This window comes from Rhizobium oryzicola (assembly GCF_030504645.1).
GTDB classification, from domain to species: domain Bacteria; phylum Pseudomonadota; class Alphaproteobacteria; order Rhizobiales; family Rhizobiaceae; genus Neorhizobium; species Neorhizobium oryzicola.
This window is the reverse complement of record NZ_JAUKWQ010000005.1, coordinates 284,854-379,734: the sequence shown is the minus strand read 5'-3', so window position 1 is coordinate 379,734 and position 94,881 is coordinate 284,854. Positions and strand designations below refer to the sequence as shown.

Annotated in this window: 92 protein-coding genes and 3 tRNA genes (1 of these 95 only partly in view); 64 read left to right on the top strand and 31 right to left on the bottom strand. The window is 59.3% G+C overall.

Annotated elements, in window-relative coordinates; genetic code table 11:
- Nucleotides 1-417: 417 nt before the first annotated feature.
- Entirely contained in the window at nucleotides 418-1,272 is an 855-nt protein-coding gene (locus tag Q2T52_RS17805) for a LysR substrate-binding domain-containing protein (protein ID WP_302078151.1), read from the bottom strand.
- Between the two features lie 152 nt (nucleotides 1,273-1,424).
- Here Q2T52_RS17805 and Q2T52_RS17800 point away from each other — a divergent pair, with 152 nt between their 5' ends.
- A complete protein-coding gene (locus Q2T52_RS17800; protein ID WP_302078150.1) occupies nucleotides 1,425-2,270 on the top strand; it encodes an urea carboxylase-associated family protein in 846 nt (281 codons plus the stop codon).
- A gap of 31 nt (nucleotides 2,271-2,301) precedes the next feature.
- On the opposite strand, the gene Q2T52_RS17795 is transcribed toward Q2T52_RS17800, so the two are convergent.
- Genes Q2T52_RS17795 through Q2T52_RS17780 form a run of 4 tightly spaced genes read right to left on the bottom strand, consistent with a single transcriptional unit; the run spans nucleotide 2,302 to nucleotide 5,133 of the window.
- The gene (locus Q2T52_RS17795) at nucleotides 2,302-2,727 is read right to left on the bottom strand and encodes an HIT family protein (protein WP_302078149.1); all 426 of its coding nucleotides are present in this window, start codon (nucleotides 2,725-2,727) and stop codon (nucleotides 2,302-2,304) included.
- Nucleotides 2,728-2,750: 23 nt separating this feature from the next.
- Nucleotides 2,751-3,941: a GNAT family N-acetyltransferase gene (locus Q2T52_RS17790; RefSeq protein ID WP_302078148.1), complete on the bottom strand. Its 1,191-nt coding sequence runs from the start codon at nucleotides 3,939-3,941 to the stop codon at nucleotides 2,751-2,753.
- A complete protein-coding gene (locus tag Q2T52_RS17785) occupies nucleotides 3,938-4,666 on the bottom strand; it encodes a glycerophosphodiester phosphodiesterase (protein WP_302078147.1) in 729 nt (242 codons plus the stop codon). The genes Q2T52_RS17790 and Q2T52_RS17785 overlap by 4 nt, the downstream gene beginning before the upstream one ends.
- Nucleotides 4,663-5,133 carry a RidA family protein gene (locus Q2T52_RS17780; protein WP_302078146.1) on the bottom strand — a complete coding sequence of 157 codons (471 nt, stop codon included), beginning with the start codon at nucleotides 5,131-5,133 and terminating at the stop codon, nucleotides 4,663-4,665. Before Q2T52_RS17780 ends, Q2T52_RS17785 begins: the two co-directional genes overlap by 4 nt.
- A 154-nt stretch (nucleotides 5,134-5,287) precedes the next feature.
- Between Q2T52_RS17780 and Q2T52_RS17775 the strand changes: the two genes are divergently transcribed.
- Nucleotides 5,288-6,121, top strand: a complete 834-nt coding sequence (locus Q2T52_RS17775; protein ID WP_302078145.1) for a cell envelope integrity EipB family protein — start codon at nucleotides 5,288-5,290, stop codon at nucleotides 6,119-6,121.
- 18 nt (nucleotides 6,122-6,139) lie between these two features.
- On the opposite strand, the gene Q2T52_RS17770 is transcribed toward Q2T52_RS17775, so the two are convergent.
- Nucleotides 6,140-6,472: an STY0301 family protein gene (locus Q2T52_RS17770; RefSeq protein ID WP_302078144.1), complete on the bottom strand. Its 333-nt coding sequence runs from the start codon at nucleotides 6,470-6,472 to the stop codon at nucleotides 6,140-6,142.
- A gap of 269 nt (nucleotides 6,473-6,741) precedes the next feature.
- Between Q2T52_RS17770 and rpsB the strand changes: the two genes are divergently transcribed.
- The 13 genes from rpsB to lpxB all read left to right on the top strand — a co-directional run bounded on the left by rpsB (nucleotide 6,742) and on the right by lpxB (nucleotide 19,898).
- Nucleotides 6,742-7,509, top strand: coding sequence for a 30S ribosomal protein S2 (gene rpsB / locus Q2T52_RS17765; protein ID WP_302078143.1), 768 nt, complete (start codon nucleotides 6,742-6,744; stop codon nucleotides 7,507-7,509).
- Between the two features lie 230 nt (nucleotides 7,510-7,739).
- The gene (tsf, locus tag Q2T52_RS17760) at nucleotides 7,740-8,666 is read left to right on the top strand and encodes a translation elongation factor Ts (RefSeq protein ID WP_302078141.1); all 927 of its coding nucleotides are present in this window, start codon (nucleotides 7,740-7,742) and stop codon (nucleotides 8,664-8,666) included.
- A 100-nt stretch (nucleotides 8,667-8,766) separates the two neighbouring features.
- Nucleotides 8,767-9,489 carry a UMP kinase gene (pyrH, locus tag Q2T52_RS17755; RefSeq protein ID WP_302078140.1) on the top strand — a complete coding sequence of 241 codons (723 nt, stop codon included), beginning with the start codon at nucleotides 8,767-8,769 and terminating at the stop codon, nucleotides 9,487-9,489.
- Nucleotides 9,490-9,544: 55 nt separating this feature from the next.
- On the top strand, nucleotides 9,545-10,105 hold the full coding sequence (gene frr, locus Q2T52_RS17750) for a ribosome recycling factor (RefSeq protein ID WP_302078138.1): 561 nt from the start codon (nucleotides 9,545-9,547) through the stop codon (nucleotides 10,103-10,105).
- Between the two features lie 44 nt (nucleotides 10,106-10,149).
- Nucleotides 10,150-10,893: an isoprenyl transferase gene (locus tag Q2T52_RS17745; protein WP_302078137.1), complete on the top strand. Its 744-nt coding sequence runs from the start codon at nucleotides 10,150-10,152 to the stop codon at nucleotides 10,891-10,893.
- Nucleotides 10,893-11,726: a phosphatidate cytidylyltransferase gene (locus Q2T52_RS17740; protein ID WP_302078136.1), complete on the top strand. Its 834-nt coding sequence runs from the start codon at nucleotides 10,893-10,895 to the stop codon at nucleotides 11,724-11,726. The genes Q2T52_RS17745 and Q2T52_RS17740 overlap by 1 nt, the downstream gene beginning before the upstream one ends.
- Before the next feature lie 67 nt (nucleotides 11,727-11,793).
- Nucleotides 11,794-12,915 carry an RIP metalloprotease RseP gene (gene rseP, locus Q2T52_RS17735; RefSeq protein WP_302078135.1) on the top strand — a complete coding sequence of 374 codons (1,122 nt, stop codon included), beginning with the start codon at nucleotides 11,794-11,796 and terminating at the stop codon, nucleotides 12,913-12,915.
- A gap of 196 nt (nucleotides 12,916-13,111) precedes the next feature.
- Complete coding sequence (gene bamA, locus Q2T52_RS17730; RefSeq protein WP_302078134.1) at nucleotides 13,112-15,439, top strand: outer membrane protein assembly factor BamA; 2,328 nt, start codon at nucleotides 13,112-13,114, stop codon at nucleotides 15,437-15,439.
- Between the two features lie 40 nt (nucleotides 15,440-15,479).
- On the top strand, nucleotides 15,480-16,541 hold the full coding sequence (gene lpxD, locus Q2T52_RS17725) for a UDP-3-O-(3-hydroxymyristoyl)glucosamine N-acyltransferase (RefSeq protein WP_302078133.1): 1,062 nt from the start codon (nucleotides 15,480-15,482) through the stop codon (nucleotides 16,539-16,541).
- Nucleotides 16,534-17,001 (top strand): 3-hydroxyacyl-ACP dehydratase FabZ, encoded by a 468-nt coding sequence (fabZ, locus tag Q2T52_RS17720; RefSeq protein ID WP_302078132.1) that lies wholly within the window; start codon nucleotides 16,534-16,536, stop codon nucleotides 16,999-17,001. Before lpxD ends, fabZ begins: the two co-directional genes overlap by 8 nt.
- Complete coding sequence (gene lpxA, locus Q2T52_RS17715; protein ID WP_302078131.1) at nucleotides 16,998-17,813, top strand: acyl-ACP--UDP-N-acetylglucosamine O-acyltransferase; 816 nt, start codon at nucleotides 16,998-17,000, stop codon at nucleotides 17,811-17,813. Before fabZ ends, lpxA begins: the two co-directional genes overlap by 4 nt.
- Nucleotides 17,814-17,817: 4 nt before the next feature.
- Nucleotides 17,818-18,699 (top strand): LpxI family protein, encoded by an 882-nt coding sequence (locus Q2T52_RS17710; RefSeq protein WP_302078130.1) that lies wholly within the window; start codon nucleotides 17,818-17,820, stop codon nucleotides 18,697-18,699.
- A gap of 2 nt (nucleotides 18,700-18,701) precedes the next feature.
- On the top strand, nucleotides 18,702-19,898 hold the full coding sequence (gene lpxB / locus Q2T52_RS17705) for a lipid-A-disaccharide synthase (RefSeq protein WP_302078168.1): 1,197 nt from the start codon (nucleotides 18,702-18,704) through the stop codon (nucleotides 19,896-19,898).
- A gap of 78 nt (nucleotides 19,899-19,976) precedes the next feature.
- Here the strand turns inward: lpxB and gltA are convergent, their stop codons facing one another.
- Nucleotides 19,977-21,266 (bottom strand): citrate synthase, encoded by a 1,290-nt coding sequence (gltA, locus tag Q2T52_RS17700; protein WP_302078129.1) that lies wholly within the window; start codon nucleotides 21,264-21,266, stop codon nucleotides 19,977-19,979.
- Between the two features lie 309 nt (nucleotides 21,267-21,575).
- Between gltA and Q2T52_RS17695 the strand changes: the two genes are divergently transcribed.
- A complete protein-coding gene (locus Q2T52_RS17695; protein ID WP_302078128.1) occupies nucleotides 21,576-24,080 on the top strand; it encodes a ComEC/Rec2 family competence protein in 2,505 nt (834 codons plus the stop codon).
- On the opposite strand, the gene lexA is transcribed toward Q2T52_RS17695, so the two are convergent.
- Entirely contained in the window at nucleotides 24,061-24,774 is a 714-nt protein-coding gene (gene lexA / locus Q2T52_RS17690; RefSeq protein WP_302078127.1) for a transcriptional repressor LexA, read from the bottom strand. The two genes, Q2T52_RS17695 and lexA, sit on opposite strands and share 20 nt — an antisense overlap.
- A gap of 209 nt (nucleotides 24,775-24,983) precedes the next feature.
- On the opposite strand from lexA, the gene Q2T52_RS17685 reads away from it, so the two are divergent.
- The 14 genes from Q2T52_RS17685 to Q2T52_RS17620 all read left to right on the top strand — a co-directional run bounded on the left by Q2T52_RS17685 (nucleotide 24,984) and on the right by Q2T52_RS17620 (nucleotide 37,688).
- Nucleotides 24,984-25,640, top strand: a complete 657-nt coding sequence (locus tag Q2T52_RS17685; RefSeq protein ID WP_302078126.1) for a hypothetical protein — start codon at nucleotides 24,984-24,986, stop codon at nucleotides 25,638-25,640.
- Between the two features lie 106 nt (nucleotides 25,641-25,746).
- Complete coding sequence (kdsA, locus tag Q2T52_RS17680) at nucleotides 25,747-26,595, top strand: 3-deoxy-8-phosphooctulonate synthase (RefSeq protein ID WP_302078125.1); 849 nt, start codon at nucleotides 25,747-25,749, stop codon at nucleotides 26,593-26,595.
- Nucleotides 26,596-26,778: 183 nt separating this feature from the next.
- A complete protein-coding gene (gene eno, locus Q2T52_RS17675; protein ID WP_302078124.1) occupies nucleotides 26,779-28,053 on the top strand; it encodes a phosphopyruvate hydratase in 1,275 nt (424 codons plus the stop codon).
- A 147-nt stretch (nucleotides 28,054-28,200) separates the two neighbouring features.
- A complete protein-coding gene (locus Q2T52_RS17670; protein ID WP_302078123.1) occupies nucleotides 28,201-28,518 on the top strand; it encodes an FtsB family cell division protein in 318 nt (105 codons plus the stop codon).
- 146 nt (nucleotides 28,519-28,664) lie between these two features.
- The gene (gene pdhA / locus Q2T52_RS17665; RefSeq protein ID WP_302078121.1) at nucleotides 28,665-29,705 is read left to right on the top strand and encodes a pyruvate dehydrogenase (acetyl-transferring) E1 component subunit alpha; all 1,041 of its coding nucleotides are present in this window, start codon (nucleotides 28,665-28,667) and stop codon (nucleotides 29,703-29,705) included.
- A 16-nt stretch (nucleotides 29,706-29,721) separates the two neighbouring features.
- A complete protein-coding gene (locus Q2T52_RS17660; RefSeq protein ID WP_302078119.1) occupies nucleotides 29,722-31,131 on the top strand; it encodes a pyruvate dehydrogenase complex E1 component subunit beta in 1,410 nt (469 codons plus the stop codon).
- A gap of 15 nt (nucleotides 31,132-31,146) precedes the next feature.
- Nucleotides 31,147-32,484 carry a pyruvate dehydrogenase complex dihydrolipoamide acetyltransferase gene (locus tag Q2T52_RS17655; protein WP_302078118.1) on the top strand — a complete coding sequence of 446 codons (1,338 nt, stop codon included), beginning with the start codon at nucleotides 31,147-31,149 and terminating at the stop codon, nucleotides 32,482-32,484.
- 112 nt (nucleotides 32,485-32,596) lie between these two features.
- Nucleotides 32,597-32,956: a hypothetical protein gene (locus Q2T52_RS17650; protein ID WP_302078117.1), complete on the top strand. Its 360-nt coding sequence runs from the start codon at nucleotides 32,597-32,599 to the stop codon at nucleotides 32,954-32,956.
- The gene (locus Q2T52_RS17645; protein ID WP_302078116.1) at nucleotides 32,953-33,591 is read left to right on the top strand and encodes an SGNH/GDSL hydrolase family protein; all 639 of its coding nucleotides are present in this window, start codon (nucleotides 32,953-32,955) and stop codon (nucleotides 33,589-33,591) included. Before Q2T52_RS17650 ends, Q2T52_RS17645 begins: the two co-directional genes overlap by 4 nt.
- An 86-nt stretch (nucleotides 33,592-33,677) precedes the next feature.
- On the top strand, nucleotides 33,678-33,941 hold the full coding sequence (locus Q2T52_RS17640; RefSeq protein WP_302078115.1) for an HP1242/YdcH family protein: 264 nt from the start codon (nucleotides 33,678-33,680) through the stop codon (nucleotides 33,939-33,941).
- A gap of 81 nt (nucleotides 33,942-34,022) precedes the next feature.
- Nucleotides 34,023-35,468, top strand: coding sequence for a dihydrolipoyl dehydrogenase (gene lpdA, locus Q2T52_RS17635; RefSeq protein WP_302078114.1), 1,446 nt, complete (start codon nucleotides 34,023-34,025; stop codon nucleotides 35,466-35,468).
- 84 nt (nucleotides 35,469-35,552) lie between these two features.
- On the top strand, nucleotides 35,553-35,801 hold the full coding sequence (locus Q2T52_RS17630) for a GlsB/YeaQ/YmgE family stress response membrane protein (protein ID WP_302078113.1): 249 nt from the start codon (nucleotides 35,553-35,555) through the stop codon (nucleotides 35,799-35,801).
- A gap of 30 nt (nucleotides 35,802-35,831) precedes the next feature.
- Nucleotides 35,832-36,809, top strand: coding sequence for a lipoyl synthase (gene lipA / locus Q2T52_RS17625; RefSeq protein WP_302078112.1), 978 nt, complete (start codon nucleotides 35,832-35,834; stop codon nucleotides 36,807-36,809).
- A gap of 429 nt (nucleotides 36,810-37,238) precedes the next feature.
- Nucleotides 37,239-37,688: a type II toxin-antitoxin system RatA family toxin gene (locus Q2T52_RS17620; RefSeq protein ID WP_302078111.1), complete on the top strand. Its 450-nt coding sequence runs from the start codon at nucleotides 37,239-37,241 to the stop codon at nucleotides 37,686-37,688.
- A gap of 9 nt (nucleotides 37,689-37,697) precedes the next feature.
- Here the strand turns inward: Q2T52_RS17620 and Q2T52_RS17615 are convergent, their stop codons facing one another.
- The 3 genes from Q2T52_RS17615 to Q2T52_RS17605 are packed head-to-tail and all read right to left on the bottom strand — an operon-like array spanning nucleotide 37,698 to nucleotide 40,239.
- A complete protein-coding gene (locus tag Q2T52_RS17615) occupies nucleotides 37,698-38,537 on the bottom strand; it encodes a hypothetical protein (protein WP_302078109.1) in 840 nt (279 codons plus the stop codon).
- A 17-nt stretch (nucleotides 38,538-38,554) separates the two neighbouring features.
- The gene (locus tag Q2T52_RS17610; protein ID WP_302078167.1) at nucleotides 38,555-39,046 is read right to left on the bottom strand and encodes a CinA family protein; all 492 of its coding nucleotides are present in this window, start codon (nucleotides 39,044-39,046) and stop codon (nucleotides 38,555-38,557) included.
- Nucleotides 39,046-40,239, bottom strand: a complete 1,194-nt coding sequence (locus Q2T52_RS17605; RefSeq protein ID WP_302078107.1) for a bifunctional 2-C-methyl-D-erythritol 4-phosphate cytidylyltransferase/2-C-methyl-D-erythritol 2,4-cyclodiphosphate synthase — start codon at nucleotides 40,237-40,239, stop codon at nucleotides 39,046-39,048. Before Q2T52_RS17605 ends, Q2T52_RS17610 begins: the two co-directional genes overlap by 1 nt.
- Nucleotides 40,240-40,429: 190 nt before the next feature.
- On the opposite strand from Q2T52_RS17605, the gene dusB reads away from it, so the two are divergent.
- The 7 genes from dusB (at nucleotide 40,430) to hflX (ending at nucleotide 50,029) form a co-directional block, all read left to right on the top strand.
- Nucleotides 40,430-41,428 (top strand): tRNA dihydrouridine synthase DusB, encoded by a 999-nt coding sequence (gene dusB, locus Q2T52_RS17600; RefSeq protein WP_302078106.1) that lies wholly within the window; start codon nucleotides 40,430-40,432, stop codon nucleotides 41,426-41,428.
- The gene (locus tag Q2T52_RS17595; protein ID WP_302078105.1) at nucleotides 41,425-42,582 is read left to right on the top strand and encodes a two-component system sensor histidine kinase NtrB; all 1,158 of its coding nucleotides are present in this window, start codon (nucleotides 41,425-41,427) and stop codon (nucleotides 42,580-42,582) included. Before dusB ends, Q2T52_RS17595 begins: the two co-directional genes overlap by 4 nt.
- On the top strand, nucleotides 42,579-44,030 hold the full coding sequence (gene ntrC / locus Q2T52_RS17590; protein ID WP_302078104.1) for a nitrogen regulation protein NR(I): 1,452 nt from the start codon (nucleotides 42,579-42,581) through the stop codon (nucleotides 44,028-44,030). Before Q2T52_RS17595 ends, ntrC begins: the two co-directional genes overlap by 4 nt.
- 194 nt (nucleotides 44,031-44,224) lie before the next feature.
- On the top strand, nucleotides 44,225-46,495 hold the full coding sequence (locus Q2T52_RS17585) for a sensor histidine kinase NtrY-like (protein WP_302078103.1): 2,271 nt from the start codon (nucleotides 44,225-44,227) through the stop codon (nucleotides 46,493-46,495).
- Nucleotides 46,485-47,849: a nitrogen assimilation response regulator NtrX gene (gene ntrX / locus Q2T52_RS17580; RefSeq protein ID WP_302078102.1), complete on the top strand. Its 1,365-nt coding sequence runs from the start codon at nucleotides 46,485-46,487 to the stop codon at nucleotides 47,847-47,849. The genes Q2T52_RS17585 and ntrX overlap by 11 nt, the downstream gene beginning before the upstream one ends.
- A 341-nt stretch (nucleotides 47,850-48,190) precedes the next feature.
- On the top strand, nucleotides 48,191-48,433 hold the full coding sequence (gene hfq, locus Q2T52_RS17575; protein WP_302078101.1) for an RNA chaperone Hfq: 243 nt from the start codon (nucleotides 48,191-48,193) through the stop codon (nucleotides 48,431-48,433).
- Between the two features lie 234 nt (nucleotides 48,434-48,667).
- Nucleotides 48,668-50,029 carry a GTPase HflX gene (hflX, locus tag Q2T52_RS17570; RefSeq protein WP_302078100.1) on the top strand — a complete coding sequence of 454 codons (1,362 nt, stop codon included), beginning with the start codon at nucleotides 48,668-48,670 and terminating at the stop codon, nucleotides 50,027-50,029.
- Between the two features lie 5 nt (nucleotides 50,030-50,034).
- Here the strand turns inward: hflX and Q2T52_RS17565 are convergent, their stop codons facing one another.
- The 3 genes from Q2T52_RS17565 to Q2T52_RS17555 are packed head-to-tail and all read right to left on the bottom strand — an operon-like array spanning nucleotide 50,035 to nucleotide 52,105.
- Nucleotides 50,035-50,625 (bottom strand): hypothetical protein, encoded by a 591-nt coding sequence (locus tag Q2T52_RS17565; protein ID WP_302078099.1) that lies wholly within the window; start codon nucleotides 50,623-50,625, stop codon nucleotides 50,035-50,037.
- A gap of 35 nt (nucleotides 50,626-50,660) precedes the next feature.
- Nucleotides 50,661-51,491, bottom strand: coding sequence for a nucleoside triphosphate pyrophosphohydrolase (gene mazG / locus Q2T52_RS17560; RefSeq protein ID WP_302078098.1), 831 nt, complete (start codon nucleotides 51,489-51,491; stop codon nucleotides 50,661-50,663).
- A gap of 26 nt (nucleotides 51,492-51,517) precedes the next feature.
- Nucleotides 51,518-52,105 (bottom strand): nucleoside deaminase, encoded by a 588-nt coding sequence (locus Q2T52_RS17555; protein WP_302078097.1) that lies wholly within the window; start codon nucleotides 52,103-52,105, stop codon nucleotides 51,518-51,520.
- Nucleotides 52,106-52,412: 307 nt separating this feature from the next.
- Here Q2T52_RS17555 and Q2T52_RS17550 point away from each other — a divergent pair, with 307 nt between their 5' ends.
- The 4 genes from Q2T52_RS17550 to Q2T52_RS17535 all read left to right on the top strand — a co-directional run bounded on the left by Q2T52_RS17550 (nucleotide 52,413) and on the right by Q2T52_RS17535 (nucleotide 55,873).
- Nucleotides 52,413-52,727 carry a DUF2849 domain-containing protein gene (locus Q2T52_RS17550; RefSeq protein ID WP_302078096.1) on the top strand — a complete coding sequence of 105 codons (315 nt, stop codon included), beginning with the start codon at nucleotides 52,413-52,415 and terminating at the stop codon, nucleotides 52,725-52,727.
- 7 nt (nucleotides 52,728-52,734) lie between these two features.
- The gene (locus Q2T52_RS17545; RefSeq protein WP_302078095.1) at nucleotides 52,735-54,405 is read left to right on the top strand and encodes a nitrite/sulfite reductase; all 1,671 of its coding nucleotides are present in this window, start codon (nucleotides 52,735-52,737) and stop codon (nucleotides 54,403-54,405) included.
- 14 nt (nucleotides 54,406-54,419) lie between these two features.
- The gene (locus Q2T52_RS17540; RefSeq protein ID WP_302078094.1) at nucleotides 54,420-54,926 is read left to right on the top strand and encodes a DUF934 domain-containing protein; all 507 of its coding nucleotides are present in this window, start codon (nucleotides 54,420-54,422) and stop codon (nucleotides 54,924-54,926) included.
- 122 nt (nucleotides 54,927-55,048) lie between these two features.
- Nucleotides 55,049-55,873: a ferredoxin--NADP reductase gene (locus tag Q2T52_RS17535; RefSeq protein ID WP_302078093.1), complete on the top strand. Its 825-nt coding sequence runs from the start codon at nucleotides 55,049-55,051 to the stop codon at nucleotides 55,871-55,873.
- Nucleotides 55,874-55,925: 52 nt separating this feature from the next.
- On the opposite strand, the gene Q2T52_RS17530 is transcribed toward Q2T52_RS17535, so the two are convergent.
- Nucleotides 55,926-57,191, bottom strand: a complete 1,266-nt coding sequence (locus Q2T52_RS17530) for an MFS transporter (RefSeq protein WP_302078092.1) — start codon at nucleotides 57,189-57,191, stop codon at nucleotides 55,926-55,928.
- 156 nt (nucleotides 57,192-57,347) lie between these two features.
- Nucleotides 57,348-58,562 (bottom strand): NADP-dependent isocitrate dehydrogenase, encoded by a 1,215-nt coding sequence (locus Q2T52_RS17525; RefSeq protein ID WP_302078091.1) that lies wholly within the window; start codon nucleotides 58,560-58,562, stop codon nucleotides 57,348-57,350.
- Nucleotides 58,563-58,732: 170 nt separating this feature from the next.
- Between Q2T52_RS17525 and Q2T52_RS17520 the strand changes: the two genes are divergently transcribed.
- The 9 genes from Q2T52_RS17520 (at nucleotide 58,733) to Q2T52_RS17480 (ending at nucleotide 67,387) form a co-directional block, all read left to right on the top strand.
- Entirely contained in the window at nucleotides 58,733-59,263 is a 531-nt protein-coding gene (locus Q2T52_RS17520) for a hypothetical protein (protein WP_302078090.1), read from the top strand.
- A 63-nt stretch (nucleotides 59,264-59,326) separates the two neighbouring features.
- Nucleotides 59,327-61,312, top strand: coding sequence for an FUSC family protein (locus tag Q2T52_RS17515; RefSeq protein ID WP_302078089.1), 1,986 nt, complete (start codon nucleotides 59,327-59,329; stop codon nucleotides 61,310-61,312).
- 66 nt (nucleotides 61,313-61,378) lie between these two features.
- Nucleotides 61,379-62,209 carry an RNA methyltransferase gene (locus Q2T52_RS17510; RefSeq protein WP_302078088.1) on the top strand — a complete coding sequence of 277 codons (831 nt, stop codon included), beginning with the start codon at nucleotides 61,379-61,381 and terminating at the stop codon, nucleotides 62,207-62,209.
- Nucleotides 62,190-62,996 carry a glutamate racemase gene (gene murI / locus Q2T52_RS17505; protein ID WP_302078087.1) on the top strand — a complete coding sequence of 269 codons (807 nt, stop codon included), beginning with the start codon at nucleotides 62,190-62,192 and terminating at the stop codon, nucleotides 62,994-62,996. The genes Q2T52_RS17510 and murI overlap by 20 nt, the downstream gene beginning before the upstream one ends.
- 377 nt (nucleotides 62,997-63,373) lie before the next feature.
- Entirely contained in the window at nucleotides 63,374-63,634 is a 261-nt protein-coding gene (locus tag Q2T52_RS17500) for a hypothetical protein (RefSeq protein WP_302078086.1), read from the top strand.
- On the top strand, nucleotides 63,631-63,801 hold the full coding sequence (locus Q2T52_RS17495) for a hypothetical protein (protein ID WP_302078085.1): 171 nt from the start codon (nucleotides 63,631-63,633) through the stop codon (nucleotides 63,799-63,801). The genes Q2T52_RS17500 and Q2T52_RS17495 overlap by 4 nt, the downstream gene beginning before the upstream one ends.
- Nucleotides 63,802-63,866: 65 nt before the next feature.
- On the top strand, nucleotides 63,867-64,499 hold the full coding sequence (locus Q2T52_RS17490) for a LysE family translocator (protein ID WP_302078084.1): 633 nt from the start codon (nucleotides 63,867-63,869) through the stop codon (nucleotides 64,497-64,499).
- Nucleotides 64,500-64,885: 386 nt separating this feature from the next.
- On the top strand, nucleotides 64,886-66,406 hold the full coding sequence (locus tag Q2T52_RS17485; protein ID WP_302078083.1) for a helicase HerA domain-containing protein: 1,521 nt from the start codon (nucleotides 64,886-64,888) through the stop codon (nucleotides 66,404-66,406).
- A 45-nt stretch (nucleotides 66,407-66,451) separates the two neighbouring features.
- On the top strand, nucleotides 66,452-67,387 hold the full coding sequence (locus Q2T52_RS17480; protein ID WP_302078082.1) for an alpha/beta hydrolase: 936 nt from the start codon (nucleotides 66,452-66,454) through the stop codon (nucleotides 67,385-67,387).
- 13 nt (nucleotides 67,388-67,400) lie between these two features.
- Here Q2T52_RS17480 and Q2T52_RS17475 read toward each other — a convergent pair.
- The 3 genes from Q2T52_RS17475 to Q2T52_RS17465 form a co-directional block, all read right to left on the bottom strand.
- Nucleotides 67,401-68,158 (bottom strand): IS5 family transposase gene (locus Q2T52_RS17475; protein WP_302078081.1). Its coding sequence is split into 2 segments (ribosomal slippage): nucleotides 67,401-67,828 and nucleotides 67,828-68,158, totalling 759 coding nucleotides; the frame shifts between segments, so codons are not numbered across the junction.
- An 83-nt stretch (nucleotides 68,159-68,241) separates the two neighbouring features.
- Nucleotides 68,242-69,483 (bottom strand): peptidase T, encoded by a 1,242-nt coding sequence (gene pepT, locus Q2T52_RS17470; RefSeq protein WP_302078080.1) that lies wholly within the window; start codon nucleotides 69,481-69,483, stop codon nucleotides 68,242-68,244.
- A gap of 131 nt (nucleotides 69,484-69,614) precedes the next feature.
- A complete protein-coding gene (locus Q2T52_RS17465; RefSeq protein WP_302078079.1) occupies nucleotides 69,615-70,604 on the bottom strand; it encodes a TerC family protein in 990 nt (329 codons plus the stop codon).
- Nucleotides 70,605-71,001: 397 nt separating this feature from the next.
- On the opposite strand from Q2T52_RS17465, the gene rpsD reads away from it, so the two are divergent.
- Nucleotides 71,002-71,619, top strand: coding sequence for a 30S ribosomal protein S4 (gene rpsD, locus Q2T52_RS17460; RefSeq protein ID WP_302078078.1), 618 nt, complete (start codon nucleotides 71,002-71,004; stop codon nucleotides 71,617-71,619).
- A gap of 251 nt (nucleotides 71,620-71,870) precedes the next feature.
- On the opposite strand, the gene Q2T52_RS17455 is transcribed toward rpsD, so the two are convergent.
- The 3 genes from Q2T52_RS17455 to sthA all read right to left on the bottom strand — a co-directional run bounded on the left by Q2T52_RS17455 (nucleotide 71,871) and on the right by sthA (nucleotide 73,881).
- On the bottom strand, nucleotides 71,871-72,140 hold the full coding sequence (locus tag Q2T52_RS17455) for a hypothetical protein (RefSeq protein ID WP_302078077.1): 270 nt from the start codon (nucleotides 72,138-72,140) through the stop codon (nucleotides 71,871-71,873).
- 110 nt (nucleotides 72,141-72,250) lie between these two features.
- Nucleotides 72,251-72,385, bottom strand: coding sequence for a hypothetical protein (locus Q2T52_RS17450; protein WP_302078076.1), 135 nt, complete (start codon nucleotides 72,383-72,385; stop codon nucleotides 72,251-72,253).
- Nucleotides 72,385-73,881, bottom strand: coding sequence for a Si-specific NAD(P)(+) transhydrogenase (gene sthA / locus Q2T52_RS17445; protein ID WP_302078075.1), 1,497 nt, complete (start codon nucleotides 73,879-73,881; stop codon nucleotides 72,385-72,387). The genes Q2T52_RS17450 and sthA overlap by 1 nt, the downstream gene beginning before the upstream one ends.
- A 229-nt stretch (nucleotides 73,882-74,110) precedes the next feature.
- On the opposite strand from sthA, the gene Q2T52_RS17440 reads away from it, so the two are divergent.
- The 7 genes from Q2T52_RS17440 (at nucleotide 74,111) to Q2T52_RS17410 (ending at nucleotide 82,709) form a co-directional block, all read left to right on the top strand.
- Nucleotides 74,111-74,848 (top strand): FadR/GntR family transcriptional regulator, encoded by a 738-nt coding sequence (locus Q2T52_RS17440; protein ID WP_302078074.1) that lies wholly within the window; start codon nucleotides 74,111-74,113, stop codon nucleotides 74,846-74,848.
- Nucleotides 74,849-74,947: 99 nt separating this feature from the next.
- Nucleotides 74,948-76,459: an ABC transporter substrate-binding protein gene (locus Q2T52_RS17435; RefSeq protein WP_302078073.1), complete on the top strand. Its 1,512-nt coding sequence runs from the start codon at nucleotides 74,948-74,950 to the stop codon at nucleotides 76,457-76,459.
- A gap of 63 nt (nucleotides 76,460-76,522) precedes the next feature.
- Entirely contained in the window at nucleotides 76,523-77,470 is a 948-nt protein-coding gene (locus Q2T52_RS17430; protein WP_302078072.1) for an ABC transporter permease, read from the top strand.
- Nucleotides 77,467-78,342, top strand: coding sequence for an ABC transporter permease (locus tag Q2T52_RS17425; RefSeq protein ID WP_302078071.1), 876 nt, complete (start codon nucleotides 77,467-77,469; stop codon nucleotides 78,340-78,342). The genes Q2T52_RS17430 and Q2T52_RS17425 overlap by 4 nt, the downstream gene beginning before the upstream one ends.
- 18 nt (nucleotides 78,343-78,360) lie before the next feature.
- Nucleotides 78,361-80,145 carry a gamma-glutamyltransferase family protein gene (locus Q2T52_RS17420; protein ID WP_302078070.1) on the top strand — a complete coding sequence of 595 codons (1,785 nt, stop codon included), beginning with the start codon at nucleotides 78,361-78,363 and terminating at the stop codon, nucleotides 80,143-80,145.
- Between the two features lie 3 nt (nucleotides 80,146-80,148).
- Complete coding sequence (locus tag Q2T52_RS17415; protein ID WP_302078069.1) at nucleotides 80,149-80,907, top strand: DUF1028 domain-containing protein; 759 nt, start codon at nucleotides 80,149-80,151, stop codon at nucleotides 80,905-80,907.
- On the top strand, nucleotides 80,904-82,709 hold the full coding sequence (locus Q2T52_RS17410; protein WP_302078068.1) for an ABC transporter ATP-binding protein: 1,806 nt from the start codon (nucleotides 80,904-80,906) through the stop codon (nucleotides 82,707-82,709). Before Q2T52_RS17415 ends, Q2T52_RS17410 begins: the two co-directional genes overlap by 4 nt.
- An 18-nt stretch (nucleotides 82,710-82,727) precedes the next feature.
- On the opposite strand, the gene radC is transcribed toward Q2T52_RS17410, so the two are convergent.
- Genes radC through Q2T52_RS17390 form a run of 4 tightly spaced genes read right to left on the bottom strand, consistent with a single transcriptional unit; the run spans nucleotide 82,728 to nucleotide 86,992 of the window.
- A complete protein-coding gene (gene radC, locus Q2T52_RS17405) occupies nucleotides 82,728-83,561 on the bottom strand; it encodes a RadC family protein (protein ID WP_302078067.1) in 834 nt (277 codons plus the stop codon).
- Nucleotides 83,562-83,564: 3 nt separating this feature from the next.
- Nucleotides 83,565-84,401, bottom strand: a complete 837-nt coding sequence (gene map / locus Q2T52_RS17400; RefSeq protein ID WP_302078066.1) for a type I methionyl aminopeptidase — start codon at nucleotides 84,399-84,401, stop codon at nucleotides 83,565-83,567.
- Nucleotides 84,402-84,430: 29 nt separating this feature from the next.
- Nucleotides 84,431-85,147, bottom strand: coding sequence for a DNA/RNA nuclease SfsA (gene sfsA, locus Q2T52_RS17395; RefSeq protein WP_302078065.1), 717 nt, complete (start codon nucleotides 85,145-85,147; stop codon nucleotides 84,431-84,433).
- 3 nt (nucleotides 85,148-85,150) lie between these two features.
- Nucleotides 85,151-86,992 (bottom strand): PHA/PHB synthase family protein, encoded by a 1,842-nt coding sequence (locus Q2T52_RS17390; RefSeq protein WP_302078064.1) that lies wholly within the window; start codon nucleotides 86,990-86,992, stop codon nucleotides 85,151-85,153.
- A 133-nt stretch (nucleotides 86,993-87,125) separates the two neighbouring features.
- Between Q2T52_RS17390 and Q2T52_RS17385 the strand changes: the two genes are divergently transcribed.
- The 5 genes from Q2T52_RS17385 to recJ all read left to right on the top strand — a co-directional run bounded on the left by Q2T52_RS17385 (nucleotide 87,126) and on the right by recJ (nucleotide 92,753).
- Complete coding sequence (locus Q2T52_RS17385; protein ID WP_302078062.1) at nucleotides 87,126-87,515, top strand: SHOCT domain-containing protein; 390 nt, start codon at nucleotides 87,126-87,128, stop codon at nucleotides 87,513-87,515.
- A gap of 103 nt (nucleotides 87,516-87,618) precedes the next feature.
- Nucleotides 87,619-88,842 carry an LL-diaminopimelate aminotransferase gene (locus tag Q2T52_RS17380; RefSeq protein ID WP_302078061.1) on the top strand — a complete coding sequence of 408 codons (1,224 nt, stop codon included), beginning with the start codon at nucleotides 87,619-87,621 and terminating at the stop codon, nucleotides 88,840-88,842.
- A gap of 61 nt (nucleotides 88,843-88,903) precedes the next feature.
- On the top strand, nucleotides 88,904-90,223 hold the full coding sequence (locus Q2T52_RS17375; protein ID WP_302078060.1) for a homoserine dehydrogenase: 1,320 nt from the start codon (nucleotides 88,904-88,906) through the stop codon (nucleotides 90,221-90,223).
- Between the two features lie 152 nt (nucleotides 90,224-90,375).
- Complete coding sequence (locus tag Q2T52_RS17370) at nucleotides 90,376-90,588, top strand: hypothetical protein (RefSeq protein WP_302078059.1); 213 nt, start codon at nucleotides 90,376-90,378, stop codon at nucleotides 90,586-90,588.
- 362 nt (nucleotides 90,589-90,950) lie between these two features.
- Nucleotides 90,951-92,753: a single-stranded-DNA-specific exonuclease RecJ gene (gene recJ, locus Q2T52_RS17365; RefSeq protein ID WP_302078058.1), complete on the top strand. Its 1,803-nt coding sequence runs from the start codon at nucleotides 90,951-90,953 to the stop codon at nucleotides 92,751-92,753.
- Nucleotides 92,754-92,808: 55 nt separating this feature from the next.
- On the opposite strand, the gene Q2T52_RS17360 is transcribed toward recJ, so the two are convergent.
- The 5 genes from Q2T52_RS17360 to gloA form a co-directional block, all read right to left on the bottom strand.
- Nucleotides 92,809-92,883, bottom strand: a tRNA-Glu gene (locus tag Q2T52_RS17360).
- 170 nt (nucleotides 92,884-93,053) lie between these two features.
- Nucleotides 93,054-93,128: transfer RNA gene (locus Q2T52_RS17355), tRNA-Glu, on the bottom strand.
- A gap of 156 nt (nucleotides 93,129-93,284) precedes the next feature.
- Nucleotides 93,285-93,359 (bottom strand) — tRNA-Glu (locus Q2T52_RS17350).
- A 153-nt stretch (nucleotides 93,360-93,512) separates the two neighbouring features.
- Nucleotides 93,513-94,088 (bottom strand): hypothetical protein, encoded by a 576-nt coding sequence (locus Q2T52_RS17345; protein ID WP_302078057.1) that lies wholly within the window; start codon nucleotides 94,086-94,088, stop codon nucleotides 93,513-93,515.
- Nucleotides 94,089-94,168: 80 nt separating this feature from the next.
- The gene (gene gloA / locus Q2T52_RS17340) at nucleotides 94,169-94,609 is read right to left on the bottom strand and encodes a lactoylglutathione lyase (RefSeq protein WP_302078056.1); all 441 of its coding nucleotides are present in this window, start codon (nucleotides 94,607-94,609) and stop codon (nucleotides 94,169-94,171) included.
- 195 nt (nucleotides 94,610-94,804) lie between these two features.
- On the opposite strand from gloA, the gene Q2T52_RS17335 reads away from it, so the two are divergent.
- Nucleotides 94,805-94,881, top strand: the 5' portion of a protein-coding gene (locus Q2T52_RS17335; RefSeq protein ID WP_302078055.1) for a cold-shock protein. It continues 502 nt past the right edge of the window; 77 of the gene's 579 nt are visible here — the first part of the coding sequence; it begins with the start codon at nucleotides 94,805-94,807; its stop codon lies off the right edge, out of view.

The window sequence follows — 94,881 nt, the reverse complement described above, 5'->3', positions numbered from 1 at the left end:
GCAAGAATGGCGGCCTCGCGTTTCACGATCCGTTCCCCACCGCCGGAAGAGGATGGCCGTCCTCTCCGGCGCTTCTTATCTCACCAAGAAGCATGGAAATCATAAGACAAGCATTTCCGGCAAACTCCGGGTCAGTTCTGTTTCACGATTGGCGCGTACGATCCGGTGGTGAAACGGATGAAGTTCGATGCTCATGCATCGGGCGAGACCGGTTCGCCATCGGGCGTCCGCCAATCGGAAACCCCGCCGCGCCGTTTGCCTTTGGCAAACGCGCAAACGGATATATCTGCCGATCGCCTTGCCGCCTCGCAAAAGCGAGGCGGGCGATCGGTGGGACGGGCGCTTTTGCACCGATATCTGCGCCGAGCCACTCGACCGTATCAGGGGATATGCCCTTCGTGTCTCGGCTTGATCTCGTCACAAAATCGCTCCGTCAGAATGATCCCGAGTTTGCCGGAAATGCTCTAGGGCTTGCTCCAGCAGCCAATCTCTCATGAGGCCAGCTTCTGGGCTCGGTTGTTTCCGTTGGAGCAGCCAATAGCCCTGCGCCTGATCGCTGGCCTGTTCGAACAGCAGTATCAGCCTACCCTCTTCGACATCTTTGGAAATCAATGCGATGGGGCAAAGGCCGATTCCCAGTCCAGCCAGCAGCGAGCTGCGAAGCAGATTGAAATCCGCGAAGATCGGACCCTTCTGGGGTGCCGCTTCAACGCCTGCCGCGCGGAACCAGCGTATCCAGCTTTGCTGCGACTGGTCATGCAAAAGCTGCGCGGAAAGCAGATCACGTGGCTCTGCGAATGGGCCATGCTCGCTGATGTAAGCGGGCGAGGCCGCGGGGCGTGTTGCGCCGCTGAGCATCAGCCGAGCCGAAAGCGACGGCTGAGGACCGTGGCAAAGCAAAAGGTCGGTGCCAGCCTCTTCCGCGGTCGTAGCGCCTGCGGAGTAGGTGATCGAGACCTGAATATCAGGATGGCGTCTTTGGAAATCCGGAAGACGTTCTCCCAGCCAGTGGTTCACCACGGACGGAAGCGAGGAAATGGAGACCTGTTTGTCCGGCGCTCTTTTCCGGATGCTCTCTGCGGCGATCGCGATCTTTTCGAGCGCAGACGATACTTCCGCGCCAAAGGTCTTGCCTGTTGCCGTAAGTATCACACCGCGTGGCTTGCGCTCAAAGAGTCGCTGACCAAGCCATTCTTCCAACGTCCGGATTTGCTGGCTGACGGCAGCGGCAGTGGTTCCGAGCTCATTGGCTGCACGGGCAAAACTTTCCAAACGGGCTGCGGATTCAAACGCACAGAGGCAAGGGGCGGGAGCTTCATCACGCTATGGCTAAGCCCAGCTTAGCCATAGTGCAAGAAATTCCATTCTTGTTCGCAGCCGAAAATTGCTCAGACTATGGTCCCGAATGATCGCCGGAGCATGAGATGAAAGCACTTCCGAACCCTCCAGCCGATGCCGAAAACCGGCGCGCCGTGAAGCCTGTTCTGGTTTACCCGAACGGCACCTTGCCCACACCCGACCTTTCCGTCTTGGCCAAGGCGAAAGAGGGCATGCAAAAGGTGGACGAAATTATTGTCCCACCTCGGGATGGCCGCTGCTTCTCCGTTCCCAAGGGGCATTTCTTTCGTATCGTCAGCATTGAGGGGCCGCAGGTCGGCGACCTCAATCTCTGGAACGCGCACGACCTCACCGAACGCTTCTTCAGCGGCAAGACGCGCGCTCTGCATGCGACGCATGTCTCGGTTGGCCATCGCCTGTGGAGCAATCTCCCATCGCTGCGGCCCATGGCGACCATTACGGAAGACACGCTTGCCTGGTATGGCTTTGATGCGGATGGCGGCGGAGTTCACGATGTGATCGGCACGCGATGCGATCCCTACACCAACAAGCTCTTGAGCGGGGGGGATTATCACCACTGCTGCCATTCCAATCTCTGCAATGCGCTGACGAAAGAGCGAGGCCTGAGTTTTCGCGATGCGGAGCCGCATGTGCATGACGTGCTGAACGTCTTCATGTGTACCGGCTTCACACGCGACACGCATCAGTATTTCATGAAGGCGAGCCCCGTCCGGCCCGGGGACTATCTGGAAATGTTCGCGGAGATCGATCTTCTCGGAGGCCTGTCCGCATGCCCCGGGGGTGATTGCAGTGCATCCCATTCCAGCGATGTTGCGGTCTGCCATGCCCTCAAGGTCGAAATTTTCCGACCGGATCTGGAGGTCTTGAGGGATTGGCCATTCCCGGAGCGGAATGCCTATCTCCCGGCCTAAAGAGGAATGGGGGGCGAAAGCCCCCAAGCCATCACAGATAGGACTTTATCTTCTCGGCATGCGCGGCCAGCACTGCATGATCAGCCATCTGGCCTGAATGCGGCTTGAGTGGTTCACCCTCACGGCGCGGCACGATGTGGAAGTGCAGGTGAAAGACGGTCTGGCCAGCGGCTGGTTCGTTGAACTGCGCGATGTATATTCCGTCGGCTTCGAAGGCTTCCTTTGCTGCGACCGCCAGCTTCTGCACGACCGGTAGCAGCTTCGCCAGCACTGCGGGATCGGCATCGAGCAGGTTGCGCGAACCCTGTTTGGGGATAACCAGCAGATGGCCGGGAGCCTGCGGCATCACATCCATGAAGGCCAGCGTGTCTTCATCCTCGTAGACCTTGTGGGAAGGGATCTCTCCCCGCAGGATTTTCGCGAAGATGTTGTTGTCGTCATAGGTCTGGTTGGTCATGGCGCTCCTCGACTAAAAAGCCCTCAATCATGGTCCTGTTGCCGCTCTCCCTTACGGAAGGGGCTGTGCTCGGACAAGTATTCCCCCATATGCTCAACCTCACGCCGCTCGCGGGCGACATAATCGGCAACAGCGCGTCTCAGGCCGGGATGGGGGATGTAATGCGCGGAATGGGTGGTGACGGGCATATAGCCGCGTGCCAGCTTGTGTTCTCCCTGCGCGCCGGCCTCAACCCGCTTCAGCCTGTGGGCAAGCGCGAAATCGATCGCCTGGTGGTAGCAGACCTCGAAATGAAGGAAGGGATGATCCTCGATGCACCCCCAATGGCGACCGAAGAGCACGTCTGAACCGATGAAATTGATGGCGCCCGCGACATAACGCCCGTTCCGCTTGGCCATGACCAGCAGGATATCGTCCGCCATTCGCTCGCCGATCAGCGAATAGAATGAGCGGGTGAGGTAAGGGCGGCCCCATTTGCGGCTGCCGGTATCCATGTAGAAGGTGAAGAACTGGTCCCAGATATCTTCAGTCAAATCCTTGCCGGTCAGCCAGTCGATGCTGATGTCATTCTCTACCGCAGCGCGACGCTCCTTGCGCAGGTTCTTGCGCTTGGAGGAGGAGAGCTGCGCCAGGAATTCCTCGTGGTTCGCATAGCCCTCATTGATGAAATGGAACTGCTGGTCGGTACGATGCAGGAAACCGGCTTCCTCGAAGGCAGGCAGTTCTTCCTCGGGCAGGAAGGTCACGTGCGCGGAAGATATACCCAGCTGCTCGGTGACCTGAGCTAACCCCTCGGCGAGCGCAAGCCGGGTTCCGTCCATATCGAAATCCGCGTTCGCAAGAAGGCGGGGGCCGGTCGCCGGCGTGAATGGAACAGAGCACTGGAGCTTTGGATAATAGCGTCCACCCGCCCGCTCCAGCGCATCCGCCCAGCCATGGTCGAACACATATTCGCCCTGGCTATGGCTTTTCAGATAGGCTGGAATGGCGCCCAGCAATTGACCCTTTTCGTCTTCCAGCAGCAGGTGATGGCCATGCCATCCGGTCTTTGCCGTGGCGGAACCCGAATCCTCCAGTGCCGACAGGAAGGCATGGGACAGGAAGGGATTGTAGGCTGTCGCACCATCGCGCGCCGCACCCGTCAATTTCGCCCATTGAGCCGGATCAATGGAAGAGAAGGACTTTTCGGCGCGGATGGTAAGACTGTCTGTCATGCGGCACTTTCGCGAGGATCGAAGCCTTCGAAGGTCATCTGGTCTGCATGAGTATAGGTATGTGCGCGCGCCTTTTCATCCCTCACCGTCCAGGTAATGACAGGAATCCCACGGCTCTTCTGCGCCTCGATGAAGCTGTTCGGCAGATGCGCCCAATGGTAGGAAATGAAGTTGAGACCAAGCTGCATGGCCTCATCATGCTTGAAGAATTCTTCCGGCGTGTCACCCATGGCCGTCAGGCCGACCGGGTAGGGCGATCCCGCCCGCTTCAGATCCTTCAACAGGTGGTGATCGAAGCTCATCAGCGCGACTTTACCGGTATAGCCTTCCAGGATCTCGAGAACGGTTTCGGCAAAGCCGTCGTCTTCCTCTGCGCTCTGGCCCTTGAGTTCGATGACCAGCGGCACCTTACCCTTGACGAGATCCAGCAACTGCTTGAAGCGCGGAATGCGGTCAGCCGTGCCGCCGATCGTGAGCAGGCCGAGTTCACCGGCGGTACGCTCGCGGACATTGCCGGGGATATTGCAAAGGCGATCCAGCGTGTCGTCATGGAAGACCATGGGCACGCTGTCGGAGGAAAGCTGCAAGTCGCATTCGATGGCGAAGCCTGCTTCGACCGCGCGGGAAAAGGCACTCAGCGTGTTTTCCCAAACCTTCTGGTTCAGGTCGTGATAGCCCCGATGCGCGACGGGAATGTCTTTGATCCAGGATGCGTCGACGGTCATGCTTCGATTTCCATGATGGCGTCGACCTCGACGGCTGCGTTGAAAGGCAGGGCGGCCATGCCGACGGCGGCGCGCGCATGCTTTCCAGCCTCGCCAAGGACATTGGCGACGAGGTTCGAGGCGCCGTTCATCACGACATGCTGTTCGACAAAGCCGGGCGCGGAGGCGATAAAGCCGTTCAGCTTGAGCACGCGTCGGATCTTGCCGAGATCTCCGCCAAGGGCAGCCTTGGCTTGCGCCAGAATATTGATCGCGCAGAGTTCAGCCGCACGCTGTGCGGAAGCAACATCCACATCCTTGCCGACGAGGCCGGTGACGGCCACCTTTCCGGCTTCCATCGGCAGCTGACCGGAGATGTAGAGCGTGTTGCCGCTGATCGTGTAGGGCACATAATTGGCGGCCGGGGCCGCAGCCACCGGTAGCTCAATCCCCAGCTCATTCAGCCGTGCGTCGATCGATTGTGACATTTCGTTCTCCGGTTTGATTGTCAATTGGTCTAAATTCCGTCATTCATGACGCTAGGGTGATCATGCCTGCAATGGCATGATTGGATCATCACTCTAAGCATCGCTCGATGGCGTTCTTACAACAATGCCGGTTGAGTCCCATAGGAGATTGTGGATGTTGCGACCCCTGCTCGGAGCCGCCCTTATTGCCGGTTCCGTCGTGAGCCCCGCCTGGAGCTCAAGCCCGGCGATTGAAGCCGCCAAGGTGTTGATTCCACATCGGGCCGTCTACGAACTGAAGCTGAAGAATGCTTCCGATCGCGCCGGTATCGAAGGCATGACCGGCCGTATGGTCTATGAGTTTTCCGGCTCGGCCTGCGCCGGCTTCACGACAAATTTCCGCTTTGTGACGCGCGTCGATATGGGTGAGCAGATGCGGCTCACCGACCAGCAGACGACAACTTTCGAAAATGCCAATGCGGGTGAATTCCGTTTCGAGACGAAGTCGTTTACCGACGAACAATTGGACAAGCAGGTGGCGGGTTCTGCCAAGGAGGATGCCAATGCCCTGAAGGTGGCGCTGGCAAAGCCTGACACGCGTGAAGTGCAACTGACGCCCTCCAAGTTCCCGACGCAACATATGCTTGAGGTCATCGACAATGCGAGGAAGGGCAACCGCTTTTTCGAGCAGCGCATTTTCGACGGGTCGGAAGACGGCGATCAGAGCCTTCTGACAAGCACCATCATTGGCGCGCAGCAGCAGCCGAAGCCTGACGATGCCGATGCGGGGCAGGCGGGCGAGTTTGCCAAGAAGCCCTATTGGCCGGTGACGATGGCCTACTACAACGATGACGGAAAGACCGACGAACTGCCGGTCTACCGCATGTCGTTCAAGCTTTACGACAATGGCATTACCCGCGATCTCACCATGGACTATGGCGATTTCGTGCTGTCGGGTACGCTGACCAAGCTGGAGCTTCTCGACAAGGGGCAGGAGACCTGCCGCTAAGTGCTAGGCGGCAGCGCTTCACGTGCAGGTGAAGCGCGCGCCGTCCTTGTTGCCGCTCACGAACTCGCAGGTCTTGACGCGATTCGGCAGCGACAGCTTTTCGACCTTGCCGTTCTTATATTGGCATTCAACGTTGACGATCCGTTTTTCGTCATAAATGCCGGACACATACCAGATAGCGCTGTTCTTCTTGTTGCTGTCAGGGACAAGCACCACATTGTCCTCGAAAGGTCCGTCATAGACGCTGACCTGCGTGAGTGGATTACCTGGCTGGGGAGGACAGCCCGAGGGTGCGGCGACAGCTGCATTCGTTGCCGCAAGAAGAATGGTAATTATGATTGCTAAGCGCATCTCATTCTCCCTGTTAAAGTCCATGCAAACTTTGCCCGACAAAGGCCAAAAGTAAACTCAGGGCTCGGAAAGGGATAGAAAGCTCGGATTTATGACAGCATGCCCTGCCGCGGGGGTTGCTTTTCTTGGACGATGCGGTTATGCGCAGCCCATTCCACACGCGAAGCTTGGGATTGACCGGGAGAAATCCGGCCCGTTCCGCCGGTGGTTGCCTGATCAGGTAACTGTTCGCTTCGCGGGGGTTAAACCGGAAACAAGGAGAAAAAGGCATGGCATTGCCTGATTTCAGCATGCGTCAGCTTCTGGAAGCTGGCGTTCACTTCGGTCACCAGACGCACCGCTGGAACCCGAAGATGAAGCCGTACATCTTCGGCGATCGTAACAACATCCACATCATCGACCTGGCTCAGACCGTTCCGATGCTGTCGCGCGCCCTGCAGGTCGTGTCCGACACGGTTGCTCGTGGCGGCCGCGTTCTGTTCGTTGGCACCAAGCGTCAGGCTTCCGAGCTGATCGCTGACTCCGCCAAGCGTTCGGCCCAGTACTACGTCAACTCCCGCTGGCTTGGCGGTATGATGACGAACTGGAAGACCATTTCGAACTCGATCCAGCGTCTGCGCAAGCTCGATGAAATCCTGGCTTCCGAGGCCCAGGGCTTCACCAAGAAGGAGCGTCTGAACCTGGAGCGTGAGCGCGAGAAGCTTGACAAGGCTCTCGGCGGTATCCGCGACATGGGCGGCACCCCTGACCTGATGTTCATCATCGACACCAACAAGGAAAAGATCGCGATCGACGAAGCCAAGCGCCTGGGTATCCCGGTCGTTGCCATCATCGACTCGAACTGCGATCCGGACCTGATCGACTTCCCGATCCCCGGCAACGACGACGCTTCGCGCGCCATCGCTCTGTACTGCGACCTGATCGCGCGCGCTGCCATCGACGGCATTGCTCGCCAGCAGGGCGCTTCCGGTCGTGACCTCGGCGCTTCCGCTGAAGGCCCGATCGAGCCGGCTCTTGAAGAAGAAGCTGGCGCCTGATTGGTGACTGAGGTGGAATCGGCCACCTAGACTGATCTTTGTGAGGCCGCCTCGGGCGGCCTCCATATTAAAGGCGTCCGGCGCCGGTGGAATTTGTCTTCCGCCACAGTCGCGTGAAGTTTCCCCGACGCCTGTTCATCACGCTGTCATACTTCCGGGTACATTCGTGCCCCAAACGGTCGCAAGCCTTGCGAATCTTGGCAGGCGCATCCCATCGAATAGAGGCAAACATGAGCGAAATCACTGCAGCACTGGTTAAGGAACTGCGCGAAAAGTCTGGCGCAGGCATGATGGATTGCAAGAAGGCTCTCACCGAGACCAATGGTGACATCGAAGCAGCCATCGACTGGCTGCGCGCAAAGGGTATCGCCAAGGCTGACAAGAAGTCTGGCCGTACCGCCGCTGAAGGTCTGATCGGTATCGCCGGCGCCGGCCACAAGGCTGTCGTGATCGAGTTGAACTCCGAGACCGACTTCGTTGCCCGTAACGATGCGTTCCAGGATCTCGTTCGCGGCATTGCGAATGTTGCTCTCGGCACCGACGGCACTGTCGATGCGATTGCTGCCGCCAACTACCCGGCAACCGGCAAGTCCGTTGCCGATTCCGTCAAGGATGCGATCGCAACGATCGGCGAAAACATGACGCTGCGTCGCGCCGCTCTGCTGGAAGTCCCACACGGTGTTGTTGCGACCTACATCCACAACGCTGCCGGCGACGGCATTGGTAAGCTCGGCGTTCTGGTTGCCCTGAAGTCGGAAGGCGACAAGGCTGTTCTGACTTCGATCGGTCGTCAGGTTGCCATGCACATTGCTGCGACCAATCCGCTCGCCATTCGCGCTGAAGAAGTTGACGCTGCTGTTGCAGAACGCGAGCGCAACGTATTCATCGAGCAGTCCCGCGCTTCCGGCAAGCCGGATGCCATCATCGAAAAGATGGTTGATGGCCGTATGCGCAAGTTCTTCGAAGAAGTTGCCCTTCTTTCGCAGGCTTTCGTCATCAACCCTGACCAGACGGTTGGTGAAGCTGTGAAGGCTGCCGAGAAGGAAGCCGGCGCTTCGATCGAAGTGGTTGGCATGGCTCGCCTGCTGCTCGGCGAAGGCGTTGAAAAGGAAGAAACCGATTTCGCGGCTGAAGTTGCCGCTGCTGTAAAGCACTAATCGGTCATCCCCGTAAAACTTTTGAATTTGAAGGGCATCGCGTGACAATGCGGTGCCCTTCGTGTATCGGGCACACGGTGCGATCCTCGAAGGAGTTTCCATGTCTTCCCAGCCCATTTACAAACGCGTGCTTCTCAAGGTCTCCGGTGAGGCCCTGATGGGGAGCCAAGGCTTCGGCATTGATGTGGCCGTAGCAGACCGCATAGCGGATGATATAGCGCAAGCCGTCCGCATGGGGGTGGAAGTTGGCCTCGTCGTTGGCGGCGGCAACATTTTCCGCGGCGTGGCCGTGGCCTCCAAGGGTGGCGACCGGGTGACCGGCGACCACATGGGCATGCTGGCAACCGTCATCAACGCGCTTGCGCTCGCGACCTCGCTGCGCAAGCTCGATATCGAGGTTGTTGTTCTTTCGGCCATCGCCATGCCGGAAATCTGCGAAAGCTTCTCCCAGCGGCGCACTCTGCATCACATGGCTCAGGGCCGCGTGGTGATCTTTGCAGGCGGTACCGGCAATCCGTTCTTCACGACCGACTCAGCGGGCGCACTGCGTGCCGCCGAAATCGGCGCTGAAGCCATCTTCAAGGGAACCCAGGTCGACGGCATCTATTCCGCCGATCCCAAGAAGGACCCGAATGCGACCAGGTTCGAGACGCTGACGCATAGCGAGGTGCTTGAAAAGGGTTTGGCCGTGATGGACGTTGCAGCGGTCGCTCTCGCCCGCGAAAATGCCATCCCGATCATCGTTTTCTCCATCCACGAAAAGGGTGGTTTCGGCGCAATCTTGACTGGCGGTGGCCGCAAGACCATCGTGACCGACAACTGACGCGACGAGGGCCGTCGGCGGCCCAATCAAGCGCGGAGATATAGGGAGTATATTCATGAGTGGACCCGTCGATCTCAACGACATCAAGCGCCGTATGGATGGCGCCATCACGGCTTTCAAAAGCGACATCGCGTCGCTGCGCACCGGCCGGGCTTCTGCCAACATTCTCGATCCTATCACGGTCGAAGCTTATGGTTCGCGCGTGCCGCTGAACCAGGTTGCCAACATCTCTGTGCCGGAGCCGCGCATGCTGTCGGTCTCTGTCTGGGACAAGCAGATGGTTGGAGCAGTGGACCGCGGTATTCGCGAATCGAATCTTGGTCTTAACCCGATCATGGACGGTCAGAACCTGCGTATACCGCTGCCGGAACTGAACGAGGAGCGCCGCAAGTCGCTGGTGAAGGTCGCACATGACTATGCCGAAAAGGCCAAGGTTGCGGCCCGTCACGTTCGCCGTGATGGCATGGATGCCCTGAAAAAGGCGGAAAAGGACGGAACACTCGGTCAGGACGACAGCCGGGCTCAGTCGGAAAAAGTTCAAAAGATGACTGATGATACGATTTCCGAAGTCGATCGCTTGCTTGCCGAGAAGGAAAAGGAAATCATGCAGGTCTAAGGGAAGGCTTGCCACCCTTTTCTGGATCAGCGATCGGATCGTCCATGGTAGCCGAAGAACTCCCTGTCATCCCGCAGCATGTTGCCATCATCATGGATGGCAATGGGCGTTGGGCGAATGAACGTGGTCTGCCGCGCACCATGGGCCATACCAAGGGCGTTGAAGCGGTGCGCCACACTGTGCGCGCCGCCGGTGATCTCGGCATTCGCTACCTAACTCTGTTCGCATTTTCATCGGAGAACTGGACGCGTCCTGAGGCGGAAGTGTCCGATCTGATGGGCTTGTTGCGGCGTTTCATCCGCCGCGACCTTGCGGAACTTCACCGCGAAAACGTGCGCATTCGCGTCATTGGTGACCGCGAACATCTGCGCGGCGACATCCTGCCGCTGCTTTTGGAGGCGGAGGAGACGACGCGCAACAATACTGCGCTGACACTCGTCATCGCCTTCAATTATGGATCGCGGGACGAAATCACACGGGCGATGGCAAGCCTCGCACGCAAGGTTCAGGCAGGTCTTCTGGGACCAGACGAGATCACCATGGATCTCATATCCGCCCATCTGGATACGGCGGATATCCCGGACCCTGATCTGATCATCCGCACCAGCGGCGAAGAGCGTCTCTCGAATTTCCTTTTGTGGCAGGCGGCTTATGCCGAGTTCGTTTTCATTCCGGATTATTGGCCCGACTTCGATCGGCAGATGCTGGTCTCAGCCTTGAAAACCTATGCTGCACGTGACCGCCGTTTCGGCGGCCTGTCCAGCCCGCCCGCCGCGGTGGCCGGCTGATGTCGACGGAACTTCGACTTCGCATCATTTCTGGAATCATCCTTGCCATTGTCACCCTTGGGGCAACCTGGTTAGGGGGCATCGCCTTCCGTGCGCTGGCTGGTTTGATCTGCGTGCTGATATACTACGAGTGGTCGAATATGACCCGGCTCGCGGAGAAGGATTATCGCGGCTTTGCGTTTGGGTGGCTCGCTTCAGCAGCGGTCGCCCTCAATCTCGTCGCGGGCGATCAGGGTCTGGGTGTGCCTCTGGTGGGCGGCTTCACGCTCACGGCGCTGCTCATCACCTGGGTTCGAAAAGGCACGGGCTGGCTACCTTCCGGTATCCTCTATTCCGGCTTGAGCGGCATCTCCCTTGCAGCCATCCGCGATGGTGATCAACCCGGCTTGGTGGCCATGCTCTATGTCTTCGCGATCGTCTGGGCCACCGACATCCTCGCCTATTTCGTCGGGCGCCGGATTGGCGGACCGAAGCTTGCACCACGCATCTCTCCCGGCAAGACCTGGTCTGGCGCGATCGGTGGTACGATGTCCGGTGTGATCGCCGGCTGTGCTGTATCGCTGGCCCATTTTCCCGGACTGTCGATCAGAACGGTGGTGTTGGCTTTTGTCTTGTCGGTTGCAAGTCAGGCGGGTGATCTTTTTGAATCTTTCATCAAGCGACGCTTCGGGGTCAAAGATTCCAGCCATCTGATTCCTGGCCATGGCGGCGTGATGGACAGAGTCGATGGCCTCGTTTTTGCCTGCTTTGCCGCTTTTCTTCTGGCAATTCTTCATGCAGCATGGTCAACAGGTGGCGGTACATCAGTCGCTGCCTATGTATTTGGGCTGTAACGGGAGCCTTGACTGCGTCCGGGTCGTGGGCGGGAATAGGCTGTAGAGCAGCGGAACGGAAGCATTGATGGCGATCTTGGGTGTAATCACAGGTTATCTCATTCCCTTTATTCTCGTGCTGTCACTGCTCGTTTTCGTGCATGAGATGGGGCACTATCTTGTCGGGCGCTGGAGTGGCATCCGTGTTACGGCCTTCTCCATCGGCTTTGGCCCGGAGATCGCCGGTTTTACTGATGGACATGGCACGCGCTGGAAATTGTCGCTGATTCCGCTTGGTGGCTATGTGCGTTTCTTCGGAGATGAGGATGCTTCGAGCCGCCCCGATGCCGCCGGCCTCAAATTTCTGACGCCGGAGGAGAGGGCCCAGACTCTGGCTGGTGCCAAGCTGTGGAAGCGGGCCGCAACCGTCGCTGCCGGGCCTATCGCAAACTTCCTTCTGGCGATCGTCATCTTTGCGGTTCTCTTCTCAGTCTACGGCCGTGTGGTTGCTGATCCCGTGGTCGCAGAAGTACGTCCCGAGAGTGCGGCGGCTGCAGCCGGTGTCCAGCCAGGCGACCGGCTCATTGCGCTGGATGGCTCTACCATTCGCACCTTCGATGATGTGCGACGCTATGTAAGCATTCGTCCGGAAACGCCGATTGTGGTGACCATCGAGCGTGAAGGTCACAAGCTCGACCTTTCGATGGTGCCGAAGCGCACTGAAATCACCGACCAGTTCGGCAACAAGGTCGAAATGGGCTTGATTGGCATCGTGACCAACGAGGAAAAGGGCAAGTTCCGCGTTGAGAAATTTTCGCCTGTACAGGCTGTTGCCGAGGGCGTGACCGAGACCGGCCATATTGTCAGCGGTACGTTCCGCTACATCGGCAACCTGGTCACGGGCCGCATGAAGGCTGATCAATTGGGCGGCCCGGTACGCGTCGCCCAGGCATCCGGCCAGATGGCAACCCTTGGCATTGCCGCTGTTATTCAGCTCGCGGCGGTGCTGTCCGTCTCGATCGGTCTGTTGAACCTGATGCCGGTACCCGTGCTCGACGGTGGGCATCTTGTTTTCTATGCAATCGAAGCCATTCGTGGAAAACCATTGGGTGCCGGTGCGCAAGATGTTGCATTCCGCATCGGATTGGCCATGGTGCTCAGCCTGATGGTCTTCGCCACATGGAACGACATTACCAACCTCATTGGTTAATGTACTGAATTGGTACGTAAACCAACTGTTTACCCTGTTGAGAGATCGCCGTGGCGATTGGGTCACGCCTCATAAGGAAGTAAATAGAAATTAACGGGATGCCTTGCTTGTAGGGCAAAAGCAGGTAAAACGACACACGTGGCCGGAGTCGGGTTCCGCCCCGCCGAGGGACAACGGGAAAAGGTAAGAATTGAAAATGAAAGCTGGTTCAAAGTTTTTGAACGCAGTGTCGGCGTTCGCGCTGTCTGCTGGTGTGGTTGCTTCGGGTGCAAGCGTCGTTGTTCTTGCCTCCCCAATGGCCGCACAGGCCGCTGTCATCCAGCGCGTTGAAGTGCGTGGCGCACAGCGTGCCGGCCAGGAAGCGGTTCGCTCAAATCTCACAATCCGTCCCGGTGTCGCATTCTCGAATTCGGACATCGATGACTCGGTCAAGAAGCTTTATGGCACCGGGTACTTCTCCGATGTGAAGATCAACGTCTCCGGCAGCACCCTGGTCGTGACGGTCAGTGAGGCGATGCTGGTCAATCAGGTCGTCTTCAATGGCAACCGGAAGATCAAGGACGACAAGCTACAGACTGTTGTTCAGACGCAGCCACTTGGTCCCTACAGCGAAGCGATCGTCAAGGCTGACATCGAACGCCTGAAAGAGGCCTACAAGGCGATCGGTCGCAGCGATGTGCAGATCACGACGCAGACTGCATCTGTCGGTCAGGGTCGCATCAATCTGGCCTTCGTTATCAACGAAGGTGACCGCACCAAGATTGCCGATATCAATTTTGTGGGCAATCAGGCTTACAGCGCGAGCCGACTTCATGATGTTCTCATCACGAAGGAATCGGGCCCGCTGTCCTTCCTGACCCGCAAGGATGTTTACAGCGAAGACAAGCTGCGCGCCGATGAGGATGCGCTGCGCCAGTTCTACTACAGCCATGGCTATCCGGACTTCCGCGTGGTCTCGTCCAATGCTGTTCTGAACGAAAGCAAGAACGAGTACACGCTGACCTTTACGGTTGAGGAAGGTCCTCGCTACCGCTTCGGCGACGTCAATGTCGAATCGACTGTGCAGGGCATCAGCGCGGATGATCTGAAGGGTCTGGTTCAGACCCGCTCGGGCGACACCTACAATTCGAAGCAGATTCAGAAGTCGATCGAGGCTATCTCGAAGAAGGTGGCCGAGGCTGGTTATCCCTTCGCACGCGTAACGCCGCGTGGCGATCGTAACTTCCAGACCAGTACGGTCGGTGTGACCTATCTCGTCGATCAGGGCGAGCGCGCTTACGTTGAACGTATCGAAATTCGTGGCAACACCCGTACGCGTGACTACGTCATTCGTCGCGAGTTTGATCTGAGCGAAGGCGATGCCTTCAATCAGCAGATGATCACGCGTGCCAAGCGTCGTCTTGAAGCGCTCGGCTATTTCTCGAAGGTCAACATCAGCACGCAGCAGGGCTCTTCGCCTGACCGCGTTGTGATTGTGGTCGATGTCGAGGATCAGTCGACCGGTTCGTTCGGTATCGGTGTCGGCTATGCAGCGGACAACGGCGTCGTGCTCGAAGCTTCGGTTGAAGAAAAGAACTTCCTCGGTCGCGGTCAGTATATCCGCGTGGCGGCCGGTGGTGGTCTCGATAACGCACGTACCTACTCCTTGAACTTCACGGAGCCCTACTTCCTCGGCTATCGCCTTGCGGCTGGCTTCGACGTGTTCAAGAGCCAGACTGCATCGCACGACTACTACAAGTACACGGAACAGGGCTTCACGCTGCGCGTAACCGCTCCGATCACGGAAGATCTGGCGACGACGTTCCGGTATAACTACAAGGAATTCAACTACAGCGGTCGCGACAGCTGGCAGGGCAATCTGTCTCAGCCTTATCTCGACCTCATCAACGGCGGCACCTATGTTCAGTCGTCGATCTCGCAGACTCTGACCTACAACACGCTGGATAGCAGCACGCTGCCGCGTGAGGGTATCTATGCAAGCTTGACGCACGAATTCGCGGGTCTCGGCGGCGACTCCGAATTCTACAAGATCTACGGTCGTGCGCGTTACTTCCACCTTCTGTCGGATGAGATGGATCTGGTTGGCTCGATCGCGGTCAGCGCCGGTCACGTAGTTGCAACGGGTGACCACCTGAATGTCTTCGACCAGTTCACGCTGGGTGGCCGTCAGATCCGCGGTTTTGAGAGCGATGGTATCGGTCCGCGTATGCCGAATGGCGATACGCTGGGTGGTACGACCTATTTCACGGCGTCTGCTGAAGTGAACTTCCCGATGCCGGGCCTGCCGGAAGACGCCGGCCTGCGCGGTGCGGTGTTCGCCGACGCTGGTTCGCTCTATGGCAACGACGTTCCGAACAGCGCTGGTGCACTTGGCACGGACAGCTCGTTGCGTGCATCCGTTGGTGCTGGCATCACTTGGGCGTCGCCATTCGGTGCTTTGCGCTTCGACTACGCCGTGCCGGTTGCGAAGGAAAGCTACGACAGGGAACAGCGGTTCCGCTTCAGCATGGCGAACCAGTTCTAACGTCTGAACCGACCCTTACACCTTTCTCGAGCCAGTGCTTATGGATGTGATCAACTTCTTCCCCCCGCATCAGGGGGTAAGTCTCCGTGACCTGGCCCACGAGATCGGTGCGACTTTGGAGGATGACGCGAACGGTGATCGCGTCATCCATTCTATATCGCCCGTTGCGCGCGCGGGCGAAGGTCAGATTTGTTATCTGCTGTCGCGCAAGCACAAGGCTGACCTCGAGCACTGCGCTGCGTCTGCGCTGATCTGTGAGCCATCGGTTCGCTCGGTCGTTCCCGACCATATCCCTGTTCTTATCGCGAAGTCTCCCGCGGGAGCGTTTGCGCGTGCGGGCGCCTTGCTGCATCCAAAAGCGATGCGGCCGCTACAGGTCACGGCAACGTCGGGTATTTCGTCTGCCGCCTATGTCGATCCTTCTGCAAAGCTGGAAGCGGATGTGACGGTCGAGCCAATGGCCGTTATTGGCGCTGGTGCGGAAATCGGTTCTGGTAGCTATATCGGTCCCGGGGCCATCATCGGTGCAGATGTACGGATCGGGCGAAACTGCTCAATTGCCGGCGGTGCGTCGGTCTTGGCGGCTTTGATTGGCAACAGCGTGATCATCCATAACGGTGCACGCATCGGCCAGGATGGTTTCGGCTATGCGCCCGGTCCGGCCGGAATGCTGAAGCTGGTGCAGGTTGGGCGTGTGATTCTCCAGGATCACGTTGAAATTGGTGCAAACACCACGATCGACCGTGGTGCCATGGATGATACCGTGGTGGGCGAAGGCTCCAAAATTGATAATCAGGTCCAGATTGCCCACAACGTGCGTATCGGTCGCCATTGCGCTATTGCCAGCGGAGTTGGTATAGCCGGGTCCACCAAGATTGGTGACGGTGTCCAGATCGGTGGTGCAACCGGGATCAATGGTCATATCGTCATTGGTGATGGTGTGACGATTGCGGGCATGAGCGGCGTTGTGAGTTCGATCCCGCCCGGTTCTCGTGTGGGGGGTATTCCCGCAAGGCCACTGCCGGCACTGCTACGCGATTTCGCTGATATCATGGCGAGAGCGGACGAAAGGCGTAAGAAAAAGGGTGATGGAAATGAGTGAGCCGGAAAAGACTGTCCTGGATGCCGTCGATATCCAGCAGATCCTGAAACTCTTGCCGCACCGCTACCCATTTCTGCTCGTTGATCGCATCATCGAGATCAATGGTGACGAAAGCGCCATCGGCATCAAGAACGTGACCGTGAACGAGCCGCATTTCACCGGTCATTTTCCGGAAAGCCCGATCATGCCGGGCGTGCTGATTATTGAAGCCATGGCGCAAACCGCGGGCGCTATCTGTGCGCGCAAGCAGGGTGAAAGCGGCAATCTCGTCTACTTCATGACGATCGACAATGCGCGCTTCCGCCGCCCGGTGGTGCCTGGTGATCGTCTTGAACTGCATGTGGTCAAGCAGAAACAGCGCGGCAACATCTGGAAGTTTCATTGCGAAGGCAAGGTCGATGGCGTGTTGGTTGCCGAGGCTGATGTTGGCGCCATGATCCGTGCGAAGGATCAGGCATGAGTTCGATTGCCGCCAGCGCGCGCATCCACCCGCTAGCCTTTGTTGAAGATGGCGCGGTCATTGGGGAAAACACTGTTGTCGGTCCGTTTTGCCGGATTGGGCCGCGTGTTGTACTGGGCAGTGATGTCGAGGTGGTTTCGAACGCCGTCATCACGGGTTTGACGGAAGTCGGCAACGGTTGCAAGATTCACCCCATGGCGGTGATCGGTGGTGTTTCCCAGAGCCTTCATGAGGCTGGCGAAGATTCGAAACTCGTGATCGGTGAAAATTGCGTCATTCGCGAAGGCGTGACGATGAACACCGGCACGGTGGGCGGCGGTGGAATTACGAGCGTTGGCGATAGGTGTCTGTTTCTCGCCAACTCGCACGTCGCGCATGATTGCCGTCTGGGCAATGACATCATTCTATCCAATAGCGTCATGCTGGCAGGGCATGTGCATGTTGCGGATCGCGCGATCCTCAGCGGCGGCTGCGCCGTGCATCAGTTTACCCGCATCGGGCGCCAAGCTTTCATTGGCGGGCTGACAGCGGTCCATTACGACGTCATCCCGTACGGTATGCTGAACGGCAACCCGGGTGTGCTTGGCGGTCTCAACGTGGTTGGTATGACGCGCGCGGGAATTGAACGTTCGGTCATTCATCAGGTGCGCCGCGCCTACAAGCAGATTTTTGATGGCGATGGTTCCATCCGCGAAAAGGCAGCAGCCGTTCGCGATGAATTCCTCGATTGCCCGGAAGCGCTTGAGATCATCGATTTCATCGGGGCGGAGAGTGATAGAGCAATCTCCTCTCCCTTCCGCGGCAAGGCTTGACGCCTTGGCGGCGCGTTCGGGTCCTGACCGGACAGGCCGCCTCGCGATCATCGCTGGCGGTGGTTATCTCCCCTTGAAGGTCGCTGAAGCTGCGCGATCGGTCGGTGACGAGCCGGTAGTTATCGTGCTGCGCGATGAAGCGGATCGCGACTTTTCCGGATTTGATCACCAAGTGGCTGGCATCGCCGATTTTGCCGGCATTCAGAAGTTGATCCGCGCCAAGGGCGTCAAGCGTGTCGTCCTGTCCGGCGCCGTTCGTCGGCGGCCCGGTTTGACGGATATTCGTCCGACATGGCGTATAATAGGCGATGTGCCTTCCATCGTTCGCAAGCTTTTTGCTGGAGGCGACGATGCTGTTCTGCAGATGGTGATCGGCCTGTTTCAGGGCATGGGCTGTCGCGTTGTCGGCGTGCATGAAATTCTGCCGGATCTTCTGGCCGATGTCGGAAGCCTTGGCACGGTCACGCCAACGGCCGCGGACCTGCGTGATATCGATGCCGCCGCAGAGGCAGCACACATCTTGGGAAAGCTTGATATAGGCCAAGGCGCGGTCAGCGTCGGTGGCCGTGTCGTTGCGCTGGAAGGCGCGGAAGGCACGGATGCCGTGCTGGAGCGAGTTGGGGAGCTTCGGCAGATTGGACGCATTTCCAAGAACCGCAGGGGCGTCCTCGTCAAGATGTGCAAGCCGCAACAGGACATGCGCGTCGATCTTCCCACGATCGGTCCGTCGACTGTGCAAGCAGCGCTGGATGCGGGGCTGGCCGGTATCGCCGTCGAAGCGGGCAGGGCACTTGTGCTGGAGCGTAAGACGTTGCTGGACCTTGCCAACCAAAACGGCATCTTTGTCTGTGGGATCGATCTCGGCCTCCCGAGAAAGGGATTGTGATGGTGGCCCGGTCCCTGAAAATTGCCGTCGTAGCGGGCGAAGTGTCCGGCGACCTTCTGGGTGGCAATTTGATTGCAGCACTGCGCGCTTCTTATCCCGGCCCCATCGAGTTGATCGGCGTGGGCGGTGACGCTCTGCAGGCGCAGGGTTTGATGTCACTTTTCGATTTCAGCGAACTCTCGATCATGGGGCTCACGCAGATCCTCAAGCGACTTCCACAGTTGTTTGCCCGCATCCGCCAGACGGTTGCGGCAATCATTGATGCAAAACCCGATCTGCTTCTCATCATCGACAGTCCCGATTTCACCCATCGCGTTGCAAAGCGGGTGCGCCAGGCCCTACCTGATCTGCCGGTGGTGGATTACGTCTGCCCGAGCGTTTGGGCCTGGAAGGAATATCGCGCGACGCAGATGCTGGGCTTCGTCGATCAGGTATTGGCACTGCTGCCCTTCGAACCAGACGCGATGCGAAGACTGGGTGGGCCGCGGACGGATTTCGTCGGCCATCGTTTGACCGCGGATGACGATGTTCTTTCCGTGCGCCAACGGCGTACGGAGCGGCCCTTAAAGGCGCCAGATGCGCAGAAGACGATCCTGCTTTTGCCGGGTTCGCGCTCCACGGAAATCAAGGCGCTGATGCCGGTGCTCGAGCAAACGACGCTTCTTTTTACTGAGCGAAATGGTACTACGGAGTTTCTGCTGCCCACCGTGCCCCGGCAGGAAAAGCTGGTGAAAGAACTGGTGGCAGAATGGTCCATTCAGCCACGCATTACGGCCGCTACCGCGGAGAAGTGGGCCGCCGTCGCTGACGCGGACATGGCCATCGCAGCCTCCGGCACTGTCACGCTTGAACTTGCGTTGTGTGGGGTGCCCACCGTGTCGATCTATAAGACAGATTGGCTGATGAGTTTCCTGACCCGGCACATCAAAGTCTGGTCCGCCTCGCTGCCAAACCTGATCGCTGACAAGCCCGTCGTGCCCGAGCATATCAACGAACTCGCCCGACCGGGCTATCTCTGCCGGTGGGCCGAATGCCTGTCGGAAGACAGTCCGCAACGACGCGCCATGCTCGAAGGCTTTGATCTCGTTTGGCAGCGGTTGGCGACGGCGGTGCCTCCGGGCGAGGCAGCGGCTGGCCTTGTGCTGGATCTTTTGATCCGCCGGGGCATCATCTCCGGGGAGATGTCTTCCCCCATCTGATTTCTCACAGAGTTTCCGGCAAAGAAAAACCCGCGGGGTAAAACACCGCGGGTCGCTTTAGGTCGTATTGGTCCGCGCTTAGCGCTTGGAGACCGGAACGTAATCGCGCTTTGCTTCGCCGGTGTAGAGCTGGCGCGGACGACCGATGCGCTGCTGCGGATCTTCGATCATTTCCGCCCACTGGGCGATCCAGCCAACGGTGCGGGCCAGCGCGAAGAGAACGGTGAACATGGTCGTCGGGAAGCCCATCGCCTTCAGCGTGATGCCCGAGTAGAAGTCGATATTCGGGTAGAGCTTCTTCTCGATGAAGTAGTCGTCGGTCAGGGCGATCTTTTCCAGCTCCATGGCGACCTGCAGGAGCGGGTCGTCCTTGTGACCGAGTTCGCCCAGAACCTCATGCGTGGTCTTCTGCATGATCTTCGCACGCGGGTCGTAGTTCTTGTAGACGCGGTGACCGAAGCCCATCAGACGGAACGGATCGTTCTTGTCCTTGGCGCGGGCGATGTATTCCGGAATGCGGTCAACAGTGCCGATCTCCTGCAGCATGTTGAGAGCTGCTTCGTTTGCACCACCATGGGCAGGCCCCCAAAGGCAGGCAATGCCGGCTGCGATGCACGCAAACGGGTTGGCACCCGAAGAACCAGCCAGTCGCACGGTCGAGGTAGATGCGTTCTGCTCATGGTCTGCGTGCAGAATGAAGATGCGGTCCATGGCGCGCGCCAGAACCGGGTTCACCTTGTATTCTTCGCAGGGCACGGCAAAGCACATGCGCAGGAAGTTGGACGCGTAATCCAGATTGTTCTGCGGATACACGAAAGGCTGGCCGATGTGGTACTTATACGCCATGGCGGCGATGGTCGGCATCTTCGCGATCATGCGCAGCGAAGCGACCATGCGCTGATGCGGATCCGTGATGTCGGTCGAGTCGTGATAGAAGGCGGAGAGGGCGCCAACGGTACCCACCATGACAGCCATCGGGTGCGCGTCGCGGCGGAAGCCGGTGAAGAAGCGGCTCATCTGCTCATGCACCATGGTGTGGTGCGTGACGCGATAGTCAAAGTCCTTCTTCTGGGCAGCGGTCGGCAGTTCGCCGTAGAGCAGCAGATAGCAGGTTTCGAGGAAGTCGCCGTGTTCGGCCAGCTGCTCGATGGGATAGCCGCGATGAAGCAGGACGCCTTCGTCGCCATCGATGAAGGTGATCTTCGATTCGCAGGATGCGGTCGAGGTAAAGCCCGGATCGTAGGTGAAGGCACCGGTGTTCTTATAGAGCGCGCCGATATCGATCACGTCGGGTCCAATGGTACCCTTCTTGACCGGAAGGTCGACCTTCTTTTCTCCAAGTCCGAGATGTGCGGTGGTGTCCGTCATACTGATCCTCCGATAGGCGGAATGGCGCCCGCAAGCGCCGGGGAATGATGCGTGTGAAATTAGCTATATGATCTGGTGGCAGCTGCCAAGCACTTGTGGCGGGTAATTGTGCAGCGCGAAAATAATGTAGGCACCATCGATTCTTCGAGACAGCATAACCTGCGACTTTAAGGTTGGTGATCCAAACTGAACCAGTCTTGGTTTCGTTCCAGGTGCCGCGCGGCGGCACCATTGACCACCCGAGCTAATCAGGTGCAGGTTGTATTTCTGTTAAAAGGGGCGGTTAACGCAACGCAGGGGGACTGAAGGGTGCGTGAGACAGCGCCGGAACTCGAACGGGATGTCGAAGGCCCGTCGCGATTCGGCCAATCGACCCCGCTGTCGCGTCCTCCGAACAATGGCCCGTCCCGTCCAAAGCAGCATAGAACCATCCATGTTTGGGCAATGCTCCACGATCGGCTTCAGCGGCTGGTTCGTTGCTGCGCCAACTGGGTGGCGGAGGAACTCGACTATGGTCGAGCTTTTCTGTTGCTCCCGGTTTTCATGGGGTTTGGCGCCGCGCTCTGGTTCGTTCTCCCCAACGATCCTTTCTCATGGTTGAATTGGGCATGGGCACCCGGATCCGCGCTCTGCTGGCTCGCGTTTCGATCGAGGAGATATCTCATCGGCACCGTTCTCCTGATCGCCGTGCAGATCGATCTCGGCATGGCGCTAGCCTCCTTTGATACCTATCGCGCGGATACACAAATTCTTGATCAGGCCATCACAACCAGAGTGACAGGTGTCGTGGAGCGGCGCGATGCTGACGGAGAGGGGCGGTGGCGCTATCTCCTGCGCGTGACGAAGACGGCTCAGCCGGAGCTCCGCCGGCCGCCGAGTCGCGTCACCTTGATCGTGCGTTCGAAGCAGCCGGCCTATCCCTCCGGCACCGAAATCACGATGCTTGCACGCCTCTCTCCGCCATCCGGCCCGGCACTGCCGGGGTTGAACGATTTTGCCTTTTCATCCTTCTTCGATGGAAGCGGTGCGGTCGGCTATGCCTATGGCAGGCCGCAGGTGACCCGCACGGCGGACAAGGGACAAGGTCTGGATTTCGTCGAGTGGCTGTTCAGTGTCCGTGCCGCGGTTGGCGACCGCATTCGGGCCGTCGTCCCGGGTGATGCAGGCGCTTTCGCGGCGGCATTGGTGACGGATGAGCGGCGTGCGATCTCTCCGGAGACCGTCGAAAACCTGCGCGTGGCGGGGCTGGCGCATATCGTCGCCATTTCAGGTATGAACATGGCGCTGGCTGCCGGCATCTTCTTTGTCGGCGTCAGAACCGGCCTGGCACTCTTTCCGGGCTTTGCGCAAAGATATCCCGTGAAGAAGATTGCCGCGGCCGGCGCGCTCATGATGGTGACGGCCTATTACGCCATCTCCGGGTTCGGTGTCTCTGCCGAGCGGGCCTATATCATGATGGCAATCATGCTGGGTGCCGTGCTCTTCGACAAGCCGCTGATCAGTTTGCGCAATGTGGCGCTGTCGGCTCTCGTAATCCTGATCACCGATCCCGCGACCGTCATTGGACCAAGCTTTCAAATGTCCTTTGCCGCGACGGTGGCTCTGGTGGCGGGCTACGCCGCCTGGAGTGACTGGCGCGGCCGTCGCAGTGGGTGGAGCGGCCCAAGGCCGGCGAGGTCGATGGCCTTCGCGCCCCTGCGGCTGATCTGGGTTCTGGCGGTGAGCGATCTCACGACGTCGCTGATCGGCGGCTTTTCGACAGCGATATTTTCAATCGACCACTTCCATCGCATGACAACCTATGGACTGGTGGCCAACGTTCTGGCCATGCCCCCCATCACCTTCATCGTGACGCCCGCAGCCGTTATCGGCATGCTGCTGATGCCACTTGGGCTGGATGCCCCCTTCCTGAAGGTGATGGGATGGGGACTGGAATTCGTCATCGACATCGCTGACATGGTGGCATCCTGGGGCGGTGACGTCGCCGTCGGGCGTCAGCATCCGTGGTTCCTGGGGCTCGGGACCGCCGGCTTTCTGCTGCTGGTCCTGCTCAGGACGCCACTTCGCCTCGCTGGCCTGCCGCTGATCGTCGGAGCCATCGGTCTTTCCTGGCAGTTTTCACGACAACCCATGCCTGACCTGCTGGTTTCCGATGACGGGAGCCTCGTCGGATTGGTCGGTACGCAAGCGGTCGCCACCAACCGCACCAAGCCCGCCAACTTCATCTTTGAGCAATGGCGTCATGCGCTTATCCTGCCGCCGCACGCGCCTCCCGAAGTGGCAAAAGTCGAGACAAAGACAGCTGCCACCAAACGACAGAAAAGGGATCAATCCAGTGAACCCGAGGAGCCCTCCGATCAGCCCAAGACGAAGAAGCAAGGCGTCGACCTGAAGCAGGCGGTTGCCGCCTTCATCACCGCATCTGATGCAGCCAACCCTGGCATCTTTAACTGCGTCACCAAGGTAGGATGCTTCGCCAGAACCGACACAGGTGTTCGAATTTCCTGGCTGGAGGACGGTCGGATGACGGGCACAGCCTGCGATCTCTCCGACATCGTCGTTGTACCGAGGGCTGGCTTCCACAGTTGCCGATCCGGCGCACTTTTGTTGAGCGGCGAAACCCTGCGACGAACGGGGGCGCTTGAGTTGAGCTTCAACAACACAACCGTGAAACAGAGATGGCACGCCAAGGCCGCCATGCTCAACAATGACCGACCCTGGAGCAGGCACCGCGCCTATGATTGGCGAACCGATGCCTACTTCAGGGATATTCCGGAACCCGTTCTGGCCTTGCTCAATGATAGCGGCGGATAAGCCCAACCAGCTTGCCCTGAACCTTGACCCTGTCCGGCGGGAAGATGCGTGTTTCATAGGCGGGGTTTGCCGCCTCGAGCGCAATGGATGCGCCCTTGCGGCGGAACCGCTTCAGCGTCGCTTCCTCGTCATCGACAAGCGCGACGACGATATCGCCCGGATTGGCCGTGCTGCCATTGCGGATAATGACGGTATCGCCATCCAGAATGCCGGCCTCGATCATCGAGTCGCCCTTGACCTCCAGCGCGTAATGCTCGCCTGGGCCGATCATGTCCATGGGCACGGCAATTTCATGCGTCGTGTTCTGAATGGCGGAGATCGGAACACCTGCTGCGATGCGACCCATGACCGGAACGGACGCAGAGCCTGCCACATCATCTACGACGGTTGTCGGTGCGGGCTTGACCGGTTGCACCTTGCCAAGGCTGCCTTCGATGACGCTCGGGGAGAAGCCGCGGCGTGGCTGTGGAGCGCTATAGGCTTCCGGTAGCTTGATCACCTCCAGCGCCCGCGCACGGTTGGGAAGGCGGCGAATAAAGCCGCGCTCCTCCAGCGCCGTGATCAGGCGGTGGATGCCCGACTTCGAGGCCAGTTCCAGGGCGTCCTTCATCTCGTCGAAGGATGGCGGAACGCCCGATTCCTTCATCCTCTCATGGATGAACAAAAGCAGTTCATGCTGTTTGCGTGTTAGCATTGGGCCCCAACCTTGAATCGGAAACAAATCCAGAACGAACACTATCTGTTCCTTGTGTGTTCTGCAAGTCCATCCGGATTCTTTTGCATGATCTTCATGTCGCCGCCATGAAACCGCTTCAACAGAGGGCTTGAAATCAGAAGCGACTTTGGCACATGCACGTTCGGCGGCAAGGAAATTGAACGCTGCACAAATACCGAAAGGTTGCCATGGCTGTTACGCTGCTTGCTGAGGGGTCGTCTATTGCATCCGCGGATGGTTCTCCTGCCTGGCCGGATACGCCGGTCATGCGACGCCAGGCGCTGGCGATCCTTCAGTCGTTGAATGCGGATCTGTTGAGCCATGACAGCGCGACGCTGACGCTCGATCGCTGGTGTGCTGCACATAGGCTGGCAAGCGAACCGAAGATTATCGCCGAGCGCGTCAAGGGGGAGGATAAGCCAGCCTCGGCTGAAGTGCGGGCGCTTCTGAAGGTGGGTGAGGCGGAGCCGTTGGCCTATCGCCGCGTTCGCTTGAAATGCGGTGAGCGCGTGCTGTCGGAGGCGGACAACTGGTATATTCCGTCTCACCTGACGGATGAGATGAATAATACGCTCAACACATCCGATGCCGCCTTCGGGCGTGTCGTGCAGCCCCTGCAGTTCCAGCGCCGTACGCTGTCGGCGGAACTTCTGTGGCAGCCGCTTCCGCACGGCGGGGAGATGGGCAGCCAAGTTCAGCGCGGCGCTGGTGCGATGCTGGAGATCCCGCATTATGTCCTGCAGCACAAGGCATTCCTCTCGACACCAGACGGAAAGCCCTTCAGCGCGTTGGTTGAGACCTACACGCGTGAGATTTTTGCCTTCGCTCCGGTCGAGGTGAAGTGACATGAGCGCCGGAACCGGTGCAGGTGACACAGGACACCGGTGCTGATAAGGACGACGCAACAGTTCCAGCGGCGCTGCCGCTGATGAAAGCGATTGAGGAGTGCCTATGAGTGTTGTCGCCAATTCGGTCGTAATGGTCGGGGAGGGCGCCGCAAAGGTGACGTTCTCGCAGACGGGGCGTCTTTCCCTGATTGCCGGTCCCTGCCAGATGGAGAGCCGGGATCATGCCTTCATGATGGCTGGCGCGATCAAGGAGATCTGCGACAAGCTTGGTATCGGCCTCGTCTACAAGTCTTCCTTCGACAAGGCGAACCGCTCCTCGATCAAGGGCAAGCGCGGCATTGGCCTGGAAGCGGCCATGGAGGTCTTCGCTGATCTCAAGAAGGAATACGGCTTCCCCGTTCTGACGGACATTCATACCGAAGAGCAGTGCGCGATCGTTGCGGAGACGGTCGACATCCTGCAGATCCCAGCCTTCCTGTCGCGCCAGACCGATCTTCTGGTGGCGGCCGCCAAGACGGGTCGCGTCATCAACGTCAAGAAGGGCCAGTTTCTGGCGCCCTGGGATATGAAGAACGTGCTGGCAAAGTTCACCGAAAGCGGCAATCCAAATGTGCTGCTCTGCGAGCGTGGCGCATCCTTCGGCTACAACACGCTGGTATCTGATATGCGCTCGCTGCCGATCATGGCATCGCTGGGCGCGCCTGTCATTTTCGATGCGACTCACTCCGTACAGCAGCCGGGTGGGCAGGGTGAGTCTACCGGTGGCGATCGTCGCTTTGTCGAAACATTGGCGCGAGCGGCGGTGGCTGTTGGCGTTGCCGGCGTCTTCATCGAGACCCATCAGGATCCGGACAACGCGCCGTCCGATGGCCCGAACATGGTCAAGTTGCCCGACCTGCCGCGCCTTCTGGAAAAACTGCTCGCGCTCGACGAGGTCGCAAAGGCCGCCTGAGTGGCGCTCTAATCGATTTTTCTCGGCGCATGGCGCCGAGAGATTATTTAAATCGATTAGTTTTTGCCTTTATGCGAGAAAAACCGTCATTGTAATTTCCATTTCATCCGATAAGACAGGGAAACTGACGGCGCTGGCGCCGTCCCCACGGGGCCTTGGCCTTTCATTCAGCAGGGAGCGAACATGACAGCCATTACCGATATCATTGCACGCGAGATCCTCGACAGCCGCGGCAATCCGACCGTTGAAGTCGACGTCTATCTCGAAGATGGCAGCATGGGCCGCGCCGCGGTTCCCTCAGGTGCATCGACCGGCGCGCATGAGGCGGTCGAGCTGCGGGACGGCGGCAAGCGCTATCTCGGCAAGGGTGTCGAAAAGGCTGTCGACGCCGTCAACACGGAAATCTTCGACGCGATCGGCGGCTTCGATGCTGAAAACCAGATCCTCGTCGACAAGGCAATGATCTCGCTGGATGGTACGCCGAACAAGTCCCGCCTCGGCGCAAACGCCATCCTCGGCGTGTCGCTCGCCGTTGCGAAGGCTGCTGCCGATTCGGCCGGCCTGCCGCTTTACCGTTACGTCGGTGGCGCTGGCGCCCACGTGCTGCCGGTTCCGATGATGAATATCATCAATGGCGGTGCGCATGCCGACAACCCGATCGACTTCCAGGAATTCATGATCCTGCCGGTCGGTGCAGAAAACATCCGCGATGCTGTTCGCATCGGTTCGGAAATCTTCCACACGCTGAAGAAGGAACTGCATGCCGGCGGCCACAACACCAACGTGGGTGACGAAGGCGGTTTTGCGCCGAACCTGAAGAGCGCGCCGGAAGCGCTCGACTTCATCGTCAAATCCATCGAAAAGGCCGGCTACAAGCCGGGCGAAGATGTTTATCTCGGCCTCGATTGCGCCTCGACTGAATTCTTCAAGGACGGCAAGTACGTTCTGGAAGGCGAAGGCCGCACGCTGGAGCCGGAAGCCATGGCCGAATACCTGGCGCAGCTGGCTGCCAAGTATCCGATCATCACTATCGAAGACGGCATGGCCGAAGATGACTGGAATGGCTGGAAGGTTCTGACCGACAAGATCGGCTCCAAGTGCCAGCTGGTCGGTGATGACCTTTTCGTCACCAACTCCGCGCGTCTGCGCGACGGTATCAAGATGGGTGTCGCCAATTCCATCCTCGTCAAGGTCAACCAGATCGGCTCGCTGACCGAAACGCTCGATGCCGTCGAAACGGCGCACAAGGCTGCTTACACGGCCGTTCTGTCGCACCGCTCGGGTGAAACCGAAGACTCGACCATTGCAGATCTCGCCGTTGCCACCAACTGCGGTCAGATCAAGACCGGTTCGCTGTCGCGTTCGGACCGCATGGCCAAGTACAATCAGCTGATCCGCATCGAAGAACTGCTGGGTCCGCAGGCCGCTTATGCCGGCCGTGCGATCCTGAAGGGCTGATCAATGTCCATATGATATCTGCAACGGCGGCCTTGTGCCGCCGTTTTGCATTGTACGGACCGGCAATCCTGCCTGCAGCAGTCAACGATTGCTTAAGCATGTTCTGCGAGTGTCGCGTCAGGTAATGCGTCGCAGGGCATCAGGCATATGTGGACCAAATATCACAAAAAAAGAAAGTTCGGCCGTCTGGTTCTGCCAGCGATTACCGTCGCTTTTGTTTCCTACTTCAGCTACCATTCCGTGCATGGTGACCTGGGTCTGATTGCGACGGAAAAATTTGAGAAGCAGCGCATGGAGCGCCTCTCCGAGCTGAAAAAGCTGACCGATAAGCGCGAGGCCCTGGAGCGTCAGGTTCGTCTGTTGAGCGATGGATCGTTGGAAAAAGACATGTTGGATGAGACGGCGCGCTATCAGTTGAATGTGTCCCGCAGCGACGAAATCGTTGTCTTCAATAGCTACTTCTGAATTAACCGAAATTCAGTTAATTCCTCCTTTTTCCTTTAAATTCATGATCTTGTATATCATGTGAGCCATGCATTTCTGGCATTGCTGGCTAGACCTTTCTTGCCTATGGTAGGGGTAACCAATCAAGACACGCAGGGAGGTTATGAATGGCGCCGAAAACAGCCGCGTCCGCATCCGGTCGCAAAACGGCGAAGCCTGCTAAAGCCAGCAATGGCGGTCCCATTGTTGATTTCAACAAAGACGAGGAACTCAAGGCCTATCGCGAAATGCTGCTCATCCGGCGTTTCGAGGAGAAGGCCGGCCAGCTTTACGGCATGGGTTTCATCGGCGGCTTCTGTCATCTTTACATCGGCCAGGAAGCTGTCGTCGTCGGCATGCAGATGGCGCTCAAGGAAGGTGATCAGGTCATCACCGGCTATCGTGACCACGGCCACATGCTGGCCTGCGGCATGAGCGCCCGTGGCGTCATGGCTGAACTCACCGGGCGTCGCGGCGGCTTGTCCAAGGGCAAGGGCGGCTCGATGCACATGTTCTCCAAGGAGAAGAACTTCTACGGCGGACACGGCATCGTCGGTGCGCAGGTCTCGCTCGGCACCGGACTTGGCTTTGCCAACAAGTACCGCGGCAACGACAATGTCTCGCTCGCCTATTTCGGCGATGGCGCTGCCAACCAGGGGCAGGTCTATGAAAGCTTCAACATGGCGCAGCTGTGGAAGCTTCCGGTGATCTACGTGATCGAAAACAACCGCTACGCCATGGGTACGGCCGTATCGCGCGCTTCCGCGCAGACGGATTTCTCGCAGCGCGGCGCATCCTTCGGTATTCCGGGCCTCCAGGTGGATGGCATGGATGTGCGCGCCGTCAAGGCCGCAGCCGATGAGGCGACGGCGCACTGCCGCGCCGGCAACGGCCCGATCATCCTGGAAATGCTGACCTATCGTTACCGTGGTCACTCCATGTCCGACCCGGCGAAGTATCGCTCCAAGGACGAAGTTCAGAAGATGCGTTCGGAGCATGATCCGATCGAGCAGGTGCGCCTCCGCCTCGTCGAAAAGGGCTGGGCAAGCGAAGAGGATCTGAAGCTGATCGATAAGGACGTTCGCGACATCGTCGCTGACAGTGCCGATTTCGCCCAGGCCGATCCGGAGCCGGATGTTTCCGAGCTCTACACCGACATCCTGCTTTGATCCGGGGAGGGACCCTATGCCTATCAATATCCTGATGCCCGCCCTCTCTCCGACGATGGAAGAAGGTACGCTCTCCAAGTGGCTGAAGAACGAGGGTGACAAGGTCACCTCCGGCGATGTGATCGCCGAAATCGAAACCGACAAGGCGACCATGGAAGTGGAAGCCGTCGATGAAGGCGTGATCGGCAAGCTGCTGATCGCCGCCGGCACCGAAAACGTGAAAGTCAATACGCCGATCGCCGTCCTTCTGCAGGATGGTGAAAGCGCGGATGCCGTTGCGGCTGCGCCGAAGGCAGATGCCGATACTCCGGCTGCGACCTCGGATGCCGCTGGCGGCAAGGCGCGAGAATCGGCTGCCGAGCCGACCGCCACGACCGACAACAAGGTTCCGGCCCAGCCGAAGACCGAAGTGGCTTCCGATCCGGATATTCCGGCTGGCACCGAAATGGTAACGATGACGGTGCGTGAAGCGCTGCGTGACGCCATGGCGGAAGAAATGCGCCGCGACCCAGACGTTTTCGTCATGGGTGAAGAAGTTGCCGAATACCAGGGCGCCTACAAGATCACGCAGGGCCTGCTGCAGGAATTCGGCGCGAGCCGCGTCATCGATACGCCGATCACCGAGCATGGTTTTGCCGGCGTGGGCGTCGGTGCGGCCATGGCCGGTCTGAAGCCGATCGTCGAGTTCATGACCTTCAACTTCGCCATGCAGGCGATTGACCAGATCATCAACTCGGCTGCCAAGACGCTCTATATGTCCGGCGGTCAGATGGGTGCACCGATGGTGTTCCGCGGTCCGAACGGTGCTGCTGCCCGGGTGGCGGCCCAGCACAGCCAGGATTACGGCGCATGGTACAGCCATATTCCGGGCCTCAAGGTCGTGCAGCCCTATACGGCAGCTGACGCCAAGGGTCTCCTGAAGGCAGCGATCCGCGATCCGAACCCGGTGATCTTCCTGGAAAACGAAATCCTCTACGGTCAGTCCTTCGAAGTGCCGAAGCTGGATGATTTCGTTCTGCCGATCGGCAAGGCGCGCATCCACCGTAAGGGTAAGGATGTCACCGTCGTTTCCTGGGGCATCGGCATGACCTATGCGGTCAAGGCTGTTGCCGAACTGGAACAGGCCGGTATCGATGTCGAGCTGATCGATCTGCGCACGCTGCGTCCGATGGACATGCCGACCGTGATCGAATCGGTCAAGAAGACCGGTCGCCTGGTGACGGTGGAAGAAGGCTTCCCGCAGTCCTCCGTTGGTGATTTCATCTCCAACACGGTTCAGCGTGAAGCATTCGATTATCTCGATGCTCCGGTCATCACGATCGCCGGCAAGGATGTTCCGATGCCTTACGCGTCCAACCTGGAAAAGCTCGCGCTGCCGAATGCCGGCGAAGTGGTCCAGGCCGTCAAAGCCGTCTGCTACAAATAAGGGGAGGGCCGAGATATGCCCATCAATATCACGATGCCTGCCCTTTCGCCGACCATGGAAGAGGGCAATCTCGCCAAGTGGCTCGTCAAGGAAGGTGACAAGATCAAGTCCGGCGATGTGATCGCCGAGATCGAAACCGACAAGGCAACCATGGAAGTGGAAGCCGTTGACGAAGGTACGGTTGCGAAGATCGTCGTTCCTGCGGGTTCGGAAGGCGTCAAGGTCAACGCCTTGATCGCCATTCTCGCTGCAGACGGTGAAGACGTGGCTGCTGCTGCCGCTGGCGGTTCTGCTGCACCGGCTCCCGCCGCCGCTGCACCGGCCCCCAAGGCGGAAGCCGCTCCGGCGGCTAGCCCGGCTTCGGCCGCAGCACCTGCTGCTGCTCCGGCGGCCCAGACGGCAAGCCATGGCGGGGACCGCGTATTCTCGTCGCCGCTCGCGCGTAGGGTTGCCAAGGAAGCCGGTATCGACATCTCCAAAGTTTCGGGTTCCGGTCCGAAGGGGCGCGTGGTGAAGTCGGATGTTGAAAAGGCTGTGGCTGGCGGTTCCGCCAAGGCTGCACCTTCTGCCGCTCCGGCTCCTGCCGCTGCACCGGCACCGGCCCTCGCCAAGGGTCCGTCGGACGAGGCCGTGCTCAAGCTGTTCGAGCAGGGTTCCTACGAACTCGTGCCGCATGACGGCATGCGCAAGACGATCGCCAAGCGCCTGCAGGAAAGCAAGCAGACCATTCCGCACTTCTACGTTTCCGTGGATTGCGAACTGGATGCCCTGCTTGCCCTTCGCGCGCAGCTGAACGACGCAGCCCCCCGCAAGGAAGGTGCTGCCGCCTACAAGCTGTCGGTCAACGATATGGTCATCAAGGCGCTTGCCCTTGCTCTGCGCGATGTTCCGGATGCGAACGTGTCCTGGACGGATAGCGCCATGGTCAAGCACAAGCACTCGGATGTCGGCGTTGCCGTCTCCATTCCGGGTGGCTTGATCACGCCGATCATCCGCAAGGCCGAGCTGAAGTCGCTGTCTGCCATCTCCAACGAGATGAAGGACTATGGCAAACGCGCCAAGGAACGCAAGCTGAAGCCGGAAGAGTACCAGGGCGGTACGACTGCCGTCTCCAACATGGGCATGATGGGCGTGAAGAACTTCGCGGCTGTCGTCAACCCGCCGCATGCGACCATCCTGGCCGTGGGTGCTGGTGAAGAGCGCGTTGTCGTGAAAAATGGCGAGATCAAAATCGCCCAGGTCATGACCGTGACGCTTTCGACTGACCACCGCGCCGTCGATGGCGCGCTGGGTGCCGAACTGCTCGGCGCCTTCAAGCGCTACATCGAAAACCCGATGGGCATGCTGGTCTGACGATATGGTGCTGGCGAGGATAATCGCGAGGTATCGGACGACGCAGGCGCTAAAGCAAGCTTGGCAGGTGAAGGTCTCCTGCCAAGCGATGTACGCTAGCTTGGCGTCTTCGTTGATCGCATTTTTCCTTCTGCTGGCGACCATGGTTCCTAATGATCCTCTGGCGGCTAAACCGCCACAGGATATCGTCCTGGTGGTTTGGAATCTTCTTCCGCTGTCTGTCGTTGCCTGTGTGGTGTCATCCAGTGCTTTGCATGCCGGCCTTCAGGCCTTGAACAAAGCGATGTCGGGCCTGGTTATCATCTTTCTGGGAGGCACGGCGGTGATGTATCTGACGCTGGCCGAGCTGTTTCAGAACGATATTGATCGGATGTATGCGTGGGCAATGTTGGTACCGGGTTGCGTGTTGCTCCTGACCCATTGGGCTTTCACAGCGCGTCGGGCTTTACGATTGGAAGGACAGGGTAAATGAAAACCGTTCTGGCCTATGGCGATAGCCTGACCTGGGGATATAACCCGATCAATCTCGGGCGTCACGCCTATGAGGACCGCTGGACCAGCGTGCTGCAGAAGGCGCTGGGTCATGGCGTCAGGGTGATTGCCGAGGGTTTGAACGGTCGCACCACCGCCTATGATGATCATCTGGGCGATTGTGATCGTAATGGCGCCCGGCTGCTGCCGAGTGTTCTGGCCACGCACAAGCCGATCGATCTCGTGATCATCATGCTTGGCACGAATGATCTGAAGCGGGGTATCCAGGGCACGGCGATTGGCGCGACTAGCGGCATCAAGCGTCTGATCAAGCTCGTGCATCACCATGACTGGGGCTTTGATTTCGACGCTCCGGATATCCTGGTCATGTCGCCGCCGCCCATTCGCGAAACGGCCAACGTACATTTCGGTGCCATGTTCAATCATTCGATTGAAGAGGGCGCGATGCTAGCCAGCATGTACCGGGACGCTGCTGACGAAACCGGATGCGGCTTCTTTGATGCGGGCTCGGTGGCCGAAACTACCCCGCTCGATGGCATCCATCTGGATGCGGAAAATACCCGTGCGATTGGCCGAGGCATCGAGCCGATCGTGCGCATGATGCTTGGTCTGTAAGGCCGGGAAAAGTTTGATCAGGGTCAAGCGTGAAGGAGAAGAGCGGGTCTAGCATGATCGTGTAGTCCAAGAACGGAGGATACGGCATGTCGAGCACCCCACACCATCTGGCTGAGGAATTTCCGGACCATCTGGTTCAGATGCGACACCTCAGGGATACGGACGGTCACTTCCATCGCATTGCCCGGGAATATGAAGAGGTCAATCATCGCGTTCACAAGGCGGAAACGAATGTGGAGCCCTGCGATGATTTTCATATGGCCGAACTGCGCAAGCGCCGCATGGTGCTGAAGGATGAAATAAACGGGATGTTGACGCGGGCGGAACCGCTGGCCGACGAAGAGGCCTGAGGCGCCAAAGCTTCCACTCCCGCAAGGACAATCAGAACGGCTGAAAGCCGTATCGAGATCATTGAAGGAGTGGAAGCGCCCATGGCTCAATCCTATGACGTCATCATCATCGGTTCCGGCCCCGGCGGCTATGTCACCGCGATCCGCGCAGCCCAGCTGGGCCTGAAGACGGCCATCGTGGAGCGCGAGCATCTGGGTGGTATCTGCCTGAACTGGGGCTGCATTCCGACGAAGGCGCTGCTGCGTTCGGCGGAAATCCTGGATCACGCCAACCATGCCAAGAGCTTTGGCCTGACGCTGAACGGCACCATGACGGCTGACGTGAAGGACGTCGTTGCGCGTTCGCGCGGCGTCTCCGCCCGTCTGAATGGCGGCGTTGCCTTCCTGATGAAGAAGAACAAGGTCGACGTCATCTGGGGTGAAGCCAAGCTTACCAAGCCGAACGAGATCGTCGTCGGCAAGATGACGAAGCCGGTTGTCGAGCCGCAGAACCCCGTGCCGAAGGGCGTACTGGGCGAGGGCACCTATACGGCCAAGCATATCATCGTGGCGACCGGTGCGCGTCCGCGTGCACTGCCCGGCATCGAGCCGGATGGCAAGCTGATCTGGACCTATTTCGAGGCGATGAAGCCGGATTTCATGCCGAAGTCGCTGGTGGTCATGGGCTCGGGCGCGATTGGCATCGAGTTCGCCTCCTTCTACCGCTCCATGGGCGTCGATGTGACGGTCGTCGAACTGATGCCGAACATCATGCCGGTCGAGGACGTGGAAATCTCCACTTTCGCCCGCAAGCAGCTGGAAAAGCGCGGCCTGAAGATCATCACGGAAGCCAAGGTTTCCAAGGTCGAGAAGGGCGCAAACTCCATCACCGCCCATGTCGAGACCAAGGATGGCAAGGTACAGCAGATTACCGCCGACCGCCTGATCTCCGCTGTCGGCGTGCAGGGCAATATCGAGAATCTCGGCCTGGAAGCGCTGGGTGTGAAGACGGATCGCGGCTGCATCGTCATCGACGGTTACGGCAAGACCAACGTCCCGGGCCTCTATGCGATCGGCGACGTGGCAGGTCCCCCGATGCTGGCGCACAAGGCCGAGCATGAGGGCGTGATCTGCGTCGAGAAGATCGCCGGCGTTCCGGGCGTTCATCCGATGGACAAGGGCAAGATCCCGGGCTGCACCTACTGCAACCCGCAGGTTGCCTCCGTCGGTCTGACGGAAGCGAAGGCGAAGGCGGAAGGCCGCGATATCCGCGTCGGCCGTTACTCCTTCGGCGCCAACGGCAAGGCGATTGCGCTCGGCGAAGACCAGGGCATGATCAAGGTCATCTTCGACAAGAAGACGGGTGAGCTGCTCGGTGCGCATATGGTCGGCGCAGAAGTCACCGAACTCATCCAGGGCTTCGTGGTCGCCATGAACCTGGAGACGACGGAAGAAGAGCTTATGCACACCATCTTCCCACATCCGACGCTGTCGGAAATGATGAAGGAAGCGGTGCTGGACGCCTATGGCAAGGTACTGAACGCGTAAAGTCTCGAGAAGACGGGACAACCGTGGCGACATTGCGCCGCGGTTCTGTTGCGCCCATATGATGTCCGAAACGGAGGACGTGGAATGGCAGGTCTTGGGTTGCTCGGCACCATCATCGTGGGTGGTCTGGCTGGTTGGTTGGCAGGCATGTTGATGGATCTACGCTTCGGCGTGTTCATGAACATCATCATCGGCGTGATCGGTGCGGCGCTCGCAAGCGCCGTTTTCGAGCGTGCCGGCATCTGGGTCGAACCCGGTGTCTGGGGCGGCCTCGTCAGTGGTTTTATTGGCGCGTGCATTTTGCTATTCCTCGCCAAAATCGTAAGACGCTAATCCGCAACAAGCGGTAGAAAGCAGATCGTTATGGTCACAATCCTCGACAGAATGACGCCCCCGGAAGAGGGCAAGCGCGTTCGTCACCCGGAAAAGGCGCATCGCCCCGATACGGAGGTGATGCGCAAGCCGGAATGGATTCGCGTGAAGGCGCCGACCTCCAAGGGCTATCAGGAAACGCGCGAACTGGTGCGCTCCCACAAGCTGGTGACGGTCTGCGAAGAGGCTGGTTGCCCCAATATCGGCGAGTGCTGGGACAAGAAGCACGCGACCTTCATGATCATGGGCGAGATCTGTACCCGCGCCTGTGCCTTTTGCAATGTCGCGACCGGCAAGCCGAACCCGCTCGATATGGACGAGCCGGAAAATGTCGCCAAGGCCGTGAAGCAGATGGGCCTCAGCCACGTTGTCATCACGTCCGTCGACCGCGACGATCTGGAAGACGGCGGCGCCGAACATTTCGAGAAGGTGATCTGGGCGATCCGCGCCGCGTCGCCCTCGACGACCATCGAGATCCTGACGCCGGACTTCCTCAAGAAGCCGGGTGCACTTGAGCGCGTCGTCGCTGCCAAGCCTGATGTCTTCAACCACAATCTCGAAACCGTGCCTGGCAATTACCTGACGGTGCGTCCCGGCGCGCGCTACTTCCACTCTGTGCGCCTGCTGCAGCGCGTGAAGGAGCTGGACCCGACCATGTTCACCAAGTCAGGCATCATGGTGGGTTTGGGTGAAGAGCGTAATGAAGTGCTGCAGTTGATGGACGACCTGCGCAGTGCCGACGTGGATTTTCTGACTATTGGTCAGTATCTGCAGCCTACCCGCAAGCACCACAAGGTCGAGGCTTTCGTCACGCCCGAGGAATTCAAGTCCTACGAGACGGTGGCCTATACCAAGGGTTTCCTGATGGTGTCATCCAGCCCGCTGACAAGGTCGTCGCATCATGCTGGAGATGATTTCGCCCGCCTCAAGGCCGCGCGGGAAAAGAAACTGCTAGCTGCCGCCGAATAGGCCTGGAACGTCAGGACGCGATCGATTGACCGCGTTTCTTTTCGCGCAATTCGAAGCGGTGGCTCCGCGTCTCCGCCTTTGCCATTTCCAAGAGGTAAACCAGCATTGGCAACCGATTCATCTCGGCCAATTGGCGGGCGGACTCAAGTAGTCTTATAAGTTGAGTAAAGTCGTCCATTCTTGCACACTGTGATGTATTGAGGCGTTACTGTGATTGCTTGTGACTATTCTCAGGTCCAAAGGTTAATTTCACATTAGGAATGGGAAACGAAAATTGGTACGGTTAACTGCCGCACAGCGTTTTTGATCGGATTGCACGTAAAGCGAGTGATTTTTCTTGTTTGCGCTCTGGGTGTTTGGCCGACTCAAGCCGTCGAACGAGACGAAGTGTCACTTGCCAACTGCGACGATTCTCACTAGCTCACACCCATGCCCAAGTTCGAAAACCATCGTCCCGTCCGACACTCGCCAGAAGACATGTTTGCCCTTGTTGCTGATGTCGAACGCTATCCCGAATTTCTGCCTCTCTGCGACGCTCTCACAGTCCGCTCGCGCAAGGAGCGGGACGGCAAGACCTTGCTCTTGGCGGATATGACGGTTGGCTACAAGGCGATCCGCGAAACCTTCACCACGCAGGTTTTGCTCAATCCGGCCGAACGGGTGATCGACGTTAAATATATCGAAGGCCCGTTCAAATACCTCGATAATCGCTGGCGCTTCCAACCTGCCGAACAGGGCTGCGTCGTCGATTTCTTTATCGATTACGAGTTCAAGAGCCGCATTCTGGGGGCGGTAATGGGCTCCATGTTCGATCGTGCTTTTCGCATGTTCGCCGAAGCTTTCGAAGCCAGAGCGGATAAGATCTACGCTGGCGTCTGACGCCGCCCGTCAGTGCAGTTCCCGCTTCTCGATGTAGTAACCGTAGAGCGTCGTGAGGATCGACAGACTGAGCATGGTCAGGAACCACTGGGTGGGAATTTCCCAGACCAGGGCGAGAACCTGCGATACCATCGCCAGAAGTTGTGTGACAAAACCAATTATCACACTCAGGATCCAGAGGATCCCTGCCAACCCTAAATATGTCAGATTGTTCCCGCCGGTCTCGGTCATGACAGTGACCAAGGACGTCGGAACTCCCAAAGCCGTACCCGGCAGGATCGTGGCCAGCCGCAATGCAAAGGCGGAAAGGACGATATAGGCGGGGACGACCAGTAGCATCGCATAGGGTGCCGTTGCAGGGGGAAGGCTGCCGACGATCACGCCCACAATGACCATCAGGATAACCGCCGGTATGGCCAGAAGTAATCCGAGCAACAGGCCTTTGCCGAAATAGGCGGCCATGCGGCCTCCGTGAAACCTCGGAATGAGGCCCGGTTGCTCGCTGCGCAAGACGAAGCGATGCCAGGCAACCGCGACCCAAAGGAACATGACGGTGAGCGCAAGGCTCACGAGTAGAATTTTTCCGATGTCTGGGGTTACTTGTCCGCTATCGATATGCCGCGACATCTTGGATTGTGTTCGCAGGAAGAGATTGCCGACCATGAACGCCGCAAACACGGCGGCGCTCCCAAAAGGAATTGCCGAGATGAAAACCGCATCCTTCAGGTTGCCGGTGAGCTGTCGCAGGGCATGTCGGAAGATCTGCCAGGCCTTCATCAAAATTTCTCCAGCGATGAAGTAAATCTTAGTTTGAAAAGTTATTTCAGCAGATTCGGCGGGCGATGCCATCCGCTTATAGAAAGGGGTTATTCCACAGCCGCTATCAGCATTTCAAGCGCTGTGCTGACGGTGGCAAGCCGAACCGCAGTTCGGCCGATATCGCCATAGCGCATTTGCCGATGCAGCAGCTGACCGTCGCGGGCCTTGGCCGCGAGATGCACTAGCCCGACCGGCTTTTCTGCAGAGCCGCCGCCGGGGCCTGCGATCCCGGTGACGGCGACACAGATGCTCGCGCGCGATCTGAAAAGTCCTCCATGCACCATCTGCAGCGCCGTTTCCCGCGAGACGGCGCCGAAGGCGGCAAGCGTGGTTGCCTCCACGCCGACGAGATCCATCTTGGCTTCGTTGCTGTAGGTGACGAAGCCGCGATCCACGACGGCGGATGAGCCTGCGATGTCCGTGAGTGCTCCGGCAATCAGACCGCCCGTACAGGATTCAACGGTGGAAACCATCCACTTTCGCTCTGCCAGCAGCCGCACAAGGCTTTTGGCCTTGTCCTCGATCTCCGCCGGAAACATCACGAGCGTGCTCCATAGACGACGGTGGCTGTTGCAATGGCGGCAATGCCTTCGCGTCGCCCGATGAAGCCGATCTTTTCATTGGTCGTGGCTTTGACCGAGCAGCGGTCCAGCGAGATCCCGAGGATCTCGGACAGGTTCTGGCGCATGGCCAATCGATGCGGCGCAACCTTTGGGGCTTCGGCAATCAGTGAGATATCGGCATTCATGATCGTGCCGCCATGCTGCTGCACCACATCGCGCGCATGGGCGAGAAAGATTCGGGAAGCGGCACCCTTCCATTGCGGATCGGATGGCGGGAAATGGTCACCAATGTCGCCCGCGCCACAGGTGGCCAGAAGCGCATCGGTCAGCGCATGCAGCGCGACATCCGCATCGGAGTGACCGGACAGCTTCTGGTCATGCGGAATGAAGACGCCGCAGAGCGTGACGCCATTGCCAGGCTCCAACTGGTGGACATCATACCCGTTGCCGGTGCGGACATCGGGTAGGGCGTGTGTCCTATTCAGTTTCTCATCAGCCATGGCGATATCTCTCTGCACAGTCAGTTTCACATTGTCCGGCGTTCCGTCCACCAGGGTCACGGGCAGGCCCGCCCATTCGGCGATCGAGGCGTCGTCGGTAAAATCATCTCGCCTCAGCCCCGCTGCCTTGTCATGGGCAGTGCGGATTGCGGACAGCAGGAAGGTTTGCGGTGTCTGCGCCGCGTATAGGCCGGCACGCGGAACTGTCTCGTGAACCAGCCCGTCTGTGGCGGCGCGCTTCAGCGTGTCTGCTACGGGCATGGCGGGCAGAAGGCCTGTATGTCCCGCGTCGAGCTTTGCGGCGATCCTGTCGAGGAGGTCGTGATCAACGAAGGGCCGCGCCGCGTCATGGATCATCACATGCGTCGCGTCCGTTTGCGCAAGCGCCTGCAGACCCGCCAGCACGGATCGTTGCCGTGTATCGCCACCATAGGTGCGCATGACCCGGTCTCGACCTGCGAGGTCGGCAATTGCCGCTTCGAACAGGGCATCGTCATCGGGATGTATCACGACCACGATAGGGGCGCTGCGGGACCATGTGAGGAATCGCTCAAGTGTATGCGCAATGACCGCGCGACCACCGATCGGGCGATACTGCTTCGGCCCCGCCTCAGGGTTTCCCGCACGTTCACCCCGGCCGCCTGCCACGATCACAATGCCGATCTTCATGCTGCTCAATTGCCCAAACCGCTTCGAAATACAGGGAGTAAAGTGATTGACAGGGGCAGCACTATAGACTCAAAAGGCGCTTTTCCAGCACGGCGCCCAGAAATAACGCAGTTTGGGAATTGCTCTTGGCAAACGCACAAACAATGAATAAAAATAGTGCAGAATTCTCGCGTGCCCGAAAGATCATCAATTGAGTCTTCCTGATCTTGCAGTGCCCTTTCGTATTGGGTCTGTCGAAATCCGCAACCGTGTCGTCCTGGCACCGATGTCCGGCGTCACGGATTTGCCGTTTCGCCAGCTTGCCTGGCGTTATGGTGCAGGGCTGGTCGTGACGGAAATGGTGGCCAGTCGCGAGCTGGCCCACAACCGCGGCGAATCGTGGGAACGGCTGAAGGGAACAGGCATTTCTCCGCACATGGTTCAGCTCGCAGGCCGCGAAGCGCATTGGATGGCCGAAGCCGCCCGTATTGCGGAGGCGAATGGCGCCGACATTATCGACATCAACATGGGCTGCCCGGCCAAGAAGGTGATCGGCGGCTATTCTGGCTCGGCGCTGATGCGCGATCCCGACCATGCCCTCTCGCTGATCGACGCGGTTGTTGCGGCCGTGTCCGTGCCGGTCACCGTCAAGATGCGCCTCGGTTGGGACGAGCAGACGCTGAACGCGCCGCACATTGCAGAACGTGCCGAGCAGGCGGGCGCGCAGCTCATCACGATTCATGGCCGCACCCGCATGCAGTTTTACGAAGGCAAGGCGGATTGGGATGCCATTGCGCGGGTTCGCGAGGTGTTGACCATCCCGTTGATCGCCAATGGCGATGTGCAGGATGCGGCAGATGCCGATGAGATCCGTCGCCGTTCTGGCGCCGATGCCGTGATGATAGGACGCGGTGCGCAGGGGCGACCTTGGCATCTGGGCGTCGTTGCCGGTTGCGCCGAGCCGGGTCGCGACGAGAAGGCTGCTGTCGCCTGCGAGCATTATACGATGATGCTGTCCTTCTACGGTCGTGAGGCAGGCCTGCGCCATGCCCGCAAACACCTCGGCTGGTACATCGACCGGGTCGCGCCAGGCGCACCTGCATCGAAGAAGGCCGAACTGATGACAGAAACGAATACGGACATTGTCCTGCGCTCGCTCCGGGAGATCCTCGAAGGTGCGTTCGATGATGGCCGCAAGGAGGCTGCATGAGCACGAAGACGCCAGGTCAGGATAATGCCGGCGGTAACGCGCTTGCCATGGCCGTTTTGAACTCGGTCCAGAATCCCGTCATTCTGGTGGATGAAGGCGGCCGGATTGCTTTCGCCAATTGGGAGGCCGAGGCCTTCTTCGGTGCAAGTGCGACGCATCTGGCCCGCAACAAGATTTCCACCTTCATTCCCTTTGGCAGCCCGCTTCTGGCGCTGATCGATCAGGTGCGGGAGCGCCGGGCGCCCGTCAACGAATATCGCGTTGACCTTTCCTCACCACGCTTGGGGCAGGAAAAGCTCGTCGATCTCTATGTGGCGCCCGTTGTCAGCGAGCCGGGCTCGGTCGTCGTCGTGTTCCAGGAACGCAGCATGGCCGACAAGATTGATCGCCAGCTGACGCACCGCGCCGCCGCCCGTTCGGTGACGGGCCTCGCTTCCATGCTGGCGCATGAGATCAAGAACCCGCTTTCCGGCATTCGGGGTGCTGCGCAGTTGCTGGAAACCTCGGTGGCCGATGAGGACCGGGCGCTCACGCGGCTGATCTGCGACGAGACGGATCGCATTGTCTCGCTGGTGGACCGGATGGAGGTTTTCTCCGACGAGCGACCAGTGGATCGCTTGCCGCTCAATATCCACTCGGTGCTGGATCACGTGAAGGCGGTCGCCAAGGCAGGCTTCGCGCGTGACATCAAGATCCTTGAAAACTACGACCCCTCGCTGCCGCCGGTTTTCGCAAACCGTGACCAGCTGGTGCAGGTGTTTCTGAACCTCATCAAGAATGCCTCGGAAGCGATCGGCGACCAGCCGGATGGCGAGATCATTCTGACGACGGCATACCGACCGGGCATTCGCCTCTCCGTGGCGGGCACGCGGGAGAAGATTTCGCTGCCGCTCGAATTCTGCGTGATCGACAACGGGCCGGGCGTTCCGGCCGACCTGCTGCCACATCTGTTCGATCCATTCATCACGACGAAGACCAACGGCTCCGGCCTTGGCCTCGCGCTCGTCGCCAAGATCATCGGCGGCCATGGCGGGATCGTCGAGTGCGACAGCCAGGCGCGTCGCACGATTTTCCGCGTTTTGATGCCCATGCACAAGGATGAAGGACCTCTGGACGAGATCCGTCCCTTGAACTCGACAGGAAGCTTGAAATGACCGCTACCATCCTTGTCGCCGACGATGACGCGGCTATCCGCACGGTTCTCAATCAGGCGCTGACGCGCGCCGGCTACGATGTTCGCATCACCTCGAATGCTGCCACGCTCTGGCGCTGGATTTCGGCAGGCGAGGGCGATCTTGTGGTCACCGACGTCGTCATGCCGGATGAGAATGCATTCGACCTTCTGCCGCGCATCAAGAAGTCGAGGCCCGAACTGCCGGTTCTTGTCATGAGTGCCCAGAACACCTTCATGACGGCCATCAAGGCCTCTGAAAAAGGCGCTTATGATTACCTGCCCAAGCCCTTCGACCTGACGGAGCTGATTGCCATCATCGGCCGCGCGCTGGCTGAGCCGAAGCGCAAGCCCGCCAAGCTGGATGACGACACGCAGGACGGCATGCCGCTGGTTGGCCGCTCCGCCGCTATGCAGGAAATCTACCGCGTTCTCGCCCGCCTGATGCAGACGGACCTGACGCTGATGATCACGGGCGAGTCCGGCACCGGCAAGGAACTCGTGGCGCGCGCGCTGCATGATTACGGCAAGCGCCGCAACGGGCCTTTCGTTGCCATCAACATGGCCGCCATCCCGCGTGACCTGATCGAATCTGAACTCTTCGGCCATGAGAAGGGCGCCTTTACCGGCGCACAGAACCGCTCTACCGGTCGCTTCGAGCAGGCCGAGGGCGGTACTCTTTTCCTCGACGAAATTGGCGATATGCCGATGGATGCACAGACGCGTCTGCTGCGCGTCTTGCAACAGGGCGAGTACACGACTGTCGGCGGCCGCACGCCGATCCGTACCGATGTGCGCATTGTTGCGGCCACCAATAAAGACCTGAAGCAACTCATCAACCAGGGCCTCTTCCGCGAAGACCTGTATTACCGCCTGAACGTCGTACCGCTGCGGCTACCGCCGCTGCGCGATCGCGCCGAAGATATTCCAGATCTCGTGCGCCACTTCATGCAGATCGGCGAGAAGGAAGGCCTGGATGCCAAGCGTTTCGACAATGAGGCGCTCGACATCATGAAGGGCTATGCCTGGCCGGGCAACGTGCGCGAACTGGAAAACCTCGTTCGCCGCCTGATGGCGCTCTATCCGCAGGACGTCATCACCCGCGAGATCATCGAAGCGGAACTGCGCGCCGATGTGCCGGATAGTCCGATCGACAAGATGGGTGCCCGCACCGGCAGCCTCACCATCGCCCAGGCGGTGGAGGAAAATATGCGCACCTACTTCGCGGGCTTCGGAGACAGCCTGCCGCCGCCCGGCCTTTACGACCGTGTGCTGACGGAAATGGAATACCCGCTGATCCTCGCGGCCTTGACTGCAACTCGGGGCAATCAGATCAAGGCAGCCGACCTGCTGGGGCTCAACCGCAATACTCTCAGGAAAAAAATCCGCGAATTGGGCGTCTCCGTCTACAGAAGTTCAAGAACTGCATAGCGGGCGATGCTTGACAGGCGCCGTACACTCGTTGCATTTTCGCCACAATGCGTTGCTTATTAGCCACGCATGCGCGATCGCGTAGCATGGATTCTTCCGGCTTGGCTGGGCCGTGATCCGGCTGCTGGCATCTCGTCCAAGTTCTTACAGGTCAATTCGTGATCTCGCATTACGGGATCGGGAGAGGGGTTCGCATGACGGAAGGCCCGACGGCGATTGCCGGCGACGATCCGGCTGCGCTTGTGCAGGACCGAAGGGCATCTTTTGCCCTTCCCGGTCTCTTGCTGGCGGGCGGAGCGCTTCTATGCGCCATGCTGACGCTGTTTGTGCTTCTGGGCGTTACGCCGATCGCGCCGACCACCAATGTCGTCATTGCCTCGGCCGTGCTCAACACCATCTTCGTCCTCGGCCTCTTCTATCTGATCGGGCGCGAAGTCTCTCGGCTTCTGAAGGCACGCAAGCGCGGCCGTGCGGCAGCCCGTCTGCACGTGCGCATCGTCGTGCTGTTCTCGATCGTTGCAATCACGCCAGCTGTCCTCGTGGCAATCTTCGCCAGCCTGACGCTGAATGTCGGCCTCGATCGATGGTTCTCCATCCGCACACAGTCAATCGTTCAGTCCTCGCTCGATGTGGCGCAGGCCTATATGCTGGAAAATGCCAGCTATTTGCAGGGCCAGACGGTTTCCATGGCGAACGACCTGGAGCGCAACCGCGCCATGTTCTACCTGGACCGCACGGGTTTTGTGGAGCTGATGACGCGACAGGCGAGGGGTCGCGGCATGCTCGGCGCCTTCCTGGTGCGCGAGGATGGCGCTGCCGTCGCACAGGCCGATATCAAGACGGAGCGCCCACTTCCCGCCGTCCCGCCGGATGCGCTTGCCAGTTCCGCGGCCGGTCAACCCACGCTCATTCCGCCTGGAGTGACCAACCTCGTTGGCGCCATCATCAAGCTTGAGGTTATCCCCGGCACCTTCCTCTACACGATCCGCGCAGTGGATCCGAAGGTCATGACCGCCATGCGGCTGATGGAGGATAACCGCGCCGAATATCAGGCCATGGAAGCGGGCCGCATGAGCCTGCAACTTGCCTTCGCGGTGCTTTATCTCGGCTTTGCGCTGATCGTGTTGCTTGCCGCCATCTGGACGGCCATCGCCGTTGCTGACCGCATCGTAAGACCGATTCGCCTGTTGATTTCTGCCGCCGATGCGGTGGCGACCGGCAATATGAATGTGGTCGTGCCGGTTCGGTCTGCGGACGGTGACGTTGGCAATCTGTCACGTACCTTCAACAAGATGATTTCCCAGATCCGCAGCCAGCGCGACGAAATTCTGGAAGCCAAAGACGAGGTGGACGACCGTCGCCGCTTCATCGAGGCGGTGCTATCGGGCGTGACCGCTGCCGTCATCGGCGTCGAGGACGATCACCGGATTTCCATCGTCAATCCGTCGGCGGAAGAATTCCTCGGCCTGCAGGCAGAGCAGTTGCTTGGCCAGAGATTGATGGACGTGGCACCAGAAATTGATCAGGTGCTGAAAGAGGCAACCGGCCGGGCGCGCAGCGATTTCCGCAAGGAAGTCAATCTGATGCGCAATGGCAAGGAGAGGACGCTGAGCGTCCAGGTAACCAAGGAAGAGCAGCGCAGCGCATCCGAATCCTTCGTCGTCACGCTGGACGACATTACCGACCTGGTGATTGCGCAGCGCTCCACCGCCTGGGCGGATGTCGCGCGCCGCATTGCGCATGAGATCAAGAACCCGCTGACGCCGATCCAGCTTTCGGCCGAGCGCCTGAAGCGCCGCTATGGTAAGCAGATCGACGAGAGTGACCGGGCGGTGTTCGACCAATGCACGGACACGATCGTTCGCCAGGTGGGCGATATCGGCCGGATGGTGGATGAATTTTCTGCCTTTGCGCGCATGCCGAAGCCGACCAAGGAGCATGCCGACCTGCGCGACATCCTCCGGGACTCGATTTTCCTGCGCGAGATGGGTACCTCGCATGTGGATTTCATGCGCGATCTTGGCGACGAGCGTCTGGAGGGGCTGTTTGACTCCCGCATGCTGGGACAGGCCTTCGGCAATCTTATCAAGAATGCGGTCGAGGCGATCGAGGCCGTTCCAAGCGGCGTTGAGCGTGATGGCCGCAAGGTATGGGTGCGCGCCCGTTTCGACAAGGCGAGGGACCAGTTCTGTGTCGATGTGATCGACAACGGCAATGGTCTGCCGGTGGAAAACCGCCATCGCATTCTGGAACCCTATATGACGATGCGCGAGAAGGGCACGGGCCTTGGCTTGGCGATCGTCAAGAAGATCATCGAGGAACATGGTGGGCAGCTCGAACTGCATGATGCGCCCGCCGAATTCGATCATGGCCGGGGCGCCATGATCAGGGTCATTCTGCCGCATCCGCCCGTGGCGGCGGTACCCGGAACAGACAGTGGTAAGGAAATAGCATATGGCGTCTGATATTCTGGTCGTGGACGACGAGGCAGACATCCGCGAGATCGTTTCGGGTATCCTGTCGGACGAGGGGCATGAAACCCGCATGGCGCACGACAGCGACAGCGCCTTGGCGGCGATTTCTGATCGCGTTCCGCGGCTTGTCTTCCTTGATATCTGGATGCAGGGCAGCAAGCTCGACGGTCTGGCATTGCTGGATGAGATCAAGACGCGCCATCCGGAACTGCCTGTCGTGATGATTTCCGGTCATGGCAATATCGAGACGGCGGTCTCGGCGATCAAGCGTGGCGCCTTCGACTTCATCGAGAAGCCGTTCAAGGCCGATCGGTTGATCCTGATTGCCGAACGGGCACTGGAAAACTCCAAGCTGAAGCGGGAAGTGTCTGAGCTCAAGAGGCGCACGGGCGATGCGGCTGAACTCGTCGGTACGTCCGTTGCGGTGTCGCAGCTGCGCCAGACGATCGAGAAGGTCGCTCCAACCAACAGCCGCATCATGATTCTTGGCCCTTCCGGTTCGGGAAAAGAGCTGGTGGCGCGGATGATCCATCGGAAGTCTACCCGTTCGGGCGGCCCGTTCGTGGCGCTGAACGCGGCGAACATCACGCCGGATCGCATGGAGATCGCGCTGTTCGGCACGGAGGGTGGCCCTGGCCAGCCCCGCAAGATCGGTGCGCTGGAAGAGGCGCATCGCGGCATTCTCTATCTGGATGAAGTGGGCGAAATGCCCCGCGAAACCCAGAACAAGATCCTGCGGGTGCTTGTCGATCAGCAGTTCGAGCGTGTCGGCGGTTCCAAGCGGGTGAAGGTGGATGTGCGGATTATCTCCTCGACCGCCTATAATCTGGAAAGCATGATTGCCGAGGGTATTTTCCGCGAAGATCTCTATCATCGTCTTGCGGTCGTGCCGGTCAAGGTTCCGGCCCTGGCTGAACGGAGGGAAGATATTCCTTTTCTGGTCGACATGTTCATGCGCCAGATTTCCGAGCAGGCGGGTATTCGTCCGCGGCGAATCGGTGACGACGCGATGGCGGTTCTGCAGGCCAATGACTGGCCGGGAAATATCCGCCAACTGCGCAACAACATCGAGCGCCTGATGATCTTGGCGCGGTCGGACAGTCCGGATAGCATAATCGGTGCTGATATGCTGCCGACCGACCTCGGCGATATGTTACCCAAAGTATCATCCAAGGGTGACCAGCACATCATGACCCTGCCGCTGAGAGAAGCGCGCGAGATGTTCGAGCGTGATTATCTGGTGGCGCAAATCAATCGATTCGGCGGCAATATTTCTCGTACGGCGGAGTTTGTCGGCATGGAGCGCTCGGCTCTGCATCGCAAGTTGAAGTCGCTCGGCGTCTGACACCGTAGGGGGATCGTTACTGGAAAATGCGTGCCTCGCACTGCAGCGCAGCTTTTGCGCGGTGCAGAATTCTGTGGATGACTGAATTATGTCGAGGCGGATCATTGGCACGCCCAAGCGAGCACAGTCTCCATCTAAGGTCATGCGCGCTCGTTCGTCGCCCGAAAATCCGCGGAAGTCGCTCATCCGACCGTCAAATGCGCGCAATTTTTCGCCGTTGCGGAAAACACGGTGATTTGATAACCAAACCGGGATAGGAGGCAGGAGGGGTTTCCTATTGGCCTTCTATGCATAATCATCCCCCGGCCCTCGATGTCGGCAAAAAAGAAAGAAGCGGCGCTATGGCGGAACGTTCTCAAAACCTGCAGGATCTGTTTCTCAACACGGTTCGTAAGCAGAAAATCTCTCTGACAATTTTCCTGATCAACGGCGTGAAGCTCACGGGCGTTGTGACGTCTTTCGATAATTTCTGCGTGCTGCTGCGCCGCGACGGTCATTCGCAGCTGGTTTACAAGCACGCGATCTCTACCATCATGCCTGGCCAGCCCATGCAGATGTTCGAGGCTGAAGAAACCGCACCTTGATTTGGTGCGGACACCCCAGGCGCCGTTGAATTGTTGATGGTTTCGTACCATCTTTGAACCAGATGGCGCCGTGATGCTGTCAGCCGACTGCATGGCTGGAATGCTCGCCTAGATGAGCGTCATCGTTCCGTGGAATTTGGGGCAGTGTTGGCGCATCACGCGCACTCTGCCTGTGCATGAAGGACGACGACGATCAGCGCTCGCGACATAACCAATGAATCCCTGGTGCCGGAAATGGAGAAGCGCCGCGACGATATGCGCGCGCTCGTTCTGGTGCCTGTCTTGAAGCAGCAGAAGACCGCGCGTCCGTCATTGAGCGACACTCTGCCGCCGGCGCCGCGTCGCTCCGACGAAGCACGTCTGGAAGAGGCCATGGGGCTTGCCCGGGCGATCGACCTCACGATCGTGCAGGGCGTGATCGTCACCGTCTCGCAGCCGCGCCCGGCCACGCTGATCGGCACGGGCAAGATCGAGGAGATCAAGCATTTGCTCGATGAGCACGACGCCGGTCTCGTCATCGTCGATCATCCGCTGACGCCCGTGCAGCAGCGCAATCTGGAAAAGGAATGGCAGGCAAAGGTCATCGACCGTACCGGCCTCATCCTGGAAATCTTCGGGCGTCGTGCGTCCACGAAGGAAGGTACACTCCAGGTCGATCTGGCGCATCTGAATTATCAGAAGGGCCGGTTGGTTCGTAGCTGGACGCACTTGGAACGTCAGCGCGGTGGTGCGGGTTTTATGGGCGGTCCGGGTGAAACCCAGATCGAAGCGGACCGTCGTCTTCTCCAGGATCGCATCGTGCGGCTGGAGCGAGAACTGGAGCAGGTGGTGCGGACCCGCCAGCTTCATCGTGCCAAGCGTCGCAAGGTGCCGCATCCGATCGTAGCGCTCGTGGGTTATACCAACGCCGGCAAGTCCACACTTTTCAATCGTATTACCGGCGCGGGCGTGTTGGCCGAAGACATGCTGTTTGCGACGCTCGATCCCACGCTGCGCCGGATGAAGCTGCCGCATGGCCGGACCGTCATTCTCTCCGATACGGTCGGTTTCATTTCCGATCTCCCGACCCATCTGGTCGCTGCCTTCCGCGCAACGCTGGAAGAGGTGCTGGAAGCAGACCTGATCCTGCATGTGCGCGATATGTCCGATCCGGACAATCCGGCGCAGTCGGCGGACGTTCTGCGCATTCTTGATGATCTCGGCATCGACGAGAAGGAGCGGGATGAACGCATCGTCGAGGTCTGGAACAAGATCGATCGCCTGGAAACGGAAGCACACGAAGCCATCGCGGAAAAGGCGCTTGGTCGACAGAACGTCATGGCCGTATCTGCTGTGACAGGCGAGGGGATCGATTCCTTGATGGACGAGATCGCGCGCCGGCTCTCCGGCGTGTTGACCGAGACGACCGTCATCATCCCACCGCAGAAGCTGAACCTTGTTCCCTGGGTCTATGAGAATGCGATGGTGGACGCGCGCGAAGACCGTGAAGACGGCTCCGTTGCCTTCGATCTTCGTCTTTCGGAAACGCAGGCCCTGGCGCTGGAGCGCAAGCTCGGGCTTCAGGCGGTGCCGGCCAAGGAAGACTGGGAGCGGTAGGCCCGTCATTCGTTTGGCCGCAAGCTTCGCTGAGCGAGAGAATTGAGGACAACGGCCAGCAGATCTGGTTGTTCGGCGTCGAATATCGGAAGTCCGTGCTGCCTGGCGCTCTTGTGGAGATCCTTTCCGTCCCGGATCGATCGTTCCAGGAAGCGGTCGATGATCATGCGAGTGTCGCGATCCCGATTCCAGTAATCGGACCCGATGTGCATCCGTTCGGTCAGCCGCTCCGGCGAGGCGTGCAGCAGACATGCGAACACATCGTCAGACTGCAGGTCCGCGATCCGGTCAGGGCGGAGCGCAGAGCCTTCTACGATAAGGCTTTCTTTGTTCCCCAAGGCAGTTTCCAGCCGGTGCCTGATGAGCGGCCACATATTCTCGTGGTGCACCTTCAGGAACCAGTGGACCGTAGCAGGTGAGAGGCTCTGATAGAATTCGGCGACTTGTGGTCGCACGTCCGGCCATGGTCGGCCCGGATGTCGCGCCATGTCATCGGTCGATTCGACCGGCCACCGAGTGATTTTTCCCAAATCTGCTGCAAGCGTAGATTTGCCCGTATGAGAAGTCCCGCCGATCAAAATCTGCAGCACCGGCATGACGCAACACTCTTTCAGACTGATTCAATTGATGGTCAGGAGCCCCGCTCCATCTGCTTCGCGGCCTGCCATAAATCTTCCATTTCATCGAGTGTGGCATCTTCAAGTGATTTCTCTATCACTTTAAGTTCCTTCTCGATATAATTGAATCGACGTCTGAATTTCGTATTCGTTCCCCGCAATGCCTGTTCGGGATCGGCCTTGACGTGGCGTCCGATATTGACGAGCGCGAAGATGAGATCGCCGAGTTCATCCTTCACTTTATCAGGTGCGCCGCTCTTTAGCGCTTCGCGCAGTTCCTCGATTTCTTCCTCGATCTTGTCGAGGATAGGTTCGGCCTCCGACCAATCGAAGCCAACCTTCGCGGCGCGCTCCTGCAGTTTCAGCGCCTCGGTCAAAGCAGGTTGACTGCGATGAACGCTGCCGAGATGGCCGGCTTTGAAATCCTCCGTAATGCCGCGCTTCAACCGGCGCTCTGCGCGCTCACGCTTTTCTTGCGTCTTGATCTCGTCCCATTGCACCTTGACCGCATGCGGCGTGTCGGCATCGGATCTCGCAAAGACATGCGGATGCCGGCGGATCATTTTCTTGGTTATGGCCTCGACCACATCACCGAAGGAGAACTCGCCCGCCTCTTCCGCCATGCGGGAATGGAAGACCACCTGGAGAAGCAGGTCTCCCAACTCCTCGCAAAGATCATCCATGTCGCGGCGCTCGATGGCGTCGGCGACCTCATAGGCTTCCTCGATCGTATAGGGCTTGATGCTCTCGAAATCCTGTTCGATGTCCCAGGGGCAACCAGTCTCCGGGTTCCGCAGGGCAGCCATGATTTCGATCAGCCGGGAAATGTCCTTGGAAGGCTCCACGGTATTTTGGTCCTTATGCGAATGGATCAGTTGAGGGGGATGGTGTTGCCGGACTTGCTGGCTTGATAGATGTCTGACAGGGCATCGTAACGCTGCTTGATGGAGGTGACGCGTGCATCGAGTGTGCCTCGCAGGGTTGCTTCCTCGGTGTCGACCAATTCTCGGATGGAGTAGGATCGCCAGAACGCATTTTGCCGCCGATAGCCGCCAGGCTCCAGACCGAAGACTTCCTTCAGAATCTTCAGGTCATGCGGAATGGCGAATGCGTCCCGCGAATCCTCATGGCTGAAGAAGTAGTAGAAATTATCAAAACCCGCCCATGTAATCGCCGACATGCACATGGTGCAGGGTTCATGGGTGGAGAGGAAAATCAGATCCTTTGTGTTCGGCTTTTCCTGCATCTCGTAGAAGCGCTTCAGCGTATGGACTTCGCCGTGCCAGAGCGGATTTTCCAGTTCGTTGTTGGTTTCGGCGATGACAAGCGACAGATCGGATTTGCGCAGGATCGCGGCGCCAAACAGCTTGTTGCCGAGCGTCACGCCCTTTTCGGTCAGCGGAATAATGTCCTGTTCGATAACATCAAGCAGACGGGATGCAATGGTTTGGCCGGTCACGGGCTTGAGCTTCCTTGGTTCAATCGTTGCGCCGCATCATAGAAGCATGTGCGGCGATGACCAAAGCATTTTCAGCATCGGCTCCGCGCTGGACGGCGCTGCAGCAAATGCGCAGCTGCGGGCGCATTTTCCCCTGCATCCACTTGATGGGGAACAGAAATGCGGTTCTGTCAGCTGCAGGGAATAAGCGTTTCTTCCCGCACTGCGCTTCATCTGCCATATTGCGGTAAAAGCTGCCTGTCTGCGCGACCGGTGGCAGCGTGTCGTTTTTCTGATATGCGATGCGTCAAAGACGGGATTGAACGAGATGACAGACAAGGTTTTGACCGCCAACCGGCTGACCGACGGCATTGCAGTCTGGTTGGATGCGAAGGGTCAGTGGACTGAAGCGCTGCAGGATGCTCTGGTAGCGCGGCATGCCGAGGCGGTTGCTTCGCTGGAAGCGATCGGCAAGCGAGATTTTTCGGCAAACCTTGTTGTGGACGTCAATGTCGTCGAAGTGGAAGAGGTGGCAGGCAAGCTCCGCCCTTTGCGTCTTCGCGAGCGCATCCGCGCTGAAGGTCCGTCAATCGTGTATGCGGACGGTTACGCCGCCGCCGATCCTGATTTTATTGCCGCCTGAGGATAGCATGTATCGTTACGATGAATTCGACCACGCCTTTGTGACGGGTCGCGTGGAGCAGTTTCGTGATCAGGTGGCTCGCCGCCTGTCTGGTGAACTGGCGGAAGACGCATTCAAGCCGCTGCGCCTGATGAACGGCGTCTATCTTCAGCTGCATGCCTATATGCTTCGTGTGGCGATCCCGTATGGCACGTTGAATTCGCGCCAGATGCGGATGCTCGCCCATATTGCCCGCAAATACGACCGCGGCTACGGTCACTTCACGACCCGTCAGAACATTCAGTACAACTGGCCGAAGCTTTCAGACACTCCGGATATTCTGGCTGAGTTGGCATCTGTGGAAATGCATGCGCTGCAGACATCCGGCAATTGCATTCGCAATGTCACCGCCGACCATTTCGCGGGCGCTGCCGCCGATGAAGTGGCCGATCCGCGGCCTTACGCAGAAATCCTGCGCCAGTGGTCGTCTGTGCATCCGGAATTTTCCTTCCTGCCGCGCAAGTTCAAGATTGCCGTGACTGGAGCGGAGCGCGACCGCGCCGCAATTCAGGTCCACGATATCGGCCTTCATCTGAAGAAGAACGAGGCGGGCCAGATTGGCTTTGCCGTTTACGTCGGGGGCGGGCAGGGCCGCACGCCGATGGTCGCGAAGAAGATCAAGGACTTCCTGCCCGAGGAAGACTTGCTGTCCTACACGACGGCGATCATGCGTGTTTACAACCTGCATGGTCGTCGCGACAACAAGTACAAGGCGCGCATCAAGATCCTGGTTCACGAGACGGGCACGGAAGAGTTGGCGCGTCAGGTTGAAGAAGAATTCGCGCATCTGAAGTCATCTGAGCTGCGTCTGCCAGAGGCGGATATCGAAGCGATCTCGGCCTACTTTGCACCGCCCGCGCTCAAGGAACGCCCGGAAGGCTGGGCGCAGCTTGCCGGCTGGAAGAAGGCCGACGAGAATTTTGCGCGCTGGGTACAGCAGAACGTGCAGCCGCACAAGCATCCCGATTACGGCATGGTGACCATCTCCCTGAAGCCGATTGGCGGCATTCCGGGCGATGCCACGCATGTACAGATGGATGCGATTGCGGACATCGCCGAAGAATACGCCTTCGACGAAATCCGCATCAGCCATGAGCAGAACGTGATCCTGCCGCATGTGGCGCTGGCCGATCTGGAGCCGGTCTATCGGGCGCTGGTTGCGCAGGGGCTTGCGACTGCAAATGCAGGCTTGATCACCGACATGATCGTCTGTCCCGGGCTCGACTATTGCGCCCTTGCCAATGCGCGCTCCATTCCGGTTGCCCAGGCAATTTCCAACCGCTTCGGTTCTGCCGAGCGGCAGGCGGACATCGGCGAGCTGAAGATCAAGATCTCCGGCTGCATCAATGCTTGCGGTCACCACCATGTCGGCCATATCGGTCTGCTGGGGGTCGAAAAGAAGGGTGCCGAACTCTACCAGATCACGCTGGGAGGATCGGCCGACGAGCACACCTCCGTCGGGGAGATCATCGGTCGCGGATTTGAGCCGGAAAAGGTGACGGACGCTGTCGAGACGATCGTTGATACCTATCTTGGCCTTCGTCTGTCGAGAGAGGAGACTTTCCTGCAAGCCTATCGCCGTGTCGGTCCGCAGCCCTTCAAGGATGCGCTCTATGGCAAGACGGCTGAAGCGGCTTGAGGGACGCAACGGATATGACGACACGTATTTGGAGAGAGACCGGCTTCGTGGAGAATGATCCCTGGATCATTGAGACGGACGAGGTGAAAGCGGAAGAGGATCAGCGCCCGCTGTTGACAATGGATCAACTCATTGAGCAGGCAGATGCCAGCAATGAAGTTGGCTTCGGCGTGCTGATCAAGCCGGCCGATGATGTACGCCGTCTTGAGCCCTATCTCTATCGTATCGAGTTGGCGGCCGTTCAGTTTCCCGCTTTTAACGATGGACGCGGTTTTAGCCACGCCTCGCTGCTGCGCGAACGTCTCGGCTATACCAATGAGCTGAGGGCTGTGGGCGATGTGCTGATCGACCAGGTGCCGCTGATGTTGCGCTGTGGCTTCGATAGCTTTGCCGTCAGCAATACGACCGCCTTGAAGCGACTGGCTGAAAACCGCCTGCCGGGTATTTCGGTTCACTATCAGCCGACGGCGCGGAGCGCCGAGGCAGGAGAGGCCTATAGCTGGCGCCGCCGCAGCGTCTAACTGGACTGGATAGGACAATATTTCGCAAGGCCCGCGGCATATGAACGCGGATGCCTTCAAATGCGCTTGCACATGGTATATTCGCATGCGCGATACCAACAGGATGGAATGAGAGCACCGGCATGAACGCTCCGACGAAGACCGAAGAATTCGCTGCAAAGGCCCCAGCCGCTATTCCGGATGGCGTCTATGCTGAGACGGTCCTGTCCGTGGAGCATTATACGGATCGTCTCTTCCGTTTCCGCATGACGAGACCTGCCGGTTTTCGTTTCCGTTCGGGCGAGTTTGCCATGATTGGCCTGATGGTTGGTGACAAGCCGATTTATCGCGCCTATTCCATCGCAAGCCCATCCTGGGACGAGGAGTTGGAATTCTTCTCGATCAAGGTGCCGGATGGTCCGCTGACCTCGCACCTTCAGAAGATCCAGCCCGGCGACACGGTTCTGATGCGCAAGAAGCCGACGGGCACGCTGGTGCTGGATGCACTGACACCCGGCAAGCGCCTCTACATGTTCTCCACGGGCACGGGTATCGCGCCGTTCGCCAGCCTGATCCGCGACCCGGAAACCTATGAGAAGTTCGAGGAAGTCATCCTTACCCACACCTGCCGCGATGTGGCGGAGCTGAAATATGGCTTCGACCTCATGGAAGAGATCCGCAATCATGAATTCCTCGCGGAACTCGTCGGCGACAAGCTCAAGCACTACCCGACAGTCACGCGCGAAGCCTATCCTTTCCAGGGCCGTATCACCGACCTGATGGAAAGCGGCAAGCTCTATACGGATCTGGGCGTTCCGCCGCTCGACCCGGCCGCCGATCGCGGCATGATTTGCGGCTCGACGGCAATGCTGAAGGATACGAAGGACCTGCTGGAAAAGGCCGGTCTCACCGAAGGTGCCAACAACAAGCCCGCCGAGTTCGTGATCGAACGCGCATTCGTTGGCTGAGTGGTCGGGCGCTTAGCGCCCGAACCCCGACAGCAAGCTAGGAGGCGCGAGTTTAATGGACCGCGCCTTTTTGCGTATCATGTTCGTCCGGGATGATCTCCTTGCGGTAGAGGATGAAGATTGCCATGGCAGCAAAGGCGATCGCGCCGCCCACATAGTGTGAGAGCGGAAAACCACCCTTTGTCACCAGCCAGCCAGCAACGACATTGCTGAGCGAAGCTCCGACGCCCTGCACGGTCATCACACTGGCGAGGCCGACATTGAAGCGCCCGGTTCCCTCCAGAATGCGTTCCACCGCAACCGGTGTCAGGATGCCGAGCAGGCCGGCACCAATGCCATCCAGAAACTGCACCGGGTAGATCACCCAAAAGCCGTGGAAGCTTCCGGCCAGCACGCCGCGAACCGGCAGCGCCATCAACGCGATCACGAAAACGGTGCGAAGGCCGATACGGCGGATGAGGTAAGGAGCGAGTGCCGCAACCAATATCATGGCAGCCTGGGCGACGCCGGTGATGATGGCGGTGGTGCGAAATGGGGTCCGCAGTTCCAGTGCAAAGTCCTGCGCGATCAATCGACCCATCGGCGCGTTGCCGAAGTGGAAGATCATCAGGATGATGGCGAGCAGGATGAGACCGCGCTCCTGCAGCAGGATTTTCAGGCCGGAAGGGCCGGGTGCGCCATCATCATGGGCAAGGCCGCGGGCGACGTCGTGATCGATGCGCTTGGGATCGATGGCAGCGATCGCCGCCAACGTGCCGAGCGCAGTCGCAATCATCAGCCAAACCATACCATTATTGCCGAACACCGGAATGATCATGAAGACCGCGAACAGCGATGCGAAATTTCCGGTATGATTCCAGACCTCGTTTCGCGCGATCTGCTGTGAGAAAAGCTTCTGGCCCACAAGGCCAAGCGTGAGACCGGCCAATGCCGGCCCGATGACCGCGCCGACCATTGCTGTCGCCAATTGACCGAACCATACAATTCCGGGTGTTGGCGCAATCAGTGTCACCAGGGCCCCGACCGTAACGAGGATGACGGGGCCTGCGATCAGCGCCCGCTTCCAAGTGGAACCATCCACCACGGCACCACAGAGCGGCGTCGCAATCAGCCCGATGAGTCCGCCGGCAGTCGCGATGGCGCCGAGCGACATGGAAGACCACCCATTCGTCGCCAGAAAGGCATCGAGAAACGGTCCAAGGCCATCGCGGGCATCCGCGAGAAAGAAGTTAAGGACTGCGAGGGCAAACAGCGAACGGTCAGAAAACCCGCTCAATTGCCCCGGAACGGCCGAAGTACCCGAAGAGGTGGACGTCATTGAAAAACCCATGTGGGTGACAGATGCCGACCACAATGCGGCGAATGCAGTTTGGTTGCCTGAAAACGAAAAAGTTCCATCACTTTCGCGATAAGCGCGCAAAAAAGAAACCCGGCACAAGGCCGGGTTTCAATTCAACTCGATAGATGCCGGAAATCAGGCACCCATGGCCTTTTGCAGGTTCTCGTCGATCTTGTCGAGGAAGGCCGTGGTGGAGAGCCACGGCTGATCGGGGCCGATCAGCAGCGCCAGATCCTTGGTCATGAAGCCGTCTTCCACTGTCGCGACGCAGACGGTTTCCAGCGTGGATGCGAACTTGGCCAGCTCGGAATTGTCGTCCAGCTTGGCGCGGTGTGCGAGACCACGGGTCCAGGCGAAGATCGAAGCGATCGAGTTCGTCGAGGTTTCCTGGCCCTTCTGGTGCTGGCGGTAGTGACGCGTGACCGTGCCGTGCGCGGCTTCGGCTTCAACCGTCTTGCCATCCGGGGTCAAAAGAACCGAGGTCATCAGGCCGAGCGAGCCGAAGCCCTGGGCAACCGTATCGGACTGTACGTCGCCATCGTAGTTCTTGCAGGCCCAGACGTAACCACCGGACCACTTCAACGCGGAAGCGACCATATCGTCAATCAGGCGATGCTCGTAGGTGATGCCGGCGTCCTTGAACTGATCCTTGAACTCGGTTTCGTAGACTTCTTCGAAGATGTCCTTGAAGCGACCGTCATAGGCCTTGAGGATGGTGTTCTTCGTGGACAGGTAAACCGGCCACTTGCGCATCAGGCCGTACATCATCGACGCACGGGCGAATTCGCGGATGGATTCGTCGAGGTTGTACATGGCCATGGCCACACCGGCGCCGGGGGCGTCGAACACTTCCTTCTCGATGACAGTGCCGTCTTCACCAACGAACTTGATGGTCAGTTTGCCCTTGCCGGGGAACTTGAAGTCGGTCGCGCGGTACTGATCGCCGAAGGCATGACGGCCAACAACGATCGGCTGCGTCCAACCCGGAACGAGGCGCGGCACGTTCTTGCAGATGATCGGCTCGCGGAAGATCACGCCGCCGAGGATGTTGCGGATCGTGCCGTTCGGGCTCTTCCACATCTGCTTGAGATTGAATTCCTTCACCCGGGCTTCGTCCGGCGTGATGGTCGCGCACTTGATGCCGACGCCGTACTTCTTGATGGCGTTTGCAGCGTCGATCGTGACCTGGTCGTTGGTAGCGTCGCGATTTTCGACCGAGAGGTCGTAGTAATCGATATCAAGGTCGAGATACGGATGGATCAGCTTGTCCTTGATAAGCTGCCAGATGATGCGCGTCATTTCATCGCCGTCGAGATCGGCGACGGGGTTGGCGACCTTGATCTTCTTCATGTATCTGCCTCTTGCAATGCGGGTTAGAGTTCCCGAGGGGTGGACATAAGTCCCGGTCGCTATAGCATTGCCGAGAGAGAACGCAAAGCGTTGGCGGAACAATTGGCATTGCCAAAAAGGCGATCCGGCGTAATGTCCGCCAACATCAGAAATCAGGGATTCATCTCACCATGCGGACCATGCCGCTCGCTCTCATTCTCTCCATCCTGACATCTGGCGCCTTCGCAGCCGAGGCGACCGATCCTGTGAAACAGGTGATGGATATGACCAAAACGAACTGGGAGAGCGTCGACGCGGACTGGAAGTTCATCTTCGATGCCGATCCCCTGTCGAAGCTCTACAGCAAGCGTTTTCAGGCGGCCTATAACGAGGCTGCCAAGCATCCGGCCTATGAAACGGAGAACAACCAGCCCGGCGATCCCTTCGGCTATGACGTGATCACCGATTCGCAAGACGGCTGCCCCCTGAAGGATGTCACCATCGCCTCGGCTGGCACCAAGGATAATGTCACGGATGTCAAGGTCACGTTCAAGCTCTGGACCTGCATCGACGATCCGCAGATCAAGGACACCGTCAACGAAGTCCACTTCGACGTGATCACCGAAGATGGAAAGCCCGTCATTGATGACATTCACCGCGTGGCTGACAACGAACGCGACTCGGTGTTCAAGGAATTGCAGGAACTGGCCAAGGGGCAGTAGTTTCCCGTCAGGCCGTTCCCTCGGGGGAGATCGGAATGGTCGGTCGAACGATTGTGAGTCTTGATGACGTCCAGATTTTCTCCCCTTGATTGGCTGCTCGCAACCGATCCCGCCTTCACGCGGCTTCGGATGGGGGCACGAGTCGCGCTGACGATCGGCCTCTCGGTCCTGATCATGGTGATCATCCATTATCAGGTCATGCCGCTGCCGCCCGTCGCGTTCGGTCTGTCGATCATCCTTTCGATCGAAGGTGGCGTTGCCGTGAAGGATGCAACGCCGCGGGCGCAACTGATCACCCGGATTTTCGGTGGTGTCGCCAGCCTTGCCTGCGTTGCCCTTGCGGCATTGCTGGAAGAACATCGCTATCTATCGGATGCCGTGTTCCTTCTGGTGATCCTGCTTTCGACGCTTGCGCGTCTTTACGGGCAGCGCGGTTTCGCGGTCGGCATGTTTGCCTTCACCTCCTATTTCATGGGCGCCTATCTCAAGCCTCCGCTCGACGAACTGCCCTATGCGGCGCTGGGACCGCTGATTTCGGTGGTTATCGGGCATTGGGTTCGCACTCGTCTGATTCCGGATGATCGGGCCCGCGATCTTTTGCAGGCGCTGATCGCCGTGCAGGGACGCATCAACGACATTCTCTACAAGCTGGCCGTCGTGGCACATGCCGGCGCCGCCAAGGATGGAGATCTCGAAGAACTGCTGGTGCTGCAGGAGCGACTGAAGGATGTGGTGCTGATGGCGGAAGGTTTTCTTCCGCGACCTCCGGATGGCGCACTCGACGGCTCCGAAAGTCCCGTCACGACATTAGCGATGAAGATCTTCGACCTGCATTTGGCCGCCGAGAGCACCATCGTTCTGAGTGCGCAAAAATCCGCGCCGTTTGGTCTGGTTCATTGCATCATCGAAGGCGACCTCGAAGGGATAGAGGCCTGGCGCGCCAAGGCCGAAACGCTGGAGGATAACCAGCAGAGGGAAGCGATCAATGCATTGATCTGGCTGCACGATGCTCGCCGCGACCTGCAAACGGAGATCACGGAAGGCGGCGATGTCCGCTTTCGAGAACTGGTTCGGACAGTCTCTGCCGCAGGCTCGCCACAGAAGATCCGCCTCAGCCTCAAAAATGCCGCGGTACGTGCGGCTTTGCAGATTACGCTTGCCTCGGCCATCGCCATGGTGTTCGGCCTGATGCTGTCGCGTGAGCGCTGGTTCTGGGCGGTGTTGACGGCATTCCTGGTTTTCACCAACACCAAGTCGCGCGGCGACGCGGCGGTGAGAGCGCTGCAGCGCTCGGTGGGCACGGTTCTTGGTATTGCCGTAGGACTTGGCCTCGCGCTGGTCGTGCAGCAGCATCTGCCCTTGCTGATCGTGCTGGCAGGATTTGGCATCTTCTTCGCGTTCTATTTCCTGCAGGTGTCCTACGCAATGATGACATTCTTCGTGTCCATCGTGCTGTGTCTGATCTACAGCCTGATCGGCACTTTAACGGTGGAACTCGTTACCTTGCGGGTGGAGGAAACGCTGATTGGGGCCGTTGCCGGCACGGCAGTGGCATTCTTTGTGCTGCCCACCCGGACCCGCACCAGCATGCAGGATGTTCTGGATCGCTGGTATGGCCATCTGGCGCAATTGCTGGAAGAGGCGAAGGACGGTCGGTCGGGTTTCGATCTGATCGAAAGATCCCGCCAGCTGGATGCGGCCTATCGTGATCTGGCGCTCGCCGCCCGGCCGCTCGGCACAGCCTGGACGCTGGTGACGAAGCCGGGCAGGGTGCGACAGACTCTGGCAATCTTCCTGACATCCACCTATTGGGCACGCATTTTTGCCCGCAGCCGCACCCAGGCGGCAAACGAAATGACAGCAGAGGAAATCGCCGCGATCGACGATGTGCTGGCTACGCTCCGCAAAGCCAAGGGTCTTGGGCCGGATCCCTTCTTCACGGGATCAGGACCGAAGCGACAGCCGCAGGAGCATCTTCCGATCTTCCGTCACGGTACGCGCATCGGTATTCGCATGATTGGTACGATGCTCGGCCGCTTATCCGTCTGACGCTTTGATTTTTGGATGCGATTGTGCCAGTGAAGCCCGCAATTCGATAATGGATATGGACGGGTTATGGCAGGCACCAACAGCGAGCGCGAACTTTTGGCCGAAGGTCCGGCGATCATTCTCGTCGAGCCCCAATTGGGCGAGAATATCGGCATGGTCGCCCGTGCCATGGCCAATTTCGGTCTGGCGGAACTGCGTCTCGTCAATCCTCGTGATGGCTGGCCGAGCGAGAAGGCGCAGGCTGCTGCCGCCAAGGCCGACCATGTCATCGAAGGCACCAAGGTTTTCGCGACGCTGGAAGAGGCCGTGGCGGACCTGAACTTCGTCTATGCCACGACGGCGCGTCAGCGCGACGGCTTCAAGCAGGTGCGTTCGCCCGTTGTTGCTGCCGAGACGCTGCGCCAGCGGTTCGTGGCCGGCGAGAAGACCGGCATCCTATTCGGCCGCGAGCGCTGGGGACTGACCAATGAGGAGGTCGCGCTGGCGGACGAAATCGTCACCTTCCCTGTCAATCCGGCCTTTGCCTCTTTGAACATCGCGCAGGCCGTACTGCTGATGTCCTATGAATGGATGAAGAGCGGCATGGAGGATGTGGCGGCGACACCGTTCCAGGCCGTCGACCAGAAGCCGGCGACCAAGGAGCAGCTGTTCGGTTTCTTCGAACAGATCGAAGAGGCGCTGGATGCGCGCAATTACTTCCATCCGCCCACAAAAGTGCCGAAGATGATCGACAATCTGCGCGCCGTGCTGTCGCGGCCAGGCTTCACGGAGCCGGAGATCAGCGTGCTGCGCGGCGTGATCACATCGCTCGACCAGTTTGCGCGTCGCTGGAAAAAGGGCGAGGCGCCGGCGAAACAGACCGGCAAGGGGCATGGGGATGGAGCAGACGAGGAGTGAACTGAAACCGGTCCTGGTTTTCGATTCCGGGATCGGTGGCCTGACGGTTCTGCGAGAGGCGCGCGTGCTGATGCCCGAGCGCGGCTTCATCTATGTGGCTGATGATGCCGGCTTTCCCTATGGGAGTTGGGAAGAGGAGGCGCTGAAAGCCCGCATTATCGCACTGTTCGGCGACCTGCTGAAGACCTACCAGCCGGAAGTCTGCATCATCGCCTGCAACACGGCCTTCACGCTGGCGGGTGCCGATTTGCGCGCCGCCTTTCCGCAGATGACCTTTGTCGGCACGGTACCGGCGATCAAGCCCGCGGCAGAGCGTACGCGCTCCGGCCTCGTTTCAGTTCTGGCCACGCCCGGCACGGTGAAGCGTGCCTACACCCGCGATCTCATCCAGTCCTTTGCCAGTCAGTGTCATGTGCGGCTGGTGGGCTCTGAAAACCTGGCCCGCATGGCGGAAGCCTATATTCGCGGTGAGACGGTCACCGAGGCGGATGTGCTGGCCGAAATCGCTCCCTGCTTCGTGGAGAAGAATGGCGCACGCACGGATATCGTCGTGCTGGCCTGCACACATTATCCTTTTATGGCAAACCTGTTTCGCAAGCTGGCACCCTGGCCGGTCGATTGGCTGGACCCGGCGGAGGCGATTGCCCGGCAGGCCCGCCGCCTTGTTCCCTCCGTACCGGGCGAGGATCACCCGGAGGATTTCGACTTCGCGGTCTTTACTTCCGGCGCCCCGGATTTTTCAACAAGGCGGCTGATGCAGGGCTTCGGGCTCGATATCCGTGGGTAATAGTACCTGTTGCTGTTTGGCAACAGATTTCCGCCTTTGATTACAATTTGGAATAGCAGACTTGTGCTGCCGGGAGAGCTGTGTCACTTTGCCGCCATCCGCAGCTCTATTGAAGAAAGGAGGCGCATATGACATCCATGTCCACCAATTATCGCCTCCATGGCGGAGCCATTCAGACGGGACCAGTTGCACAGCGTTGCGCCCCATCTGTGGCACGTCAGTTCGCGTAACGCGCTGACAAATCTCAACTTTGTTTCTAATAAACTGACGTGACATCTGTGTCTGACGTAGCGTCATGCTGCGTTCACCCGTCTGTTCGCGTCTCCTCACATCGTGAAAGGACCTGGTTTGCCGTGCGGCACCGGGACGGATTTCCTATGCAAAATGAACACGTATTGGTTGAAAACAATCCCCGCGTCTTGGTGCGGGATCTCGTCCAGGATCTGGGCGTCTGGCGGGTACTGCATCTGCTGCTGTCCGTCGTGATCAGCCGGCGCGAACGGATGAACCATGTGGCCGATCTTTCGGATCGCATGAGGCGCGATATCGGCCTTCCCGTCGAGTGGGATATCCTGCGGCCCCCGAAACGGTCGCCGTGGGACATTCACCTCGATCGGTCGCAGGAGCGGTTCCGATGACCCGCATCATCTGCCGCCGGTTGACTGTGGAAGATATGGCCTCGGCGGCGCGTATTCATCGGACATCGATTGATGCGCGCCTGCCATGGCTGGCCGGGTTGCACACTCCCGAAGAGGACCGGGCCTATTGGTCCGGCCCTCTTTTCAAGCAGCACATCACATCATAGCAGGTGCTTGTCACGCGATGGAAAGAGTGGCTTGCTCGATCAAGACCCGTGGAGGAATCAGCATTATGTCGATTGAAAACTGGCTTGCTTTTGTTGCCGTCGCCTCCGTCCTGCTGGTCATTCCGGGACCGACGATCCTGCTGGTGATTTCCTACGCCGTGTCGCATGGTCGTAAAGTTGCGATGGCAACCGTTGCCGGGGTGGCGCTGGGTGATTTCACCGCGATGACCGCCTCCATGCTGGGGCTCGGCGCTCTTCTCGCGGCCTCCGCCAGCCTGTTCACCGTGCTGAAATGGATTGGCGCTGCCTACCTCATTTATCTCGGTATCAAGCTGTGGCGCGCGCCTGTGGCGGAGGCCTCTGCGTTGGAGGAGCCGGCGGATGAGCATCCGGGCCGCATCTTCTTCCATACCTATATCGTCACGGCGCTGAACCCGAAGAGCGTTGTCTTCTTCGTATCCTTCCTGCCGCAGTTCCTGGACCTCACGCAGCCGCTGCTGATACAGATGGTTATCCTGGAAAGCACATTTCTTGTGCTCGCGACGCTGAATGCCGCCCTCTATGGCCTCCTGGCCTCCATGGCGCGCGAGACCATTCGCAAGCCAAGCCTGCGCCGTGCCGTCAACCGAACCGGCGGGACGCTCCTGATCGGGGCTGGCCTTCTGGCTGCCGGCTGGAAGCGTGCGGCTGCCAGCTAGAGCCTATCAGGGCTAAATGGAAACAGTTCTGTTGGCTCAGGCGGGGTCAGATGCGAGGAGAGTGGCGCGTGTCGTAGCCAAAGCATACGGCCAAGCCGCTCGACAAAGCAGATGACCCGCCTCAGCCAACCTGAAGGGCCGGATCATTTTCCGCCATTATCCGCGGCTTTCGTCTCGACCGTACCAGGCGGTATGCCCTTCGCCGAAAGCCTTGATCCTGACAAAAAATGCTTCCGGCAGAACGATTCCATTTAGCCCTGATAAGCTCTAAGATTCCCTGTTGATGGGCTGAGTTTCGCGCAAGCGAGAGCGTCAATAATTTGTTAAAGGAACGCGATTGCCCGGATTAGGCTCGGGCAAGGGCGACAGCATGTGAGGTGAGTGCAGTGCAGGTTGGCATCGATATGGGAATGGCGTCCGGGGGTGGTCCGGCCAAGCTCGATATCGAAGAGCTTCTGGCGACCCGCCTTCTCGTGCAGGGCAATTCGGGATCCGGCAAGTCGCATTTGTTGCGCCGTCTGCTGGAGCAATCTGCCCAGTGGGTGCAGCAGGTCATCATCGATCCCGAAGGCGATTTCGTCACGCTGGCCGACAAGTATGGCCATGTCGTCATCGATGGCGAGCGCACGGAAGCGGAACTGATCGGCATCGCGACCCGCATTCGCCAGCACCGCGTGTCGTGCGTGCTGACGCTGGAAGGTCTCGATATCGAAGAGCAGATGCGCGCCGCCGGCGCTTTCCTGAACGGTCTCTTCGATGCCGATCGCGAGCACTGGTATCCGGTACTGGTCGTGGTGGACGAGGCGCAGATGTTTGCGCCCTCCGTCGGCGGTGATGTCTCGGAAGAGGCGCGCAAGATGTCGCTCGGCGCCATGACCAATCTGATGTGTCGTGGCCGAAAGCGCGGGCTGGCCGGGGTCATCGCGACGCAGCGTCTGGCAAAGCTTGCCAAGAACGTTGCCGCCGAAGCCTCCAACTTCCTGATGGGACGTACCTTTCTCGATATCGATATGGCACGCGCTGCCGATCTCCTCGGCATGGACCGCCGCCAGGCGGAAATGTTCCGTGACCTGAAGCGCGGCAATTTCGTCGCGCTCGGTCCGGCGCTTTCGCGCCGTCCGCTGCCGATCACCATCGGCTCGGTGGAAACCTCGGCGCGCTCGGGAAGCCCGAAGCTGATGCCGCTGCCGGATGCGCCGCAGGATGTGGAAGACCTGATCTTCACCCCCGACCCGGAAGAGTTCACCCGGCCGATCGTACGCCGGGCTCCGCCGGCGCCGCGTCCGACAACCGATATTCTGGCGGAACTTTCCCGCTCCACGCCCGCAGCCGCCATGCCCGCCCCGCAGGAGCCCAGCCGTCCTTCGCAGCCGGAACTGACACCGGAGGAGCGCGAGGAGCGATTGGGAGCAGTGCTTTCCGAAATCATCGACGATCCGCAGGCGGCCTATCGCACGGACTCGGTTCTTTATCAGGAATTCCTGGTGAGGGCGCGCATGCGCAGGCTGCCCGGTCCGCCGCTTTCGATGAGCGAGTTCCGCCGCCGCGTTGCGATTTCGCGGGCAGGGGTTGATGAGGATACGGCGGCGACGCCGGGTTGGCAGATGGCGCTAGAGCTCTCCGCGCGCGTCTCGGATGATTTGCAAGGCCTCTTTCTGCTTCTGGCCAAGGCGGCGCTGACGGCCGAGCCTTGCCCTTCTGATGCGCGGATTGCGCGCGCTTACGGTACCCATTCCGCACGCCGGGCGCGAAGATTACTCGGATATTTCGAGGAGCAGGGGCTGATTGTCGTGCACACTGACTTTTCCGGTAAGCGTATCGTTGCGTTTCCCGATCTCGATGTGCAGACTATGCCCGGTGCAGCCGATGGACCCGATAGTCTGGATGCGCCGCAGGCTGCGGAATAGGAAGCGTCGCGTCACATCTGCGCTTCCTTGAGAACTGGGGGCTTCATGCTTGGGCGCAGACAGTTTCTGGCCGGTGCGATTGCGGCAACATCCCTTGCCGCATCCTGGCGTTCCCATGCTGCAAGTCTTGATGGCGACGAAATTCCGATCTGGCCTGGGCCTCCGCCGGGAGGTGAGGGGCCGGAGGCGCCCATCGTCGAATTGCCGCGAGGCGCAGTCAGGCGCATTGCGACACCGACATTGCGTGTGTTTCGGCCCGAAAAATCTGTCGGCTGCGCAGTCTTGATCGCTCCCGGTGGCGGATACAAGCGCATCGAAATTCATCATGAAGGGCATGCTGCAGCGCAATGGTTTGCCGATCGCGGTGTAACAGCGTTCGTTTTGACTTACCGACTGCCGTCAGAGGGATGGGATGTGGGGCCGCTTGCCCCGCTGCAAGATGCGCAACGCGCGCTGCGCCTTGTCCGCTCACGCGCGAGGCAGTTCGAGGTGGATGCCGAACGAATTGGCGTTGTCGGCTTCTCGGCAGGCGGCCATCTTATGGGCATGTTGTCTGCACGCTCGGATCTGTCCACCTACAAGCCGGTCGACGGTACGGATAGATTATCGGCGCGCCCGCACTGGGCGGCTCTAATCTATCCGGTGATCAGCCTGCTGCCTCCCGACGATCGCACCTCCGCGCGGCGTTTGCTGGTGGGTGACAACCCGTCGGAGGAGCTGGCGGCTGAATGGTCTGTGCAGACGCACATCACGCATGACTGCCCCCCGATTTTCTCGATTGCCGCCAAGGATGATCCGATTGCCGGAGAAGGCCATCTCCGACTTCTGTCCGAGGCCTGCGAACGGGCCGGCGTTCCTGATCGGATGATTCGGTTGGAAAATGGCGGCCATGGTTTTTCCATGGGGCGTCCAGGTACGGCCTCCGAGCACTGGCCGAACCTGATGGCGGAATGGTTGAGGGAGCGCCGAGCGCTCCTTTAGGTTCTGTCTGCATTTAGCGGAGCCAGATCATGGCGCATGCGAGATGGACGAATCCCATAAAGGCGGAGATCGTCTTCTCGCAGCGCAGGGCGATGCGGCGGAAGCGTTTGAGTTTGTTGAAGAAGCACTCGATCTGGTGGCGCTCTTTGTAGAGCTGCCAGTCGATTGTCGGCTTTCGGGTCCGGCTGGCATTGGCCTTGATCTGCGCCGTTGCGCCGAGATCATCGGCAATGAAGATGCGCAGCGGATCGGCATCATAGGCAGCATCTGCGATGACGTGACCAATGCCATGCAGGCCTTTCAGGAGATCTCGCGCCTGTGGAGCGTCGCCACGTTGCCCCGGCGTCGGGTGGATACGGATCGGCAGTCCGATGGCATCGACGGCCGCGTGTAGCTTGGTCGTCAGTCCGCCACGCGAACGGCCGATTGCGGCAGCTTCAGCCCCCCTTTTGCGCCGCTTGCGTCGGCGTGGACCTTCGAGATCGTGCTGTCGATCAGGACGTATTCGAAGTCCGGCGTGTCGGCCATCGCATGGAACAGCTTCTCCCAAACGCCAGCGTGCGACCAACGGCGGAACCGCGCATGGACCCCGCTCCATTTGCCGAACACCTCCGGCAGATCACGCCAGCGCGCTGCATTGCCCGCCATCCACAAAATGGCATCCACGAACAGCCGATTATCGACCCCGCTGCGCCCACGCAGCCCATCCCGCCCAGGAAGATGTTCCGCAATCCGCTCCCATTGCTCGTCCGTCAGCGTGCGTCTGCTCATGATCTGGCTCCTTCACCAGCCTTGAATCAGAACTCACCGATCATGGGAATCCTCAAATGCAGACAGAACCTAGCCCGTGTTGCTTACGCCCGCTCTTCCCAGACCTTGATCAGTTCCACGATCGCCTTCACGGATGTTTCCATGTCCTGAACGCTCACCCATTCCAGCGGCGAGTGATAGGCATGGCCGCCGGTGAAGATGTTGGGGCAGGGCAGGCCCATGAAGGAAAGGCGGGCGCCATCCGTACCGCCGCGGATGCTGGTCGTGACGGGCGTGAGACCGACTCGGCGCGTGGCTTCCATCAGGTTCTCCATCACGTCGGGGTGCTGGTCCAGCACCACCTTCATATTGCGATATTGCTCGCGCACCTTGAAGGTGAAGGTCGAACCCGGATAGTCGCGGATGACGTCCTCGGTGATGGATTTCAGCAGATCTTCCTTCTCCTTTAGGCCTGCTTCTTCGAAGTCACGGATGATGAAGCCAAGCTTGGCTGCTTCCATCGAGCCGCTGATGCCGGTCGGGTGAATGAAGCCCTGCCGGTCTTCCGTGCCCTCGGGAGACTTGTCGCGGGGCAGGCGGGCGATGATTCCACCGGCGATCTTGATGGCGTTTTCCATGCGGTCCTTGGCGGTGCCGGGATGGATCGCAACACCGGTAATCGTGATGTCGACGCCATCGGCGGAAAAATTCTCGTTCTCGATTTCGCCGACCGTGCTGCCATCCAGTGTATAGCCGAAAGCTGCGCCGAGCTTCTTCAGATCCACCTTGTCCGCACCACGACCGACTTCCTCGTCTGTCGTGAAGAGGATCTTGATCGTGCCGTGCTTGATGTCCGGGTTGCGCAGCAGCGTCTGCGCTGCTGTCATGATCTCGGCGACACCCGCCTTGTCATCGGCGCCGAGCAGTGTTGTGCCATCTGTCGTGACGATGTCGTGGCCGATCTGGTCCTTGAGGTCAGGATGTTCAGCGACGCGAATGACGCGGCTTGTGTCGCCCGTCAGCGCGATGTCGCCGCCCTGGTAGTTGCGCACCAGTTGCGGCTTGACATTGGTGCCGGAAAAATCCGGGGCCGTGTCCATGTGTGAGCAGAAGCAGATGACAGGCACGTCCTTGTCGACGTTCGACGGAATGGTCGCGTAGACATTGCCATGCTCATCCATATGCGCGTCCGACAGTCCGAGCGCCTGCAATTCCGCTTCGAGGATGCGGCCGAGATCCTTCTGCTTTTCCGTCGTCGGCTGGGATGTAGAGGTCGGGTCCGATTGGGTGTCGACCACCACGTAACGGAGAAAGCGGTCGAGGACGGTATCATTGGGAAGAGACATGAGCAGGCATCCGAATCTGGCTGAACTGAGCGATCAACTTAGCCTGCCCAATGCGTCGGCGGAATGGCATATATAGGAAAAGCAGAACCGCGCCGTTGTGGCGGCGCGGTGTGGTTTTGGATGCGTCGGTCTTAGTTCTTGGCGTCGATCTGAACCTGCTGACCGCGGGTCGCCCAGAGCGAGCCGATGATGCCGGCAGCCAGGATCGCGATGGTGATGCCGAGCGACAGCAGCGGCGGGATCTTGGCAATGCCGAGCATATCCGCGAGGAAGATCTTCGAGCCGATGAAGATCAGCACCACCGACAGCGCATACTTCAGATAGGCGAAGCGGTGGATGAGGGCAGCCAGCGCGAAGTAGAGCGCACGCAGACCCAGGATCGCGAAGATGTTCGAGGTGTAGACGATGAAGGGCACCGTGGTGATCGCGAAGATGGCCGGGATCGAGTCGACCGCGAATACGAGGTCCGCGAATTCGATCAGGATCAGGGCCAGCATCAGCGGCGTCAGGTAGGTGCGCAGTTTGCCGTTCTTCTCGTCCGGCTGGCGAACGAGAAACTTCTCGCCATGCAGGCGGTCGGTGATCGGCATGCGCTTGCGCAGGAACCTCAACAGCGGATTGTTTTCGACGTCATAGCCTTCATTGCCGGAAAACAGCATCTTGATGCCGGTTACGATCAGGAAGGCTGCAAAGAGATAGAGAACCCAGCCATAGTTTTCGACCACAGCCGCACCGGCAGCGATCATGATGGCGCGTAGCACGATCACACCGAGGATACCGAACAGCAGGACGCGGTGCTGGTATTCACGCGGGATGGCGAAATAGCTGAAGATCATGGCGATGACGAAGATATTGTCCATCGCCAGGCTCTTCTCGATCACGAAGCCGGTCAGATATTCGATGCTGGCCTGTTCGCCGAACTGGTACCAGACGAACCCGCCGAACAGCAGGCCAAGTGTAATATAGAAGCCGGAGAGAAGTAGGCTTTCCTTCACGCCGATTTCACGGTTCTGCTTGTGCAAAACCCCCAGATCAAGCGCGAGAAGAGCAATCACGATTGCGATGAAGGCAAGCCACATCCAGACGGCGGCGCCCTGAAAATCGGCCAATAGGAAATCCATGACATTGTCCATGCCGGATTGATTGGCGATAAAGCACCGACATCACGGGTCGATCCGGCAATACACGTCAGAGGGGCCCGGTGCTTGCATACCGAGATGGGAAGCGGATTTTTGCTCTTCAAGAGCGCTGGAACAAAAAAATGTACGGGCGTTTTGCGCAAACCATGTTCTACGCAGGCAACGGTCTCGTGCCGATGTTGACAATTCGATGACTTCCCCCTAAAGACCCCGCCAGCACCGGGTGGCAACGCCCGGTGTTTCATTTGACATGTCCCGTGGTTTTCTCCGAACGCTATCGTGAGAAACCTGTCAGAACAGGAGCTGGAAGCTCCGTTCAGAGGAGGGCGTGTTTCCTTGAGCCGATTGAACGCGGCACAACCTGATAGAAGGAAATACGATGAGCAAGCGCGCTTCGTCGAAGTACAAAATTGATCGCCGCATGGGCGAAAACATCTGGGGCCGTCCGAAGTCCCCGGTCAACCGTCGCGAATACGGCCCGGGCCAGCACGGCCAGCGCCGCAAGGGCAAGCTGTCCGACTTCGGTGTACAGCTCCGCGCCAAGCAGAAGCTTAAGGGCTACTACGGCGACATCCGCGAAAAGCAGTTCCGCGCCATCTACGACGAAGCAAACCGTCGCAAGGGTGACACCTCGGAAAACCTGATCGGCCTGCTCGAGTCGCGCCTGGACGCCATCGTCTACCGCGCCAAGTTCGTTCCGACCGTTTGGGCTGCTCGCCAGTTCGTCAACCACGGCCACGTGACCGTCAACGGCGTTCGCGTCAACATCGGTTCCTACCGCTGCAAGGCTGGCGACGTGATCGAAGTTCGCCAGAAGTCCAAGCAGCTGGTCACGGTTCTGGAAGCCGTTCAGCTCGCTGAGCGTGACGTTCCTGATTACATCGAAGTCGACCACAACAAGATGGTTGCTACCTTTGCACGCGTACCGTCGCTCTCCGACGTTCCGTACCCGGTCATCATGGAACCGCATCTGGTCGTCGAATTCTACTCGCGTTAATCGCGATGAAAATGGCCCCGAAAGGGGCCGTTTTTATATCCGGATTTTTTGCAAGCCGCCCGTCATTCAATGCCGGGCGGTTTTGTTATGTGCGTTGCTTGATGCGGCGGCTGATCAGCTGCGCAATCAGAAGCATTGCCCATACCTATCAGATCACGCCAAGAGGAATCGTCAGGCGCATCAGCCAGCCTGAATTCTCAGCATTAAGGGGTCTAATGTGGGGCTCGGTGCATATGCCCACAGTGCGCCTGTCACTCGCGATTTCTGCGATGGAAGTCGTGGTCTAAGTCTTTCCAGACGTAGAATCCATTCCAAACGCCGAGCCAACTCTCCAATGCTCCTATCGGTCCCCCAAAGCCAGTGCGATAGACCGAATTTCCTCCGAGGGAAGCGTCCTTCTTTTTCGCCCAAACGCCTATGATTGCGAAGAAAAACCAGAAGGCGAATAACACCCACATGCCGGGCCAGACAAAGAGGATAACCGCAAGACAGATCACCACAATCGATCGATAGATGGCCATTTTGGATATTCGCGTCATCTCGATTTCTAAAACTACGGCGACTTCATGTTGCCCAAAATTGTCATGAGAAGCCACGAAAATAGCAGGAAAGGCCAGGCTGTGTTGGTGTGTTAGCCAGCTATCGAGGTGCTGACGAAGACGCCGAGTAGCGGAAGAAAGGTGATGATCAGGATCGCCGCAAATGCCAACGCGTAAGCGCGAACCAAGGTCGCGCTTCCCATCAACTCCGGACGATCCGCCGTCATTATTTTGAAGCGGCTTTCTTCTTTTCCGAGACCACTTCGACCGGAGCGGCTGTTGCCGTCGTGTCCGTGGACTGCCCGGTAGCAACTGGCGCCTCCTTCGGGCCTTCGCCCATGCGGTTCCAGGCGTCGAGACCTGCAATCTTGTAGGCTTCCGCCAGCGTCGGGTAATTGAAGGTGTTCTCGACGAAGTATTCCACCGTACCCTTCAGGTTGAGTACGGCCTGGCCGATGTGGACCAGTTCTGTGGCGCCTTCGCCGACGATATGCACACCCAGAAGACGGCGTGTCTTCAGCGAGAAGATCATCTTCAGCATGCCCGTATCAAGGCCCATGATATGGCCGCGCGAGGTTTCGCGAAAATGAGCGATACCTGTCTCATACGGAATGCCACGCTGGATGACTTCCTCTTCCGAAAGGCCGCAGGTGGAAATTTCGGGCACGGCATAGATGCCATAGGGGAAATACTGCGGAGGTTCGCTGGCGGGCGCGCCGACTGCATGGCGGGCAGCGATGCGGCCCTGTTCCATGGAGGTGGAGGCAAGGCTCGGGAACCCCACGACGTCGCCGGCAGCATAGATATGCGGAACAGAGGTCTGGAATGTTTCCGGATCGACCTTCAGGCGGCCGCGGTTGTCGGCCTCAAGACCGGCGGCGGCAAGATTAAGGGTATCGGTAGCGCCCACGCGGCCAGCGGCGAACAGCACCATTTCAGCCTGCAGGCTACGGCCACTCTTCAGGGTCACGCGGCACTTGTTCTGACCCGCATCACGTTCGACTTTTTCAACCGTCTGGCCGAACAGAAGCTTCATGTTGCGATCGCGCAGCTGATAGGCGAAGTCCTCGACGATCTCCTTGTCGATAAAATCGAGCATGGTCTCGCGGGGCTCCACCACCGTCACCTGGGTATCAAGCGTGCTGAAGATGGTGGCGTATTCGATGCCGATGACGCCCGCACCGACAACGATCAGCGAGCGCGGCACATCCTTGATTTCGAGCAATTCGTCGCTGTCGAGAACATATTGACCGTCAAACGGGATATGTGGCGGCCGATAGGGGCGGGTGCCCACAGCCAACAGAACCGAGGCCGTCGTGACGCGCAGGACTTCGCCATCGGTCTTTTGAATCTCGATTGTATTCGGATCGATGAAATGTGCCTTGCCGCGCATTTGCTGAACGCGGTTGCGGGCAAATTGATGCTCCAGCACTTCCACCTCATGGTCCAGCGTGATCAGCAGGCGACGGCGCAGATCGTCGGCGTGAATTTCCTGTTTCACGCGGTAGGAGCGGCCATAAAAGCCACGCTCACGCCATCCCGTCAGGTTCAGTGCCGTCTCACGCAGCGTCTTGGAGGGAATAGTGCCGGTGTGGACCGAGACACCGCCCACCCTGCGCCCCTGTTCGACAACGAGAACCTTCTTTTCAAGCTTCGCTGCCTGAATGGCTGCGCGGCGGCCGGCCGGGCCGCTTCCGATCACGATAAGGTCATACTGGTGCATGGGAATGCCTCGTCTGTCTTGGGAGCGCTGATGATGCAGCGCACAAATGTCATCGGTCAAATCATATCGCTGATTCCTGACCAATTTCTCACAGCGACACTCCGTTCCGCAAAAAGCGACAAACTTTCTGCTGGTGATCTTTTGTGCAGAACCGGATTCTGCACGAATTTTGATTGACAATCATATCCTGTCAGTCGAAAGTCGAACCAATCGAAAATTGGTTCAGGTAATGGTCCACTCGTCCAACCCACCCGACAATGCCAACTACGCGCTTGAAAAACTGCGTGAGCTTTTGCGCAGCGGTGGGTTTGATGCGGAGGGCAAACTGCCCACCGAACGTGGCCTGTCGGAGCGATTGGGCGTTGGACGGCGTGCCATTCGCCGCGCGCTGGAAGTGCTTGAGGCCGAAGGCGAGATCTGGCGTCGGCAGGGCGCGGGCACGTTTATTGGTTCGCGCCCCGGCGAATGGTCCGGCAGCGTCGATGCCATCGTTGCCGGTACGGATTTCATGGAAATCATGGAGGTCAGGCTGCGCATCGAGCCGCAGCTCGCGCAGCTAGCTGCATTGCGGGCAAAGCCGGCCGAGCTTGCCCGCATGCGGGATCTCGCGCGCAAGATCATGGAGAGCGACGATGCCGATGCTCGCGAGCTTTGGGATGGCGCGCTACATCGCCAGATCGCGCAGAGCGCCCGCAACCAGCTGTTCCTCGCCATCTTCGATATGATCAATCACGTCCGCCAGGACGAAGCCTGGCAGAACATCCGCGAGCGCGCCCGCAGCAGTGGCACTGTTGGCATCGCTTATGCCCAGCATGACGGGATCATCGAGGCAATCGCGGCGCGTGATCCGGCCAAGGCGGGCGAGGCCATGCGTCAGCATCTCTTGATGCTGCAGGAGCGGTTGGTCCGCGCCACTTCCATGGACCACGACACGATTGGCGCCGAAGTGCTGCCGGAAGCGGGCTGAATACTTTGATCCGGTCTTCGGCCGGGCGACAAGAAAAGCCAGAGAAAACAAGCTGGCACGGGAAACAAAACTGACCTGTTCAATCAGAGGAGAACGATCATGAACCGAATTTTGAGCTGGACCACGGCTCTGGCCTTTGGCGCCTTGACGGCCTTTCAGGCGGGTGCCGTTGATCTACGTATCGGCCTGCAGGACGATGCCGATGCGCTCGATCCCGCCCAGTCGCGCACCTTCGTTGGCCGCATCGTCTACACCGCCATGTGCGACAAGCTGGTGGATGTTTCGCCGGACCTGAAGATCATTCCGCAGCTGGCAACAGAATGGGCCTGGTCCGAAGGCGGCAAGGTCCTGACCATGAAGCTGCGTCCTAACGTCAAGTTCCATGATGGTACCACCATGGATGCAGACGCCGTCGTCGCCACTATCCAGCGCAACCTGACGCTACCGGAATCGCGTCGCAAGAGTGAGCTTGCCTCCGTTGACAAGGTGGAAGCGACAAGCCCGCTGGAAGTGAAGTTCACGCTGAAGAAGCCTGACGCTACGCTGCTGGCGCAGCTCTCCGACCGCGCAGGCATGATCGTGTCGCCCAAGGCTGCCAAGGAACTGGGTGCGAACTTCGGCTCCAAGCCGGTGTGCGCCGGACCGTTCAAGTTCGTGGAACGCGTTCAGCAGGATCGTATCGTTCTGGAAAAATTCCAGGATTACTGGAACAAGGACCAGATCTTCATCGACAAGGTCACCTATCTGCCAATCCCGGATAGCACCGTACGCCTTGCCAACCTGCAGTCCGGCGATCTCGACTTCATCGAGCGCGTTGCACCGACCGACGCGCCTGCCATCAAGTCCAATCCGAAGCTGACCTATGCGGACGTTGTCAACATCGGCAACCTGTCGATCTATGTAAATGTCGGCAATGGTGCCAAGGCCAACAATCCTGTCGGCAAGGACAAGCGCCTGCGTCAGGCCTTTTCCCTGGCCATTGATCGCGAAGCGCTGATGCAGATCGTCTTCGAAGGGACGGCGGTTGGCGGCAACCAGCCATTCCCGCCGAGCAGCGCCTGGTATGACAAGGCTATCCCGGTTCCGGCTCGCGATGTGGCCAAGGCAAAGGCGCTCATCAAGGCCGCCGGTTTTGATCGCGTGCCGGTCGAGATGCAGATCCCGAACAGCCCGGTCGTTCAGCAGACGATGCAGATCGTCCAGTCCATGGTGGCCGAAGCCGGCTTCGATGTGACGCTGAAGTCGACGGAATTTGCGACTCTGCTCGATGAGCAGACCCGTGGCAATTACCAGATGAGCCGTTCTGACTGGTCAGGTCGTGTCGATCCCGATGGCAACATCCACCAGTTCCTCACCTGCAAGGGTGGCCTGAACGACACGAAATATTGCAATCCAGAAGTCGACAAGCTGCTGGACGAGGCGCGCGCCTCGACGGACGATGCCGTGCGCCAGCAAAAGTATGATGCAGCCGCGGTCATCCTGAATGACGACATGCCGATGATCTTCCTCGGTCATCAGTCCTGGATCTGGGCCATGAAGAAGGGTGTGACGGGCTTCGTTGCCAACCCTGATGGCATGATCCGTCTGCAAGGCGTCAAAAAGCAGGGCTGATGCTCGCCTCGCCGCGGGTGCGCATTTGCCCGCGGCTCTTCCTGTCTGCGTGAGGATGGCGGAATGCCTGTCTATATCGGAAAACGTCTGCTGGTCGCGATCCCGACCCTGCTTATCATCTCCATCTTTGTCTTCTCCCTGCAGAAGCTGCTGCCGGGCGATCCCGTGCTTGCCATGGCAGGCGAGGAGCGCGATCCGGCGGTGCTCGAACTGCTACGGGAAAAATACCACCTGAACGACCCAATCCCGCTGCAATATGTGCGTTGGCTGGGCGGCGTCATGACCGGTGATCTCGGCATTTCGCTGCGGACCAATCAGCCGGTGACACAACTGATCGCGGAGAAGCTGCCGGTTACGATCCAGCTTGCTGTCATGGCTATGATCTTCGCCTTCGTGATCGGCATTCCTGCCGGCATCATCGCGGCCGTCAAGAAGAACACGGTCATCGATTACGTTGCCAGCATCCTGGCGCTCTCCGGTCTGTCCGTCCCGAACTTCTGGCTGGGGATCATGCTGATCTTGCTGGTATCGGTGAAGCTCGGCTGGTTGCCTGCGTCCGGTTACGAATCGATCTTTGTCGATCCTGTCCGGTCGCTCCAGACCATGGTGATGCCGGCCTTCGTGCTGGGCAATGCGCTGGCCGCGACGCTGATGCGCCATACGCGATCCGCCATGCTCGGCGTCCTTTCGGCTGATTATATCCGCACCGCGCGCGCCAAGGGCCTGTCGCCCAAGGACGTTGTGTTGTCGCACAGCTTCCGCAATGCGCTTTTGCCGGTCGTGACGCTGAGTGCGCTGTTGTTCGGAGAATTGCTGGCCGGCGCCGTTCTGACGGAGCAGATCTTTACCATTCCGGGCTTCGGGAAGCTCATCGTCGATGCCGTCTTCAACCGCGACTATGCTGTCGTGCAGGGTGTGGTGATGTGTACGGCGCTAGGCTTTATCCTGATGAACCTCATCGCCGACATTCTTTATGTGCTTCTCAATCCGCGTCTGAGGGCAAGCCTATGACCGCGATCGAACAAACATCTCCGGTCGTTGCCGAGAAGCGCGAGGGCAATCGCGCGTGGCGCAAGCTGAAGGCTAGCCGCAGCGCGACGGCGGGGCTGATCATTATCGGCTTCTTCGCGATCCTCGCGATCTGCGCGCCGATCCTGCCGATCCCCGATCCCGTTGCCACCAGCTGGTCCGCCATTCGCAAGGCACCATCGGCCGCCCATTGGCTGGGCACCGATGATCTTGGCCGCGATATCCTGTCCCGCATGGTCTGGGGGGCGCGGGCCTCGCTGATGGCCGGTATCTTTTCGGTCACGCTCGCCGTGGTCATCGGCGTTCCCTTCGGCATCCTTGCCGGTTATTTCGGCGGCTGGGTGGATCTGGTCATCTCCCGCATCACCGAAGCCCTGCTTGCCATGCCCTTCCTGATCATGGCGATTGCACTGGCCGCCTTCCTTGGCCCCAGCCTCACCAACGCGATGATCTCGATTGGTCTCACCGCCATGCCGATCTTCGTGCGGCTGACGCGTGGACAGGTGCTGGCCGTGAAGCAGGAGGATTTCGTCGAAGGCGCACGGTCTGTCGGGCTCGGTCATGTCGATATCATGAGCCGCTACATCCTGCCCAATGTCACAGCCCCCATCATTGTGCAGGCGACGCTGACGGTTGCGACTGCGATCATCGCGGAGGCAAGCCTCTCCTTCCTCGGGCTTGGCCAGCAGCCACCGGCGGCGAGCTGGGGTTCCATGCTGAATGTCGCGAAGAATTTCCTGAGCCAGGCGCCATGGATGGCGATGTGGCCGGGGGCCGCGATCTTCCTCGTCGTTATCGGATTCAATCTGCTGGGGGATGGACTGCGCGATGCGCTGGACCCCCGCGAACACTGATCTTCAAAGGCAAAGACCATGACAGAGTTCACCACGCGCCCCGAAATCCTCGGCACCTTCGGCGTCGTTACCTCCACCCACTGGATTGCCTCTGCCGTCGGCATGAGCATTCTGGAAAAGGGCGGCAATGCATTTGATGCAGCGGTCGCCACCGGCTTCGTGCTGCAGATCGTCGAACCGCATCTGTGCGGTCCGGGCGGAGATATGCCGGCCGTCATCTATTCCGCCAAGAAGGACAAGGTGGAGGTGATTTGCGCGCAGGGACCAGCCCCTGCAGGCGCCACCATCGAGCACTATACTTCGGAAGGCCTGAAGCTTATTCCCGGCGATGGCCTTCTCGCGACGGTCATTCCGGGCGCCTTTGATGGCTGGATGCTGATGCTCCGGGAATACGGTACCATGTCGGTGCGCGAGGTTCTCGAGCCCGCCATCTATTACGCGGAAAATGGCCATCCGGTGTTGCCGCGCGTCTCCGCCACCATCAAGGGCCTCAAGGATTTCTTTGAGAAGGAATGGCCGACCTCATTTGATACCTGGCTGCCGGGCGGCGTTGCACCTGAGCCGCATTCGAATTTCCGCAATCCACTTCTCGCCGAAACCTGGAAGCGCATCATCGCGGAAGCGGAAGCGAAATCTGGGCGCGACGAACAAATCCAGGCGGCGCGCGATGCCTTCTATCGCGGCTTCGTGGCCGAGGCGATCCAGCGCTATCTCGACACGGCAGAAGTGATGGATGCGAGCGGCATCAAGCACAAGGCCGTGCTGACCGCTGACGATATGGCCAATTGGCAGGCGACGATCGAGGCGCCGCAGACCTACGACTATCATGACTGGACGGTGGCCAAGACGCCGGGCTGGGGGCAGGGGCCGGTTCTGCTCCAGTCGCTGGCGCTGTTGAAGGGCTTCGATATCAATGCGATGGACCCGGCTGGCCCGGATTTCGTCCACCATGTCGTGGAAGCCATGAAGCTCGCCTTCGCCGACCGCGAGGTTTATTACGGCGATCCGGAATTCGGGCAGATCCCGACCGGCCAGCTTCTGACAGACGCCTATAATGATGAACGTCGCAAGCTGATCGGGGCGGAAGCTTCCTTCGAGCTGCGCCCCGGTACTCTGCCCGGATACGAGAACCAGCGCGACCTGACCATGGCCATGCTGGCGGAATTCTCCGGCAAGGGTTCCGTCTATGAACCCACCATGGCGCATCTCTCTGAAAAGAAGGGCGATACCGTCCATATCGACGTCATCGATCGCTGGGGCAACATGGTGTCCACCACGCCATCCGGCGGTTGGCTGCAGTCGTCGCCAGTCATTCCCGGCCTCGGTTTCCCGCTCAATTCCCGCGCCCAGATGTTCTGGCTGAAGCCAGGGCTTCCCACCTCGCTGGAGCCGGGCAAGCGCCCGCGCACGACGCTCACCCCATCGCTGGCGCTCTATCAGGGCAGACCGACGCTTGCCTTCGGCACACCGGGCGGCGACCAGCAGGATCAGTGGCAACTGCCCTTCTTCCTGCGCTATGCCCATCATGGCAAGAACCTGCAGGCAGCGATCGACATGCCGCTGTTCCACACCACGCATTTCCCCGGCTCCTTCTATCCCCGCACGTCGGAGCCCGGCCACATCATGGTGGAAGCTGGTTTCGGCGAGACCACGATCGCCGAACTGCGCCGTCGGGGCCACAAGATTACCGTTGCGGAAAACTGGAGTGTCGGTCGCCTGACCGCCGCCCGTCGTGATGCCGATGGTCTGCTGCGCGCGGCTGCCACGCCGCGCCTGATGCAGGCCTATGCCGTAGGACGCTGAGCCATGACCTGGTCTATCGTTGCCCGTGATCCCGAAACCGGCCACCTGGCCGTTGCTGTCGCCAGCCGCTTCTTTGCGGTTGGCTGCGCCGTGCCCCATATCCGCGGTCGGGTTGGTGCCGTTGCCACGCAGGCCTTCGTCAGCCCGCTCTACGGTACGGACGGCCTTGCCATGCTGGGCGAGGGGAAGTCTCCCGAGGAGATCATCGCGACTGTTACGTCGCGGGATGATGGTTCTCAGCAGCGGCAGATGCACTTGATTGATGCCCAAGGGCGTAATGCGGCCTTTACCGGCGAGAAATGTATCGATTGGGCAGGGCATCTGGTGGATGACAACGTCTCGGTTGCCGGCAACATGCTGGCCGGTCCGCAGGTCATCGAGAAGACGCTGAAGGCTTATAAGGATCTTGCGAAAGCGTCCTTTGCCGAACGCCTGCTCGGCGCGATGGAGGCCGGCGAGGCGGCTGGTGGTGACAAGCGCGGCAAGCAATCGGCGGCGCTGGTCATCTATCGTGACCAGGATTATCCCTGGCTTCGCATCCACGCCGACGACCATGCCGATCCGCTAAACGAGTTGTGGCGGCTCTACCGGGTGGCGCAGGAGCGTTACCTGCATGTGGCCGAGACCATGCCGACGCGGCAGAACCCGCATGGCATGATTGACCGCAGTGAAATTGACCGAAAGATTGCCGAACTGGAAGCCGAGCGGGTCGCCGCCGGTCGCGCCTCCGCCTCCTATGCAACGCCGTGGGTACCGCGATGAGCACTCCAGTTCTTTCCGTCAAAAACCTCACCACGTCCTTCCGGGTCGATGGCCAATGGAAGTCGGTCGTTCGCGATATCTCCTTTGATGTGGGTGCCGGTGAAACAGTCGCCATTGTTGGTGAGTCCGGCTCCGGCAAAAGCGTCACGTCACTGTCGATCATGCGGCTGCTGGCTGCCAATTCCAGCCGGATCGACGGCAAGATCTTTCTCAACGGTCGCGATCTGGTGGCGTTGTCCGAGAAGGAGATGCGTTCCGTTCGCGGTAACGAGATGGCGATGATCTTTCAGGAGCCGATGACATCGCTCAATCCGATCTTCACCATCGGCCGGCAGATCTCCGAGGTGCTGACGCGCCACAAGGGGATGACGGCGGCTGAAGCACGTGACGAGACGATTCGCCTTCTCGAGAAGGTTCGTATCCCGAATGCTAAGGGTCGCTTCGACGAATATCCCCACCAGTTCTCGGGTGGCATGCGCCAGCGCGTCATGATTGCCATGGCGCTGGCCTCAAAGCCGAAGCTTCTGATTGCTGATGAGCCGACCACGGCACTGGATGTGACCATACAGGGCCAGATCCTCGACCTGATCAAGGTCCTGCAGGAAGAGGAGGGTATGTCGGTTCTCTTCATCACGCATGACATGGGCGTTGTTGCAGAGATTTCAGACCGCACCATCGTTATGTTCCGCGGCGAAGCGGTCGAGACCGGTAAGACGGACGACATCTTCCATCGCGGCCAGCACGCCTATACGCGCGCGCTCTTGTCGGCTGTGCCGAAGCTGGGCTCCATGGAAGGCCGCAAGCTGCCGCTTCGCTTCCCGATCGTGGACGTGAAGACGGGGATTTCGACAGAGCCTTCTGAGGAGAAGGACACCGTGTCTAAGAAGGGGCCGATCCTGGAGGTGAAGAACCTCGTAACTCGGTTTGCAATCCGCTCGGGCCTCTTCAGCCGCCAGACCGGTGCGATCCATGCCGTCGAGAACGTATCTTTCGATCTGCGCGAAGGCGAGACGCTGTCGCTGGTCGGAGAATCCGGCTGCGGCAAGTCGACAACCGGCCGCTCCATCATGCGACTGATCGAACCAACGTCCGGACAGATCCAGCTCGACGGTTACAACGTGCGGGATCTCAGGGGAAGCGACCTGCGGCGTATGCGCAAGAGCATCCAGATGATCTTCCAGGACCCCTTCTCCAGCCTCAACCCGCGCATGACCGTTGGGGCGGCGGTGGCCGAACCCTTCATCAAGCACCAGATGGGCTCCAAGCGGCAGGCGCAGGAAAAGGCGGCGGATCTTCTGGAGCGCGTCGGTCTCTCCAGCGCCATGATGAACCGCTATCCGCATGAATTTTCCGGCGGCCAGCGCCAACGCATCGCCATCGCCCGTGCCCTGTCGCTCGATCCGAAGGTGATCGTGGCGGATGAAAGTGTGTCGGCGCTGGATGTCTCCATTAAGGCGCAGGTCTGCAATCTGCTGCTGGATTTGCAGGAAAGCCTGAATCTCGCCTTCCTGTTCATCAGTCACGATATGGCTGTGGTTGAGCGCGTGAGCCATCGCGTTGCGGTCATGTATCTCGGTGAGATCGTCGAGATTGGTCCGCGCGCATCGGTCTTCGAAAACCCGCAGCACCCCTATACGAAGAAGCTGATGGCGGCGGTTCCGGTTCCCGATCCGGCGCGGCGCGGTATCCGTCGCGGCATCTCCAATGATGAGTTGAAAAGCCCGGTTCGTCCCAATGGATATCAGCCGCCGCAGCGCGAATACCGGGAAGTGTCATCGGGGCATTTCGTGCAGGTGGCGTAAATCAGCTCGGTCTGCGGTTCAGATGAGCCGCAGGCCCTTCATGCTGATATGGCCAGACTTCCCGATGATGATGTGATCGTGAACCGTGATCCCGAGTGGCTTCGCCGTATCGATGATCGTCTTCGTCATCTCAATGTCCGCCCGCGACGGAGTGGGGTCGCCGGATGGATGGTTATGCACTAGGATGATAGCGGTCGCAGACAATTCCAAAGCGCGCCGCACCACCTCGCGCGGATAGACGGGGGTATGGTCGACCGTACCATGTCCCTGAACTTCATCGGCGATCAACGCATTGCGCTTGTCGAGAAAGAGAATACGGAACTGCTCGCGGGACTCGTAGGCCATGGCGGCGTGGCAATAGTCGATGACCGATGACCACGAGGACAGCACCTGCTTGCCCTTGATCTCGCTTTTCAGCATGCGATGACCGACCGTTGCGATCAGTTTCAGGTCAAGCGCCACCGCTTCGCCAACGCCCTTCACTTCCTGCAACAATTGCACCGGCGCACCAAAAACACCGGCCAGCGTGCCGAACTTCTTGATCAGCGCCTTGGCGATCGGTTTGGTGTCGCGCCTTGGGATCAGGCGAAAGAGAATGAGTTCCAGGATTTCGTAGTCGGCCAGCGCCGTATCGCCGCTCTCGCGGTAGCGGCTGCGAAGCCGGTCACGATGCCCGTGATAGTCCGCAACCTTTTCGTCGTCCTTGGTCTCAAGTGGCAATTTCCTAGATCGCGAGGATTTGGTTTGCTGCTCGGCAAAGAAGCCTCGTTCGTCGGCTTCTTCGCGAAACAGATCATCGGTCTCCGAAAGCGCGTGGGCTGGTGGCTTAGGCAAGGCCGGGGGCTGGGTCATGGGTCAACCGTTGAGCGGCGGAAGGCCGGGACGATCGAGCCCGCCTGGAGACAGAGTGAAGACTTCGCAGCCCGTCGCGGTAACGCCAACCGCATGTTCGTACTGGGCCGACAGCGAACGGTCGCGCGTGACGGCTGTCCAGCCATCAGCCAGAACCTTCACATGCGGCTTGCCGAGGTTGATCATCGGCTCGATGGTGAAGATCATGCCTTCGCGCAGTTCCGGCCCTTCATCGGCCCGGCCGTAATGCAGGATGTTGGGGCTATCGTGGAAAAGACGGCCAACGCCGTGGCCGCAGAAATCGCGAACGACGGAGCAGCGCTCGGCCTCGGCATAGGTCTGGATCGCCTCGCCGATTGCACCGGTGCGGGCACCGGGCTTGACGGCGGCAATGCCGCGCAGCAGGCATTCATAGGTCACTTCCATCAGGCGTTCTGCGGCCCGCTTCACCGTGCCGACCGGATACATACGGCTGGAATCGCCATGCCACCCATCGACGATATAGGTGACGTCGATGTTGATGATGTCGCCTTCGCGCAGCGGCTTGTCTTCTGGCATGCCATGGCAGACGACATGGTTGATGGAGGTGCAGACGGAATATTTATAGCCGCGATAATTCAGTGTGGCGGGAAGCGCCCCATTGTCCATGCCGAATTCGAAGACGAAGCGGTCGATCGCGCTCGTCGTAACGCCGGGCTTCACGATGGCTGCCAGTTCATCCAGGCAACGGGCCGTCAGCTGGCAGGCCTTGCGCATGCCGGCAAAGTCTTCCTGCGTGTAAAGCCTGATTGCGCCCGTGTTCTTCTTGGGCGCGGATGCCGCCTCGATATAGGTTACCATGTTATCGCTTTCGTCTCTTCTCAGCTTTTTTAGGCAGGCATATCGGATTCGTCCATGGCAATTACCCGCAACGGGCGTATTGCTTCGGCAGATACGCTGCAGGCGATGGCATAGGCTTCTACGCCGCGCTGTCTTGCCTTCCGATACGCCCTGCCATAGGCCGGATCAAGTTCTTCGCAAATGCGCAGCCTGTCGCAGTCGTTTCGCTGGATCACATATAGCATGACCGCCCGCTTTCCGCTTTCCGCGACGTCGCCCAGTTCATCCAGATGCTTTGCGCCGCGACTGGTCACGGAATCGGGAAACTCAGCGAGACCTCGCCGGCGCATGAAATGCACGTTCTTGACCTCTACATAAGCATCGCGAAGGTCAGGGTCCAGCAACAGCAGGTCGATGCGCGAGTTCACGCCGTAGCGCTGTTCGCGCTTGATCTGCTCGTAGCCGGAAAGGGACGGGATCAGTCCCTGTCGTATTGCTTCCTCCGCCAGCCTGTTCGGCAGGCCAGTATTGATGCCGACCAGCGTACCGTCGGCTTCCACCATTTCCAGCATATGCCGGTACCTGCGCGTCGGGCTGTCGTGCTGAGACAGGAAGATGCGTGAGCCGGGTGTCGTCAACCCGCGCATCGAGCCGGTGTTCGGGCAGGATCCGGTGATCTCGCGTCCGTCATCGAGCACGGCATCGAACAGGAAACGCTTATAGCGACGCACCAGCGTCGCCGGGATCAGGGCAGGAGAAAAGTCCATCACTCAGTCGCGTGCGAGCACATAGGTGCCGGGCGCATCGCCGAGCGGTTCCAGCGCGCCGCCACCGGGCTGGCGTGCCGGTACGCTCTTGTCGTCCTGCGCAACGATCCAGTTCTGCCAGTGTGGCCACCAAGAGCCCGGCGTCTGTGTTGCATCCGCCAGCCATTCGTCCAGCGTTCCCTTGGGCGCGCCGTTCGTCCAGTACTGATACTTCATCTTGTCGGGCGGGTTGACCACGCCCGCGATGTGGCCGGAGCCGCTGAGTACGAATTCGACCGGGCCGCCGAAGAACTGGCAGCCCAGAAACACGGAACGGGCAGGGGCGATATGGTCCTCTTTCGTCGCAAGGCTGTAGACCGGGATCTTTACGTCGGAGAGCGAAATCTTTTTGCCGAACAGTACCATCTCGCCCTTGGTCATGCGGTTTTCGAGGTAGCAATTGCGCAGGTAGAAGGCATGGTTCGCCGCGGTCATGCGCGTGGAATCGGAATTCCAGTAGAGAAGGTCGAAGGCGGTCGGCTCCTTGCCCTTCAGGTAGTTGCTGACGACATAGGGCCAGATGAGTTCGGAGGCGCGCAGCATGTTGAAAGCGGTCGCCATCTTCGATCCGGCCAGGAAACCGGCCGTACTCATCTGCTTCTCAATGGCTTCCAGCTGCTCCTCATCCACGAAGACTTTCAAGTCGCCCGCATAGGTAAAATCCACCTGCGTGGTGAAGAAAGTGACGGATTTGATGCGGTTCTTGCGGCTCTTGGCGTGGACGGCAAGGGCAGCGGACAAAAGCGTTCCACCCACGCAATAGCCGATGGCATTGACCTGCTTTTCTCCGGTGGCCTGCTCCACGGTATCGAGGGTGAAATCAATTCCGTCGCGGATATAGTCTTCCCAGGAGAGCGAGGCGTGGCGTGCATCCGGATTGACCCAGGAAATTACGAAGACCGTGTGGCCCTGATCGACGCACCACTTGATGAAGCTCTTCTGCGGGCTGAGATCCAGAATATAGAACTTGTTGATCCAGGGAGGCACGATGACCAAGGGGCGCTTGAGCACCGTTTCCGTGCTCGGCGTATACTGGATAACTTCGCAGACCTCACTGCGTGCCACGACCTTGCCTGGCGTCAGCGCAAGGTTCTTGCCGACGGCGAACTTTTCGTAATCGGTCTGCCGAAGCCTCAGTTCTCCGCGACCGGCGCGAATGTCCTCGGCAAACATCCGCATACCCTGCACCAGATTGGCGCCGTTGGTGGAGACGGTTTCGCGATAGACTTCCGGATTGGTCAGCGCAAAATTCGCTGGCGAAATGGCAGCCGTGACCTGTTTCACATAGAAGGCAGCCTTCTGGCGCGTGTGCTCGTCCAGCCCATCGGCCTTCTCGACCAGCTTCTCGGCCCATTCCGCGGTTACCTGATACACCTGCCGAAGGAACGCGAAGAAGGGATTGTTTCGCCAGTCGTCATCGGCGAATCGCTTGTCCTTCAGAAGCTCCGGCGGTTCCGGATCGACGTTTTCACCGGAGAGGCGGCTCAGCGTCCGCATCCAGATGCCCATATAGGAAGAAAGAAGCAGGGATTGCGCTTCCAGCGTCCGCTGCGGTTCCGACATCCAGTATTCGGTGACCTTGCTGAGCGTCTTCACGAGGTCGGTCAGCGGATCCACCGAATCAAGCAGCTCACCACGCTCACGGGGGCCGAGCCATTCGGTGGCGGCCTTGCCCATGTTTTCCACCGCACGCGCGAGGTTCATGGCCATGGCCTGCGGATCCTTGACCACATATGCCTCAAGTTTTTCAGGGTCGAAGCCGTTGAAATCGGCTTCCTTCTGCTCTGCGCGGCCGCTGGTATCCATCCGCTTCGTCCTCCCCTGGAAAGCCATTCGGCTTGATTGTTTTGGTTTTTACATTGTGCCCGAAAACGAATACAAGTGCCAGCGGCGGCGCCCCGGCGGGCCCTGCCTTAACGGAATGGGTGGGATGCGTAGAATGTTGATGTCTGGCCGTTTGCTGTTGTGGATGGGCGCTGTTGCAATGCCGCTTGCACTGTCGGGCTGCTCGAGCGATACATTCGCGCTGACAGGCCGTCCGACCACTGCGCCTCAGGCAACCGTCGTTGGACCGCAGCCAGCACCGACCCCGAAACCCATCACCAAACTTTCGACGGGCGAATATCCGAGCGTTGGGCGGCCATTGACGGCCGCTAATACGCAGATCGCCGATCAGGACTTTGATAGTACGGAAGCAAAGCTCACGCGTCTTGCAAACCAGCGAAAGTCGGGGGCGATTACGGAAGCTGAATACAAGCGCCGTATCGCTGCTCTGCGCCAGCTTGGTAGCGAACATGCTGCCGACGCAGAACGCGAAATTGCCAAATAGGCCTTGCCATCAGGCGGTTTTGGAAGCAAAGCAACAGAGCGTCCGTTACGCAAACGTGTCGTAGATGGATTGCTTTCGCCCCTAATGCCTCACGAGGTCCGCTATGGAAGAGTTTCATAAAGTTCGCCGGCTTCCGCCTTACGTTTTCGAACAGGTCAACCGTTTGAAGGCGAGCGCGCGAGCCGGTGGCGCGGATATCGTTGATCTTGGCATGGGCAATCCAGATCTTCCGACGAACAAGTTCATCGTCGACAAGCTGATCGAAACAGTTCAGCGCCCTGATACGCACGGCTATTCCTCATCCAAGGGCATCCCCGGCCTTCGCCGCGCCCAGGCTGCTTATTATGCCCGCCGTTTTGGCGTGAAGCTGAACCCTGATACCCAGGTTGTCGCCACCCTTGGCTCCAAGGAAGGCTTTGCCAACATGGCGCAGGCCATTACGGCCCCGGGCGATGTGGTTCTCTGCCCCAATCCGTCCTATCCCATCCATGCCTTCGGCTTCCTGATGGTGGGCGGCGTGATCCGCTCCATCCCCGTCGAGCCGAACGAGGAATTCTTCCGGGCACTGGAGCGCGCTGTTGCGCATTCGATCCCGAAGCCGATTGCGATGATCCTCTGCTATCCGTCGAACCCGACGGCAACGGTTGTCGAACTCGAATTCTACAAGGACGTTGTGGCCTTCGCGAAGAAGCACGGCATCTTCGTCCTCTCCGACCTGGCCTATTCGGAGATCTACTTCGACGGCAAGCCGACTCCGTCCATCCTACAGGTGCCGGGTGCGATCGACGTCGCCGTCGAGTTCACCTCCATGTCGAAGACCTTCTCCATGGCCGGCTGGCGCATGGGCTTTGCCGTTGGTAACGACCGCCTCATCTCGGCACTGACGCGCGTAAAATCCTATCTGGATTACGGCGCATTTACGCCGATCCAGGTGGCGGCTACGGCAGCGCTCAACGATCCCGATCTCGACCAGCATATCGATGAAGTGCGCCAGACCTATAAGCGCCGCCGTGATGTTATGGTGGAGAGCTTCGGTCGCGCCGGTTGGGACGTGCCGCCGCCGGCGGCCTCGATGTTTGCCTGGGTGCCGGTGCCGGAAAAATTCCGCCCGCTCGGTTCGCTGGAGTTTTCCAAGCTGCTGATCGAAAAGGCTGATGTGGCTGTGGCGCCCGGCATTGGCTTCGGAGAGCACGGTGACGATTACGTGCGCATCGCGCTGGTGGAGAACGAGCATCGCATTCGTCAGGCGGCCCGCAACATCAAGAAGTTCCTCGGAACGGCGGACGACACGTTGCACAACGTGATCTCGTTGAACGCCCACCGCTAAGATTTTCAGACATGGCGGGCAGCGTTCTGCTGCCCGTTCTTTTCTCGACAGGACACAAGTTATGGCAGACGCCCTCAAAATCGGCATTGCGGGTCTGGGCACCGTTGGCGCATCACTGGCGCGTATTCTGCAGACGCGGGCAAACGAGCTTGCCGTCACCTGCGGGCGCGCCATCGAAATCACGGCCGTCAGTGCGCGCGACAAGACGCGCGACCGCGGCGTCGATCTGTCCAGGGCTGCTTGGTTCGACACACCGGAAGAATTGGCCGAGAAGGCCGATATCGATGTTTTCGTCGAACTGATGGGCGGCGCCGAAGGTGCGGCCGACAGGTCGGTGCGGGCGGCTCTCTCCCGCGGCCTGCATGTCGTCACCGCCAACAAGGCGCTTCTTGCCCGTTGCGGCGTCGAGCTTGCCAAGATGGCGGAGGAGAAGGGTGTTCTTCTCAACTTCGAAGCGGCCGTTGCCGGTGGTATTCCAGTCATCAAGGCGCTGCGCGAGTCGCTGACCGGCAATACCGTGTCGCGCATCTACGGCATCATGAACGGCACCTGCAACTACATCCTGACACGGATGGAGAAAGAAGGTCTGACTTTCGAAGCCTGCCTGAAGGAAGCGCAGCGCCTGGGCTATGCCGAGGCCGATCCGACCTTTGACATCGAAGGCAATGATACCGCCCACAAGTTGGCGATCCTGACGACGCTTGCCTTTGGAACCGAGATTGCCGCGGACGAGATCTATCTCGAAGGTATCTCCAACATCACCATCGAAGATATTCAGGCTGCTGCCGATCTCGGCTATCGCATCAAGCTGTTGGGCGTGGCGCAGCGGACGGATAGCGGTATCGAGCAGCGGGTTCATCCAACCATGGTGCCGCATGATACCGTGATTGCGCAGGTCGATGGCGTGACCAATGCTGTCGCCATCGAATCCGACATTCTGGGCGAATTGCTCATGGTCGGTCCGGGTGCTGGCGGCAACGCCACCGCGTCAGCTGTTCTCGGTGACATTGCCGATATTGCCAAGAGCCGTCCGGGCGCCCAGCGCGTTCCGGTTCTTGGTACGCCGGCAGCCTCGCTCAGCCCCTATCGCAAGGCGCAGATCCAGAGCCACGAAGGCGGCTACTTCATCCGTCTGACCGTATCTGATCGGACCGGCGTATTTGCCAATGTTGCCACGCAAATGGCAGAGAACGGCATTTCGCTCGAATCCATCGTCCAGCGTGCCGATGGTGGTTCGCCAAGCAATGCCAAGACGATCATTCTGGTGACCCATGCCACCACGGAGGTTTCGATCCGCAAGGCGGTGGACGGCATCAAGGCCCAATCCTACATCGCCAGCGAACCGCAGGTGATCCGGATTGAGCGCCCGAAGGCGTTTTGACCACAATTTCGCTGAAGTTTCGGTTTTTCGTTAATCAATCTGTCATCCGGCCCTAGTGGCCGGATGATTCCAGGCGTATTATCAAAAGTGAAATATGGCTTTTCAGGCCTGTTTCGAGAGCATGTACTTCACAAGCGAGGGAGGCGCCGGTGATGTCCATAGCAATGTTATTCGGTCGACATGAGCCCGTTGGGCCGCCAGCTGCGATCAAGAAGGTGGTTTCGCCGCCACCATTATTTGGCAGTGTGAAAAGCGAGCTGATCGATGAAGAGGAAGGCAGCCTTCTTCTTCCATGGACGGTGCTCCTCGCTTTGTCCGCTTGGCCGGTCTTTATCGTTTCCGCCATCCTGTGGGTGATTCTGTAGTGTGTTGATGGCGCGTTGCGGACTTGGGAATTCTGATTCTGGCGCACTCGTTTAGAGCGTTTCAGGGCCAAATGGAATCGTTCTGCCGGAAGCATTTTTCGTCAAGATCAAGGCTTTCGGCGAAGCGCATACCTCCTGGTACGGTCGAGACGAAAGCCGAAGATAATGGCGGAAAATGATCCGGCCCTTCGGGTTGGCTGAGGCGGGTCATCTGCTTTGTCCAGCGGCTTGGCCGTATGCTTTGGCTACGACACGCGCCGCTCTCCTTGCATCTAATCCCGCCTGAGCCAACAGAACTGTTTCCAGTTAGCCCTGAAACGCTCTAGAACGAACCTGAACCCATTCAGGCCGTTAGAGTACCGATGACCGAACCCGTTGATCCCGTCGCACGCGCTTTCCTAGGCGTAGAGAAGTCCATTGCCGGGCAGAGATGGGTATCGCGGCTGGATCAGGCGGCACAAAACCGCGCGCTCGCCATGGCGCAGGTGCATGGCATCCCGGACCTGATCGCCCGCGTCCTGGCGGGCAGAGGCGTTGCGATCGATGACGCGCTTGCCTTTCTGGACCCAACCATCCGTCGTCTGATGCCGGACCCGCACAGCCTGATCGATTGCGAAAAGGCGGCCACGCGTCTGGCGGATGCGATTGCTCGTCGCGAGCGGGTTGCCATCTTCGGCGATTACGATGTGGATGGTGCCGCGTCCTCCGCGCTTCTGTCGCGCTTCCTGCATCATTTTGAGGTGCCGCACGAAATCTATATCCCGGATCGCATCTTCGAGGGTTACGGACCGAACGCCAATGCGATCCGGCAGCTCATCGCATCCGGCGCGCAACTGATCGTCACGGTCGATTGCGGGTCTACCAGCCATGAGGCGCTGAAGGCTGCTGAAGACGAGCGCTGCGATGTGGTGGTCATCGACCATCACCAGATGGGCCCGGAGATGCCGCCCTCTCTCGCGCTCGTCAACCCGAATCGGAACGATGATCTGTCAGGGCAGGGGCATCTCTGCGCGGCGGGCGTCGTCTTCATGGTGCTGGTTGCCGCTGCCCGCATCCTGCGTGAGCGTGGCGATGCTCGTTCCAAGGGTCTTGATCTGCTGGCCTGGCTCGATCTCGTGGCGCTCGCCACGGTCTGTGATGTGGTGCCGCTGAAGGGGCTGAACCGCGCCTATGTGGTGAAGGGCCTGCTTGCAGCGCGGCACATGGGCAATGCCGGACTTTCCGCCCTGTTTCGCAAGGCTGGCTTGAACGGGCCTGTCACGCCCTATCACCTGGGCTTTCTGATTGGTCCCCGAATCAATGCGGGCGGACGGATCGGCGATGCGGCGCTCGGCAGCCGTCTCCTGACGCTTAATGACTCGATCGAGGCGGAAGAAATCGCCGGGCGACTCGATGATCTCAATCGCGAGCGGCAGGCCATGGAAGCGGAGATGCTGGCCGAGGCCGAAGCTGAAGTGCTGGCCGAATATGGCGATGGCGAAAATGCCGCGGTGATTCTCACGGCGCGTCAGGACTGGCATCCAGGCATCGTCGGGCTTCTGGCCGCGCGTCTCAAGGAGAAATTCAAGCGCCCAGCCTTTGCGATCGCCCTTGATGCCAATGGCAAGGGGACCGGCTCTGGCCGGTCCATCGCCGGCTTCGATATGGGCCGCATGGTCCGTAGTGCGGTGGAGCAGGGGCTGTTGGTCAAAGGTGGCGGGCATGCCATGGCTGCGGGCCTGACGGTCGAGCGCGAAAAGCTCGGTGCGCTGCGCGGCTATTTTGAGCAGGTCGCCGCCGCGACCGTGCCTGTACTCGTTGCTGCCCATACGTTGAAAATCGACGGCGCACTTTCCGCCTCTGGCGCGACGCTGGCGCTGATCGATCAGCTGGAGCAGGCGGGTCCCTATGGCTCCGGCCACGCACAGCCGATCTTTGCCTTGCCTGCGCATCGCCTGACGGATTCCCGCCTGATCGGCACATCGCATGTGAAGGCCACACTGCAATCGGCTGATGGTACCCGACTCGAGGCGATCGCATTTCGGGCGGCCGAAACCCCGCTCGGTGATTTCCTCTTGAAGTCGCGTGGCACGCAGATGCATGTGGCGGGATCGCTGAGCGCCGACCACTGGCAGGGCAGCCGCCGCATTCAATTGCGAATCTTGGATGCCGCCAGAGCGATCTGATAGGCGCAGCTGGATAGACGCCGCGTCTAATATATCACTGAATGGGGAGGTGAAGTGGCACGCCCTAGGGGAGTCGAACCCCTCTTCCCAGAATGAAAATCTGGTGTCCTAACCGATAGACGAAGGGCGCGTGCGCTTCGTTGTGGCGCCCTTATAGGCGGGAGCCTGCTGTCACGCAAGCGTCAAAATGACGATTTCGTTGGGAAAATTTGGCGAAATCCAAAGACCCAACATCACGCTGAGTTTGTAAGGATGCTTGATCGCAACCCTATGAATTCGCTGTGTGTTTGTGAAAGTAAGTGGCACGCCCTAGGGGAGTCGAACCCCTCTTCCCAGAATGAAAATCTGGTGTCCTAACCGATAGACGAAGGGCGCGTGCGCTTCGTGGTGGCGCCCTTATAATCGGGATTTTTTTCGATGCAAGCGCAAAATGAAAATTCTGCGACAGTCTGTGGATGACGGACCGAGCCCAAGCAATGACAGCGGAAACGCCTGCCATTGATATCATCATTGATGAGATGAAAGTGGAAGTGGCACGCCCTAGGGGAGTCGAACCCCTCTTCCCAGAATGAAAATCTGGTGTCCTAACCGATAGACGAAGGGCGCGTGCGCTTCGTGGTGGCGCCCTTATATGGAGCGTATTTTCAGGACGCAAGCGAATTTTTGCATTTGTCAGAGAAAAAATGAGGTCCCAATCGGCTGTGGTGAAATGCCAAGAAACCTGAACAACGTCAGCACTTTAAGCTACGTCCTTGCAGGTCACCAAAGCCCGCCGGCACCGTTCTCCGTTGCTGCCGATGGCGCTTGGACAGGCACCTGCGCGGGCTGGATTGCGGCAGAAGGCTTCAGGCTGAACATGCTGCCCGTGGTAGCGTTGAAGTTGCGTTGCGGCAGGTAGGATGCAGCGCTGCCGGGATCCGTGGCGGGAGGCTGGGCAAGCGCGAAGATGCTGTTGCTGCCGGCGTTGACGGTCGTTGGTTGGTTCACAACCGAACCAAGCTGGTTGGCGGGAGCGTTTGCATCTGGCATTGGCGCTGCTTGGGCCATCTGCGTCGGCTGGCCGCCAGTCGCGACAGCGGGACGCTTCGCATTTGCGGTGCGCGTTCCGCCCTTGGTGACGAAGGGATCGGTGTAACTGGCGGTCTTCGCGGAAGATGGCGCGGTTGCCTGAGGTGCTGCGGGGAGCTCCGGACCCATCACGGGCTTTTCAACGCTCGCTGCCAGATCGTCCTTCTTGTCGATACCAAGACAACCCGTCAGCCCCATAGCTATGATCGCCATCGGCATCGTAACGCGCATGGACCGGATAAGCTTTGAAGAAGTCTGGCTCTGCACGATCTGCCCCCATCCTGAAACATCGATATGGGGACAGAATGCATGATCAAGCCTGCGTCAGGCTGGGTTTTTACTTTAACTTACCAGCTGCCGGTATTCGGCATGGATGCCCAAGGCTCGGCTGCCGGCTTGGCGGGACCTTTCTGAAGCAACTCGATCGAGATGCCATCGGGCGAACGAACGAACGCCATGTTACCATCGCGCGGCGGGCGGTTGATCGTGACCCCGTGGTCCATCAGTTTCTGGCAGAAGGCATAAATATCATCCACCTCATAGGCCAGATGGCCGAAATTGCGCCCGCCGGTATAGTCCTCTGTGTCCCAGTTATAGGTCAGCTCAAGGCATGGCGCCTTGTCGTTGGTGGCTGCGTCCACATCCTCCGGGGCGGCCAGGAAGATCAGCGTGAACCGGCCCTTTTCGTTTTCGATTCGGCGCACTTCCTGCAACCCGAAAACACGCGTGTAGAAATCCATGGATGCGTCCAGATCCTTGATCCGAACCATGGTGTGAAGATATCGCATCGCTCCCTGCCTCATGTCTGAGTTTAAATGGCAGGAAACATATGCGTCACCCACCAGCCTCGGACAAGGCGGTGTGGATAGAAAGAGATGGATAAGAAAGAGCGTGGACTTGCGCTGGACGAACGGCGCAATGTTAACATATCTTCTAAGAATCAGTTAACCGTAACCGTGATGCGTAATCCAGGGGCTGACAGAATGGCGGACCGAATGTCATCGAAAGGCGTGGTGAGTTTTGAGGAACTTGCCGGGGAGCCAGTGGATCTCATCGAAAT

What these genes read in the sequence shown, in the direction of transcription:
- Q2T52_RS17800 (WP_302078150.1), top strand. Translation starts at nt 1,425, where the DNA reads ATGAAAGCACTTCCGAACCCTCCAGCCGATGCCGAAAACCGGCGCGCC.
- Q2T52_RS17795 (WP_302078149.1), bottom strand. Translation starts at nt 2,727, where the DNA reads ATGACCAACCAGACCTATGACGACAACAACATCTTCGCGAAAATCCTG.
- Q2T52_RS17790 (WP_302078148.1), bottom strand. Translation starts at nt 3,941, where the DNA reads ATGACAGACAGTCTTACCATCCGCGCCGAAAAGTCCTTCTCTTCCATT.
- Q2T52_RS17785 (WP_302078147.1), bottom strand. Translation starts at nt 4,666, where the DNA reads ATGACCGTCGACGCATCCTGGATCAAAGACATTCCCGTCGCGCATCGG.
- Q2T52_RS17780 (WP_302078146.1), bottom strand. Translation starts at nt 5,133, where the DNA reads ATGTCACAATCGATCGACGCACGGCTGAATGAGCTGGGGATTGAGCTA.
- Q2T52_RS17775 (WP_302078145.1), top strand. Translation starts at nt 5,288, where the DNA reads ATGTTGCGACCCCTGCTCGGAGCCGCCCTTATTGCCGGTTCCGTCGTG.
- Q2T52_RS17770 (WP_302078144.1), bottom strand. Translation starts at nt 6,472, where the DNA reads ATGCGCTTAGCAATCATAATTACCATTCTTCTTGCGGCAACGAATGCA.
- rpsB (WP_302078143.1), top strand. Translation starts at nt 6,742, where the DNA reads ATGGCATTGCCTGATTTCAGCATGCGTCAGCTTCTGGAAGCTGGCGTT.
- tsf (WP_302078141.1), top strand. Translation starts at nt 7,740, where the DNA reads ATGAGCGAAATCACTGCAGCACTGGTTAAGGAACTGCGCGAAAAGTCT.
- pyrH (WP_302078140.1), top strand. Translation starts at nt 8,767, where the DNA reads ATGTCTTCCCAGCCCATTTACAAACGCGTGCTTCTCAAGGTCTCCGGT.
- frr (WP_302078138.1), top strand. Translation starts at nt 9,545, where the DNA reads ATGAGTGGACCCGTCGATCTCAACGACATCAAGCGCCGTATGGATGGC.
- Q2T52_RS17745 (WP_302078137.1), top strand. Translation starts at nt 10,150, where the DNA reads ATGGTAGCCGAAGAACTCCCTGTCATCCCGCAGCATGTTGCCATCATC.
- Q2T52_RS17740 (WP_302078136.1), top strand. Translation starts at nt 10,893, where the DNA reads ATGTCGACGGAACTTCGACTTCGCATCATTTCTGGAATCATCCTTGCC.
- rseP (WP_302078135.1), top strand. Translation starts at nt 11,794, where the DNA reads ATGGCGATCTTGGGTGTAATCACAGGTTATCTCATTCCCTTTATTCTC.
- bamA (WP_302078134.1), top strand. Translation starts at nt 13,112, where the DNA reads ATGAAAGCTGGTTCAAAGTTTTTGAACGCAGTGTCGGCGTTCGCGCTG.
- lpxD (WP_302078133.1), top strand. Translation starts at nt 15,480, where the DNA reads ATGGATGTGATCAACTTCTTCCCCCCGCATCAGGGGGTAAGTCTCCGT.
- fabZ (WP_302078132.1), top strand. Translation starts at nt 16,534, where the DNA reads ATGAGTGAGCCGGAAAAGACTGTCCTGGATGCCGTCGATATCCAGCAG.
- lpxA (WP_302078131.1), top strand. Translation starts at nt 16,998, where the DNA reads ATGAGTTCGATTGCCGCCAGCGCGCGCATCCACCCGCTAGCCTTTGTT.
- gltA (WP_302078129.1), bottom strand. Translation starts at nt 21,266, where the DNA reads ATGACGGACACCACCGCACATCTCGGACTTGGAGAAAAGAAGGTCGAC.
- lexA (WP_302078127.1), bottom strand. Translation starts at nt 24,774, where the DNA reads ATGCTAACACGCAAACAGCATGAACTGCTTTTGTTCATCCATGAGAGG.
- Q2T52_RS17685 (WP_302078126.1), top strand. Translation starts at nt 24,984, where the DNA reads ATGGCTGTTACGCTGCTTGCTGAGGGGTCGTCTATTGCATCCGCGGAT.
- kdsA (WP_302078125.1), top strand. Translation starts at nt 25,747, where the DNA reads ATGAGTGTTGTCGCCAATTCGGTCGTAATGGTCGGGGAGGGCGCCGCA.
- eno (WP_302078124.1), top strand. Translation starts at nt 26,779, where the DNA reads ATGACAGCCATTACCGATATCATTGCACGCGAGATCCTCGACAGCCGC.
- Q2T52_RS17670 (WP_302078123.1), top strand. Translation starts at nt 28,201, where the DNA reads ATGTGGACCAAATATCACAAAAAAAGAAAGTTCGGCCGTCTGGTTCTG.
- pdhA (WP_302078121.1), top strand. Translation starts at nt 28,665, where the DNA reads ATGGCGCCGAAAACAGCCGCGTCCGCATCCGGTCGCAAAACGGCGAAG.
- Q2T52_RS17660 (WP_302078119.1), top strand. Translation starts at nt 29,722, where the DNA reads ATGCCTATCAATATCCTGATGCCCGCCCTCTCTCCGACGATGGAAGAA.
- Q2T52_RS17655 (WP_302078118.1), top strand. Translation starts at nt 31,147, where the DNA reads ATGCCCATCAATATCACGATGCCTGCCCTTTCGCCGACCATGGAAGAG.
- Q2T52_RS17645 (WP_302078116.1), top strand. Translation starts at nt 32,953, where the DNA reads ATGAAAACCGTTCTGGCCTATGGCGATAGCCTGACCTGGGGATATAAC.
- Q2T52_RS17640 (WP_302078115.1), top strand. Translation starts at nt 33,678, where the DNA reads ATGTCGAGCACCCCACACCATCTGGCTGAGGAATTTCCGGACCATCTG.
- lpdA (WP_302078114.1), top strand. Translation starts at nt 34,023, where the DNA reads ATGGCTCAATCCTATGACGTCATCATCATCGGTTCCGGCCCCGGCGGC.
- Q2T52_RS17630 (WP_302078113.1), top strand. Translation starts at nt 35,553, where the DNA reads ATGGCAGGTCTTGGGTTGCTCGGCACCATCATCGTGGGTGGTCTGGCT.
- lipA (WP_302078112.1), top strand. Translation starts at nt 35,832, where the DNA reads ATGGTCACAATCCTCGACAGAATGACGCCCCCGGAAGAGGGCAAGCGC.
- Q2T52_RS17620 (WP_302078111.1), top strand. Translation starts at nt 37,239, where the DNA reads ATGCCCAAGTTCGAAAACCATCGTCCCGTCCGACACTCGCCAGAAGAC.
- Q2T52_RS17615 (WP_302078109.1), bottom strand. Translation starts at nt 38,537, where the DNA reads ATGGCATCGCCCGCCGAATCTGCTGAAATAACTTTTCAAACTAAGATT.
- Q2T52_RS17610 (WP_302078167.1), bottom strand. Translation starts at nt 39,046, where the DNA reads ATGTTTCCGGCGGAGATCGAGGACAAGGCCAAAAGCCTTGTGCGGCTG.
- Q2T52_RS17605 (WP_302078107.1), bottom strand. Translation starts at nt 40,239, where the DNA reads ATGAAGATCGGCATTGTGATCGTGGCAGGCGGCCGGGGTGAACGTGCG.
- Q2T52_RS17595 (WP_302078105.1), top strand. Translation starts at nt 41,425, where the DNA reads ATGAGCACGAAGACGCCAGGTCAGGATAATGCCGGCGGTAACGCGCTT.
- ntrC (WP_302078104.1), top strand. Translation starts at nt 42,579, where the DNA reads ATGACCGCTACCATCCTTGTCGCCGACGATGACGCGGCTATCCGCACG.
- Q2T52_RS17585 (WP_302078103.1), top strand. Translation starts at nt 44,225, where the DNA reads ATGACGGAAGGCCCGACGGCGATTGCCGGCGACGATCCGGCTGCGCTT.
- ntrX (WP_302078102.1), top strand. Translation starts at nt 46,485, where the DNA reads ATGGCGTCTGATATTCTGGTCGTGGACGACGAGGCAGACATCCGCGAG.
- hfq (WP_302078101.1), top strand. Translation starts at nt 48,191, where the DNA reads ATGGCGGAACGTTCTCAAAACCTGCAGGATCTGTTTCTCAACACGGTT.
- hflX (WP_302078100.1), top strand. Translation starts at nt 48,668, where the DNA reads ATGGAGAAGCGCCGCGACGATATGCGCGCGCTCGTTCTGGTGCCTGTC.
- Q2T52_RS17565 (WP_302078099.1), bottom strand. Translation starts at nt 50,625, where the DNA reads ATGCCGGTGCTGCAGATTTTGATCGGCGGGACTTCTCATACGGGCAAA.
- Q2T52_RS17550 (WP_302078096.1), top strand. Translation starts at nt 52,413, where the DNA reads ATGACAGACAAGGTTTTGACCGCCAACCGGCTGACCGACGGCATTGCA.
- Q2T52_RS17545 (WP_302078095.1), top strand. Translation starts at nt 52,735, where the DNA reads ATGTATCGTTACGATGAATTCGACCACGCCTTTGTGACGGGTCGCGTG.
- Q2T52_RS17540 (WP_302078094.1), top strand. Translation starts at nt 54,420, where the DNA reads ATGACGACACGTATTTGGAGAGAGACCGGCTTCGTGGAGAATGATCCC.
- Q2T52_RS17535 (WP_302078093.1), top strand. Translation starts at nt 55,049, where the DNA reads ATGAACGCTCCGACGAAGACCGAAGAATTCGCTGCAAAGGCCCCAGCC.
- Q2T52_RS17530 (WP_302078092.1), bottom strand. Translation starts at nt 57,191, where the DNA reads ATGACGTCCACCTCTTCGGGTACTTCGGCCGTTCCGGGGCAATTGAGC.
- Q2T52_RS17525 (WP_302078091.1), bottom strand. Translation starts at nt 58,562, where the DNA reads ATGAAGAAGATCAAGGTCGCCAACCCCGTCGCCGATCTCGACGGCGAT.
- Q2T52_RS17520 (WP_302078090.1), top strand. Translation starts at nt 58,733, where the DNA reads ATGCGGACCATGCCGCTCGCTCTCATTCTCTCCATCCTGACATCTGGC.
- Q2T52_RS17515 (WP_302078089.1), top strand. Translation starts at nt 59,327, where the DNA reads ATGACGTCCAGATTTTCTCCCCTTGATTGGCTGCTCGCAACCGATCCC.
- Q2T52_RS17510 (WP_302078088.1), top strand. Translation starts at nt 61,379, where the DNA reads ATGGCAGGCACCAACAGCGAGCGCGAACTTTTGGCCGAAGGTCCGGCG.
- murI (WP_302078087.1), top strand. Translation starts at nt 62,190, where the DNA reads ATGGAGCAGACGAGGAGTGAACTGAAACCGGTCCTGGTTTTCGATTCC.
- Q2T52_RS17500 (WP_302078086.1), top strand. Translation starts at nt 63,374, where the DNA reads ATGCAAAATGAACACGTATTGGTTGAAAACAATCCCCGCGTCTTGGTG.
- Q2T52_RS17495 (WP_302078085.1), top strand. Translation starts at nt 63,631, where the DNA reads ATGACCCGCATCATCTGCCGCCGGTTGACTGTGGAAGATATGGCCTCG.
- Q2T52_RS17490 (WP_302078084.1), top strand. Translation starts at nt 63,867, where the DNA reads ATGTCGATTGAAAACTGGCTTGCTTTTGTTGCCGTCGCCTCCGTCCTG.
- Q2T52_RS17480 (WP_302078082.1), top strand. Translation starts at nt 66,452, where the DNA reads ATGCTTGGGCGCAGACAGTTTCTGGCCGGTGCGATTGCGGCAACATCC.
- pepT (WP_302078080.1), bottom strand. Translation starts at nt 69,483, where the DNA reads ATGTCTCTTCCCAATGATACCGTCCTCGACCGCTTTCTCCGTTACGTG.
- Q2T52_RS17465 (WP_302078079.1), bottom strand. Translation starts at nt 70,604, where the DNA reads ATGGATTTCCTATTGGCCGATTTTCAGGGCGCCGCCGTCTGGATGTGG.
- rpsD (WP_302078078.1), top strand. Translation starts at nt 71,002, where the DNA reads ATGAGCAAGCGCGCTTCGTCGAAGTACAAAATTGATCGCCGCATGGGC.
- Q2T52_RS17455 (WP_302078077.1), bottom strand. Translation starts at nt 72,140, where the DNA reads ATGGCCATCTATCGATCGATTGTGGTGATCTGTCTTGCGGTTATCCTC.
- Q2T52_RS17450 (WP_302078076.1), bottom strand. Translation starts at nt 72,385, where the DNA reads ATGACGGCGGATCGTCCGGAGTTGATGGGAAGCGCGACCTTGGTTCGC.
- sthA (WP_302078075.1), bottom strand. Translation starts at nt 73,881, where the DNA reads ATGCACCAGTATGACCTTATCGTGATCGGAAGCGGCCCGGCCGGCCGC.
- Q2T52_RS17440 (WP_302078074.1), top strand. Translation starts at nt 74,111, where the DNA reads ATGGTCCACTCGTCCAACCCACCCGACAATGCCAACTACGCGCTTGAA.
- Q2T52_RS17435 (WP_302078073.1), top strand. Translation starts at nt 74,948, where the DNA reads ATGAACCGAATTTTGAGCTGGACCACGGCTCTGGCCTTTGGCGCCTTG.
- Q2T52_RS17430 (WP_302078072.1), top strand. Translation starts at nt 76,523, where the DNA reads ATGCCTGTCTATATCGGAAAACGTCTGCTGGTCGCGATCCCGACCCTG.
- Q2T52_RS17425 (WP_302078071.1), top strand. Translation starts at nt 77,467, where the DNA reads ATGACCGCGATCGAACAAACATCTCCGGTCGTTGCCGAGAAGCGCGAG.
- Q2T52_RS17420 (WP_302078070.1), top strand. Translation starts at nt 78,361, where the DNA reads ATGACAGAGTTCACCACGCGCCCCGAAATCCTCGGCACCTTCGGCGTC.
- Q2T52_RS17415 (WP_302078069.1), top strand. Translation starts at nt 80,149, where the DNA reads ATGACCTGGTCTATCGTTGCCCGTGATCCCGAAACCGGCCACCTGGCC.
- Q2T52_RS17410 (WP_302078068.1), top strand. Translation starts at nt 80,904, where the DNA reads ATGAGCACTCCAGTTCTTTCCGTCAAAAACCTCACCACGTCCTTCCGG.
- radC (WP_302078067.1), bottom strand. Translation starts at nt 83,561, where the DNA reads ATGACCCAGCCCCCGGCCTTGCCTAAGCCACCAGCCCACGCGCTTTCG.
- map (WP_302078066.1), bottom strand. Translation starts at nt 84,401, where the DNA reads ATGGTAACCTATATCGAGGCGGCATCCGCGCCCAAGAAGAACACGGGC.
- sfsA (WP_302078065.1), bottom strand. Translation starts at nt 85,147, where the DNA reads ATGGACTTTTCTCCTGCCCTGATCCCGGCGACGCTGGTGCGTCGCTAT.
- Q2T52_RS17390 (WP_302078064.1), bottom strand. Translation starts at nt 86,992, where the DNA reads ATGGATACCAGCGGCCGCGCAGAGCAGAAGGAAGCCGATTTCAACGGC.
- Q2T52_RS17385 (WP_302078062.1), top strand. Translation starts at nt 87,126, where the DNA reads ATGTTGATGTCTGGCCGTTTGCTGTTGTGGATGGGCGCTGTTGCAATG.
- Q2T52_RS17380 (WP_302078061.1), top strand. Translation starts at nt 87,619, where the DNA reads ATGGAAGAGTTTCATAAAGTTCGCCGGCTTCCGCCTTACGTTTTCGAA.
- Q2T52_RS17375 (WP_302078060.1), top strand. Translation starts at nt 88,904, where the DNA reads ATGGCAGACGCCCTCAAAATCGGCATTGCGGGTCTGGGCACCGTTGGC.
- Q2T52_RS17370 (WP_302078059.1), top strand. Translation starts at nt 90,376, where the DNA reads ATGTCCATAGCAATGTTATTCGGTCGACATGAGCCCGTTGGGCCGCCA.
- recJ (WP_302078058.1), top strand. Translation starts at nt 90,951, where the DNA reads ATGACCGAACCCGTTGATCCCGTCGCACGCGCTTTCCTAGGCGTAGAG.
- gloA (WP_302078056.1), bottom strand. Translation starts at nt 94,609, where the DNA reads ATGCGATATCTTCACACCATGGTTCGGATCAAGGATCTGGACGCATCC.